This window comes from Nonomuraea sp. NPDC050786 (assembly GCF_040654115.1).
In the GTDB taxonomy this organism is placed as follows: domain Bacteria; phylum Actinomycetota; class Actinomycetes; order Streptosporangiales; family Streptosporangiaceae; genus Nonomuraea.
In genome coordinates this window covers 11,863-124,071 of sequence record NZ_JBFAHJ010000023.1, presented here as the reverse complement: position 1 = coordinate 124,071, position 112,209 = coordinate 11,863, and the positions used below count along the sequence as shown (strand labels likewise).

103 protein-coding genes, 1 tRNA gene and 2 pseudogenes (1 of these 106 only partly in view) are annotated in these 112,209 nt (G+C 70.3%); 54 read left to right on the top strand and 52 right to left on the bottom strand.

The features are described 5' to 3' along the window. The 9 genes from AB0H84_RS34465 to AB0H84_RS34425 form a co-directional block, all read left to right on the top strand. On the top strand, window positions 1-821 hold the 3' portion of the coding sequence (locus AB0H84_RS34465; RefSeq protein ID WP_357613742.1) for a helix-turn-helix transcriptional regulator. The gene continues 85 nt to the left of window position 1, outside the view; the window shows 821 of its 906 coding nt (coding positions 86-906); its start codon lies beyond the left edge, outside the window; its stop codon occupies window positions 819-821. Beyond that, complete coding sequence (locus tag AB0H84_RS34460) at window positions 818-1,624, top strand: SDR family NAD(P)-dependent oxidoreductase (protein ID WP_357613739.1); 807 nt, start codon at window positions 818-820, stop codon at window positions 1,622-1,624. Before AB0H84_RS34465 ends, AB0H84_RS34460 begins: the two co-directional genes overlap by 4 nt. A gap of 260 nt (window positions 1,625-1,884) precedes the next feature. Further along, a complete protein-coding gene (locus tag AB0H84_RS34455; RefSeq protein WP_357613736.1) occupies window positions 1,885-3,168 on the top strand; it encodes a hypothetical protein in 1,284 nt (427 codons plus the stop codon). 880 nt (window positions 3,169-4,048) lie between these two features. Beyond that, complete coding sequence (locus tag AB0H84_RS34450) at window positions 4,049-5,215, top strand: glycosyltransferase (RefSeq protein ID WP_357613733.1); 1,167 nt, start codon at window positions 4,049-4,051, stop codon at window positions 5,213-5,215. Further along, a complete protein-coding gene (locus tag AB0H84_RS34445; RefSeq protein WP_357613730.1) occupies window positions 5,212-6,531 on the top strand; it encodes an aromatic ring-hydroxylating dioxygenase subunit alpha in 1,320 nt (439 codons plus the stop codon). Before AB0H84_RS34450 ends, AB0H84_RS34445 begins: the two co-directional genes overlap by 4 nt. Then, window positions 6,528-7,040: an aromatic-ring-hydroxylating dioxygenase subunit beta gene (locus tag AB0H84_RS34440; protein ID WP_357613727.1), complete on the top strand. Its 513-nt coding sequence runs from the start codon at window positions 6,528-6,530 to the stop codon at window positions 7,038-7,040. Before AB0H84_RS34445 ends, AB0H84_RS34440 begins: the two co-directional genes overlap by 4 nt. Before the next feature lie 10 nt (window positions 7,041-7,050). Continuing rightward, the gene (locus tag AB0H84_RS34435) at window positions 7,051-8,259 is read left to right on the top strand and encodes an MFS transporter (RefSeq protein ID WP_357613960.1); all 1,209 of its coding nucleotides are present in this window, start codon (window positions 7,051-7,053) and stop codon (window positions 8,257-8,259) included. A 3-nt stretch (window positions 8,260-8,262) separates the two neighbouring features. Continuing rightward, the gene (locus tag AB0H84_RS34430; RefSeq protein WP_357613724.1) at window positions 8,263-8,655 is read left to right on the top strand and encodes a carboxymuconolactone decarboxylase family protein; all 393 of its coding nucleotides are present in this window, start codon (window positions 8,263-8,265) and stop codon (window positions 8,653-8,655) included. Beyond that, on the top strand, window positions 8,645-9,181 hold the full coding sequence (locus AB0H84_RS34425; RefSeq protein WP_357613722.1) for a hypothetical protein: 537 nt from the start codon (window positions 8,645-8,647) through the stop codon (window positions 9,179-9,181). The genes AB0H84_RS34430 and AB0H84_RS34425 overlap by 11 nt, the downstream gene beginning before the upstream one ends. Here AB0H84_RS34425 and AB0H84_RS34420 read toward each other — a convergent pair. After that, on the bottom strand, window positions 9,124-9,780 hold the full coding sequence (locus AB0H84_RS34420) for an NAD(P)H-dependent oxidoreductase (RefSeq protein ID WP_357613719.1): 657 nt from the start codon (window positions 9,778-9,780) through the stop codon (window positions 9,124-9,126). The two genes, AB0H84_RS34425 and AB0H84_RS34420, sit on opposite strands and share 58 nt — an antisense overlap. 208 nt (window positions 9,781-9,988) lie before the next feature. Between AB0H84_RS34420 and AB0H84_RS34415 the strand changes: the two genes are divergently transcribed. Next, window positions 9,989-10,813: a zinc-binding dehydrogenase gene (locus AB0H84_RS34415; protein ID WP_357613716.1), complete on the top strand. Its 825-nt coding sequence runs from the start codon at window positions 9,989-9,991 to the stop codon at window positions 10,811-10,813. A gap of 163 nt (window positions 10,814-10,976) precedes the next feature. Here the strand turns inward: AB0H84_RS34415 and AB0H84_RS34410 are convergent, their stop codons facing one another. Next, window positions 10,977-12,167, bottom strand: a complete 1,191-nt coding sequence (locus AB0H84_RS34410; RefSeq protein WP_357613713.1) for an MFS transporter — start codon at window positions 12,165-12,167, stop codon at window positions 10,977-10,979. Window positions 12,168-12,250: 83 nt separating this feature from the next. Here AB0H84_RS34410 and AB0H84_RS34405 point away from each other — a divergent pair, with 83 nt between their 5' ends. Continuing rightward, the gene (locus tag AB0H84_RS34405) at window positions 12,251-13,306 is read left to right on the top strand and encodes a LacI family DNA-binding transcriptional regulator (protein WP_357613710.1); all 1,056 of its coding nucleotides are present in this window, start codon (window positions 12,251-12,253) and stop codon (window positions 13,304-13,306) included. A gap of 304 nt (window positions 13,307-13,610) precedes the next feature. Here AB0H84_RS34405 and AB0H84_RS34400 read toward each other — a convergent pair whose 3' ends face one another. Beyond that, window positions 13,611-13,997, bottom strand: coding sequence for a VOC family protein (locus AB0H84_RS34400; protein WP_357613707.1), 387 nt, complete (start codon window positions 13,995-13,997; stop codon window positions 13,611-13,613). A 145-nt stretch (window positions 13,998-14,142) separates the two neighbouring features. On the opposite strand from AB0H84_RS34400, the gene AB0H84_RS34395 reads away from it, so the two are divergent. Beyond that, the gene (locus tag AB0H84_RS34395) at window positions 14,143-15,045 is read left to right on the top strand and encodes an aminoglycoside phosphotransferase family protein (protein ID WP_357613704.1); all 903 of its coding nucleotides are present in this window, start codon (window positions 14,143-14,145) and stop codon (window positions 15,043-15,045) included. Here AB0H84_RS34395 and AB0H84_RS34390 read toward each other — a convergent pair. The 4 genes from AB0H84_RS34390 to AB0H84_RS34375 all read right to left on the bottom strand — a co-directional run bounded on the left by AB0H84_RS34390 (window position 14,948) and on the right by AB0H84_RS34375 (window position 18,671). After that, a complete protein-coding gene (locus AB0H84_RS34390; RefSeq protein WP_357613701.1) occupies window positions 14,948-15,583 on the bottom strand; it encodes an LLM class flavin-dependent oxidoreductase in 636 nt (211 codons plus the stop codon). The two genes, AB0H84_RS34395 and AB0H84_RS34390, sit on opposite strands and share 98 nt — an antisense overlap. 152 nt (window positions 15,584-15,735) lie before the next feature. Continuing rightward, a complete protein-coding gene (locus AB0H84_RS34385; RefSeq protein WP_357613698.1) occupies window positions 15,736-16,326 on the bottom strand; it encodes an NAD(P)H-dependent oxidoreductase in 591 nt (196 codons plus the stop codon). A 33-nt stretch (window positions 16,327-16,359) separates the two neighbouring features. Next, complete coding sequence (locus tag AB0H84_RS34380) at window positions 16,360-17,724, bottom strand: DHA2 family efflux MFS transporter permease subunit (RefSeq protein WP_357613695.1); 1,365 nt, start codon at window positions 17,722-17,724, stop codon at window positions 16,360-16,362. Next, window positions 17,721-18,671, bottom strand: a complete 951-nt coding sequence (locus AB0H84_RS34375) for a zinc-binding dehydrogenase (protein WP_357613692.1) — start codon at window positions 18,669-18,671, stop codon at window positions 17,721-17,723. The genes AB0H84_RS34380 and AB0H84_RS34375 overlap by 4 nt, the downstream gene beginning before the upstream one ends. Window positions 18,672-18,760: 89 nt before the next feature. On the opposite strand from AB0H84_RS34375, the gene AB0H84_RS34370 reads away from it, so the two are divergent. Then, the gene (locus tag AB0H84_RS34370) at window positions 18,761-19,429 is read left to right on the top strand and encodes a TetR family transcriptional regulator (RefSeq protein ID WP_357613689.1); all 669 of its coding nucleotides are present in this window, start codon (window positions 18,761-18,763) and stop codon (window positions 19,427-19,429) included. Window positions 19,430-20,694: 1,265 nt separating this feature from the next. Then, window positions 20,695-23,388, top strand: a complete 2,694-nt coding sequence (locus AB0H84_RS34365) for an RICIN domain-containing protein (protein WP_357613686.1) — start codon at window positions 20,695-20,697, stop codon at window positions 23,386-23,388. 246 nt (window positions 23,389-23,634) lie between these two features. Here AB0H84_RS34365 and AB0H84_RS34360 read toward each other — a convergent pair. Continuing rightward, window positions 23,635-23,724, bottom strand: a pseudogene (locus tag AB0H84_RS34360) (IS5/IS1182 family transposase); the annotation flags it as partial. Between the two features lie 925 nt (window positions 23,725-24,649). Between AB0H84_RS34360 and AB0H84_RS34355 the strand changes: the two are divergent. Next, complete coding sequence (locus AB0H84_RS34355; RefSeq protein WP_357613958.1) at window positions 24,650-25,006, top strand: transposase; 357 nt, start codon at window positions 24,650-24,652, stop codon at window positions 25,004-25,006. Here AB0H84_RS34355 and AB0H84_RS34350 read toward each other — a convergent pair. Both AB0H84_RS34350 and AB0H84_RS34345 read right to left on the bottom strand, forming a co-directional pair. Beyond that, on the bottom strand, window positions 24,908-25,834 hold the full coding sequence (locus AB0H84_RS34350) for a response regulator transcription factor (protein ID WP_357613683.1): 927 nt from the start codon (window positions 25,832-25,834) through the stop codon (window positions 24,908-24,910). The two genes, AB0H84_RS34355 and AB0H84_RS34350, sit on opposite strands and share 99 nt — an antisense overlap. Before the next feature lie 9 nt (window positions 25,835-25,843). Continuing rightward, window positions 25,844-27,082, bottom strand: coding sequence for a sensor histidine kinase (locus AB0H84_RS34345; protein ID WP_357613680.1), 1,239 nt, complete (start codon window positions 27,080-27,082; stop codon window positions 25,844-25,846). Window positions 27,083-27,401: 319 nt separating this feature from the next. Between AB0H84_RS34345 and AB0H84_RS34340 the strand changes: the two genes are divergently transcribed. Both AB0H84_RS34340 and AB0H84_RS34335 read left to right on the top strand, forming a co-directional pair. Beyond that, a complete protein-coding gene (locus tag AB0H84_RS34340; RefSeq protein ID WP_357613677.1) occupies window positions 27,402-30,893 on the top strand; it encodes a LamG-like jellyroll fold domain-containing protein in 3,492 nt (1,163 codons plus the stop codon). A gap of 100 nt (window positions 30,894-30,993) precedes the next feature. Further along, window positions 30,994-37,110, top strand: coding sequence for an RHS repeat-associated core domain-containing protein (locus tag AB0H84_RS34335; protein WP_357613674.1), 6,117 nt, complete (start codon window positions 30,994-30,996; stop codon window positions 37,108-37,110). Window positions 37,111-37,915: 805 nt separating this feature from the next. On the opposite strand, the gene AB0H84_RS34330 is transcribed toward AB0H84_RS34335, so the two are convergent. Next, a tRNA-Arg gene (locus tag AB0H84_RS34330) sits at window positions 37,916-37,987 on the bottom strand. A gap of 115 nt (window positions 37,988-38,102) precedes the next feature. Here AB0H84_RS34330 and AB0H84_RS34325 point away from each other — a divergent pair. From AB0H84_RS34325 to AB0H84_RS34315, 3 genes are all read left to right on the top strand, one after another. After that, entirely contained in the window at window positions 38,103-38,489 is a 387-nt protein-coding gene (locus tag AB0H84_RS34325; protein WP_357613671.1) for a response regulator, read from the top strand. Window positions 38,490-38,771: 282 nt separating this feature from the next. Further along, a complete protein-coding gene (locus AB0H84_RS34320; protein ID WP_357613669.1) occupies window positions 38,772-39,437 on the top strand; it encodes an AIM24 family protein in 666 nt (221 codons plus the stop codon). Between the two features lie 150 nt (window positions 39,438-39,587). Then, on the top strand, window positions 39,588-40,070 hold the full coding sequence (locus AB0H84_RS34315) for a YbaK/prolyl-tRNA synthetase associated domain-containing protein (RefSeq protein ID WP_357613665.1): 483 nt from the start codon (window positions 39,588-39,590) through the stop codon (window positions 40,068-40,070). Here AB0H84_RS34315 and AB0H84_RS34310 read toward each other — a convergent pair. The 5 genes from AB0H84_RS34310 to AB0H84_RS34290 form a co-directional block, all read right to left on the bottom strand. Further along, a complete protein-coding gene (locus AB0H84_RS34310; protein WP_357613662.1) occupies window positions 40,067-41,125 on the bottom strand; it encodes a cellulose binding domain-containing protein in 1,059 nt (352 codons plus the stop codon). The genes AB0H84_RS34315 and AB0H84_RS34310 overlap by 4 nt on opposite strands. 108 nt (window positions 41,126-41,233) lie before the next feature. Next, entirely contained in the window at window positions 41,234-42,085 is an 852-nt protein-coding gene (locus AB0H84_RS34305; RefSeq protein WP_357613659.1) for a universal stress protein, read from the bottom strand. 12 nt (window positions 42,086-42,097) lie between these two features. Continuing rightward, a complete protein-coding gene (locus AB0H84_RS34300; RefSeq protein ID WP_357613656.1) occupies window positions 42,098-42,259 on the bottom strand; it encodes a hypothetical protein in 162 nt (53 codons plus the stop codon). Window positions 42,260-42,483: 224 nt separating this feature from the next. Beyond that, complete coding sequence (locus tag AB0H84_RS34295) at window positions 42,484-43,095, bottom strand: class I SAM-dependent methyltransferase (RefSeq protein WP_357613653.1); 612 nt, start codon at window positions 43,093-43,095, stop codon at window positions 42,484-42,486. Between the two features lie 21 nt (window positions 43,096-43,116). Further along, window positions 43,117-43,635, bottom strand: coding sequence for a winged helix-turn-helix transcriptional regulator (locus AB0H84_RS34290; RefSeq protein ID WP_357613650.1), 519 nt, complete (start codon window positions 43,633-43,635; stop codon window positions 43,117-43,119). Between the two features lie 55 nt (window positions 43,636-43,690). Between AB0H84_RS34290 and AB0H84_RS34285 the strand changes: the two genes are divergently transcribed. Beyond that, window positions 43,691-45,049 (top strand): MFS transporter, encoded by a 1,359-nt coding sequence (locus tag AB0H84_RS34285; RefSeq protein ID WP_357613647.1) that lies wholly within the window; start codon window positions 43,691-43,693, stop codon window positions 45,047-45,049. 78 nt (window positions 45,050-45,127) lie between these two features. Beyond that, the gene (locus AB0H84_RS34280) at window positions 45,128-45,565 is read left to right on the top strand and encodes a CBS domain-containing protein (RefSeq protein WP_357613644.1); all 438 of its coding nucleotides are present in this window, start codon (window positions 45,128-45,130) and stop codon (window positions 45,563-45,565) included. Window positions 45,566-45,700: 135 nt separating this feature from the next. Here the strand turns inward: AB0H84_RS34280 and AB0H84_RS34275 are convergent, their stop codons facing one another. From AB0H84_RS34275 to AB0H84_RS34265, 3 genes are read right to left on the bottom strand one after another with little or no spacing between them, the layout of a single operon-like run. Then, window positions 45,701-46,546: a geranyl diphosphate 2-C-methyltransferase gene (locus AB0H84_RS34275; RefSeq protein ID WP_357613641.1), complete on the bottom strand. Its 846-nt coding sequence runs from the start codon at window positions 46,544-46,546 to the stop codon at window positions 45,701-45,703. Window positions 46,547-46,563: 17 nt separating this feature from the next. Beyond that, a complete protein-coding gene (locus AB0H84_RS34270; RefSeq protein ID WP_357613638.1) occupies window positions 46,564-47,730 on the bottom strand; it encodes a family 2 encapsulin nanocompartment cargo protein terpene cyclase in 1,167 nt (388 codons plus the stop codon). 15 nt (window positions 47,731-47,745) lie between these two features. Then, window positions 47,746-49,131 carry a family 2B encapsulin nanocompartment shell protein gene (locus AB0H84_RS34265; protein ID WP_357613635.1) on the bottom strand — a complete coding sequence of 462 codons (1,386 nt, stop codon included), beginning with the start codon at window positions 49,129-49,131 and terminating at the stop codon, window positions 47,746-47,748. Between the two features lie 180 nt (window positions 49,132-49,311). Here AB0H84_RS34265 and AB0H84_RS34260 point away from each other — a divergent pair, with 180 nt between their 5' ends. From AB0H84_RS34260 to AB0H84_RS34245, 4 genes are all read left to right on the top strand, one after another. Further along, a complete protein-coding gene (locus AB0H84_RS34260) occupies window positions 49,312-50,640 on the top strand; it encodes an amidase (RefSeq protein WP_357613634.1) in 1,329 nt (442 codons plus the stop codon). 88 nt (window positions 50,641-50,728) lie between these two features. Further along, the gene (locus AB0H84_RS34255; protein WP_357613632.1) at window positions 50,729-51,178 is read left to right on the top strand and encodes a hypothetical protein; all 450 of its coding nucleotides are present in this window, start codon (window positions 50,729-50,731) and stop codon (window positions 51,176-51,178) included. A 10-nt stretch (window positions 51,179-51,188) separates the two neighbouring features. Beyond that, the gene (locus tag AB0H84_RS34250; RefSeq protein WP_357613629.1) at window positions 51,189-51,785 is read left to right on the top strand and encodes a cell wall protein; all 597 of its coding nucleotides are present in this window, start codon (window positions 51,189-51,191) and stop codon (window positions 51,783-51,785) included. Between the two features lie 9 nt (window positions 51,786-51,794). Further along, on the top strand, window positions 51,795-52,550 hold the full coding sequence (locus AB0H84_RS34245) for a MauE/DoxX family redox-associated membrane protein (protein ID WP_357613626.1): 756 nt from the start codon (window positions 51,795-51,797) through the stop codon (window positions 52,548-52,550). Between the two features lie 12 nt (window positions 52,551-52,562). Here AB0H84_RS34245 and AB0H84_RS34240 read toward each other — a convergent pair whose 3' ends face one another. From AB0H84_RS34240 to AB0H84_RS34205, 8 genes are read right to left on the bottom strand one after another with little or no spacing between them, the layout of a single operon-like run. After that, complete coding sequence (locus AB0H84_RS34240) at window positions 52,563-53,183, bottom strand: VOC family protein (RefSeq protein WP_357613624.1); 621 nt, start codon at window positions 53,181-53,183, stop codon at window positions 52,563-52,565. Further along, entirely contained in the window at window positions 53,180-53,755 is a 576-nt protein-coding gene (locus AB0H84_RS34235; protein ID WP_357613621.1) for an alkylhydroperoxidase domain protein, read from the bottom strand. Before AB0H84_RS34235 ends, AB0H84_RS34240 begins: the two co-directional genes overlap by 4 nt. Beyond that, complete coding sequence (locus tag AB0H84_RS34230; protein ID WP_357613618.1) at window positions 53,752-54,342, bottom strand: CMD domain protein; 591 nt, start codon at window positions 54,340-54,342, stop codon at window positions 53,752-53,754. The genes AB0H84_RS34235 and AB0H84_RS34230 overlap by 4 nt, the downstream gene beginning before the upstream one ends. Beyond that, window positions 54,339-55,331, bottom strand: coding sequence for a putative FMN-dependent luciferase-like monooxygenase (locus tag AB0H84_RS34225; RefSeq protein ID WP_357613615.1), 993 nt, complete (start codon window positions 55,329-55,331; stop codon window positions 54,339-54,341). The genes AB0H84_RS34230 and AB0H84_RS34225 overlap by 4 nt, the downstream gene beginning before the upstream one ends. Beyond that, complete coding sequence (locus AB0H84_RS34220) at window positions 55,328-56,866, bottom strand: ABC transporter ATP-binding protein (protein WP_357613612.1); 1,539 nt, start codon at window positions 56,864-56,866, stop codon at window positions 55,328-55,330. Before AB0H84_RS34220 ends, AB0H84_RS34225 begins: the two co-directional genes overlap by 4 nt. Beyond that, window positions 56,863-57,654, bottom strand: a complete 792-nt coding sequence (locus tag AB0H84_RS34215) for an ABC transporter permease (protein ID WP_357613609.1) — start codon at window positions 57,652-57,654, stop codon at window positions 56,863-56,865. The genes AB0H84_RS34220 and AB0H84_RS34215 overlap by 4 nt, the downstream gene beginning before the upstream one ends. Next, window positions 57,651-58,583: an ABC transporter permease gene (locus AB0H84_RS34210; protein WP_357613607.1), complete on the bottom strand. Its 933-nt coding sequence runs from the start codon at window positions 58,581-58,583 to the stop codon at window positions 57,651-57,653. The genes AB0H84_RS34215 and AB0H84_RS34210 overlap by 4 nt, the downstream gene beginning before the upstream one ends. Then, the gene (locus tag AB0H84_RS34205) at window positions 58,580-60,211 is read right to left on the bottom strand and encodes a TIGR04028 family ABC transporter substrate-binding protein (RefSeq protein WP_357613604.1); all 1,632 of its coding nucleotides are present in this window, start codon (window positions 60,209-60,211) and stop codon (window positions 58,580-58,582) included. The genes AB0H84_RS34210 and AB0H84_RS34205 overlap by 4 nt, the downstream gene beginning before the upstream one ends. A 153-nt stretch (window positions 60,212-60,364) precedes the next feature. Here AB0H84_RS34205 and AB0H84_RS34200 point away from each other — a divergent pair, with 153 nt between their 5' ends. Genes AB0H84_RS34200 through AB0H84_RS34180 form a run of 5 tightly spaced genes read left to right on the top strand, consistent with a single transcriptional unit; the run spans window position 60,365 to window position 64,351 of the window. Beyond that, complete coding sequence (locus AB0H84_RS34200; protein ID WP_357613602.1) at window positions 60,365-61,372, top strand: sulfate ABC transporter substrate-binding protein; 1,008 nt, start codon at window positions 60,365-60,367, stop codon at window positions 61,370-61,372. Between the two features lie 7 nt (window positions 61,373-61,379). Further along, complete coding sequence (gene cysT / locus AB0H84_RS34195) at window positions 61,380-62,198, top strand: sulfate ABC transporter permease subunit CysT (RefSeq protein ID WP_357613599.1); 819 nt, start codon at window positions 61,380-61,382, stop codon at window positions 62,196-62,198. Beyond that, on the top strand, window positions 62,191-62,973 hold the full coding sequence (locus AB0H84_RS34190; RefSeq protein ID WP_357613597.1) for a sulfate ABC transporter permease subunit: 783 nt from the start codon (window positions 62,191-62,193) through the stop codon (window positions 62,971-62,973). Before cysT ends, AB0H84_RS34190 begins: the two co-directional genes overlap by 8 nt. Window positions 62,974-62,978: 5 nt before the next feature. After that, on the top strand, window positions 62,979-63,950 hold the full coding sequence (locus AB0H84_RS34185) for a sulfate ABC transporter ATP-binding protein (RefSeq protein WP_357613594.1): 972 nt from the start codon (window positions 62,979-62,981) through the stop codon (window positions 63,948-63,950). After that, entirely contained in the window at window positions 63,950-64,351 is a 402-nt protein-coding gene (locus tag AB0H84_RS34180; RefSeq protein ID WP_357613592.1) for an Rrf2 family transcriptional regulator, read from the top strand. The genes AB0H84_RS34185 and AB0H84_RS34180 overlap by 1 nt, the downstream gene beginning before the upstream one ends. A 40-nt stretch (window positions 64,352-64,391) precedes the next feature. Here the strand turns inward: AB0H84_RS34180 and AB0H84_RS34175 are convergent, their stop codons facing one another. Further along, the gene (locus tag AB0H84_RS34175; protein ID WP_357613589.1) at window positions 64,392-64,952 is read right to left on the bottom strand and encodes an NAD(P)H-dependent oxidoreductase; all 561 of its coding nucleotides are present in this window, start codon (window positions 64,950-64,952) and stop codon (window positions 64,392-64,394) included. 121 nt (window positions 64,953-65,073) lie between these two features. Between AB0H84_RS34175 and AB0H84_RS34170 the strand changes: the two genes are divergently transcribed. The 4 genes from AB0H84_RS34170 (at window position 65,074) to AB0H84_RS34155 (ending at window position 68,267) form a co-directional block, all read left to right on the top strand. Next, window positions 65,074-66,000 carry an AraC family transcriptional regulator gene (locus AB0H84_RS34170; RefSeq protein ID WP_357613586.1) on the top strand — a complete coding sequence of 309 codons (927 nt, stop codon included), beginning with the start codon at window positions 65,074-65,076 and terminating at the stop codon, window positions 65,998-66,000. A 369-nt stretch (window positions 66,001-66,369) separates the two neighbouring features. Then, entirely contained in the window at window positions 66,370-67,152 is a 783-nt protein-coding gene (locus tag AB0H84_RS34165) for a hypothetical protein (RefSeq protein ID WP_357613584.1), read from the top strand. 62 nt (window positions 67,153-67,214) lie between these two features. Continuing rightward, a complete protein-coding gene (locus AB0H84_RS34160) occupies window positions 67,215-67,793 on the top strand; it encodes a TetR/AcrR family transcriptional regulator (protein WP_357613581.1) in 579 nt (192 codons plus the stop codon). Window positions 67,794-67,838: 45 nt separating this feature from the next. Next, entirely contained in the window at window positions 67,839-68,267 is a 429-nt protein-coding gene (locus AB0H84_RS34155; RefSeq protein WP_357613578.1) for an ester cyclase, read from the top strand. Window positions 68,268-68,299: 32 nt separating this feature from the next. Here AB0H84_RS34155 and AB0H84_RS34150 read toward each other — a convergent pair whose 3' ends face one another. Continuing rightward, complete coding sequence (locus AB0H84_RS34150; protein WP_357613576.1) at window positions 68,300-71,050, bottom strand: AAA family ATPase; 2,751 nt, start codon at window positions 71,048-71,050, stop codon at window positions 68,300-68,302. Window positions 71,051-71,152: 102 nt separating this feature from the next. Here AB0H84_RS34150 and AB0H84_RS34145 point away from each other — a divergent pair, with 102 nt between their 5' ends. Continuing rightward, window positions 71,153-71,767 (top strand): LysE family translocator, encoded by a 615-nt coding sequence (locus AB0H84_RS34145; RefSeq protein WP_357613573.1) that lies wholly within the window; start codon window positions 71,153-71,155, stop codon window positions 71,765-71,767. Window positions 71,768-71,771: 4 nt separating this feature from the next. After that, window positions 71,772-72,311, top strand: coding sequence for a TetR/AcrR family transcriptional regulator (locus AB0H84_RS34140; protein WP_357613570.1), 540 nt, complete (start codon window positions 71,772-71,774; stop codon window positions 72,309-72,311). Here AB0H84_RS34140 and AB0H84_RS34135 read toward each other — a convergent pair. Genes AB0H84_RS34135 through AB0H84_RS34110 form a run of 6 tightly spaced genes read right to left on the bottom strand, consistent with a single transcriptional unit; the run spans window position 72,308 to window position 81,224 of the window. Further along, window positions 72,308-73,504: a hypothetical protein gene (locus AB0H84_RS34135; protein ID WP_357613567.1), complete on the bottom strand. Its 1,197-nt coding sequence runs from the start codon at window positions 73,502-73,504 to the stop codon at window positions 72,308-72,310. The two genes, AB0H84_RS34140 and AB0H84_RS34135, sit on opposite strands and share 4 nt — an antisense overlap. A gap of 9 nt (window positions 73,505-73,513) precedes the next feature. Beyond that, window positions 73,514-73,894: a Rid family detoxifying hydrolase gene (locus AB0H84_RS34130; protein WP_357613564.1), complete on the bottom strand. Its 381-nt coding sequence runs from the start codon at window positions 73,892-73,894 to the stop codon at window positions 73,514-73,516. A 10-nt stretch (window positions 73,895-73,904) separates the two neighbouring features. Then, on the bottom strand, window positions 73,905-74,972 hold the full coding sequence (locus AB0H84_RS34125) for an alanine racemase (protein ID WP_357613561.1): 1,068 nt from the start codon (window positions 74,970-74,972) through the stop codon (window positions 73,905-73,907). A 47-nt stretch (window positions 74,973-75,019) separates the two neighbouring features. Beyond that, the gene (locus tag AB0H84_RS34120) at window positions 75,020-76,561 is read right to left on the bottom strand and encodes a D-aminoacylase (protein ID WP_357613558.1); all 1,542 of its coding nucleotides are present in this window, start codon (window positions 76,559-76,561) and stop codon (window positions 75,020-75,022) included. An 8-nt stretch (window positions 76,562-76,569) separates the two neighbouring features. Then, entirely contained in the window at window positions 76,570-80,544 is a 3,975-nt protein-coding gene (locus AB0H84_RS34115; RefSeq protein WP_357613556.1) for a DUF4153 domain-containing protein, read from the bottom strand. Continuing rightward, the gene (locus AB0H84_RS34110; RefSeq protein ID WP_357613553.1) at window positions 80,541-81,224 is read right to left on the bottom strand and encodes a response regulator transcription factor; all 684 of its coding nucleotides are present in this window, start codon (window positions 81,222-81,224) and stop codon (window positions 80,541-80,543) included. Before AB0H84_RS34110 ends, AB0H84_RS34115 begins: the two co-directional genes overlap by 4 nt. Before the next feature lie 73 nt (window positions 81,225-81,297). Here AB0H84_RS34110 and AB0H84_RS34105 point away from each other — a divergent pair, with 73 nt between their 5' ends. The 3 genes from AB0H84_RS34105 to AB0H84_RS34095 all read left to right on the top strand — a co-directional run bounded on the left by AB0H84_RS34105 (window position 81,298) and on the right by AB0H84_RS34095 (window position 83,549). Then, window positions 81,298-82,152 carry an arylamine N-acetyltransferase gene (locus AB0H84_RS34105; RefSeq protein WP_357613551.1) on the top strand — a complete coding sequence of 285 codons (855 nt, stop codon included), beginning with the start codon at window positions 81,298-81,300 and terminating at the stop codon, window positions 82,150-82,152. A gap of 27 nt (window positions 82,153-82,179) precedes the next feature. After that, window positions 82,180-83,250, top strand: a complete 1,071-nt coding sequence (locus AB0H84_RS34100; protein ID WP_357613548.1) for a protein kinase — start codon at window positions 82,180-82,182, stop codon at window positions 83,248-83,250. Window positions 83,251-83,354: 104 nt separating this feature from the next. Beyond that, window positions 83,355-83,549, top strand: a complete 195-nt coding sequence (locus AB0H84_RS34095) for a hypothetical protein (RefSeq protein WP_344996267.1) — start codon at window positions 83,355-83,357, stop codon at window positions 83,547-83,549. Between the two features lie 39 nt (window positions 83,550-83,588). On the opposite strand, the gene AB0H84_RS34090 is transcribed toward AB0H84_RS34095, so the two are convergent. After that, a complete protein-coding gene (locus tag AB0H84_RS34090; RefSeq protein ID WP_357613545.1) occupies window positions 83,589-83,906 on the bottom strand; it encodes a DUF3817 domain-containing protein in 318 nt (105 codons plus the stop codon). Between the two features lie 2 nt (window positions 83,907-83,908). Continuing rightward, window positions 83,909-84,691, bottom strand: coding sequence for an SURF1 family protein (locus AB0H84_RS34085; RefSeq protein WP_357613543.1), 783 nt, complete (start codon window positions 84,689-84,691; stop codon window positions 83,909-83,911). A gap of 104 nt (window positions 84,692-84,795) precedes the next feature. Between AB0H84_RS34085 and AB0H84_RS34080 the strand changes: the two genes are divergently transcribed. Continuing rightward, entirely contained in the window at window positions 84,796-84,969 is a 174-nt protein-coding gene (locus tag AB0H84_RS34080) for a hypothetical protein (protein ID WP_344996276.1), read from the top strand. Window positions 84,970-85,111: 142 nt separating this feature from the next. Beyond that, window positions 85,112-86,560 (top strand): NAD(P)/FAD-dependent oxidoreductase, encoded by a 1,449-nt coding sequence (locus AB0H84_RS34075; protein WP_357613540.1) that lies wholly within the window; start codon window positions 85,112-85,114, stop codon window positions 86,558-86,560. Here AB0H84_RS34075 and AB0H84_RS34070 read toward each other — a convergent pair. From AB0H84_RS34070 to AB0H84_RS34060, 3 genes are all read right to left on the bottom strand, one after another. Continuing rightward, window positions 86,554-87,309 carry a class I SAM-dependent methyltransferase gene (locus AB0H84_RS34070; protein WP_357613537.1) on the bottom strand — a complete coding sequence of 252 codons (756 nt, stop codon included), beginning with the start codon at window positions 87,307-87,309 and terminating at the stop codon, window positions 86,554-86,556. The genes AB0H84_RS34075 and AB0H84_RS34070 overlap by 7 nt on opposite strands. Before the next feature lie 105 nt (window positions 87,310-87,414). Next, on the bottom strand, window positions 87,415-87,870 hold the full coding sequence (locus AB0H84_RS34065) for a Clp protease N-terminal domain-containing protein (RefSeq protein WP_357613534.1): 456 nt from the start codon (window positions 87,868-87,870) through the stop codon (window positions 87,415-87,417). Between the two features lie 10 nt (window positions 87,871-87,880). Further along, window positions 87,881-88,036: a helix-turn-helix domain-containing protein gene (locus tag AB0H84_RS34060; protein ID WP_091081925.1), complete on the bottom strand. Its 156-nt coding sequence runs from the start codon at window positions 88,034-88,036 to the stop codon at window positions 87,881-87,883. 100 nt (window positions 88,037-88,136) lie between these two features. On the opposite strand from AB0H84_RS34060, the gene AB0H84_RS34055 reads away from it, so the two are divergent. After that, the gene (locus tag AB0H84_RS34055; protein ID WP_357613531.1) at window positions 88,137-89,696 is read left to right on the top strand and encodes an FAD-dependent oxidoreductase; all 1,560 of its coding nucleotides are present in this window, start codon (window positions 88,137-88,139) and stop codon (window positions 89,694-89,696) included. A gap of 1 nt (window position 89,697) precedes the next feature. On the opposite strand, the gene AB0H84_RS34050 is transcribed toward AB0H84_RS34055, so the two are convergent. Next, window positions 89,698-90,345, bottom strand: a complete 648-nt coding sequence (locus AB0H84_RS34050) for a response regulator transcription factor (protein ID WP_357613528.1) — start codon at window positions 90,343-90,345, stop codon at window positions 89,698-89,700. After that, entirely contained in the window at window positions 90,342-91,466 is a 1,125-nt protein-coding gene (locus AB0H84_RS34045; protein ID WP_357613525.1) for a sensor histidine kinase, read from the bottom strand. Before AB0H84_RS34045 ends, AB0H84_RS34050 begins: the two co-directional genes overlap by 4 nt. 94 nt (window positions 91,467-91,560) lie before the next feature. Between AB0H84_RS34045 and ggt the strand changes: the two genes are divergently transcribed. Continuing rightward, window positions 91,561-93,282, top strand: a complete 1,722-nt coding sequence (ggt, locus tag AB0H84_RS34040) for a gamma-glutamyltransferase (RefSeq protein WP_357613522.1) — start codon at window positions 91,561-91,563, stop codon at window positions 93,280-93,282. Here the strand turns inward: ggt and AB0H84_RS34035 are convergent. Beyond that, window positions 93,279-94,109: an NAD(P)H-binding protein gene (locus tag AB0H84_RS34035; protein ID WP_357613519.1), complete on the bottom strand. Its 831-nt coding sequence runs from the start codon at window positions 94,107-94,109 to the stop codon at window positions 93,279-93,281. The genes ggt and AB0H84_RS34035 overlap by 4 nt on opposite strands. 86 nt (window positions 94,110-94,195) lie before the next feature. Between AB0H84_RS34035 and AB0H84_RS34030 the strand changes: the two genes are divergently transcribed. The 4 genes from AB0H84_RS34030 (at window position 94,196) to AB0H84_RS34015 (ending at window position 97,972) form a co-directional block, all read left to right on the top strand. After that, window positions 94,196-95,164: an Lrp/AsnC family transcriptional regulator gene (locus AB0H84_RS34030; RefSeq protein ID WP_357613517.1), complete on the top strand. Its 969-nt coding sequence runs from the start codon at window positions 94,196-94,198 to the stop codon at window positions 95,162-95,164. Window positions 95,165-95,257: 93 nt separating this feature from the next. Next, on the top strand, window positions 95,258-95,509 hold the full coding sequence (locus AB0H84_RS34025) for a hypothetical protein (RefSeq protein ID WP_357613514.1): 252 nt from the start codon (window positions 95,258-95,260) through the stop codon (window positions 95,507-95,509). A gap of 118 nt (window positions 95,510-95,627) precedes the next feature. Further along, entirely contained in the window at window positions 95,628-96,530 is a 903-nt protein-coding gene (locus AB0H84_RS34020) for a sulfite exporter TauE/SafE family protein (protein ID WP_357613511.1), read from the top strand. Window positions 96,531-96,586: 56 nt separating this feature from the next. Next, window positions 96,587-97,972 (top strand): tetratricopeptide repeat protein, encoded by a 1,386-nt coding sequence (locus AB0H84_RS34015; RefSeq protein ID WP_357613508.1) that lies wholly within the window; start codon window positions 96,587-96,589, stop codon window positions 97,970-97,972. Window positions 97,973-98,030: 58 nt separating this feature from the next. Here the strand turns inward: AB0H84_RS34015 and ald are convergent, their stop codons facing one another. Beyond that, window positions 98,031-99,140: an alanine dehydrogenase gene (ald, locus tag AB0H84_RS34010; RefSeq protein WP_357613505.1), complete on the bottom strand. Its 1,110-nt coding sequence runs from the start codon at window positions 99,138-99,140 to the stop codon at window positions 98,031-98,033. A 61-nt stretch (window positions 99,141-99,201) separates the two neighbouring features. Continuing rightward, window positions 99,202-100,584 carry an aspartate aminotransferase family protein gene (locus AB0H84_RS34005; protein ID WP_357613502.1) on the bottom strand — a complete coding sequence of 461 codons (1,383 nt, stop codon included), beginning with the start codon at window positions 100,582-100,584 and terminating at the stop codon, window positions 99,202-99,204. A gap of 280 nt (window positions 100,585-100,864) precedes the next feature. On the opposite strand from AB0H84_RS34005, the gene AB0H84_RS34000 reads away from it, so the two are divergent. Further along, on the top strand, window positions 100,865-102,220 hold the full coding sequence (locus AB0H84_RS34000; RefSeq protein ID WP_357613499.1) for a dipeptidase: 1,356 nt from the start codon (window positions 100,865-100,867) through the stop codon (window positions 102,218-102,220). A gap of 157 nt (window positions 102,221-102,377) precedes the next feature. On the opposite strand, the gene AB0H84_RS33995 is transcribed toward AB0H84_RS34000, so the two are convergent. Next, entirely contained in the window at window positions 102,378-102,902 is a 525-nt protein-coding gene (locus AB0H84_RS33995) for a GNAT family N-acetyltransferase (RefSeq protein ID WP_357613496.1), read from the bottom strand. A gap of 55 nt (window positions 102,903-102,957) precedes the next feature. Then, the gene (locus tag AB0H84_RS33990; RefSeq protein ID WP_357613493.1) at window positions 102,958-103,842 is read right to left on the bottom strand and encodes a sigma-70 family RNA polymerase sigma factor; all 885 of its coding nucleotides are present in this window, start codon (window positions 103,840-103,842) and stop codon (window positions 102,958-102,960) included. 82 nt (window positions 103,843-103,924) lie between these two features. Here AB0H84_RS33990 and AB0H84_RS33985 point away from each other — a divergent pair, with 82 nt between their 5' ends. Further along, entirely contained in the window at window positions 103,925-104,374 is a 450-nt protein-coding gene (locus tag AB0H84_RS33985) for a carboxymuconolactone decarboxylase family protein (protein WP_357613490.1), read from the top strand. Window positions 104,375-104,541: 167 nt separating this feature from the next. Here the strand turns inward: AB0H84_RS33985 and AB0H84_RS33980 are convergent, their stop codons facing one another. Further along, a complete protein-coding gene (locus AB0H84_RS33980) occupies window positions 104,542-105,177 on the bottom strand; it encodes a hypothetical protein (protein WP_357613487.1) in 636 nt (211 codons plus the stop codon). 455 nt (window positions 105,178-105,632) lie between these two features. On the opposite strand from AB0H84_RS33980, the gene AB0H84_RS33975 reads away from it, so the two are divergent. Next, window positions 105,633-105,986: a hypothetical protein gene (locus tag AB0H84_RS33975; RefSeq protein ID WP_357613484.1), complete on the top strand. Its 354-nt coding sequence runs from the start codon at window positions 105,633-105,635 to the stop codon at window positions 105,984-105,986. Here AB0H84_RS33975 and AB0H84_RS33970 read toward each other — a convergent pair. Then, complete coding sequence (locus AB0H84_RS33970) at window positions 105,923-106,513, bottom strand: TetR/AcrR family transcriptional regulator (protein WP_357613481.1); 591 nt, start codon at window positions 106,511-106,513, stop codon at window positions 105,923-105,925. The two genes, AB0H84_RS33975 and AB0H84_RS33970, sit on opposite strands and share 64 nt — an antisense overlap. 89 nt (window positions 106,514-106,602) lie before the next feature. On the opposite strand from AB0H84_RS33970, the gene AB0H84_RS33965 reads away from it, so the two are divergent. Then, complete coding sequence (locus tag AB0H84_RS33965) at window positions 106,603-106,998, top strand: ester cyclase (RefSeq protein WP_357613477.1); 396 nt, start codon at window positions 106,603-106,605, stop codon at window positions 106,996-106,998. Here AB0H84_RS33965 and AB0H84_RS33960 read toward each other — a convergent pair. The 3 genes from AB0H84_RS33960 to AB0H84_RS33950 are packed head-to-tail and all read right to left on the bottom strand — an operon-like array spanning window position 106,992 to window position 108,315. After that, window positions 106,992-107,168, bottom strand: a complete 177-nt coding sequence (locus AB0H84_RS33960) for a hypothetical protein (protein ID WP_357613474.1) — start codon at window positions 107,166-107,168, stop codon at window positions 106,992-106,994. The genes AB0H84_RS33965 and AB0H84_RS33960 overlap by 7 nt on opposite strands. Window positions 107,169-107,178: 10 nt before the next feature. Then, window positions 107,179-107,763 (bottom strand): helix-turn-helix domain-containing protein, encoded by a 585-nt coding sequence (locus AB0H84_RS33955; RefSeq protein WP_357613471.1) that lies wholly within the window; start codon window positions 107,761-107,763, stop codon window positions 107,179-107,181. Between the two features lie 48 nt (window positions 107,764-107,811). Next, the gene (locus AB0H84_RS33950) at window positions 107,812-108,315 is read right to left on the bottom strand and encodes a pyridoxamine 5'-phosphate oxidase family protein (RefSeq protein WP_357613468.1); all 504 of its coding nucleotides are present in this window, start codon (window positions 108,313-108,315) and stop codon (window positions 107,812-107,814) included. Window positions 108,316-108,445: 130 nt separating this feature from the next. Here AB0H84_RS33950 and AB0H84_RS33945 point away from each other — a divergent pair, with 130 nt between their 5' ends. Both AB0H84_RS33945 and AB0H84_RS33940 read left to right on the top strand, forming a co-directional pair. Continuing rightward, on the top strand, window positions 108,446-109,072 hold the full coding sequence (locus AB0H84_RS33945; RefSeq protein ID WP_357613465.1) for a LysE family translocator: 627 nt from the start codon (window positions 108,446-108,448) through the stop codon (window positions 109,070-109,072). Window positions 109,073-109,159: 87 nt separating this feature from the next. Continuing rightward, a pseudogene (locus AB0H84_RS33940) lies at window positions 109,160-112,209 on the top strand (hypothetical protein); the annotation flags it as partial.

The following is a 112,209-nucleotide window of genomic DNA, read 5'->3' as shown; positions in this document are numbered from 1 at the left end:
GTGCCTACCGGCGCGTGCCCGGCCTGCGGCGGGAAGAGGTCGCCCAACTCGCCGGGGTGAGCACCGACTACTACACGCGCCTGGAGCAGGGCCGCCAGATCAGCCCATCGCCGAGCGTGCTGGAGGCGGTCGCGACGGCGCTGCGACTGGACGACGCCGAGCGTGCCCACCTGTCCGACCTGGTGCGGCCGCAGACGGGCCGGGCCCACCGTGCCGCGCCCGTGGTCCAGCGGGTCCGGCCGGGCCTGCGCCGCTTCCTGGACTCCTTCACCGACCAGGCCGGGTTCATCCTCGGCCGGCGGGGAGACGTCCTGGCCACCAATCACCTGTGCCGGGTGCTGATGGCCGACTTCGACGCCATGCCCTACCGGGAACGCAACCTGACCCGCTGGATCATCCTGGACCCGGCCGCCCGCGAGCTGTACCTGGACTGGGAGCAGATCGCCTCGGAGATGACGGCGATCCTGCGGCTGGACGCCGGCCGGCACCCGGACGACACCCGCACCGCCGAACTGGTCGGAGAGTTGTCGATGAAGAGCGAGCACTTCCGCCGCTGGTGGGCCGACCACAAGGTGCTGGATCGCACCTTCGGCCACAAACGCTTCCACCATCCGCTCGTCGGGCCGGTGAACATCGACTATCAGGCCTTCACCATGCCCGGTGAGGACGACCAGACGCTGTTTCTCTATCTGCCCGCCCAGGACGACCAGGCCTCGCAGGACGCCTGGCGGCTGCTGGCCAGCTGGAGCGCGGACGCGCCCGCGGCAGCCCCGCCTGGTCAACCGCATAGCACCACGCAAGCCCAGAGGAGCAGCTCATGAGCAGCACCACGCCCCGCTCGCCCGACCGGCCGCTGGCGCTGGTGACAGGAGCATCGGCCGGGATCGGCTTCGAGCTGGCCCGGCTGTTCGCCCGCCATGGCTACGACCTGGTGGCCACCGGGCGTAGCGGCAGCATTCACCAGGCCGCGGCCGATCTCGAGAAGGACGGCGCTCATGTCATCCCGGTCCAGGCCGATCTCGCCGACCACGACGGCGTCGAGGACGTCTGGCAGGCCGTGCAGGCCACCGGACGGCCGCTGGCGGCAGCCGTGCTCAACGCCGGACGCAGCATCGGCGGCGCCTTCCTCGACACCGATCTGGACGACGAGATGGCGCTGATCGCCCTGAACGTCACCTCGGTGGTCCACCTGGCCAAGCGCGTGGCCCGGCACATGGCCGCCGAGCGCGGCGGACGGATCCTGATCACGTCCTCGCTGTCGGCCACGTTGCCGACCCCGTACGAGACCGTCTACGGCCCGTCGCGGGCGTTCACCCGTATGTTCGCCCTGGCCCTGCGCGAGGAGCTCAAGGAGCACGGCGTGAGCGTCACCACCTTGCTGCCCGGCGCCACCGACAGCGACTTCCACGCCCGCGCCGGCATGAACAGCACCGCCTTCGGCGCCGGCGCGAAGAAGAACAGTCGCGTTCAGGTCGCCCGGCAAGGCTTCAAGGCGATGCTGGCCGGCCGGGCCCAGGTCGTCGGCGGTGACCGGGCCACCAAGCTCGCCTACGTCAAGCACCACGTCCTTCCCGAGACACGCAAAGCCGCCCGTCACGCCCGCATGGCCAAGCCACGTCCCTGAAGGTGTTGCCGGCGCTGAGGTCCGCGCCGTCACCGTTGCCATATTTCCCTACCGGATGAGGCCGAGCAGGGACCTTGACAAGAAAGCCCTCGTTCACCATTTGAGAGGGGGACCAGCTCGACTCCCCTTCCTCACTCTCAGCACAATTCGTGCCTTTCTGCTACCTCTATTCATTTTGGTGGGGAGGGGTTCTACGCCGTTGACCGAACGGTAGGTTGACGGCTGTGTCAACAAGATCGCGCCTTTGGTGGGCCGCCGCTGTGATCGTGGCCGTCGCCGGAATGTGGGCCGCCGCTCCTCGCACGGGAGGCAATCTCATGCTCCTGTCGCAGCCGGGGTTCTGCTCAGGCTTCGAGCTCGATTCGAGCGTCTGGGCGATCCTCCGCTGGAGGACACCGCTGCGGTACGCGGGCGTGTTCGTCCTGGTCCTGGCTCTGGTCGCCCACTGGGTGAGTCTCAGGCGAGATCGTGAGCCCATCGGCCGGGCTGTCGCGCGGGTGTCAGCAGTGGCCATCTTGCTGGTCCACGGCTCGGGTGCGTTGACGCTGGCGCTGGAGGTGGGTGTCGATCGCTACTGCCGCGTCAGCTTGCACGAGTTAAACGTTCTGCGTGGTGTATGGGTCTTTCTCAGCGCCGATGCCGCGCTCGCCCTGGCTGGGCTGTGTGCGCTGGCAGCCGTGCGGGTGCCTCGGCATCGACTGCGGCGGCTTGTGGGTAAGCCGTGGATCAGGCGGGGGGCGGCGGGTGTGGCAGCGGGAGGGCTGTTGTGCTTCTTGCCTGTTGCGGACCTGGCAACCGGGCCTGTCACCGGACGCGAGGCGTGTGGGTCGGAGGAGCCCCTGGCGCTCAGGAACGAGCTGGGGTTTCTCTGTAACGCGCGTCGGGTCTTTGCCAGCATGCCCGATCATCTTCTGCTCGCCTACGGCCGTCGGCAATGCGCGGCCTATCCACACATGAGAGTGGATATATCGTTCATCGTGCCTATTTGCCCTGCGGCCGCCCGGCAGTGGGATACCGAGTTGGCGGCCGAAGAGGCGGAGATCGAGCAGCGGGAAAAAACCAATCAGGCGGCTTGCGATCGATCGAGACATCGGCCGCTGATCAGAGCGGTGACCGTGGCGCATGAGCGTATGTGGTCCGAGACCGGCCTGGAGGTTTTCGAGGATCACACCGAAACTTCTGACGATGACCCCTTTTTACAGTATGGTCTCGTGGGCAGTACGCGGGGGCGCATGGCCATTGGGGTGAGCGCTGAATCTCAGATTTGTTTGTCCGTGGAGACATACCGGAGACGGCCGCCCGTCGAGGTGAAGGCCTGGGACAAGGTGATCGAGCTCGGCTATGAGAGTCCCGGTGGGGACATGGTGATTGTGGATCCCATGGCCGGGCCGGGCGGTCTCCCTAATCTCGCGTACTCGGGAAAGGGACACTACCGGGTACGCGTGCACTACCGCGAACCCGTATGGGCAGCTGATCTGCCGCAGCACATCCTGGTCATGGTGTTCCCGGGCGACAGCAGGCGCACAATCGCTCACAAAGCCTGAACGGTGACGCCGACGCGAACGTCACTCCCCTTGCGGCATGCGGCAACGAGCACTTCGAAGTCGTCAGGCCGCTCGGACAGGTTCGCCGACCGCGACTCAGCTCGCTGGATCAGCTGCCACAAGCCAGGGCCGGCCGACTGCAGAGGCGCTGGCCTAGGCATCGGAACGGCTGCTGACAACGATGTGGCGGACATCGGAGAAGGCAGGATCGCCCGGCAGCGGCTCGATGGAGGTACCGGCGACCATGCGCCGCCAGCGCCGCCCATGCCGAAGGCCGTAGCTCCGTATGGTGCGAGTTCGCCCCCGGGTGGCATCGAGGTCGCCTGCCCGCAGCACGACGACGTCCCTTCCCTCCGCTCGCCAAGAATGTCTGGAAGCAGAGCCCGCGAAAGCGCCACCGGCCGTTCGGCGATGGGGAATTTCGACACCCAACTCGTGCACCACTCACCGGACGGCACACGTACGAATCGTCCGTCAAGGCTTCGTATCGCTTCCCGCCCATGAAACGAACTCAAGGCCGAGGCGGAGCCCGGTCGAAGTCGCGTTCAGCATAGAAGTGGTAGCGGACAGTTTCGAGGCGTGACATTCATTGCACATCCCGGCAGGCTTTGCGAAACTGCCTGGGGGCAGGCGGTGAACCGGTTGTTTCGAGGTCGTCGGCGAGTAGCGTCGATCGATGTGTCCTCCGCGATGGTGCGGAATGCATAGAGCCTTGTAGCAGTACCCGGACGTCGCCGGTCCCTTTCGTCTGCCGTTCGTGCGTCGCCGTCTCGACTCGTTTCTGAAGGCAGGAGGGTGTCGCGGTCGTGGCTGCTGTGGTGCATCCAGAGCCAGACCTTCAGCCGGCTTGATCGTCTTCTTTCGATGGATCGGAGATTTGATGCGCGTCGCCCTCCTCACCACGACTCAACATGGTCACCTGAACCCGTACATCCCGGTGGTCAATGCGCTCCAGACCGCCGGCAGTGACGTTGCGCTGCTGCTGTTGTCCGCGGACGGCGGCGCGCTCGACGAGCAGCGTCGAGAGGCCCTGGGCAAGGCGGAGGTCCACGCGATCGGGCAGGTCGAGATGGCGCCGTGGAGCGGCGACCCGGCGAAGATCGGCCCGATGCTCCAGTCGTCGCCGGTGGCAGACCAGACCGCTGAGGCGCTCCGTGCGACGGCGCCGGACTTCGTGCTCGTCGATTCGCTGCCGGTCACGGCGTCGGCCATGGCCGGCGCACAGGCGTCCGGCGTGCCGTACGGGATGATCTGGGCCAACCTGGGCGGAGTATGCCCGAGCGAGCATCGACGAGGTCGCTGGGCGTACGACGAGCAGGTCGGCGACTATCTGACCAGGCACGGGGTGTTGTGGTCGACCCGGACTCATTCGGCGCGTTCGCGAATTCTCAATTTGATGCCGACGATTCCTGCTCTCGTCGGGAAGGACGCGGTCACCGACGACGGTGTGCAGCTGGTCGGGTTGCCGGGTGCGGCGGGGACGCGCGGCGACGAGGTCGCCTTCTCGGGCCTGGATCGGATCGACCCCGACCGCCCGGTGGTGTACGTCTCCTTCGGCACGATCTTCTACCGGCGGCCGGAGCTGCTGCGCACGGTGATCATGGGGGCGGCGGCGACCGGTGCACAGGTGATCGCCGCGGTAGGAGATCTCGCCGAGGAGCTCGCGCTGCCCGACGACGTGCTCACCGCCCCGTATCTGCCGCAACGTGAGGTGCTCGAGCGCGCCGACGTGTTCATCACCCATGGCGGCTACAACTCCGTGGCGGAGTCGATCCGGGCGGCGACACCGATGCTGGTGATCCCGCTGGCTGTGGATCAGCCCGTCCAGGCGTACTTCGTGGCCAGCGCGGGCTTCGGGACGGCGTTGGAGCCGGCCGGCGTCACCGAGCAGGCGGTCACTGACGCTGTCACCGATCTGCTCGATCCCGCCCGGGACTACCGGGCCCGGCTACGCGCTGCCCAGCCGGAGTGCGGCGATTCGGCCGTGCGCACGGCCGAGCTGGTCATCAGCACGGTCGAGACGCTCCAGCGAAAGGGGCAGCAGTGACGATCGAACTGCAGCGGCCGGTGGGCGACCCGATCGTGATCGATGATCTCGAGCGCCTGTCGTTCCGGGTGGATCGCCGCGCCTACACCGACGACGACCTGGCCGCACAGGAGATGACCAGGATCTTCGATCGCTGCTGGCTGTACGTCGGGCACGAATCGGAGGTGCCCGAGCCGGGCTCCTACGTGTCACGCGACGTCGGCGGGCGCCCGGTGGTCATGGCGCGCGGGTCCGACGGGGTGATCCGGGTGTTCGCGAACAGCTGCACCCACCGCGGAGCTCTGATCTGCTCGCAGCCGGCCGGGCAGGCCAGATCGTTCCGGTGCCCGTATCACGACTGGACCTTCTCCAACCAGGGCGACCTGGTCGGGGTCCCGATCCCGGACGGGTACGGGCCAGGCTTCCGCAAGGCGGACTTCGGCCTGGCGCGGCACCGCAGTGACAGTTACCGCGGTTTCGTGTTCGTCACCTTCGATCCGGAGCAGCCGCGCACCTTGACCGAGTACCTGGCGGGTGCGACGGAGTACCTCGATCTGATCGACGACCAGTCCGAGGTCGGGATGGAGGTGATCCAGGGGGCGCAACTCCACGGGGCTCGGGCCAACTGGAAGCTCATGATGGAGAACAGCGTCGACATCTACCACTTCCGGGCCCTGCACAAGCGTTACGTCGGCTACATGGAGTCGCTGGGGTCGGTGCCACCACGACGACGAGGCGGCTTCGGCCGCGCCCTCGGACTGGGGCATGGCGCCAACGAGCTCCCACCGGCGGCAGCCCGCCCGCTCGCCTACTGGACGCCGATGTTCGGCGCCGAGGTCCGGCCGCGGATCGAGGCGACGGCCGCACGGTTCGTCGACCGGTTCGGCGCCGAACGCGCCGAACGGATCACCCATACCAATCGGGCGGTGCTGATCTTCCCCAACCTGATGATCATCGACGCGATCGCGATCACGATCCGCAAGATCGACCCGATCGGCGCCGGCCAGATGGCCATCACCTCGGTCGCCCTGGCCCCCAAGGACGAGGATCCGGACATCCGTGAGCTCCGCAAGAGTCACTACCTGACGTTCCTCGGCCCCGCCGGCTTCGCCACTCCCGACGACATCGAGATCGTCGAGTCGTGCCAGCGGGGTTATCTCAACCGCACGGTCCGCTACTCGGACCTGTCACGCGGCATGAACAAGGAAGTCCCGGAGACGACCGACGAGCTGCCCGCCCGCGAGTTCTGGCGGCAGTGGGACCGGCTGATGCACGGCGACGACGGTCACCTCGAGGTCGCTCACCGGACCGAGATGCAAGAGGCGGAAGCACGATGACCACCGAGCTGACGGTCGACGAAGCGGCCCAGGTGCGATTATGGCACCGGGTGAGCCAGTTCCTTTTCCGTGAGGCGCGGCTGCTCGACGAGTGGCGCCTGCTCGAGTGGTACGACGAGATGCTGACCGACGACATCCGCTACTCCGTGCCCGCCACCGACGTCCGCGGCGAGACGGCCGATGCGCTCGGGCTCATCGACGACGACGCCGCCCGGCTACGCCAGCGGATCGAACAGCTCCTCAACGGTGAGGTGTGGTGCGAGAACCCTCGGTCGCGGACGAATCGGATGATCAGCAACGTGGAGATCCTGACCGACCGCGGCACGCGCCTCGACGTGGCGGCGAATGTCCTCGTGCACCGGTTCGGGCACGGGCGCTCTGACGCCTACGTCGGGAAATACCGGTTCGAGCTCGTCGTCGAGGGCGAGTCGTTCCGGATCCGGAGACGGGTCGTGGTGCTCGACCACGAGACGTTGTACGAGCACGGAAAGCTCAGCATCATCCTGTGATCGGACAGTGATGGCGGCGGCCGGCCCTGGCAGCGTCCCACCCGTTGCCGCTCCCCAGCCGAGTCTCCCTCGCGAGGTCTACGTCCTCAGTGTCGTCGGTGGCTGCGTCATGCTGGGCCTGGGACTGGTGCTCCCCGTGCTCCCGGTGTACGCGGCGACGTTCGGGGCCGGGCCCACCCAGATCGGGGCGCTCGTCGCCCTGTTCGCGTTGATGCGGCTGGCCACCAGCCCGTTCTGCGGCCGGCTCGGAGTTCGGTTCGGGGAGCGGCGCGTCCTGGTCGCCGGCCTGCTGCTGTGTGCGCTCTCCTCGGCCCTGGCGGCGTTCGCCGGGTCGTACGGGCAGCTGCTCGTGTTCCGCGGCCTCGGCGGCGTCGGCTCAGTGCTGTTCTCGGTGTCCGCACTGGCGACGCTCCTGGCGATCGCGCCGGCCGACCAGCGGGGCCGGGCCAGCGCCGTGTTCGAAGCGGGCTTCCTGCTCGGCGGGATCTGCGGGCCGGCACTGGGCGGGCTCCTCGCTCTCATCGCCCTGTCCGCGCCGTTCGTGGCGTACGCCGTGCTGCTGCTGGCCGCCGCGGCGGTGACACTGGCGGTGCTCCGCACCGGCCGAACCGCCGGCGCGGAGCCCGGCCGTGACGTGGTCCGGCTGCCGGTCCTGCTGCGGGATCGACGCTACCTGGTGGCCTGCCTCGCAGCGCTGGCGCAGGGATGGGTCCTGTTCGGGCTGCGCAGCGCACTGGTCCCCACGGTGGTGGTGGCGTGGCGGCATGACGTGACGTCGGTCGGGTGGGCGTTCACGATCTCCGCCGGCGTTCAGGCGCTGCTGATCATGCCGGCCGGCTGGGTCGTCGATCGGGCCGGCCGCCGGCTCGCCATGATCGCCGGTACCGGTGTGGCCGCGGCGGCGATCACCGCCTTGGTGTTCGTGGACACGTACGCCTGGCTCGTCGTCCTGCTCAGTGTGTACGCGGCGGGATCAGCGCTGCTCAACGCCGCACCGGCCGCGCTGATCGGTGACGCCGTCGCCGGCCGGGCCGGCAGTGGCGTCGCCGTCTTCTCGATGTGCACCGATGTCGGCGCCGTGGTCGGACCGGTCGTCGTCGGGCTCGTCGCCGAGCGGGTGAGTGTTCCGGCCGCCTTCGGCAGCGGCGCCGCGCTGCTGGTCGTCGCCTTCGTGGCGTCGTGGACGTTGACAACTGTTCGGCCAACACGAAGGAGTTGATCGATGAATCAGCCGTCTTCCCGACGTGAGCGGGGTGAGGCCATGTTCCAGCAGGTCTTCGGCCGCGAACCGCGCCCGGGTTCGTACCCGGAGTTCCTGCAGATCACCGTCGACCACCTGTTCGGTGAGATCTGGACCCGCCCGCACCTGAGCGTCGAGGAGCGCGAACTGGTCGCGCTGACCGCGGTCACGCTGGCGCGGACCGATTGGGAGTTACGCGGCCACATCGGTGCCGCCCTGCACCTCGGGATGTCGCGAGAGAAGATCGTCGAAGTCATCATCCAGCTCGCCTACTACGGCGGCTGGCCGGTCGCCAACAACGGGCTGCGCGTCGCCCAGGAGGTCTTCGCCGAGCTGGACGGCGCCACCGGGAAGGACGAGGGCCATGACCAGTGAACCGTCTCCCCTCGACCCGGCCGAGAAGGTCGACCTGTGGCGCCAGCGGTTCTTCGAGGCGCAGGCGGCCGCAGAGGAGTTCATCCTGGGAGAGCACGGCGAAGAAGGCCTCGCTGCGTGGATCCAGGCGAACTCCCGCATCACCGCGAAGCTCCTGCAAGCGCAGCGACCCGCCGGGGTGTCCGCCACCGATCACTTCATGACCCGGCTGCAGCGTCAGCTGTTGCTGTACGACTCGGCCGTGACCAGTGAGCCCCAGCCCTCGGGCACCGTCCTGCGCAACGCCGACTGCGGGATCCTCCGCTACCGCAAACGGGCCGCCCGCGCCGGCGTCGTCCTGACGTTCTCGTCACCGTGCCCCTACTGCCAGGAACTCAACACCGCCATCGCCGCCCGCTACGTGGAACCGGACGTCACGGTGTCGTGTGAACAGGCTGGCGACGGGTGCACCTGGCGCGCGGAAGCTCCTCACGCCCCAGGAGAGGAGGCGGCCGGGTCACCGCACCGCGGACGAGCCGGCGGTTGAACCAACGGCAGTGCCGTCCGGTCGTCGGCCGGCGACCGGCTGCCGTCGAGCGTCATGCCGAGTTGCCGGCCCACGGCCACGCACAGGTCGAGCGCCGCGGTGCGGGTAAGGTCCTGATGATCGTTCTGGGTGAAGCACGCCGACGCCACGTTCTTGTTCCGTAGGCGCAGGTACCACGGGAACAGGGAGCCCAGTGCCGGCTCGGTCAGCATCGTGCGCGAATGCACGATCGTCCCCACCAGCAGGTTGCCGAACGGGCGTTGCCTGGCGTTCATGTAGCTCTTCAGGCGTTCCTGGAAGATCTTCAGCACCGCGGGTACGTTCCCCGCGTAGACCGGCATGGCGAGCAGCATCGCCTGCGCACCCTCGGCCAGATCGACGACATGCTGGAAGTCGTCGTCGAGCGTGCACCGGCCCACCTCGGGATCAAGGCAGGTGTCCTCGCCCTCGCACATCGCGATGCGATGGTCGATCAACCGAATCCGCTGGATCTCCGCGTCGGCGACCTCCCGGACGACGCCGGTGATCGCCGCCTCGAGCAGCGCGTCGGTCAGCGACGGGAGCCGCTTCTGCGTGCAGGATAACGCAACGATCTTCATCCGAAGGGCCTCCCCTGACCGCTCTGCGCCACCCAGGACCGGCCACCTGACGAAGCCCCCGTGGCCGCACGCTGAGGCAGCCTCAACCTACCCACAATGGAGCCCCATCCAAACGGGTAGCGAAGCTCGTCCGGCGTTTTCGTGACCTTGACGACCCAAAAGGTTAGATAGCAGATCGGCCGCCGACCCGGTCGCCGGGCCCGGGCAGGTGCTCGTCGACGTGCTGCACGCCTCGCTCAACTACGCCGACCTCAACAACGCGACCTCCGGACGCATCCCGGCCGGCGCGCCCCTGGGCCTCGATGCGGCCGAGATCGTCCTGCAGGGAGCGGCGGACGGGTCCGGCCCCGTCGCGGGCACCCGTGTCGTGCTCTTCGCGGACGGCGCGTTCGCCGAGCGGGTGGCGGTCGATGTGTCGGCGGTGGCCGAAGTCCCGGAGGGTGTCGAGCCGGCCGAGGCGGCCGCACTGCCGACGGCGGGCCTGGCCGCGCTTCGCTCCCTGCGCGCCGCCGGCATCGCGCCCGGCAAGCGCGTGCTGGTGACCGGCGCCTCGGGCGGCGTGGGACGGTATGCGGTGCGGCTCGCCGCCCACGCGGGGGCGTACGTCATCGCCTCGGCCGGCTCCCCCGGGCGGGGTGACGGCCTGGCCGGTCTTGGCGCCGACGAAGTGGTCGTGGGGCTGGACGACGTCAAGGAGCCCGTCGACATCGTCGTGGAGACCGTCGGCGGGCCTCATCTGGTCAGAGCCTGGGAGTTGCTCGCCCCCGGCGGGAACCTGCAGTCCGTCGGATGGACCTCGGGCGAGCCGGCCCTTTTCCCGCCATATGCGACCGTCGGACCGCCCAAGACGCTCACCTCGTACGTCAACGAGTTCGCAGCCGCCGACGACCTGGCCGAGCTGGTGCGGCTCACGGCCGACCGCGCTCTGGCGCCCGAGATCGGCTGGCGCGGCTCCTGGGAACGCTTCGCCGAGGCAGCCGCCGCGCTGCGCGACCGCCGCGTGAGGGGGAAGGCGGTCTTCGACATCGGGTGACGCCGGTACCTGGTGCGGCCGCCACTCGTGCGTTGCGCGCGGACCGCGTGCTGCCAGGGACGGCCGGTTCAGCAGAGAGGCCGCGGCCCGGCCACAGCCACACTGTCGCCTCCCTGCCCGGAGCTTCCCGGGGCCTGACCCGGTCGGCCTCTCCGGCGCCTGACTACCCGTGATCTCTCGCTCCTTCTTCGGCGGTGCCCCGCCGCGCGGGGGCGGGGACGACGGCTCTGAGCGAGGGCCACGCCAGCAGCGCCAGGGCCGCGGCCAGTGCCGCCACGGCCAGCATGGCGCCCGGCAGCCCGGTCGCCTGCGACCAGTGCCCCACGTACACCGGCCCGGCGAGGTAGCCGAGATAGGCCAAGGTGGACACGACCGAGGTGGCGGCGCCGCGGGCGGCGGCAGGGACGTTGGCGGTGGCCAGGCCGAGCACGGTGGGGAAGAGCACGGCGGTACCGACGGCGGCCAGGGCCAGCCCGAGCAGAGCCAGAGGGAGAGACGTGGTGAGGGCAAGCAGGGACGTCCCCACCGCGGAGATCATCGCACCGGCGGTGAGAACGATCCAGGCACGACGGGTCTTCACCGCGCTGATCGCGAAGCGGGTGAGCGAGACGGCAAGTGCGAAGACCGCGGGCCCGGCGCCGACCAGCGCGGGTCCGGCGTGCACGGTATCTGCGAGGTAGACGGCGCTCCAGCTCTGGTGAGCGTTCTCCACGGCGAACCCGAGCGCGCCCAGCCCGCCCGCGACAAGCAGGAGCGGCAGATGAGCGCGCAGGCCCGGCCGGCTGTGCGCGGCCGAGGTGCGGGTGCGATCGTGGCGGCCGGGATCAGTCTGCGTGCGACCGCGGGTGCCGATGGCGGCGCTCACAGCGCCGGCGGAGAGCGCGACCAGCAAGTACGGCACGACCACGGCCAGGCCGGCGGCGTTCAGCAGGCCAGTCACGAGGCTGGCCACGACCACCGTCAAGGAGAAGAAGCCGTGCGCCCGGGTGATGACCGGACGGCCGTGGGCCCGTTCGGCGGAGCCGGCCGCCGCGTTGATCGTCACGTCCGCGGCGCCGGACGACGCGCCCAGAACCGCCAATCCCACGGACAGGGAAGGCAGGTCGCGGGCGGTGACGGCCACGGCGACACCCGCGATGCCGAGCGAGGTGAGGGTGATCGCCGTGACACGCTGCCCCCACCGGTCCACGGCCCGGCCCGCGAGGGGCATGGCGGGCAGGGCGCCGGCGGCGATGAACAGCAGAGCCGTGCCGAGCTGGCCATCAGTCAGCCCGGCCTGATCGCGGATGGCGGGAACGGACGCGCCCCACACACCCCAGAACGCGCCGAAGACAGTGAATCCCGCATACGGCACCCAGGCTCGAACACGACCATGATCGACACTTGTCTGTGTATCGTTACACATGCTGTGTAACGATACACAAGATAGAGTGAGGCATGGCCCAAGACCCTTCTCGGCCCCGGCCGACCATGGCGGAGGTGGCCCGCGCGGCGAAGGTCTCGGTGATGACTGTGTCGTACACCTACGCCCAGCCCGATCGCGTCTCCGAACGCACCCGGGCCAGGGTCCGCGAAGCCGCCGCCCGGTTGGGATACCCCGGCCCGCATCCGGGCGCACGCTCGCTGCGCCGGGGACGGGCCGGCAGCCTCGGGGTGGTGCTCGGCGAACACCTGACCTACGCCTTCGAGGACCCCCAGGCCACTCGGTTCCTGGCCGGCGTCGCCGAGGTCTGCGCCGGTCACGGCCTGGGGCTCACGATCGTGCCCATCACCGGGGCGCCCTCCGATACCGACCGGGTCGCCGAGGCGGCGGTGGACGGGTTCGTCGTCTGGACGACCAGCGACGACGACCCCGTGGTGCCGGCGGTGGCCGCCACCGGTCTCCCCGCCGTCGTGCACGGCGGACCGCACCACCGGGACATGCCGATCGTGGCCATCGACGACAGGAAGGCGGCCCGCGCCGTCGCCGCCGAGGTCTTCGCGAGCGCCCGGCGGCCGGTGGTGCTCAGCTTCCCGCTCGATCGCGCCCGTGCACGTGGGGTTCGCAACGGGCTGGATCCAGCCGAGGCCACCTTCCGCGTGACCCGTGAGCGCCTGCGCGGAGTCCGTGACGCCTGGGAGGCGGCCGGCGGCCGATGGCCGCAGGTGCGGGTGGCGGTGTGCGCGCGCAACAGCGCGGGCGAGGCGGCCTCCCTGGCCACCGAGTTCCTGGCGGGGCCGGACGCCCCCGACGCGGTCATGGCCATGAGCGACGAACTCGCTCTGGGCCTGATGCGAGCGGCGACCCGTGCCGGTCTCGCTGTCCCCGGAGACCTCGCCGTCACCGGCTGGGACGACACCGACGCAGCCGCCGCAGCCGGGTTGACGACCGTCGCGCAGAACCTGCGCGCCCAGGGAGCACGCTGCGCGCAACTGGTCCTCGGCGAGGAGGCGACAGATGAGACCGCCCCGATCGAGTGGCGCCTGGTCCTGCGCGACTCCACCCGGCGCTGACCACGGTCAAGCAGAAGCCCGCCCGACCGGCCACAGCGCCTTTCAGCCAGCAACGGGACCGGGGATCAGATCCGCATCAGGCCCGACTCCCGCGGCCGCAGCGAGCGCCGGCCGGCGTGGCGAGTTCGCCCTGCACGCCAGCGGTGATCTCGCCGAGGAGGTTCCAGCCCAGATACCCTGCGACCGCCCGCAGAGGATCGCCGCGCGTATGCGCCCGCCGCCGCGCCCTGCCAGAACCGCCGGGATCCAGCTGCGGCCGCTCGTCCACCCGCGCCACCGCCGCGATCACCGCCAGGTGCCGGCCCTACGCCTGCTCCTTGTACACCGCCTCGATGTTGTTGCCGTCCGGGTCATCCACGAACGCGCAGTAGGCGCCATATTCGGGCCACAGCCGGGGTTCGTGCCGCGACTTGCCGCCGGCCGCCAGCGCGGCCGCGTGGAAGGCGTCGACCGCGGCCCGATCGCGAGCGGTGAACGCGATGTGCGCGCCCCGTGTCACCGTGGCGTCGCCAGCGGGATACAGACCGAAGGAAGGGGTGTCCAACTCCTCCTCCCAGAACTCCGCTCCGCCGTCAGCCGCCTCTCCGACAACACCGAGAGGCTTCAGCGCGGCACTGTAGAAGCGCGTGCTCGCCTCGAGGTCCGCGGCGATGAAGGTCACGTGGTGGATGAAGGGCCATCGTTCTGTCATGACCGCCGAGTTTACGAGAGCGGGCGCCGAATCCTGGTGCCGGGCGTCATGTAGCTCGCGGAGCTCAGTACGGCCCGGAAGCGGGGAAGCCCGGCCCGGAGAGCGGGAGCCGCTCCGCCTGCCGCCTCAGTGACTGTGACTTCGCATGACCGACACCGAGATCGAGATCACGGCAGACCTGGTCCGCGACCTGCTGCAGGAGCAACATCCAGACCTTGCGGGGCTGGCCATCCGCGAGGTGGCGGGCGGCTGGGGCAACCACATGTGGCGCCTCGGGAACGAGTTGGCCGTACGCATGCAGCGCATGGACCCCACCCCCGAGCTCCAGCTCAAGGAACGGCGGTGGCTACCCGTGCTGGCTCCCCGTCTGCCGCTCCCGGTGCCGACCCCGGTGCGGTTCGGCGAACCGTCCGAGCGCTTCCCCAAGCACTGGACCGTGATGACATGGGTTCCCGGCGAGCCGCTGGACCACGGCTCGATCAGCCGCGGCGCCCACGCGGCCGACACGCTGGCGGCCTTCCTCAGGGCGCTCCATGTGGAGGCGCCCGCCGAGGCCCCGGCCGGTTCGGATTGCGGCGCTCACCCCAAGAGGGGCACGGGCGGCTTCGAGCGGTTCTTGCAGGCCATTGACCCCGACGCCGTCGGCGATGTCCGCGCCGTCCGGGCCGTCTGCGCCGATGCCGTCGCGGCCCCCGAGTGGGAGGGCCCGCCGATGTGGGTGCATGGTGACCTCCATCCCGCGAATGTCGTCGTCTCGGACGGGACGCTCTCGGGCGTGATCGAGTTCGGTGCCTTGTTCGCCGGCGATCCCGCGTGGGACCTCGGCGCCGCGTGGGTGCTGCTCCCGGCGGGCGCGGCCGCACAGTTCTTCGACGCGTACGGGCACGCGGACGAGGCAACGATCAGGCGTGCCCGCGGGCTGGCCGCCATGAAGAGCCTGTTCCTGATGCTCATGGGGCAGAACGGAGATCGGGGCCTTCCCGGCGGGAAGCCGAACTGGGGACCTGCGGGCCGGGCGGCACTTGATCGCGTTCTGCAGGGCCTTTGACAGCGATGGAAGTGTCTCGGATGAGGTCGGCGGGAGGGACACGTGCCGGCCTGCGGCCCGTCATCTCGATCCGCACGGTTTCGGCCGTCAGGTGAGGAGTTTCGCGAGCTGGGCCATCTCGGTTGGTGGGTCGATCACCGGCTGGATGAGCAGTTCGTCGATGCCGGCCTTTCTGCAGTGCGGTGGTGAAGCTCTCCAACGTGGCCGCCGTGGTCGGCCGCATGCCCAGTGTGCGCCGGGCGGTGTTCCCGGTGCCGATCCCGCAGATGATCCGGCCCGGCGCCAGGGCGTTGAGACTGGCGAACGCGCTCGCGGCGGCCGGGGCCGAGCGCAGCGCCGGGGAGGTCACGCCGATGCCGAGCCTGATGCGGCTGGTGGCCTTCGCACACAGTCCCAGGGCGACGAAGGGGTCGCCGTGGACCATCGGGGTGTCGTTGACCCAGAAACTGTGCAGGCCCAACTCCTCGGCCTGTACGGCGAGGTCCTCCACACCGGGGTGTGCGGTGACCACGACGCCTGCACGCATCAGAACCTCCAAGGCGCAAAGAGTCGAACGTACTCAGCCTGACACCAGACGGTGGATCGAGCACGTCTTGATGGGCGTGCCGTACGACCTGCGGCACGCGGGCGGGCGTCACCTGGCGACTGCCCTGCGATCCCTGCCGCTCAGGATCGGAGGGAGCGCGGTTCCTACGCGGCCCCCGGCGTGCCTTTCGCCTGCCAGGTGTGACGCAATGTCTTCAAGGCACCGCCCCAGGCGAGGAGCTCGTCCAGCATGGCAGTGACCGCATCGGCGTGGTGGGCCGCCGGGGTGAGGACTTGGAAGTTCTCGAAGTCCGTGGCCAGGGACAGTGCGATCTGGGTGCGTACGTCGGCGACCTGTAGTTCGCCCATGATCAGGCGCAGGTGTTCCACAGCTCGGACACCCCCCGCACTGCCATAGCTGACGAAGGCGGCGGCTTTGTTGCTCCATTCGGCGTACAGGAAGTCGATGGCGTTCTTCAGCACGCCTGAGGTCGAGTGGTTGTACTCGGGGGTGACGAACACGTACGCGTCGAAGGAAGCGATCTTGTCGGCCCAGGCCCTGGTGTGCGCGTTGGCGTAGTGGCCCATCGCCGGTGGCAGAGCCTCGTCCAGATGCGGCAGGTGGAAGTCCTTGAGGTCGACGATTTCGAACGAGGCGTCGTCCCGTCCTGTCGCCAGGTCGTGAATCCAGTGGGCCACGGCCTCGCCGTTGCGCCCCGGGCGGGTGCTGCCGATGATGATGCCTACTTTGATCATGAGTACGTCCTTGGTGGGTTCGGCAGGTGGCGATCATTTGTGGCCGGGCAGGCTTGCGGCCATGACCAGGCCGGTCGCGGTGAGGATGAACATCCAGGTGAGGGCTGGGGTGAAGCCGCCGGCCTGGAGGATGACGGCCATCAGCCCGGTGCCGGTGGCGGCGCCGATCCGTTGCACGATGGTGCTGGCGCTGGTGGCGTGCGGGATGGCGGCCGGGCGCAGGGTGCGGTAGACGGCGACGCTGACGGGCAGGCTGGCGACGCCGAATCCGACGCCGCGCAGGAGCAACGCCACGCTCAGCAGGAGAGTGTCGGTGTCAGGGGTGGCGAAGACGAACGGAAGGGTGCCCATGGTGGCCGCGGCCATCCCGGCGAGGGCCAGCGGACGCGGCGGCAGGCGGTCGGCGTACCGTCCGGCCAGCAGGGACGCCAGTGCGATGCCGAGGGTTTGGGGGGCGAGAGCGAGCCCGGCGTCGAGCGCGGACAGGTTGTGCAGTCGCTGGTAGTACAGCGGCAGCAGGAACATCGGCCCCCAGCTCGTGACGCCGAGGACGAACATCATGACCGTTCCCGACCGGAAGGCGCGATCGGCGAAGAGCCGCAGGTCGAGCAGGCTCGCCTCGGTCCGGCGGAGCGAGCGCGTGATGAACGCGGTCAGGAGCGCGGCCCCTGTCACCGCCGTCAGCGTCGCGGCCCCGATCCCGGCCTGCGTCTCCAGCCCGGTCAGCGCGTGCAGCAGGGCGACTACTCCGGCCGGCAGCAGGAGCAGCCCGACAAGGTCGAGACGACGTTCGTCACGTTCCTCATCCCGGGGGAACCACCGCCATGTCATGGCCAGCGAGACCAGGATGAGCGGCGCGTTGACGAAGAAGACCCAGCGCCAGCCCCAGCCGTCGATCAGCACGCCGCCGAGCACGGGCCCGGAGATCGGGGCGAGCTGCCCGACGAAGCCGACCTTGCCCATCACCTGGCCCAGGCGTTCGGGTCCCGCTGCCCGGGCCAGGACGAGCTGCGTCACAGGCAGGATCATGCCGCCGCCCAGCCCTTGCAGGGTCCGGAAGGCGATGAGCGAGCCTGCCGACCACGCGGCGCCGCACAGGAGCGACCCGAGCAGGAACAGCCCTAGAGCCGTCAGCCACACGGCGCGGGCGCCGAAGCGACCGACCGACCAGCCCACCAGCGGAATGACGGCGGTCATCGCCAGCACGTAGGAGGTGGTGACCCACTGAATCACCGTCACCGGCGCGGCCAGGTCCCTGGCCAGCTCGTCCAGCGCCACCGCGACGATCGTGGTGTCCAGCAGCGCTGCCATCGCGCCCACCAGGACCGTCGCGGTCAGCGGCAGGAGGGCGCGGGCGGTCGTGGCCGAGGCGGCCGGGCTTGCGTTCGGCGTGTTCACGGGATCAGCAGGGTCTTGCCGATCGTGGCGCGGGCTTCGATGGCCCGGTGCGCGTCGGCGGCCTCGGACAGGGGGTAGGTCTGACCGACGATCGGGCGCAGCCGACCGGCCGCGGCGTGCGCGAGCGCCTCCTCGACCAGCGCCCGGATTTCCGCCGGGGCCGGCACGCCCCCGTCGGGGACGACCGTCACATGAGCGGCCGGCTCGGTCCAGGAGCCGGAGGACATGCCGTACACGCTGGCCCGGCCGCCGGGTCGCACGGCGCGCATGCCCTGCGCGCCCACGACGCCGCCCACTCCGTCGAAGACTAGATCGACGCCCCCGCTGCTCATCTCGGCGACCTCTTGCTCCCACCCCGGCTTGGAGTAGTCCACGTAGGCGAGAGCGCCCAGCGAGGTGATCAGCGCTTCCTTGCCCGGACCGCGGGCGGCGCCGATCACCTTCGCCCCCGAGGCGGCGGCCAGCTGGACCAGCAGACTGCCGACACCACCGGCGGCTGCCTCCACCAGCACCCACTCGCCCGGACGCACCCCGGCCTGCCGGTGCAGGAGCATCGCTGTCCGCCCATCGGCCAGCAGCGCCACCGCGTCCCGCAGCGCCACCTCCGCCGGGACGGGGACGAGGTCCTCCGCCCGGGCCACGGCCAGTTCCGCATAGCCGCCGGTGCCGCCCGTCGTGGTCACCACGGTCTGCCCGACCAGCGCGGCGTCCACCCCCGGGCCGACAGCCGAGACGCGTCCGCCCACCCCGTTGCCGGGGATGCGCGGAAGCGGTGGCCGCTGGTGGGCCGCGGGACCGCGACCGGCCCGCACCTGGGTCTCGACGTACGTGATCCCGGCATAGCCCACCGCCACGAGCACCTGCCCCGGCCCCGGCACCGGGTCTTCGACCTCCTGGATGCGCAGCACCTCCGGCCCGCCGAAGCGGTCCATGACCACAGCTTGCATGACTGCCTCCTCAATAGGAGCAAATCGCTCCGCTTGAGAGGACCCTACAACCGGAGTGATTCGCTCCGCAAGTTCGGTATGCTGCAGGCATGACCGAACCAAAGCGTCGCGGTCCCCGGCAGGCGGAAGCCGAACGCAACGACCGGGCCCTCCTGCAGGCGGCGCGCCAGGTGCTGGCGGCCGACGGGGCACACGCCTCCGTCGCGGCCATCGCAGCGGCCGCCGGGGTCGGCATCGGTAGCCTCTACCGCCGCTACCGCACCAAGGAGGAGCTCTTCCAGCGGCTGGCCGAACTGTCCCTCGACAACTGGAACCAAGCCGCCGAACAAGCTCTCGCCGACGACGACCCATGGGAAGGACTGGCCTCCTTCATCGTCGCCTGCGCCGAGTTCGGCCAGGGATCGCTCGCCCCGATCGCCGGCACCATCGAGGTCACCAAGGAGATGCAGGCCAAATCCGACCGCTCGGACGAACTGCTCGCCGCGCTCATCGAGCGCGCCCACCAGGCCCGCGTGCTCAGGCCGGACGTCACCGCCATCGACATCTCGCTGCTGATCGAGCAGTTCGGCAGATCACCCGCCCTGGACCAACTGCGCAAGCAGGGGCGCGAGGACCTCATCGAAGCCGCCGCCGACGCTCACAAGCGCGTTCTCACCATCGCCGTGGACGGCCTGCGCGCCTGCCACCCGCGTCCGCTACCCGGCGCCCCGCCCACTGACCGGCTCTTCACCGAACGCTGGGCACACGAAGCCGGCTGATCTCGCCGCACGTCATCGACGAGCGCCTGATCGTTTCCCAGGTCGTTCCAGCCCGCAGCCACTTCCCCAACGAGACCGACGCCCTGAAGCGCGTGTTCATGGCCATCCTTGATGAGCCTCGATCCCACCGGTCAGGAGTTGACACTCCCGCTCACCACCGTGTGACAGCGAGACCGCGTCGGCGCGGGCCCGGAGCCCGGCATGCGAGCAACGGCGCGCGTGCCGATCGCAAGCGTCTTCGGTCCTCCGTGTTTATCGGCGTAGCCTCATCGCCTGACGGCCTGAGGCCGGGGCCGGGGATCGGGTGCCAGTAAGGCACCCGGCTGTGAGCTGACATTGCCCTGCGATTACTTTTAGTCACAAAAGATCGCCTATCCCGACGACGGCCTTCAACTCAGCTGTCTCACATTGCTCATGAAAGTTTCATCGGCAAAGTGAGCCACCACTGCTGAGATAGGCGGCTTCCTCCCTCAACCTGCCCGGAACGCGGCTGATCCAGCAGAGATCCGGTGCGCCGCGGGCACCGCATGGCGGATTGCGCCGGGCCGCCGGCAACCGGCGCGGAGCCGGAGACATCGGCCCTGACCTGGCAGATCGGACCGAGAGCTGCCAGGTGAGGTGGCCCCGTACGCATGACCGGCGGCGTCCCACCGCGACCCGCGGGAAGTCCACCATGTCGCGGAAGATCGCCCAGCGCCGCGGCGCTGGGGGTGGACGAAGAGGTGCGCCTTCCGGCGCTCCATCAACTATTGCGAGACACCCATGTTAATGCGACATTACTCCTAAACATCAGTCGGCATACGTCATACGTTACATTCCGTAACGGCACGTCTGTCACGGATTCTTAGGGCGTGTTATGAGGAGACCTCGCGCCCCGGCGGCGTGACTTTCGTCAGCGCAGGGCCGGAGCGGACGGCCAGAACTCCTTCAGCACCGGCAGACTCGTCCTTCGCGTACTGCAGAGCCCATGAGCCGCCTGTGACGAATGCTCGGTGCGCAAGACGGCCGGGCGCCGCTCATCCGGCGGTAAGGACATTCGGCCTTCCCGACGACGAACCCGCCGAGGCCCCCGCGCTACGGCATTGCCGCGCATGGCGTGAGGGCGGCCGGCCCCTCGGCCCGGAAAGGTGCGCGGCCCTCCGATCGATGTCCGCAACGGCAAGACAAGGCGCCACGCCCGCGCAAAGGCACACCCCGATGAGCTCTGCTGGGGCGGGGTGATTTCGCGGCGAAACCCTTCTCGGAACCAGCGAAAGGAACAGAGTGTGATACCAGCCCTGCCCACCACTGGGAAGGCGTTAGCGGCGCTTGCGGTGTTCGTTGCCGCGGTGTTGCTGCCGACGTTCACAGGTAATGCCTCGGCCTCGGCGGCGGCCCAGGCAACCTACTATGTCGCCCCCGACGGCAACGACGCCAACCCTGGAACGATCACGTCACCGTTCCAAACCCTGCAGCGCGCGAGGGACGTCGTTCGCACGGTGAACGCCGACATGACAGGCGACATCCACGTGTATCTCCGCGGGGGCAACTATCCGGTCGGCAGCACGATCGACTTCACGCCGGCCGACTCCGGCACGAACGGATTCCGGGTCGTGTACGCGGCGTACCAGAACGAGACGCCAATCCTCAACGGCGGTGTTCAGGTAACCGGATGGACGCAGCACAGCGGTAACATCTGGAAAGCCCCGCTGAATCGCAGCAACAAGCTCCGCGCGCTCTATGTCAACGACAAGCGAGCGTACATGGCTTCGAAGACGATAAACTCGCAGGGGTGCTACGGAAATTACACCGTCACGGCCGGACAGGCGTCTTGGGCGTGGGAATCGGGCTCGCAGTGCGCGGGAGCGAAGTACAGTCTGGGCGATTTCCCCGCTATCGCCGCCAACCAAGACGACATCGAAATAGAGACGGCGACGACCTGGACCACGGCCATCGTGGGAGTCCAGCAGGTCACCTCTGACGGCACGAACCGTATAGCTCAGTTCCAGCAGCCGGGAGCGGCTATCGCCCAAGGCGCCTTCAACGGGAACGCCCAGGTCGGCGGCACCCACAAGGTCATGAACGCCTACGAGTTCCTGGACACGCCGGGCGAGTTCTACTTCGACAAGACGAGCCGGACGTTGTACTACTACAAGGCAGCCTCCGAAGATATGGCGACCGCGACGGTTTTCGCGCCGAACAATGTGTCCACCCTTCTCAGGGTCGCCGGCGCCTCCACCAGTTCTCGCGTCCGAAACATCACATTCTCCGGCCTCACGGTCCAGCACTCCGACTGGAACCTGTTCAACGTGGCCGGCTCGGCGTTCAAACAAGCCCAGCAGGGCAATCTCGGCGCACTCGTATATGCCAAGCAGAACTTCCACGTCTATTACTACCGCAATGTCGACATGGCACCCGGCATCATTCAGATCGACAACGCCGACGGCCTCGTCCTGCAGAACAACCGGATACAGCACACCGGCGTCGACGGAATCACCATGGCCAACGACGTGGTGAATTCGCAGTTGATCGGAAACTACACCAACGACATCGCCGGATCCGCTATCGTCGTCGGCCATCCCCAGCATGTCTACATCGGGGACCACACCGCGACGAATCACGAGAAGTATCCCGCTCAGGTCGAAGGAGCGCCCAAGAACATCGAGATAAAGAACAACTACATCTACGACAGTGCTGTTCTGTTCAACGGGCACAGCCCCATCTCGGCGTACTTCGCCGACAGCTTGACCATCCAGCACAATCGCGTCGAGAAAGCCCCGTGGTCCGGCATAACGCTCGGCTGGGGGTGGTGGAACTTCGACGGATCGTCAGGCTCGATCCAGCCCAACCGGCCGACCACCACGGCGAAGAACAACAACATCAGCTACAACCACATCATCGACACGGTGCAGCGCCTGGGCGATACGGCTCCCATCTACACGCTGGGCAGCCAGCCGGGAACCACGATCAACAACAACTATCTGCAGGGCGTCCCGGCCGGTCACAAGTACGGACTCCACCCGGACGAAGGCTCAGCGTTCATAACCTTCCGCGACAACGTCCTGAGCGTGGACAAGAATGTCACGTGGCTCATCAACTCCGACGACTTCGGGCGTAAGCATGATCTGAGCATCACGCAGACATACGGCCCTATCAACAAAGTTTCCAACAAGAACCTGCCGAACAGCACGGTCCAGGACATCCTCGTATCCTCCGACTACGTCTGGCCGTCGCAGGCCTATGGCATAGCCGTGAACTCCGGACTCGAGGACGCGTACAGGAACATCATCCCCCAGAGCAATCTTTCTCTGCCGGATTACGTCCTGCCCGCCAGCACCTTCGTCGGCGCCGGCGTGACATCGATCCCCATCCGCAGCACCGGCGATGCGAGCAAGACGGTCTGGCTGGCCCCCTCGGGCACGACCTCCTTCGTCGTCGGCAACACGATGACCCGGGCAAGCGGAACCGCGACCTCCATTGCCGTTCCGCCGTCGACCGGTGAGTATCGGCTCTACGTCGTGGACGCCCAGGGGAATCGATCGGTTGAGTCGAAATCGCTCGTCAGGCAAGGAAACGGCGGGAGCAGCCAGCAGAACGTCACGATCGTGGGCGGCCAGTCGGGTCGATGCGCGGACGTCAGCGGCGGCACTGCGACCAACGGCGCCCAGGCGCAGCTGTGGGACTGCAACGGACAGACCAACCAGCGGTGGACGTACACGTCGGGCAAGCAGCTGCAGGTGTTCGGCAACAAGTGCCTGGACGCCTACAACCGGGGCACCTCGAACGGCACCCAAGTGGTGATCTGGGACTGCAACGGACAGACCAACCAGCAGTGGAACCTCAATTCCAACGGCACCATCACCGGTGTGCAGTCCGGATTGTGCCTGGACGCCAACGGCGGCGGCACCGCCAACGGAACGAAGATCATTCTGTGGTCGTGCAACGGCGGCAGCAACCAGCAGTGGAGCCTGCGCAGCTGACGTGAGGTCCTACCGGGCCGCGGACGGTCAACAACCGCCCGCGGCCCACCCTGCCGACGGTCGGGATTCCATCCGAAGGCGCTGCGGTGTCAATCCCCTGCAAAGGAAAGCGCGGAGGCGATCCTCTGCCAGAGGGCCGGCGCGGGGTCCGCTAGGTGCCCGTGTACAAACTGATCGTCAGGTCGGTTTGGGCGATGCCGATCGTGCGAGTCCTCGCCCCATGAGAATGATGATCGCCCACAAGACCATCCACGACAGTGTGCGTTTCACCACCCACCTGCGCGGAAGGAGCACGAAGCCGCTGACATCGTCACTGCGCTTGACGATCTCCAGGGTGAGCCGGAGGCGCTTTGGGCCCAGATCACGAGCTTGCCGGCGTAGGCGCTGTCGGCCCAGATCAGCGTGGGGGTTTCTAGATTTCTTCGATGAATGCCCGGATTCAGGTCTTGAACTGAGCTCCGACTTCGTTCTCGGCTGCATCGATCAGATCGTTTGGGTCGTCCGGCGGGACCAGCCCGAAGCGCCGGTTCAGCCATGCGACATATGTCTTGTGAGCTTGGGCTCCGCCGTCGCACTCACGATGGTGTCCCCTATACCCGCCGAAACTGGCGCCGCCCCAGTCCACGTCAAGTGGTCGATCGCTCGCGAGTTGGCGCAGTAGATCCCGGAGTTCGCGTGCGGTGAGGTGGATTCCTCCTTCGTCTCCGAACACGACGATGGGCAAGGTGGAGAGGTCCGCGCGGTCGTCCCTGCGCCATAAGGCATAGAACGAGCCCGAACTGTTGGCGTAGGCGAAGGGCAGGAAGGCGTCGATGAACTCTTGGGCGTCTGACCAGCCGTCGTGCTTTGGCTCTCCGAATTCGATCAGCTCGAACCGTCCGAGACGAACTTTCCTTCGAGTTGCTTCTCAAGGTCGTTGAGCTGGTTCAGTTCTGGTACAGGTGAATAAGCGCTGCTCATGGAGACGCTGTCCCATCGGCTGGGAGCGGGAGGCAAGATCGTTTGATGGAGGATACAGGCTCCAGCGAAGGCGCGGGTGGCTTGCGGGATGGCGCACGGTCATCGGGCGAAACAGTGACGTAGGGCGAATCTCCTGCGACAGGAAGTGACCTTCCGGTAGCAACGGTGGTTGGCCAAGCCCCATCATCGACCGGAAGGCCTGCCGCCGTTGCACGCCGTCGCTCCCGTCGCTGTTTCCCGTACCGAAGAAACTGCCTGCACGTGTGTGGCCTGCCAGTCCGGTCGGGGTGCCGATCACCCCATCCGGGCGCCCCGCTACACCACCGACATGAGTGACGAGGAATGGCAGGTCATCAAGCCGTTGATGCCCTGGCCGGCCTGGTTACAGGGCAACGGCGGACGACCCGAGAAGTACTGCCGTCGCCGGGTCATGGACGCCATTCGGTACGTGGCTGACAACGGCTGCAAATGGCGCAATCTGCCCGCCGACTTCCTGATGCCCTGGCGCACCGTCCACGCCACCTTCACACGCCGTTGCAAGCACCCCCCGCACTTCGGCTTAAGGTCTCTCAGCAAGAGAGGGAGGCTCGGGGGTGTCGAGGCTGGTGCCGGGCATGGTGGGCTGGTCAGGCTTGCTGGGTTGCGCGGGTTTGGGTGAGACGGTAGGAGTCGGTGCCGGTTTCGACCATTTTGCCGCCGAAGGTGAGGCGGTCGACGATGGCGGCGCAGAGGCGGGGGTCGGTGAAGGTCTTGGGGGTGGCGCCGTCGTCCGGCTTCGCGAGGAGACCTGGGATTCAGACGTCATGCGGGCGCGGCGATCTCCCGGCCCGGGGGTGACCAGGCCTGACTCGTACGCCAGCGCCACCGCTTGCGCCCGGCTGCCGAGGTTGAGTTTGACCATGGCGCGGTTGAGGTGGGTCTTGACGGTGGCCTCGCTGACGTTCAGGCGCGTGGCGATCTCGGCGTTCGGCAGGGCGTGACCCACGAGCTTGAGAACCTCGGCTTCGCGGGCGGTCAGGGCGTCGAGTTCGGGCGCGAGTCGGGTGACGTCAGGGTCCGGCCGGCGGGTATAGGCCTTGACGAGGCGCTGAGTGACGGTGGGCGCGAAGAGCATGTCGCCGGAGGCGATGGTGTGGATGGCGGCGATGAGCCGTTCGGGCGGGGTGTCCTTCAACAGGAATCCTGAGGCGCCGGCGCGCAGCGCGTTGTAGACGTATTCGTCGAGGTCGAAGGTGGTCAGGATGACCACGCGGGGCGGCTGGTCGCGGTGCGCGGACAGGATGCGCTCGGTGGCCGTGACCCCGTTCATGCTGGGCATCCTGACGTCCATGAGGATCACGTCGGGCCGGGCGGCGGCCGTCAGGGCGATGGCCTCCTGTCCGCTCGCGGCTTCGCCGACGACGTCGAGGCCGGGGGCGGCGCGGATCAGCGCCGCGAGGCCGGCGCGAATGAGGACCTGGTCGTCGACGACGAGTACTTTGATCATCTGCGCGGTTCACGGGCCGGGAGTGAGAGGCTGGATGTCCGTGCCCGGGGAGGGCAGCGGCAGAGTGACCACGACCTCGAATCCTCCTGACGGCTTCGAACCGGTCTTGACCGTTCCCTTGTAAAGTTTGACGCGTTCCCGCATGCCGATCAAGCCGTGGCCGTCCCCTTCCGGGGTATCCGGAGCCCCGCGCCCGTCGTCGCTGATGCGCAGTTCCAGTTCGGCTCCGTAGTCGAGCGAGACCCGCGCCGTAGCGGGACCGGCGTGTTTGAGCACGTTGGTGAGGCATTCCTGGACGATTCGGTAGGCGCACAGGTCGATCCCGGGTGGCATTGGGCGTACCGTGCCGGTGATCGACACCTCCACCGGGACGCCTGCGGAGCGCACCCGTTCCGTCAGCTGATCGAGCCGGCCCAGGCCTGGCACCGGATCGTAGCTGTCAGCACGCTCGTCAGCGCTGTCGTTGGCGTCGATGCGCAGGACGGCCAGCAGCCGCCGCATCTCGCCCATGACCTCGCTGCCCGTGTCGGCGATGGTGGTGAGAGCCTGGCGCGCGGTTGGGGGGTCGGAGCCGAAGACGTAGCGGGCCAGCCCCGCCTGAATCACGATGACCGACATATGGTGGGCGACCACGTCATGCAGTTCGCGGGCTATACGCAGGCGTTCCTCGGTGACGGCACGCCGCGCTCTGCCCTCCTGGTCGCGCCGTAAGCGCTCGGTCAGGTCGGCGAGCTGCTTGTTGCGCTTGATGACCGTCCGTGTCCGGTTGCCGAACGACCATACGACGGCCACCATGAGGCTGCCCTGCACGATGTTGGGCCAGGTGTAGTTGTCCGGAGCAAGGACCGCCGCATGCCACCAGGAGGCCGCCACGGCAAGTGCGCAGGGGACGGACACGGCCGGGAGCCGTCGGGCGGCCACCGTGTAGAGGACCAGCAGCTGCGGCAGCTCGTTGAGCCGGGCGTCGTAGCCGGCCACGTGGAAGACGAGCCCGGCGACCCAGGCGACCCCCAGCACGGTCAGCGGGGCGCGTCGCCGCCAGGCCAGAACGAGGGTGACGACCAGTGTCAGCCCCACACCGGCGGCGTCCCAAGGCCGCCGCGCGTAGCCCAACTGCGCCGCTTCCTCGGACAGCAGGAAGCCGAACACCACAGAGGTGACCGCGACCACCACGCTGAAGATCACATCGATGACGAAGGGGTTCATCGCGGCGAGCCGCCTGAGCGACGACAGTATCTTCACGCGCATCAGCGCATGCTAACCGCCGCGGGAAGCGCCACTCATCGCCTGAGCGGTCGGTCCGCCGCTGCTACCTCCGCGGTAGGAACGCCAGGCATATACAGCAGAGGTTTACCCCTCACGCACCGCCGTACCGCAGATGGCGCAGCGATCTCTATCCAAGAGTTTGACGCCAAGGACGACCGCTTTTTCCTATAAATGGTGCCGGTCCGAGTCGCCGGCGCTGTCAGAAAGCGGAGTGCCCGCAAGGGGCGGGTTCGTCCTGCGACGCGGTGGAACCGATGAGCAGCTTACGCAAGCACACTTCGTCGCACTTCCTGGAGGCTCGATGCGCCGCCGCACCCCCCGCAGCGTCCTCAGCCGTGTCCTCGCCATGGTCATGTCGCTGGTCATGTCGCTGCTGGTCTGCTGTCCGCAAGCCGTTGCGGCCTCGCCGGGTGGGTCCCCCGCGCCGGCGGCGACGGGCAGCCCGCCCGCGCGGTCCGAACGCGAGGCTCTGGAGCTGGCGCGCGGCAGCAGGCAGCGCGTTGAGGTGCTGTCGCTGCGCACGGAGACCCGCCAGGTGTTCGCCAATCCCGACGGCTCGTACACCTCCGAAACCTCGGCGCTGCCTGAGCGGGTACGGCGCGGCGGTGACTGGGCCGACGTCGACCCGACCCTGGTCTTCGCCGCGGACGGAAGCGTACGCACCGTGGCGACGCCGCTGGACCTGACCTTCTCGGGCGGCGGGACAGCCCCGCTGGCCGCCATCGGCGAGGGTGGCCGTTCGGTCGCGATGACCTGGCCGGGGCGCCTGCCGAAGCCGGTGCTCGAAGGGGACACCGCGACCTACGGCGAGGTGCTGCCCGGCCTCGACTTGAAGGTCACCGCTTCGGTGCTCGGCTTATCCGAGGTGCTCGTGGTCAAGACCAGGCAGGCCGCCGCCAACCCCGCGCTGAACCAGCTCGCCTTCAGCATGCGCACGAACGGGCTGACGGTGCACAAGACGGCGACCGGCGGCCTGAGCGCCGTCACCGAGACGGGAACCGAGCTGTTCCACGCGCCGGCGCCGAGGATGTGGGACTCCTCCGGTACGACGTCCGACCCCGCCACGCTCAAGGCCGGGCCGTCGAGCGAGGGCAGGCAGGCCGTCATGGGCGTGGACGTGGCCGGGGACCGTCTCTCGATCACGCCGGACAAGAGCCTGCTGACCTCTCCCGGCACCATGTACCCGGTCTACATCGACCCGCAGTGGTCAGGGTCGAAGCTGGCCTGGACGTACGTGGACAAGTCCTACCCCTCCCAGGATTACTGGAACTCCAGCCACATGCCGGAGGCCGGCTCCTACGGCGGCGGCGTGAAGCGCTCGTTCTTCCGCATGGATTCCGACAACGTCAACGGCAAGCACATCCTGAAGGCCACGTTCCGCATCACGCAGATCAAGTCCTGGGGCTGCACCTCCGACCCGCAGGCCGTGCAGCTCTGGCTCACCGGCGGCATCTCCACCTCCACGACCTGGAACCATCAGCCGTCCTGGTCCGACTACCAGGACAGCGTCGCCTCCGACGCCGGATACAGCTCCTCCTGCCCGGACAAGGGCATCGAGTTCAACGTGACCAAGGCGATCGTCCGGGCCGCCAAATCGGGCTGGTCGAACACGACGTTCGGGCTGAGGGACTACAACGACACCAGCGGCAGCGTGTGGGGATGGAAGGGCTTCAGCAACGCGCCGAAGCTGGTCATCGACTACAACACCCCGCCGGCGGCTCCGTCGGGGATCGGCACCTATCCGGCCACGCCCTGTGTCACCGGAGCGGCCCGGCCGGCGGTCAACGCCGGTGACGCGGCCAACCCGCTCCAGCTCAAGGCCCGGATCTACGACCCGGACAAGGCCAACGACGGCGTACGGGCCGAGTTCAGCCTGCACCACTACAACGCCACCACCGGCGTGTGGGACGACATCACCTCGACCATGCCCGGCGGCGGCAAGACCGCCTACAAGTACACCACCTCGGCCACCGACCACTCGATCAAGCTGTCCGGGCTCGTCACCGGCCACAGTTACGCCTACCGGGTCAAGGCCTACGACGGCACCGACTCCAGCGCATGGAGCAAATGGTGCGAGTTCGCCGTGGACACCGTCGATCCCGTCACCCTGCCCAAGGTGACCTCCCTGGACTATCCGCCGAACACGCCCGACGCCTGGCAGGGCAGCGTGGGGTGGGCGGGCGGCCTCACGCTGGCTCCCGGCGACGGCGAGAGCGACGTGTCGGCCTTCCGCTGGGCGCTCGACGACCCGGCTCTGGCCACCCCCGCCACCCAGATCTCGATCCCGGCCGGGCAGACCACCGTGAACGTGCGGGTCGCGCCCCGCCACGACTGGCTCAACGCCCTGTACGTCTACCCGGTGGACAGGGCGGGCAACGTCGGCAAGACCCCGACCGTCTACAGCTTCTACGTCAACGCCGGATTCGGCCCCGAGGGACACTGGCGGCTGGACGAGACCGCGGGAACCACGGCGGCCGACTCCGCGGCGACGACCCACCCTGCGACACTCGGTGGCGGCACCACCTGGACCGGCGCGCGTGTCGCCGGAGGCCTGCGCCTGGACGGCAGCACCGGCTACGGCAGCACGTCCGGCCCGGTGGTGCACACCGACCGGAGCATGAGCGTGTCGGCCTGGGTGCTGCTGAACGACAAGACCAAGAACTCCACCGTGGTCAGCCAGAACGCCGTGCGCGGCTCGGGCTTCCAGCTCTACTACTCCTCCGGCTACAAGCGGTGGATCTTCAACAAGTTCAACGCCGACGTCGACGACATGACCATCGTCCGGGCGATCAGCGACGACGAGCCGACGACCGGGATCTGGACGCATCTGACCGGGGTGTGGGACGCGCCGGAACGGCAGTTGCGGCTGTACGTCAACGGCATCCTGCAATCCACGAAGGGCGACTTCCCGTACAAGCCGTGGGACGCGACCGGGCCGCTGCAGCTTGGGCGGGTGCAATGGAAGGGCACCTACATCGAGAACTTCGCCGGTGACATCGACGACGTGCAGATCTGGAAGCGGGAGCTGTCCGACGACCCGCGTACCGTCAACGACCCCGCGCTCGGCAACGAGATCGCCGCCATGGCCAAGCAACCTCCCATCCAGCGCGGCTGGTGGAAGTTCGAGGAGACCACGGGTACCACGGCGGTCAACTCCACCGACAGCCGCTGGCCCGCCGCCCTGGGCGGCGGCGCCGCCTGGACCGGCGACGGCTTCGACGGCGGCGGCGCGCTCAGCTTGAACGGCACCACCGGCTACGCGACCACCCCGTCGGCGCCGCTCCGCACCGACCACAGCTACGCCGTGACCGCGTGGGTCCGCCTGTCAGGCGACGACACCTGCGTGCTGCCGAGCCACGCGATGACCGTCCTGGCCCAGGACGGAGCCACCTACAGCTCCTTCTACCTCGGCTACCGGCTCATCGCCGAGAACGGCGTCGCGGTGCCGCACTGGTCGTTCTCGACAACCCCTGACGCCGCCAGTGGCACCCTGACGCACGCCACCTCGGCCGAGCCCATCGACTGCTCAGCGCTCAACACCTGGACCCACCTGGCCGGCGTGTACGACGAGCAGGCCAAACAGATCCGCCTCTACGTCAACGGCCAGCTCAACGACCAGCGTCCCGTCACCGGCGGATGGGCGGCAGGCGCACTGCAGATCGGCCGCGCCACGTACAAGAGCGCCGCCGTGGACTACTTCAGCGGCGACATCGACGACGTCCGCGCCTACACCGGCACCCTGACCGACCGTCAGGTCATCAACATCGCGATGAACCTGCCCATCGACGGCTAGACGCCACGCTCCACACGCTCACCGACGCCCCCTCGGGAGGAAAGCCGTGCTCGGTTCAAGGCGAGGCTGGATCGAGATCGCCGCAGTTCTAGTCATCGTGGTGCCGGCAACGCTGACGGCGCCGACCGCCGCCCAGGCGACCGACGACCCCGGCTGGCAGCAGGCCCAGGAACAGCATCCGGTGCCCGGCCGCACCGTCAAGGCACGCGGGCCCTTGACGGACCCGGGGGCCGGATACGACCTCAAGGGCGCACCCGCCGTGTCCTGGCCGCAAGCGGGCACCGCGACCGTGACCGTCCCGGCGGCCGGCGACACGCCGTCCCAGAGCGCGGAGAGCACCGCCACAGCGGGGGCAACCGCGCCGAGCGGCGGCAGGGCCAGGTTACGGGCCGGAGGCTTGCCTGTCTGGCTGGGCCGGGCCGCGCCCGCGACCCTATCGAAGGGCGCGCGGGAGGCCACCATCGTCCAGGTGCGCACGCTCGACGCACGCAGCGCCGACAGATCGCAGATCAAGGGCCTCGGCATCCAGCTCACCACGCAGAACGCCCCGGCTCGCTTGTCCGTCGAGGTCGACTACTCGGCCTTCCGGTACGCCATCGGCGGCGACTGGGCCTCCCGCCTGCGCCTGGTCCAGTTGCCGGCGTGCGCGGCCACCATGCCCGACCTGCCCGAGTGCCAGACCCGCACGCCCCTGCCGACGAGCAACGACGTCACCACCGGCCGGCTGGCCGCCGACGTCGCCCTCGCCGCAGGGGCGACCACGCTGGCCGCCGAGGCCGCCCCGTCCGGTTCTGCGGGCACGTACGAGGCCACGTCGCTGTCGCCGTCGGCGACCTGGAACGAGGGCAACCAGAGCGGCTCGTTCTCCTGGTCCTATCCGCTGCGCCTGCCGCCGGCCCCGGGCGGGCCGACTCCCGACGTCGGGTTCGTCTACTCCTCGGGCAGCATCGACGGCCGCACCGTCGCCACCAACAATCAGGCGTCCTGGATCGGCGAGGGTTTCGACTACTGGCCCGGTTTCATCGAGCGCAGGTACAAGGCGTGCGCCGATGACGGCGTGACGCCCAAGCGCGGCGATCAGTGCTGGGGCAACCACAACGCCATCATGGCCGTGAATGGCCGGGCCACTGAGCTGGTTCTCGACGACGCCACCGGTACCTGGCAGCCGAAGGAGGACGACGGCTCCAGGATCGAGAAGCTGTCGGGTGCCGACAACGGCGACAACGACGGCGAGTACTGGCGCCTCACCACCCCCGACGGTACCCAGTACTACTTCGGCCAGAACCACCTGCCCGGCTGGGCGAGCGGCAAGGCCGAGACACAGTCGGTGTGGACGGTCCCGGTGTTCGGCGACGACGACGGCGAGCCCTGCCACAAGGACTCCTTCTCCGACTCTTGGTGCCGGCAGGCGTGGCGGTGGAACCTCGACTACGTCGTGGACCCGCACGGCACGGTCAGCACGTTCTGGTACGCCAAGGAGAGCAACTACTACCGCCGCGACGTCACCCTCCTGACCGACGGCGTGCCGAACGGCACACCCACGGTCTACGACCGCAGCGGCTACCTCAAGCGCATCGACTACGGCCAGCGCTCCGACGCGATCTTCTCCGCCTCGGCCCCGGCCCGGGTCGTCTTCGACAGCAAGGAGCGGTGCATCCCGACGTCGAGCTTCGACTGCGCCGAGGGCAAGTTCACCAAGGACAACGCGAAGTACTGGCCAGACGTCCCCTACGACCAGAACTGCGACTCCGGCGACAAGTGCCTCGACCGCTACTCCCCGACCTTCTGGACGCGCAAGCGGCTGGCCGCCGTCACCACTCAGGTGCTGTCGGGGAGCGCGTACAAGGACGTCGACACCTGGACCCTCGACCAGCAGATGCGCGCGCCCGGCGACGGCACGGCGGCGTCGTTGTGGCTGGCCGGGATCCAGCACACCGGGAAAGTCGGCGTGACGGCGTCGCTGCCGTCGGTAAGGTTCGCCGGCGTGCAGCGGCCCAACCGGGTCGATGCCCTGGAGGGACGGCCTCCGCTGACCAAGTGGCGCATCTCCGCGATCGACAACGAGACCGGCGGCGCCCTGTCCATTACCTACTCCGACGAGGACTGCAAGGCTGGGAACACCCCCGATCCGGACTCCAACACCCGCCGCTGCTACCCGCAGTACTGGTCGCCGGAGGGCGCTACCTCGCCCAAGCGCGACTGGTTCCACAAGTACGTGGTTACCCAGGTCCAGCAGATCGACCGTACCGGCGGCGCGCCCGACGTGCTGGAGACGTATGAGTATCTCGGCGGCAGCGCCTGGCACCACGATGACGACGACGGTCTGACCAAGGAGAAGTACAAGACCTGGTCGCAGTGGCGCGGCTACGGCACGTTGCGGGTGCTACGCGGCGCTCCCGGGGAACAGCGCTCCAAGGCCGAGTTCACCTACTTCCGCGGCATGGACGGCGACGAGCTGTCCGGCGGCGGCACCCGCGACGTCAAGATCACCGACTCCACGGGGACGGCTGTGGACGACGCCGAGCCGCTGCAGGGCCGGGTCCGGGAGGAGGTCCGCTACGACGGGCCCACCGGGGCTGCTCTGACGGGCACGACCAGCGGCTACTGGACCAAGCAGACCGCCAAACGGGTCCGCTCCTGGGGCACTACCACCGCACACATGGTGCGCGGGGGCAAGACCCGCATCCGCACCGCGCTGGCCTCCGGCGGCTGGCGGTACACCACTACCGACACCGGCTACAACACCGACGGCCTGTCCACCGAGGTCAACAACCTCGGCGACGAGGCCACCACCGACGACGACCAGTGCATCCGCACCACCTACGCACGCGACACCACCCGGTGGATGCTTTCCTACGCCGCTCGCGTGGAAACCGTTGCGAAAGCATGCTCCGCCACCCCCGACCGGCCCGCCGACGTGCTCTCCGACGTGCGCAAATACTACGACGGCAAGGCGTTCGGCGCGGCGCCGTCCAAGGGCGACGTCACCAAGACCGAAAAACTCGGCTCCTGGGACGGCGGCCCCCAGTACGTCACCGTCGGCACCACCACCTTTGACCTCTACGGCCGCCCTCTGGTGGTCACCGACCCCAACGGCACCACCACCAAGACCTCCTACACCCCGGCCACAGGACTGGTTACCGCCAAACAGGAGACCAACGCCCTCGGTCACGTCACTACCACCGAGATCGAGCCCGCCTGGGGCCTGGCCACCGCCACCACCGACGCTAACGGCAAACGCACCGACCTGGCCTACGACCCGCTCGGCCGGCTGACCGGCGTCTGGCTGCCCGGCCACGCCAAGACCACCTACGCCTCGACCCCGAACACGAAGTTCAGCTACCAGATCCGCACCGACGGGCCCACCACCGTCACAAGCTCGACACTGCGCGCCGACGGCACCACCTACACCTCCGGCTACGCCCTCTACGATGGCCTGTTACGCACCCGCCAGACCCAGCAGCCCGCCCCCGGCGGCGGCCGCCTGATCAACGACACCTTCTACGACACCCGCGGCCTGGTCTACAAGACCAACGACGACTACTACACCGAAGGCGACCCCGGCGGCACGCTGTGGGTACCAGCCAGTGACGACGACGTCCCCGGGCAGAACGTCACCGTCTACAACGGCATGGAATGGCCCACCGCGCAGATCTTCCGCAAGCGCGGCACCGAGCAGTGGCGCACCACCACGACCTACGGCGGCGACCGCATCAGCGTCGACCCGCCCCCCGGTTCCACCCCCACCACCAAGATCGTCAACGCACAGGGGAAGACCACTGAATTCCGCCAGTACCACGGCGACGCCCCGGCCGGGGACTACGACACCACCACCTACACATACACCCGCGCCGGACAGCCCGCCACCATCACCGACACCGCTGGCAACACCTGGACTTACCACTACGACCTGCGCGGCCGCATGACCCAGACCGATGATCCCGACAAGGGCACCGCCAAGCTCTCCTACGACGACAGGAACGACCTGCTCACGACGGTCACCGACGCCCGCGGCGCCAGCCTGTTCCTCACTTACGACGCCCTCGGACGCAAGACCGCCGAATACTCCGGCACCTCCACCGCCGGCACCAAAATCGCCGAGTGGACCTTCGACAAACTCGCCGACGGCACCGAGGCCAAGGGCCGCCAGACCGGCTCCACCCGGTACGTGAGGAATGCCGCCACCGGCGCGATGGACGCCTACACCAGCGCTGTGACCGGCTACGACAACGCCTACCGGCCCACCGGCACCCAGACCGTGATCCCGGCCGCCGAAGGTGCCCTGGCCGGCACGTACAAGACCACCACCGACTACAACCCCGACGGGACCGTCCACCGCACCGTGCTGCCCGCCGCCGGCGGCCTGCTCGGCGAGACACTCTTGTACGACTACGATGCGCTCGGCAACCCGACCACGATGCGGGGCCTGACCAACTACGTCACCTCGACGACCTACTCCAAGCTCGGCCAGGTCCTCGACATGACGATGACCACCGGCCTGAAGCGGGTCAAGGAGACCAACTTCTACGAGGAGGGCACCAACCGGCTCACCCGCTCCCTCTACGAACGCGAGACCGCTCCCATCTCCGTCGCCGACACCAACTACACCTACGACCAGTCCGGCAACATCCTCAAAATCGCCGACACGCCCTCCAACCAGACATCCGACGTCCAATGCTTCCGCCAGGACTACCTGCGACGTCTGACTGACGCCTGGACGACATCCACCGGCGACTGCGCCACGGCTCCCTCGCAGAGCGTCGTCGGCGGACCGGCACCGTACTGGCAGTCCTTCGCCTACGACAATGTCGGCAACCGCACCAAGGACATCGACCACCAGGCCACCGGCGACGTCACCAAGACGTACACTTACGCGGGCGCCGGCAAGCCACAACCGCACACGCTGGCCTCCGTCGCGTACAAGGGCGGAACGCGTGACGGCCAGATCGACACCTACACCTACGACCAGGCCGGCAACACCACCGAACACGGCTCAAACCGCCTGCTGGAATGGGACGTCGAAGGTCACCTCGCCAAGTCGACCGACCCCTCCGGCGTGAGCACCTACGTCTATGACGCCGACGGCGACCGGCTTATCCGCCGCGACCCCACCTCCACCACCCTCTACGTCGCCGACATGGAAGTCCGGCTCGACACCAAGACCGGCGCCAAGACCGCAACCCGCTACCTCAGCTTCGCCGACCAGATCATCGCCGCCCGCACCAGCAAAGGCCTGGTCTGGCTCGGTGACGACCATCAGGGCACCACCACCACCATCGTCGACGACACCACCACCCAGACCGCCGCTCGGCGCCGATTCACTCCGTTCGGACAGCAACGCGGCGTCGCGCCGACATCCTGGCCGGGCCAGAAGGGCTTCGTCGGCGGCACCATCGACGAGTCCACCGCCCTGACGCACCTTGGCGCCCGCGAATATGACCCCGAAACCGGCCGCTTCCTCTCCGTCGACCCCCTCTTCGACAGCGCAGACCCGCAGAGCTGGAACGGCTACGCCTACGCCGACAACAACCCCGTCGTCAACGCGGACGCCGACGGCACCATGTGCTACCACACTCCCGACGGGGTCGATTGCTTCAACGGCGACGGCGTGGACCGCCGCCCCAACAGCGACGGTCACGGGTACACGGTCTATCACCGGGGAAAGCCGGTGGCGTCCTCCGGTGACAGCGTCAGGCCACGGACGTTCTGCGACATGTTCCCGATCCTCTGCAAGCTTCCACCTCCGGTGAAATACCGGCCGAAGCCCAAACATGTCATCAAGTACCCCAGCTTCCTTGACGCCTTACTTGGAGGTCTCAACCTGTCGGGCGACCAAGGCGCGACCGGTGCTCCCGGCTACGCCACCATATGGGAGCAGATATTCAAGCAGTTCGGGGTCGAGATCACAGACAATGAGCACCGGCGGTCGAAACGGAAAGACAGGCCGGGGCCAGGGCACCGGCCGGAGATTGACAACGACCCCTCAGACCGACCGGCCCCGCCCCTCCTGCGCACACACCTGATCCAAGGCGGCGACGACCCGGCGAAGGTCCAGCGGCAGCGCGAGCGTAATCAGCTTGCGGTTCACTGCGGCAAGCAGGGGCTCTGGTGGGGGCTCGGGGGCGTGATCGCAGGGAGTCCTGGCGGGCCACCTGGAATGATCGCCGGGGCGAACGGCGGGATCATCGCGGGCGCTGGGTCCTGCCTGTGGGGATGACGCCGGGCCGCCGTCCGGAAGCCCGCCCGCCGGGTCTCCGGACGGCCCTCGGCAGAGCGACCTTCGTCCAGGGCCTGCATGAACTCGCCGGTATGCGAATGGGTGGCCGGTTCCGAGGGCCGCACCCCAGTACCTTCGAAAATCGCCTTGATCACGTCCCCGCGCTCGACCCGGCCACCCGCCGCCGTCTTCGTCCTGTCCGCGCTGACCCTGGCCGGGTGGCTGCTCACCGGAGGCGAGGTGCACGGCGGGGCGACGCGCAGGGCGTTGGCGAGGAGGTTGTCGATGATCCGCACGATGGCACCGGGCACGGCCCACACATGGCCCACGGGAGGGCCAATGACGGTGAGCGCGACCTGGTGTTCGGCGGCGAACGGAGCCCATGTCTCAGCCCGGTCGGCGATGGTGGCGTCCAGGTCGACCGGTTCCCGTGTTGTGGCGGCGTCCTCAAGGCGCGCCAGCGCGAGCAGCCCGTTGACCATACGGGCCAGCCGGTCGGTCTGAGGGGCCACGGTGATTCCGGACAGCCGTCTTATGGCGTAGAGCCTATGCGGCTGCTTGGAGCGAGAGGGACTCGTTAAGTACCTCCAGGGGCGGCCGGTAGCCGAGCGCCGACCTCAGACGCCATTGAGTTCGACGCGGGCTAGCAGATTCGCCGGGTGGTCGGGGTACTGATCGGAAGTTCCGGCGTGGCCCACAACCAGCGAGCGCCAATGAGAACGGGCGGGACTCCGTGGGACTGGAGACCCGCCCGTACCGCAATATTCGCCCTGGTCAGCGGCTGGAACCGCTGGTCAAGATCGAGTGCCCCCTGCAGGATTCGAACCTGCGCACCCGGCTCCGGAGGCCGGTGCTCTATCCCCTGAGCTAAGGGGGCTCGACGAGTGATAAGGCTATCAGCATCCCGACACCACTCGGCACCGGATAAAGCTCCTCGTACGCATCCCGCGAAAACCGCACGTGACAGCACTACTACGGGTAACTTTGCGCCCGTGGGCGAGGTTCTTGGGAAAGTACTGGTCGTCGATGACGACGAGGTCATCCGTCAGCTCATCGCGGTCAATCTGAACCTGGAGGGGTTCGAGGTCGCGACCGCCACCGACGGGCAGGACTGCCTTGATCGGGTGCTCGACGTCATGCCGGATGTCATCACGCTGGATGTGATGATGCCGTGCCTGGATGGATGGACGACTGCGGAGAAGTTGCGCACCGACGAGGCCACCAGCCATATCAAGGTCGTGCTGATCACGGCCCGGGCGCAGGACGATGACAGGAGACGGGGGCTGGGGATCGGGGTGGACGCTTATCTGACCAAGCCGTTCGATCCGGCTGAGCTCATTCAGGTGGTGCGGGATCTGGCGGCTGCTGGCCGGGGCTGAGGAGTGAGGGGCTGCGACCCTCGGCATCGGTCGGCGCACCTCCATGGATCAGCGGGCCGCGGAGCTCTACCTGCTGGTCGGTGACGCGCGGGGTGAGGGCGAAGCGCTGTTCTGGGTGGGGGTCTTTCATCGGGTGCTGATGGCGCCGCGGGCGTGATGCGCTGCGTCGAAGAGGCAGGCGTGACCGCGCCGGCGATGTAGCGGATTCTTTTGCGCGCTGCAGCCGGATTTTTTACGCGTACCCTGGCCCTACCCTCGTCCGAACCGCAGGAAGGTCGAACCGTGCGTAGCTCCATTTTCGGCAATCTCGAGTCCCAGCCGGTGCCCCCTGGATTCGCCCTCCAGAACGGCAAGATGCTGAGGGTTCAGCTGCCGCACGAAGTCCTGGCCAAGCAGGGCTCCATGGTCGCCTTCCAAGGGCAGATGGACTTCGACTACGAGGGCGGAGGGCTCGGCAAGCTGCTCAAGAAGGCCGTGACGGGCGAGGGCGCGTCACTCATGCGCGTACGCGGCGAAGGGCTGCTCTACCTCGCCGACAATGCCGACGACATTCACCTGTTCTACCTGGAGAACGAGGGGATCACCGTCAACGGGCGCAACCTGCTGGCGTTCCAGCCGCAGCTCACCTGGGACATCCAGCGCGTGCAGGGCGCCGGGATGGCGGCGGGCGGGCTGTTCAACACCACGGTGACCGGGACCGGGTGGGTGGCGGTGACCACGCACGGCACGCCGGTGCTGCTGGACGCCGGCCGCATGCCCACGTACGCCGACGGCCAGTCCGCGGTGTGCTGGAGCACCGGGCTGCGGGTCGGCGTCAACCGGACGATGAAGGTGGGCGCGTTGATCGGGCGCGGCAGCGGGGAGGCCATGCAGCTGTCGTTCAGCGGGCAGGGGTTCGTGCTGGTGCAGGCGAGTGAAGGCGCGCCCGTCATCACCCAGAAGGCCTAGACGGAGCCGGCCGTCAGCCGGCCCACCGGCGGCGGGCTCCTCACGGTGCTCGCCAAGGCGGGCCTGGTCCGCGGCAAGAGGATCGAACAGTGGGTGTACTACCGGCGCGGCAAGGATGAGATCGCGCAGCGAAGGAGTTGTTGAGCAGTCATGGGTGAGCTGTACGAGCGCCTGATCGCCGACATGGACGCCGCCGGCGCCCGCTACCGGCTGATCGACCATGCCCCCGAAGGGCGTACCGAGCTCGTCAGCGCGATGCGCGGGCACGACGTCGCCCAGGCGGCCAAGTGCCTCATCGTGATGGTCAAGATCGGCAAGAAGCAGACCCGGCACGTGCTGGCCGTCGTGCCCGGTGACGCCCGGCTGGACCTCCAGGCGGTCAAGGCGCTGCTGGACGGCACGTACGTGGCCTTCGCCGGCAAGGAGAAGGCCGAGGAGCTGGCCGGGAGCGTGAGCGGGACGGTGCTCCCGTTCAGCTACGACCCCCGGCTCGAGCTGGTCGCGGACCCGTCGCTGCTCGACCGGCCCGAGCTCTACTTCAACGCCGCCAGGCTCGACCGGTCCGTCGCGCTGGCCACCGAGGACTACGTGCGGCTGGCCGAGCCCAGGCTGGCGCCGATCATCCTGAACTAGGAGCAGGTGGGCGTGGGAGCGGTGTTCGCGCCGCTCCAGGAGGCGAGGAAGCCGAACGTCGTCGAGGCCCCGGGCGCGAGCGACCCGTTCCAGTTCACGTTACGCACGGTCACCGAAGAGCCGTCGGCGCTCAGGGTGCCGTTCCAGAGCTGGCTGATCCGCTGCCCGTTCGCGAACGCCCACTGCACCGTCCACCCGCTGATCGCCGCGGCGCCGCTGTTCTTGACGGTGACCTCGCCCTGGAAGCCGTCCTGCCACTGGTTCGTGATCTTGTACGTGGCCGTGCACCCGCCCGCGGGAACAGTGGGGGTGACGGTCGGCGTGACGGTGGGGGTGGCGGTCGGCGTGGAGGTCCCCGACAGGGCGTTCACCAGCGGCGGGTACCACTTGTCGGACATCTTCTGGTCCCCCGTGGCGTTCGGATGCACCCCGTCGTACGTGTCCGTGCTCGTGCTGAACCCCGTCCACTGGTCGACCACCGTGATCGGCGACTGCTGGGTGGTGGTCGCGGCGGCCCAGGCCGGGATGGCGTTGTTGAAGGTGACGGCGCGCTGGCCGCAGTCGGCGCAGTTGGACGGGTTCATCGGGATGATCTTGGCGACCAGGATCTTCATGTTGGGGTTGCCGGCCCGCATCTGGTTGACGAGCGTGGTGAACGCGCTGAGGATCGTCGCCGGCGCGAGGTTGCTCCACACGTCGTTCGTGCCGAGGTGCATCAGGACGATGTCGGGTTTGGTCGCGGAGAGCCAGCCGGGCAGCTGGTTCTGGTTGGCGATGTTGGTGGCCAGGTAGCCGCCGTGGCCCTCGTTGTCGCCGTCGTACGGGACGCCGCAGCCCTGCAGCGGGAGGGTGCCGACGAAGTCGATGTCGGTGTAGCCGGTGCTCTGGAGCCGGTTCCAGAGCAGGGCCCGCCAGCATCCGGGGGATCCGGTGATCGAGTCGCCGAGAGGCATGATCCTGGTTGCCGCGGCGCCGCTGGCCTGCGTGGTGGTCGCGAATAACACCGCCGCGGCGAGTGCCAGCATCGCCGCCAGCAAGGTGCTGGTCCTGCGCATCGTCTGCTCTCCCGTCGTAGCCTGCGCAGATCGTAAGAAGCGCGCTGGTAGGCGGGAAGGCGACTCGGTACGCACAGGCCCATGACCTGCGAGGACGCCGTGTAACTTTCAAGCCTGTCCAGGCCTGCCGCGGCGGACCACGACGAGCGGGCAGGGCGCGTGGTGGAGCATGGCCTGGCTGATCGAGCCCATGAGCATCCCGGCGAGTTGGCTGTGCCCGTGCGAGCCGACCACCAGCAGGTCCGCCCCCTTCGCCGCCTCCCGCAGCACCTCGACGGGATGGCCGTGCACGATCTCCGCCACCACGTCCACTCCGGGATGCCGGTCCCGGTGCCCGGCCAGGAACTCGTTCAGCTCCCGCAGCGCGTCCCGCTCGCTGTCGGGGTCGGCGGGCGCGAAACCGCTCGGATGCGGCCAGGCCCACGCGTGTACGGCGCGAAGCAGCGCACCGCGCAATTCGGACTCGGCGAACGCGAAGCCGAGCGCCTGCCGGCCTCCCGGAGAGCCGTCGACCCCCACGACCACCTCGCCCTGCGGCGTCGAAGGGCGATCGCGTACCAGGACCACGTCCGTGAGCGCGTGCGCGGCCACCCCGTACGCGACGGAGCCGACCAGCAGCCCGCGCACGCCGCCGATCCCCCGGCTGCCGACGACCAGCAGCTCGGCCTCTTCCGAGGCTCTGATCAGGGCGGTCCGGGGGTCGCCCGGCAGCAGGGCGGTCTCCACGCTGAGCCCGGGCCGCTCGCGCAGCGCCCGGTCCCGGGCCGAGAGGAGCACCGTCTTCGCACCTTCGCGCATCCACCGCCCCACCTCGGCGTAGCGGCCGTGGGTCTCCTCGCACACCCACTTCGGAACGGCGTGCGCCACGGTCAGCGGCGCGTGGCGCAGCGCCGCTTCCGTGGCGGCCCAGCCGGCGGCGTCCAGCCCGGTGCGCGAGCCGTCGACGCCCACGATGATCACGGAACTCGCTCCTTACGCGAACGCGTAGCACTCCACCTCGGCGCGCCGGAACGTCAGTCCCTTGGCTGTGGAGTCGCGCAGGCACTCGCGCTCTGCCTCGCTGAGTTTGAGCGTGCCGCAGACGGTCACGCCGGAGTACGTACGGCAGTCGAGCTTGTGGTCGACTCTGCCCACGCGGTACATCTCCCTGACCGCTGCCCTGCATCTAGCCTTCCCCGTGTCGGCGTAGCGGCATTGGGAGAGGAGGGTTTCGTACTGCTGCTGACTCACTTCTTGCTGGCCTGTACCGTCCGCGAAGGCGGCGGTCACGCCGGACGTGGCCATGACCACAAGTCCTGCGACAGCGGCGATCATTTTCATGGTTCCCCTGATGGGACCCATACCGCCCAGGGCGCTCGTCAAACCTCGCGCCGGATCGCGAGGACGCCGAGCCAGGTGCGCTGCTCGGCGCGGACGTGGTGCTCGATGACGTCGAATCCGGTCTCGGCGAGCAGTCCGAGCAGCGCCTCCGGCTCTCGGTGCACGAACCACCGGTACAGCTCGCCGCCGTACTGCACGCGCTCCCATCCCTCACCGTCCCCCGCCGACGTGCTCAAGCCCAGCACGCCACCGGGCCGTAGCGTCACCGACCAGGCACGCAACGTGGCCTCGGTCCCGGCGGCCGGCACGTGCAGGAGTGCCGCGATCGACCACAGACCGGCCAGCGAGCCGGGGGCGAGCGGCGGCCGGCGCAGGTCACCCAGCGCTGTGGCGACCCCGCGGGCGGTGGCGAGCCTGGCCATCTCGTACGAACGATCGACCCCCACGACCTGCAACCCCTGCTCAAGGAGCCACGCCGCGTCCCGGCCCGGACCGCAGCCGAGATCGGCCACCCGGCCGCCCGGGGGCAGGGCGTCGGCGAAGCGCTGCCTGAAGGCGAGGTAAGCGCTGTCCACGTGCTCGGTGCGTGCGGCGAACTCAGCAGCGATGTGGTCGTAACTGGCCGTGGTCGTGGAGATCGGGTCATCCATCACCGGATCATGCCATGCCGGTCAGGGAACGGGCTCCAGCATCCGGTGGGGGGACTCGAGGGCGCGGCTGACCGGGTCATTCCTGTTGCGCTCCAGGCCGGGGCCGGGGTGCACCTCCACCTCGTCCAGCGGGACGTGGCGGCCGCAGGCCGGGCAGTGCGACCGGGGGTCGAGCCGGCTGCCGCATGTCGCGTGGTGGAACAGCCGGCGCGGTCCGCGCTCGGACAGGTGCCGCTCGCCCCACTGCGCCAGAGTCAGCACGGAGATCCAGAGCTCGCGGCCCGCGGGCGTCAGGACGTACTCGTCGCGTGGCGGGGTGTCCTGGTAGCGGCGCCTGGCGAGGACGCCGGCCTCGACGAGGGCGGTGAGCCGCTGGGAGAGCACCGCGCGGGGAATGTCGAGGTGGGCGAGGAAGTCGCCGAAGCGGCGCACGCCGTACATGGCATCGCGGACCACCAGGAGCGTCCACCGTTCGCCGATCACTTCCAGGGCCCTGGCCAACGAGCAGTCCTGGCCGTCGTAGTTCTTGCCGAGCGCCATGAGGCCCATCTTAGTTCATTCACTGAACCGTGCTACCGTGCGCGACATGAGTTCAATGACCGAACCGACTGTGCAGCGGCACGCGACGCTCGCGGTGGCGTCGTCGGCGCCGCTCCTCGTGCTGACGAACTACACCGTGCCGATGGTGACGCTGCCGCAGACGGCCGCGTCGCTGGGCGCGGGGGCGACCGGGCCGGTGTGGATCCTGGGGGCGATCGCGCTGGGGTTGTCGTCGCTCTTGCTGGTCTCCGGCGGGCTGGCCGACGACCACGGGCGCAGGCGGGTGCTGGTGGCGGGCACGGCGGTGCTGGCCGGTGCCAGCGTGGTGGCCGCGGTGAGCACGTCAGTGCCGGTGTTCGTGCTGGCCAGGCTGGTGCAGGGCGGGGCGAGCGCGGCGATGCTGGCCGCGAGCCTGGGCATCGTGGGCCATGCCTACCCCGGAGGGACGGAACGGGTGCGGGCCAGCGGGCGGTACGGGGCGATGATGGGGCTCGGCACGGCGCTCGGGCCGCTGGTCTCCGGGGCGCTGGCGACGATGATGAGCTGGCGGGCGGTGTACTGGCTGCTGGCGGCCTGCGCGCTGGCGCTGGCCGTGGTGTCCGCCCGGGTGCTGGAGGAGTCGCGATCGGCGCTGCCGCGCCGGTTCGACGTGCCGGGCGTGGTGCTGCTCACCCTCGGCGTGGCCGCGCTGGTCGCGGGGGTGACGGAAGGGCGGGTCGGGTGGTCGCGGCCGGTCGTGCTGGGGGCTTTCGCGGTCGCGGTGGTGCTGGTGGGCGCGTTCGTCGCGGTGGAGCGGCGGCGGGCGGATCCGCTGATCGACCTGGAGCTGTTCCGGCGGCCGGCGTTCCTGGTGGCGACGGGCGGGGCGCTGGTCGTGGGGGCGGCGGTGGTCGGGCTGCTCAGTTACCTGCCCAGCGTGCTGCAGGCCGCGCACGGGCTGACGCCGCTGGACTCGGCGCTGCTGTTCTGCGTCTGGTCGGGGCTGTCGTTCGTGGCGTCGTTGCTGACCAGGCACGTACCGCTGGCCACGGCCGCGCGCCTGGCGCTCGGTCTGGGGCTGAGCGCGGCCGGGTTCGCCGGGCTGCTGGGCGTGGGCGGCTCGCTGCACCTGCCGCTGGTCGTCGCCGGGCTGGCGGTGAGCGGGGCCGGATCCGGGCTGATCAACTCCTCGATCACGCAGCTGGCGATCGACAGCGTGCCCGCCCACCGGGTGAGCATGGGCTCCGGGGCCAACAACACCGCCCGTTACGTCGGTTCCTCGCTGGGAGCCGCCGCCATGGCGGCCCTCATCGGCGCCTTCGGCTGGGGTCCGGGGACGGGGATCATGGTGGCGGCCTGCATCGTGCTCATGGGCGTCACGGCGGTCGCGGCCCTGGTCATGCCCGGTCGTCCTGGCGATCGAACAAGGCACTGACCCCGCTCGTGCAATCTCCTGCAGAAGGGGTAGGGCCTTCATTGAAGATTCCATGCGACCGTCTCCGAGGAGGTAGCAATGGACGACAGATCGGGAGTCGGCAAGACCGTACAGGACGTGATGCACCACGGAGCGGAATGCATCGGCGAGCACGACAGCCTGCGCAGAGCCGCGCAGATGATGCGTGACCTGTCAGTCGGCGCGTTGCCGATCTGCGGGGAGGACGACCGGCTCAAGGGGATCATCACCGACCGCGACATCGTGGTCATGTGCTGCGCCGAGGGCAAGGACCTCGACCGGACCACGGCGAGCGAGCTCGCCAAGGGGCTGGTGTGGGTGGAAGCCCACAGCAGCGTCGAAGAGGCGCTGCAGAAGATGGAGCAGCACCAGATCAAGCGGCTGCCTGTGATCGACAACCACCGGATCGTCGGCATGGTCAGCGAGGCCGACCTGGCGAAGGAGTTGCCGGACAACAAGCTCGCGGAGTTCGTCCACCGGATCTACGCGCCCTCGTGAGGCGACGCGTCCGGACCGATCACGCGAATGGGGCCCCGACCGGGGCCCCATTCGCCGTGTAACGGCAGCTGGCCGGCTACCCCGGCAAGAGCATGCGTGACCTGACCCCGCCGGGGTCAGGTCACGCGGGGGAGGTCAGATCCGGTCGGCGGCGATCAGGAGGTACTGGAAGCTGCCGTCCCGGTACGCCTCGAGAAAGGCCTCCTCGATCCCCGTCGCCAGGTGGGTCTTGGCGCGCAGCTCCCAGTACGGGATGGTCGCGGCGGTGAGGTCGATGACGTTGATGGGGACGAGGCGGTTGGCGGCCATTTCCTTGAAATAGGTGCTGCGCGGATGGATGTCGCAGATGTAGTGGGCGTTGATCTGGCTGACAGCGCGGGACGGCAGGCCGTAGGCGTCGTTGTAGCACCCGGTGATGCACACGTACCGGCCGCCGCGGCTCAGGAGGCGGGCGTGCTCGGCGAAGAGCAACGAGAGCTCGACGTACATCGTGCTCTCGTTGTTCCAGATCGCTTGGAACGTTCCCGTCTCGAATCCGGTGTCGAGCATGTTGCGGAAATGGAAGCGCACCTTGTCGTCGACGCCGCGCCGCGCGGCCTGCTCGTTGGCGAAGGTCACCTGGGACTCGGAAATGGAGACGCCGTCGACGTGGCAGCCGTACCTGAGGTTGACCAGGAGGCTGGAGCCGCCGCGGCCCGAGCCGGCGTCCAGCACCCGGTGCTCCGGCCGCAGGGCGCCGAGGTGGCTGATGAGGGTGTCGGCCTGCGCGTGCTCGAGCCGGTGGAGCTCCTCGATGACACGTTTCTCGCGGGTCTCCGCCGGGCCTTCCAGGACCGACCAGTTCACCTCTCCGATGCCGTAATGGTGGTGGTAAATGCCGTCGACCTCGCCCAGGCGCAGGTTGACCGGATTCTGCTCGGAGTTCCAATAGTCGGCGACCGAGTGCTGGTAGTAGGTGCTGAGGACGGGGGTGGCCGTCATCGGCGGGGCTCCTCTCTCTATGACTGATAGCGGCTGCTGGTGCTGTGCCATTCGAGACAGCCGGCCATCCACGCCTGCGCCCCGCGCAGGAAGCGCTTCAGCTCGACGGACGGGACGGTGGCGAGTCGCTGCTGGCTGGCCTCGAAGCCTCGGACGAAGTCGTTGTGCATGGCGACGGCGCGCTCGGTCGCCTCCCGGGTGGAGCAGCCCTCTTCCGCGGCGATGAGCAGGATCACGTTGGAGTCGGGGAGCTCGTCGGCCGCCTCCCTGTCGACGGAGTGCAGGTCGTTGACGAGCACGCTGGCGGTGCCGGCCTGCATGAGCGCGGTGTGGAACCTGCTGTCGAAGAAGAGGTTGGCGGGCAGCTCGTACTCCCCCACGATGTCGATGAGCGTCATGGACGTGTAGAAGCTGTCGTGCTGCCGGGCCGCGAGATAGCGCCACACGGGCGGCGGGGTCTCCAGGTAGCGCCAGGCCGCGTAGGCGGCCCAGCTCACGTACATCTGGGACGTGATGTTGCAGACCCGCCCCACCTGCGAGGGCGTGGCGTGGCGGCGTACGTGGCCGGCCGCCGATCGCAGCGAGACCAGCACGGGGTCGGCCCGGATCGCCTCCTCGAGCTCGCGGGTGTAGTCGCCCGCCGGTGGGGGCGGGTCCATGGCCGACGTCACGAGGGCGAGCCGCGGCGGGAGCTCGGTCGGCGTCGCGCCGAGCTCGGTCTCGTCCGCGTAGTAGTCGTCGGCGGCCCACCAGGCGGCGTTCATCTGGGCCGCGACCAGCAGCAGGTCGGGGTCGTCGGCGTCGGGATGGGTGAGCGTGGCCAGCCGCCCGTACCCCGTCGCGCGGAACTCCTCCATCCGCCCCTCGTGGAGGCCGACCCCCTCCGCCCAGGCCGCCAGCCGCCGGTCCACCTCGTCGGCGAGCTCCTGGTCGTCCCTGACGGTCTCCGGGCAGTAGAGCGGCGGGTACGACCCGTCGCCCCACTGCCGTTCCCGGTACGGCAGCGGGGCGAGACTGTGCCGGTAGAGGGCGCCGCGAAGCGCCTGCGCCGGGTCCACCGGGGCGGGCCTGGGAGGCTCGTGCCCGTCGCCTTCGGGGGGCCGTGGCACGGGATGGCGGTCCACCGGCGGGAGGCGCAGTGCGGAGGTGCCCAGGCCGGTGGGGCCTGCTGCGATGTCGGGCATGTCGCCGCCCCCTTCCTAGACGCGCGGGGCCGCGATGTCGACGTTCTCGAGGATGCCGATCGCGTCGGGCACCAGGATCGCCGCCGAATAGTAGGCGCTGACCAGGTACGACATCACGGCGTGCTGGTCGATGCCCATGAACCGGACGTTCAGCCCCGGCTCGTGCTCCTCCGGGAGGCCGGTCTGGTAGAGGCCGACAACTCCCTGGTCCTCTTCCCCCGTGCGCATGGCCAGGATGGAGGTGGTGTGGTGTTCGGAGATCGGGATCTTGCCGCAGGGGAAGATCGGGACCCCGCGCCAGGCCGGGACCTCGTGGCCGTCCACGTCGGTGCTGCCGGGCACCAGCCCGCGCTTGTTGCACTCCCTGAAGAACGCGGCGATCGCCTTGGGGTGGGCCAGCAGCAACCGGGTCTTGCGGCGCATGCTGATCAGGTCGTCCAGGTCGTCCGGGGTCGGAGGGCCGGACCAGGTGCTGATCCGCTGGCCGTACTCGGCGTTGTGCAGCAGGCCGAACTCGCGGTTGTTGAGCAGCTCCCACTCCTCGCGCTCGCGGATCTCGTGGACGGTCAGGCGCAGCTGCTGCTCGAGCTGGCTCATGGGGTCGTTGTAGAGGTCGGCCACCCGGGTGTGGACGCGCAGGACGGTCTGCGTGACGCTCAGCTCGTACTCGCGGGGATGGAGGTCGTAGTCCACGAACGTGCCGTCGATGACGGGCTCGCCGACGTGCCCGGACGCGATCGCGACGGCCGCCTCGCCGCGGCGGTTGACCGGCCTGCGCGTCTCCTCCAGATACCTCTCGACGTGCTCCCTCAGAGCGGGTGACCCGTCGTACAACCGCTGGAACTCCTGCCACGGCGACACCAGGATCGTGCCGGCGGTGGCGGCCTTGACGGTGCACGACCAGCGCGGGCTCTCCTGCGCGAGTGCCTCGTCGCCGAGGTGCTCACCGTCGGTGACGACGCCGAGGAGCAGCGTGTCGCCGTACGCGCCGGTGGCCAGCCGGTCGAGCCGGCCGTGGGCGATGACGTACGTCTCGGTGACGGGGGCGCCGGCCTCGGCGATCACATCGCCTGCCTGGAACTCCCGCGGCGCGAACGTGGCGGCGATCGCCCGCAGCATCTCGAGGTCGCCGAAGCCGCGCAGCGGGGGCAGCTCAGAGAGCGTCTCGGGGATGATCCGCACGTCGTCCGCGCCGTTCTGCACCACGCTCACCCGGCCGCGCCCGACCCGGTGCGTCAGCCTGCGGTTGACCCGGTACGTCCCGCCGCGCACGTCGACCCACGGCAGCCTGCGCAGCAGCCAGCGGGAGGTGATGGCCTGCATCTGCGGGCGGGTCTTGGTGGTGGTGGCCAGGTTGCGCGCTGCCCGAGTGTCCAGGCTCAACCGGGGCTCCGTAGACATGTTCCCTCGCAATCGCTCGCCTGTGGCTGCTGGTGCACCACTGAACGTAATCAGCCGGGCTCATTACGTAGAGTTGCCAGAGAGTCACCTACCGCTTACCTCGGTGCGATAGTGATCTAGCGGCGGGCGCGGGGCAGGCGTCGACTCATACTGCCTGCCAACGGGGGTATGGGACCGGCGATGTCCTCCGGCCAACGCGGCTACTTCGCCGGTCGTACGATCTCCGAGCTCGCGCAGGACCTGCGCGAGGGGCGTACCACGTCGGCGGCGCTCACCAGGCACGCACTCGAGGCCGTCGCGGCGCTCGACCCGGCGCTCAACGCGTTCGTCACCGTGGACGCGGAGGGCGCGACGGCCGCGGCGAACCACGCCGACTGCGAGCTGGCGCGCGGCATGGACCGGGGCCCGCTGCACGGCCTGCCCGCCGGGGTGAAGGACGTCATCATGGTGGCGGGCCTGCCCGCGACCATGGGCTCGCGGCACTTCGCCGGGTACGTCCCCGACACCGACGCCGCCTGCGTGGCCCTCCTGCGACAGGCCGGGGCCGTCATCGTCGGCAAGACCAACACGCACGAGTTCGGGTACGGCCCGACCGGCGACCGCTCGGCCGCCGGGCCGTGCCTCAACCCGTGGGACACCTCCCGCATGGCGGGCGGATCAAGCAGCGGCAGCGCGGCCGCCGTGGCGGCGGGCATGGTCCCGCTCGCCCTCGGCACCGACACCGGCGGCTCCACCCGCATCCCCGCGGCGCTGTGCGGGATCGCCGGCTTCAAGCCCGCGTACGGGGCCATCCCGGCGGACGGCGTCTTCCCCTTGGCGCGCTCCCTGGACCACGTCGGCCTGCTCGCGGGCGACGCGCAGGGCTGCCTCATCGCCTACCGCGCCCTCGCCCCAGACGCCGTCGCCGGCACGGGCGTGCCACGGGCCGGCTGGCTGGATCCGGCGGACCTCTTCCCCTGCGACCCGGAGGTGATCCGTACGGCGCGCCAGGCGCTGGAGGCCGGGACCGGCCCGCTGGACGAGCTCCGGCTGTCGCGGAAAGAGGCCGGCGACCTGCACGAGACGTTCACCGCCATGCAGAGCGGCGAGGTGGCGGCCGTGCACGCGGAGCGCATGGCGGAGGCGCCCGCCCTGTTCGACGGCGAGGTGCTCGAACGCCTGCGTACCGCCGCCACGGTGCCGGGCTGGCGGTACGTGCGCGCCCTGGAGGCCAGGCCCCGGCTGGCCGAAACGGTCGGCGCGCTGTTCGAGCGCCATGACGTCCTCGCGATGCCGACCGTGCCCATCACCGCCCCGCCCATCGGCCGCAGGGAGATCGAAGTGGGCGGCACGCTCGTCGCCGTGCGGGACGCGCTGCTCTCCCTGACCAGCCCGTGGAGCCTGCTGGGCCTGCCCGCTCTGAGCGTCCCCGCGGGAACGGTGGACGGCCTGCCGATCGGCGTCCAGCTCATCTGCCGCTCAGGGAACGAGCACCTGCTCTTCCAAACGGCCGCCAAAAATGGGCATTGACGAAAAATCCTTACATGGTACTCATAGATCAAGTCGGAAAGCTTCAGGACCCTCCATATGGTCCAGAGCTCACCCAAGGAGGACGCGCATGGCGCGCACCCAGCCCCCCGACACGCCCATCGACTTATACGCCGCGGTGCAAGGAGAGGTCTCCTGGTTCTGCTGCGGCACCGCCTGGGGACCATGCAGCAGCACAGGCAAGGGCGCCTGCGGCACCTGCAACTCCGGAAGCATGCAGCACGCCTGGCCCAACACCTCCGACGCCTGCTGGGCCATCACCCATCCCGACAGCTGCGGCTTCAACCTCTCCCGCCGGACCTGCGGTTTCCAGCACCGCACCACCAACCTGTGCAGCGGCGTCAGCGTCGTCACCGCCATCGCCGACTGCGGCCCGCAGACCGACCTGTTCTGCGGCGAGCGCAGCTGCTGCGGCTCGACCTGCGCCACCGACCGGATCATCGACCTCACTCCCGCGGCGTACAGCAAGATCGCCAGCCTCTCCACCGGCCTGCGGCCCTGCTCGATCGACGCGGCGTGAGGGGGCCACGATGACCAGCAGAAGAGACATGCTCAGGTCCGCCCTGCTCGGCGGCGGTGCCACGGTCGTCGCCGCGACCGCGCTGGGCTCGCTCGGCCCTGAGGCGGCCTTCGCCCGCTCGGCGTCCGACGTCGAGCCGGGCGCCCCCGACCCCAACTTCGCGGAGGGCCGGATCCGTTCGATCAAGGACAACACGCTCCTCGTCCTGGGCTCGAACATGGTCTTCCACAGCATCAAGGTCGTGGACGGCACGAGCCTGTGGAAGCTAGGCCCCGTGCCGTTCGACGAGGCCAAGCCGGGAGACGGCCTCTACGCGCGTGGCGTGCGGATGCCGGACGGCGTGCTGGCCGCCGAGTCGGTGTGGCTCAACATCGTCAACATCAAGGGCCACATCAAGAACATCACCGACAAGACCCTGCACCTCGATCACAACGGGCAAGAGGTGCTCTGCCACGTCGTGGCCGGCAAGTCGGTCGCCGTCCACTCCGAATCGCCGCCCACCGCGGACCTGTCGATGCTGAGGGTGGCCCAGCACGTGCAGATCCTCGGCGCCTGGCGGCCCGACACGAACGAGGTCGACATCGCAACCGTCTTCTCCCCCCACTAGGAGCCAGCCGTGCACGGGATCGCCGCGACGCAGCCGTACGTGATCGCCCTGTTCCTCGTCTGGGCGGGCCTGATGAAGCTGTTCAGCCGAAGGATGCGGGCGCGGGCCGGGCAGACCGCACTGGCCCGCCTGGTCGGCGCGGCGCGCGCGGTCCCGGCGCTCCGGCTCGTCGGAGTGGTCGAGCTCGCGGTGGCCGCGGCCCTGCTGGCGCCGCCCCTCTCCCCATGGGAGGGTACGGCCGCCGCGCTGCTCTGCGCCGGATTCCTGGCGTATCTCACCTATTCGTACGTGGCCGCGCCCACGGCGTCGTGCGGCTGCCTGGGCGCGCACTCCCGCCCGGTCGACGTGCGCGCCTTCACCCGGGCCGGTCTCCTGCTGGCCGCGAGCCTCGTGGCGATCCCCGCCGATCCGGGCCCGCCGCTCGTGGCGCTCGGCCTGGCTGAGGCCGTGGCCCTCATGGCTCTCTCCGCCGAGCTGGACCGCTACTGGCTCACCCCGCTGCGCCGGCTCCTCGTACGGCTGCGCCGCCCGCTGGCCGTGGTGCCGTCGGAGCACGTCCCGCTGGGCACCTCGCTGCACCTGCTCTACCGCAGCCCTGCGTACTGCTCGGCGTCCGCGCAGCTCACCTCGGACGTCCAGGACACCTGGGACGAGGACGGCCTGCGGTTCGTCGTCTACGGCGCCCGCGAGCGGACGGCGGTCTTCGCCGTCCCGCTCACCGGCGACGACCCCTCGGCCGTCCTGGTCACCCTCGTCGCGTCATGAGCTGACATCCGGTCAGCGCAGGGTCACCGCGCCCAGAGGAGTGTCGAGCACCGCCTCCAGCGCCGGTTCCGGGCCCTTCGAGATCTCCAGCACGGCGTCCAGCTCGGCCAGATCGCGGTGGAGCGCCTCCGGGTCCGGGTGGACGGCGGTGAAGGAGGCCAGGCCGAGCTGCGGGAGGCCGGAGGCGGCGGGGTGGGCGGTCGTGCCCCAGTCGATGAGGAACGGCACCAGGTTGATCGAGGCCACGTCGTTCCACCTGGTCAGCCGCCACTCCAGCAGCGTCCCGGCGGGTGTCCGGCGCGACAGCGGCTGCACGTCGCCGGGGTCGTAGCCGCGCTCGCGTGCCTGTCGTACCGTCGCGTCGATGTCGCCGGGCCGCACCGCCCATCGGGCCAGCCGGGGCTCGGCGAGCGTTTCCAGGCCGAACGCGCGGGGTCGCGGACCGGCTGACTCCGGGTCCGGGCCGATGATCTCCAGGTACGCGGTCGGGCCCAGGCCGGCCAGGTAGTTGGCGGTGCCGCCGGGGTGGCGCCCGCCCGCCACCGGGGTCACCCCCGTGCGCTCCGCGAACGCGGCGACGCCCGCGAGGAGGTCCGGGACGGCGTAGACGAGGTGGTCGAGTTCTGCCGTCATGCCGCGGGCTCCTGCACCGGCTCGCCCAGGGAGAGCATGAGGCGGTTGGCCCAGTTGAAGAACGCGGCCGCGTGGATGACGTCGCTGATCGCCAGGTCGTCGAGGCCGGCCGCGCGGAGCGCCTCGACGTGGTCGGCGGTGAACTCGGCCGGGGTGGCGGCCAGGGCCACCGAGGCGTCGATGATCGCCTGCCACTCCCCGTCCTGGGGCGCGTTGACGCCCTCGTCGAGCAGCCGGTCCACGTCGTCGGCGCGCTTGGAGTAGTGGGCGGCGAAGCGGGCGTGGACCGAGGCGCAGAACACGCAGCCGTTGCGGCGTGAGGTCGCCGCCGCCGCCAGCTCGCGCTCCGCGCGCGGCAGACCGCCCTCGGCGTTGTAGAAGATGTCGTTGTCGGTCTTCGTCCTGGCCTCCAGGACCGCCGGGTCGCGGGCGAGGAGCAGGAAGTACGGCGACTTCGCCCGGGCCTTGTCGACCAGCGCCTCGTAGTGCTCGTCGGTCAGCTCGTCGGTGGCCAGCGGCGTCAGCCACGGCTCCCAGCCGAGCTGGTCTCGCGTGAACGCCAGGTGCGTCATGAGGTCGGTCCCTTCTGCAGGTGACGCAGCCCGGCCACCACGCGGATCTGGAAGGTCAGGAAGGCGACGAGCTGCGACAGCGTCACGATGCCCGTGGTGCTCCAGCCCGCCCGCGCCAGCGCGGCGAGCGACTCGGGCGCGGCCTCACGGGGCCGGAAGACGAGCAGGTGGGCGTGTTCGAACGCGGCGGCGAGCCGCGCGCCCAGCTCGCCCGGTCGCCGCGCCCGGTAACGCAGCCCCTCGTCGCTCTCCGCCGACAGCGGGCCCTCGCCCGGATAGACCCCGTACGGCCCGGTCGTGGCCCCGGCCTCGACCTCCGACTCGACGACCTCCAGCAGCCCCGGCGATAGCTCGGCCAGCCGGTCGGCGTAGAAGCCCGCGATCGCGGCATCGTGGTGCAGTCCGGCCACGAAGGCGGCCACCGCGTCCCGCTCGACGAGCGTGACCTCCTCCTCCGTGTCGGGGCTGAACAGCGCGTCGTAACTGCGCTGGGCGTGCTCGCGGGCGGCGGGCCGCCGGCCGCGCAGCCGGTCGAGGGGCGAGCCGGGCTGTATGCCCGCCAGCTGGTCGATGACATCAGTGATCATGTGGGGATCGATTCTGTGGAAGGGACCCAGCCGAGCGCGGGCGCCACCTCGGACGCCAGCAGCTCGATCGAGCGGAGGATGAGCGGGTGCGGCGGATCCACCGAGTGCACCTGGAGGACCAGGTCGGTGACCCGTTCGAGGGTCGGGTCGGCCTTGAGGCTCTCGATGACGTCCTGCGGCGTCCCCACGTGCACGTCGAACGCGGCGATGCGCCGGTCGAGGTCGCTGTCCGGCAGCTCGAACGGCAGCCGGCCACGCCCGAGCCCGAGCTCGGCGTACCGCAGCGCCTCGGCCCTGCTGTCGGCCACGAACGCGGTCCGCGAGGCCATGATCCGCGGCGTCGCGCCGGGCGGCAGGTGCTCGAGGTAGCCGTCCACGATGGGCCGCTGGATCTGGGCCAGCGTGGCCTGCGGGTCGTCGGCCGGCCTGGGCTGCGTGCGCGACAGCATGAGCCCGTGGCCGGCCTTCCCCGCGCGTACGCCGCCGCCGGCGGAGAACGTCGCCTGCCACACCGCGTCCAGCAGCCTGGGCGCGGCCGGGTAGAGCCGGTTGCCGCCGCCGAGATCGCCTCCGGACCAGGCATTGAGCAGCACCGCCAGGTGCTCGGCGTAGACGGCCGAGCGGTCAGCGCTCTCGTGCCCGAACGGCGCGAACGACGAGGGCGTCCCGCCGCTGCCCACGCCGACCTCCAGCCGCCCGCCGGTGAGCAGGTCGAGCACGGCCGTGTCCTCGGCCACCCGTACCGGCTGCTCCAGCGGGAGCGTGATGATCCCGGTGCCGAGCCGGATCCGGCTGGTCCTGGCCGCCACATGGGCGAGGAAGACCAGGGGCGCCGGCAGGCCGCCCTCCGCGCCGTCGAAGTGGTGCTGCGCGACCCAGGCCGTGTCGAACCCGTACGCCTCGGCATGCGCGATCTGCTCGGCGGCCAGCCGGTAGCGCTCGCCGGCCGGCACGTCGTCCAGCAGCCGGGTGAAGAAGCCGAGCCTCATAGCGCGGGCTCCGGGATGGCGGCCAGGAGTTCGCGGGTGTATTCGTGCCGGGGGTCGGTGAAGACCTGCCGGGTCGTGCCTGATTCCACGATGCTTCCCTTGTTCATGACGGAGACGGTGTGCGAGATCTGCCGCACCACCGCCAGGTCGTGCGAGATGAAGAGGTACGTCAGCCCGAGGTCGCGCTGGAGCTGTTCGAGCAGGTCGAGGATCTGCGCCTGTACGGTGACGTCGAGGGCGGAGACGGCCTCGTCCAGCACGACCACCTCCGGTCCGGCCGCGAGCGCGCGGGCGATGGCCACCCGCTGCCGCTGGCCGCCGGAGAGCTCCCGCGGCCTGCGGGTGAGGACGTCCTGCGGCAGCGCCACGCGTTCCAGCAGGTCGAGCACGCGGGCCCGCCGTTCGGCCCGGTCCCCCAGCCGGAAGTTGCGCAACGGCTCCTCCACGATGTCGCCGATGGACTGCCGGGGGTCGAGCGACCCGTACGGGTTCTGGTGGACGAGCTGGACGTGCCGGCGGAACGCCCGGCCCTCCCCCGCGCCGGCGATGCTCACCGTTCCCGACGTGGGCTCGGCGAACCGCACGACCATGCGGGCCGTGGTCGTCTTGCCCGAGCCGGACTCGCCCACCAGCGCGTGCGTCGTGCCCCGCGTCACCTCGAAGGAGACCCCGTCCACCGCGCGAAACCCCTTGAACTCCTTGACCAGGTCGCGCACCACGATCGCGGGCCCGGCCCCGTCGGGGGGATCGCGGAACGCGGAGGCCGACAGCGCGGGGGCGTCGTTCAGCAGGCGCTCGGTGTAGCCGGCGGCCGGGGACGCCAGCACCTGCTTCGTCGGCCCCTGCTCCTCGATCCGCCCGCCCCTCATCACGACCAGCCGGTCGGAACGTCCCGCGGCCACGGCCAGGTCGTGGGTCACCAGCAGCAGCGCGGTGCCGGACTCCGCGCGCAGGTCGTCGATGAGGTCCAGGATGCGCCGCTGCACGGTCACGTCCAGCGCGCTGGTGGGCTCGTCGGCGATGATGAGGCGGGGTTCGAGCGCGATCGCGATGGCGATGAGCACGCGCTGGCGCATGCCTCCGGACAGCTCGTGCGGATACTGGCGGGCCCGCCGCTCCGGGTCCGGCAGCCCGACGCGGGCGAGCAGGTCGACGACGCGCCTCCTGATCGCCCGGCGGTCGCCGCGCCCGTGGATGCGGAGCACCTCGGCGATCTGCGCGCCGACGGTCTTGACCGGGTCCAGCGAGCTGGACGGGTCCTGGGGGATCAGGCCGATCTGCGCGCCGCGTACCGACTCCATGCGCTTGGACGACCAGGTCGCCAGGTCGGCGCCGCCGAGCAGGATCCGGCCCGCGTCCACCGCGCCGTTGGCGGGCAGCAGCCCGATGACGGCGTGCGCCGTGGTCGACTTGCCCGACCCGGACTCGCCGACGACGGCGACGACCTCGCCGGGCTCGACCGCGAACGAGATGCCCTCGACCGCGCGTCTCCCGTCGTAGGAGACGGCCAGGTCACAGACCTCCAGCAGGCTCATTCGTGCCTCCTCAGCGAGCGGCTGACGCGGCCGGCGGCGAGCACGACCGCGACCACGACGGCGCCCGGCAGCGTGGTCAGCCACCACGACGTGGCCAGGTAGTTGCGCCCTTCCGAGATGAGCAGGCCCCACTCGGGGGTGGGCGGCTCGGCTCCGTACCCGAGGAAGCTGAGCGTCGAGATGGCCAGGATCGCCATGCCGAACTGCAGCGCCGCCAGCGCGATGACCGGGCCCAGCGAGTTGGGCAGCACGTGCCGCCAGAGCACGGCCAGGAAGCGGCCGCCGCTGCCGAACGCGGCCTCCACGTAGTCGGTGCGCCGCACGCGGACGACCTCGGAGCGCGACAGCCGGGCGAAGGCCGCGACCGAGCCGACGCCCACCGCGATGGCCACGTTCACCGTGCCGGGACCGAGCAGGATGATCACGGTCAGGGCCAGGAGCAGGCCGGGCACCGACAGCAGCACGTCCACGATCCGCATGACGGCGTCGTCCAGCACGCCGCCGGCGGAGCCGGCGAGCAGCCCGAGCAGCGTGCCGGCCACGAGCCCCACGGCGACGGCCACGAAAGCGCCCGTCAGCGAGTGCACGGAGCCGTGCACCACCCGCGCGAACAGGTCGCGTCCCACCGCGTCGGTGCCGAACAGGTGATCCGCGCTCGGCGCCTGCAGCTTCTCGGCCGGCACGCCCGCGATCGGGTCGTAGCCGGTGAACAGGCCCGGAGCCACCGCCCAGAGCACGACCAGCGCTATCGGGAACCACGCGAGCACCAGCCCGCCCCACCGGGTCACGCGGTGGCCTTCAGTCGCGGGTCGAGCACCGGGAACAGCACGTCCACCGCCAGGTTGACCAGCACGAACACGGCCGTCGCGAGCACCACCACGGCCAGCATCACCGGCGTGTCCTGCGCGTTGACGGCCTGCTCGGTCAGCCGCCCGATGCCGTTGCGCCCGAAGACCGTCTCCGTCACGACCGACCCGGCGATCAGCTCGCCGAACGTCAGCCCCGCCACGGTCAGCGTCGGCAGCACGGCGTTGCGGGCCACGTGCCGCCACAGGATCCACCACCGCGAGGCGCCCTTGGCCGCCACCACGGGCACGAACGGCTGCGTGGCGACCTGGTCCATGCTCCGCGCCAGCACCTGGGCGATCGGCGCCGAGATGGGCACCGCCAGCGTGAGCACCGGCAGGACGAGCTGCTGCACCGGGCCTCCGCCGATGACCGGGACCAGCTTGAGCCGGAACGAGAACACCTGGATGAGCAGGATGCCGAGCCAGAACGCCGGGACCGAGACGAAGATCGACGGCACCGACAGCAGCGCGTTCCTGAGCCAGGAGGTCCTGCTGTAGCCGGCCGCGAACGCGATCAGCACGGCGATCAGCACCGCCAGCGCGAACGCGGCCGAGGCCAGCTTCGCCGTCTCCGGCAGCGCCTCCCCCAGCCGCTCGACGACCGGCGTGCCGGTGTCGATCGAGTAGCCGAAGGAGCCGCGCAGGAAGCCGAGCAGGGTGTTCAGGTAGTCGAGGAGCGGCGGCTCGCCCGCGCCGTAGTACGCCCGGATCTCGGCGATCTGCTGCGGTGACAGGCCGAGCTCGGGGTTCTGGAACTTGATCAGGATCGAGTCGCCGGGCAGCAGTTGCAGCAGCACGTAGCCGGCCGTGAAGGCGATCCAGAGGACCAGCGCCGCCTGGCCGGCCCGGGCGAGCAGGTACCTGGTCACTGCTCCGACTTCCACACCGGGTAGAACCACGGCCGGGCGACCGCCTCGAAGGCCACTCCCTGGACGTACGGCGCACCGCCGTACACCTGCGGCTCCTCGAAGAGCGGGATCGCGTAGCCCTGGTCGACGACGTACCGCTGGATCTCGGCGACCTTGGCGTTGCGCCTGGCGACGTCGGGCTCGGCCGACTCCTCCTCCAGCAGCTTGTCCAGCTTGGTGTCGTCGGAGAGGATGACGTCGCGGTTCTTGCTGTGGAAGTGGCTCTTGATCACGTCCTGGTCGGCGCGGCCGACCATGCCGTGCTGGATGGCGGTCTTCTCGGCGTTCTTGATGTCCACGGCCTGGGTGCCCGCGTCGGCCGGGCGGATCTCCAGCTTCACGCCGAGCTTGGCCCACTGCTGGCCGACCAGCTCGAGCGTCTGCTTCGACAGCGGCTGCGGGCCGGAGACGAACACGCCGAGCTGCAGCGGCCTGCCGTCCTTGACGCGGACGCCGTCGGCGCCCTTGGTCCAGCCGGCCTCGTCCAGGAGCCGGTCGGCCTTGTCGGGGTCGTACGCGAGGTCCTTGGACAGGTCCGTGTAGCCCTGCGCGAGATGGCTGAGCACCGAGGTGGCCTGCGGGTAGCTGCCGGTGAAGAGGGTGTCGACGACCTCCTTGGCGTTCGTGCCCGCCTGGAGCGCCTTGCGGACCTTGACGTCCTTCAGGATGCTGTTGCGCGGGCGCAGGTAGAGGCCGTTGTTGACGCCTCTCGTCGGCTCGGCGTAGAGCTGGAAGCCCGCGTCCTTGACGGTCTTCTCGTCGTACGCCTGGACGTACCGGACGAAGTCGGCCTGGCCGGAGGTGAGCGCGCCGACGCGCACGTTGTCCTCGGGCGTGACGATGATCTTGATTTCGTCCAGGTACGCCCGGCCCTGGTGCTTGGAGGAGGGCGGTGCCCAGTTGTAGTCCTTGCGCGCGACCAGGTCCACCTCCTTGTCGACGACCTGGTTCTTGAGGGTGAAGGGGCCGGAGCCGATGACGTTCTTGAGCTGGCACTGCTGCTCGTACGGCAGCGAGATCGTCTTCTTGGAGACCAGGCCCGCCCCGATGACGGAGGTGCCCTGGAGGAAGCCGGGGGACGGCTTGTCGAAGTGGAAGCGCACGGTCAGCGGGTCGACGACCTCGCTGCGCTCGTAGTTGTTGACGAACTCGGCGACCGGGAGCTTGAGCTTCTCGTCGCCCAGGCCGTACACGTCGAAGTTGGCCGCCACGGCGGCGGCGTCGAGCGGGGTGCCGTCGCTGAACGTCACGCCGTCGCGCAGGTGGAACGTGTACTCGGTGGCGTCCTTGTCGATCTCCCACTTGGTGGCGATCCACGGCTCGATCTCGAGCGTCTTCGGGTTCTGCCAGGTGAGCTTGTCGGTGATCTGGTTGAGGATGCCGCCGTTCGGATAGAAGCCGGCCGCCGGCAGGTAGAGGCAGGTCGGAGGCTGGTGCTCGAGGTAGGTGAGCGTGCCGCCGTAGACCGGCTGGCCGCCGCCCTTGGCCGCCTGGGCAGCTCCGCCACCGCCACAGGCGCCGAGAAGCCCCACGACGGCGAGCATCGCGATGCTCGCCACGGCTGTGGTGCGCGGTCTGGAGGATGACATGGATCTGCCCTTCATGTACGAGGCTGGGTGACTCTAAAGCCACTATAACCTACCTACAAAGAAGGGAATACTCCGGGTCATGGCCTTGCCAAGGGAACCCCATCGGCCTAATATCCAAATGTCGACTTGTTAAGTAGGAAAATAGGAGAATCGGTGAACGTGCGCAGGCTCATGGCGACGGCTACGGTCATGGCGTCGATCGCCACTCTCGCCGCGTGCGGGGGCGGCGGGTCCGACGGCGGGTCGGGCGGTCAGGTACAGCTGTCGCTGGTGGCGTACTCGACGCCACAGGCGGCCTACGAGAAGATCATCCAGGCCTTCCAGGCCACGCCGGAGGGCAAGAACGTCACCTTCACCAAGTCCTTCGGGGCGTCGGGCGACCAGAGCCGGGCCGTGGAGGCCGGCCTGAAGGCCGACATCGTCGCGTTCTCCCTCGAGCCGGACATGACCCGCCTGGTCAAGAAGGGCCTGGTCGCCGAGGACTGGAGCACCGGCGAGCACAAGGGCATGATCACCGATTCGGTCGTGGTCATCGCCACCCGCAAGGGCAATCCGAAGAACCTCAAGACGTGGGACGACCTGATCAAGCCGGGCGTCGAGGTCATCACCCCCAACCCGTTCACCTCGGGCGGCGCCCGCTGGAACGTCATGGCCGGTTACGGCGCCAAGTCGAACAAGGGCGCCGACAAGCAGGCCGGCGTCGGCTACCTCAACTCCCTGTTCGCCAAGGTCCCGGTGCAGGACGACAGCGCCCGCAAGTCGCTGCAGACCTTCTCCAGCGGCAAGGGCGACGCCATCCTCGCCTACGAGAACGAGGCGATCTTCGCCCAGCAGAACAACCAGCCGCTGGACTACACGGTCCCGGACTCCACGATCCTGATCGAGAACCCGGTCGCGGTGACCAAGAACTCGGCGCACCCGAACGAGGCCAAGGCGTTCCTGAAGTTCCTCTACACCACGGAAGCTCAGAAGATCTTCGCTGACAACGGCTACCGGCCGGTGGTCAAGGGCGTGCAGGGCGTCTCCTTCCCGGCTCCGCCCGCCCTGTTCACCATCGCCGACCTCGGCGGCTGGTCGAAGGTGACCACCGAGTTCTTCGACCCCAAGGGCAGCGTCATGGCCGACGTCGAGCGCAAGCTCGGGGTCTCGATCGAGAAGTAGGGACCACGTGTCCACACAGACTGTCGTCTCCAGGGGAGCGCTCAGCCAGAAGCGGGGCACCGCTCTCGGGCTGGGCGCGGCCGTCCTGTACCTGAGCCTGATCGTGCTGATCCCCCTGGCCGCCGTGGTGCTGCGCTCGCAGGAGCGGGGGCTCGCCTACTTCTGGGAGGCGGTCACCACGCCGGACGCCTGGGCGGCGCTCTCGCTGACGATCGGCGCCTCGGCGGTGGTGGCGGTGATCAACCTGTTCATGGGCACGGTCATCGCCTGGGTGCTGGTGCGGGATCGCTTCCCCGGCAAGGCCGTGGTCGACACGCTCATCGACCTGCCGTTCGCACTGCCCACGATCGTGGCCGGGCTGGTGCTGCTGGCGCTGTACGGCCCGAAGAGCCCGCTCGGCGTCGACGTGGCCTACAGCCGCGCCGGCGTGGTGCTGGCCCTGCTCTTCGTCACGCTCCCGTTCGTGGTGCGCACGGTCCAGCCGGTTCTGCTGGAGCTCGACAGAGACATGGAGCAGGCCGCGGCCTCGCTCGGCGCGAGCACGGCGCAGATCTTCCGCCGCGTCATCCTGCCCAACCTGGTGCCGGCCATGCTGTCGGGCACCGCGCTGGCGTTCTCCCGATCCATGGCCGAGATCGGCTCCGTCGTGCTGATCTCGGGGAACCTCCCGTTCAAGACCCAGGTGGCCTCGGTGCAAATCTTCGGACAGATCGAAACCGACAACCCGGTCGGCGCGGCGGCGGTCTCCACGGTCCTGCTCGTCGTCGCCCTGGTGACGCTGGTCCTGCTGGACCTGCTGCAGCGGTGGGGCAGTCGCCGTGGCTAAATACGGACTGCGCGCGCTCGCCCTCCTCTACCTGCTCTTCCTGCTCGTGCTGCCGGTCGTGCTCATCGGCTGGCGCACCTTCGAGAACGGCCTCGGCCCGGTGCTGGAGGCGCTCACCACGCCCCAGGCCCAGTCGGCCTTCCGCGTCACCCTGATCGTCGCGTTCTGGGCCGTGCTGGCCAACACCGTCTTCGGGGTCGGCACGGCGATTCTCCTGGTACGGCATGACTTCCCCGGCAAGCGGCTGCTGAGCGCGCTCATCGACCTGCCCATGGCCGTCTCCCCTGTCGTGGTGGGCCTGGCGCTGATCCTCGTCTACGGCCGCTTCGCCCCCGTGGGCGGATGGCTGGAGAACCTCGGCGTCCAGGTCATCTTCTCCATCCCCGGAATGGTCATGGCCGCCGTCTTCATCTCCCTGCCGCTGGTCATCCGGGAGGTGATCCCCGTACTGGAGGAGCTCGGGGACGAGCAGGAGCAGGCGGCCCGCACGCTCGGCGCCGGCCCCTGGCAGACCTTCCGCCGCATCACCATCCCCGGGATCCGCTGGGCCCTCGCCTACGGCGTCGTGCTCTGCCTGGCCCGGGCGCTGGGCGAGTACGGCGCGGTCGCCGTCGTCTCCGGCCGCCTGGTCGAGAAGACCCAGACACTGACCCTGTTCGTGGAGGAACGCTTCCAGAACTTCGACGAAGCCTCCGCCTTCGCCTCCGCGACCGCGCTCGCGCTGGTGGCGGTCGTCACGCTCCTGCTCACCAAGATCCTGCGCCCGAAGGGCTGAACCTCATGGCCATCCAAGTAAGCGGCGTCAACAAGGCGTTCGGGGGAACGCCGGTGCTGAGCGACGTCTCCATCGACGTGGCCGCCGGATCCCTGACCGCGCTGCTCGGCCCCAGCGGCGGCGGCAAGTCGACGCTGCTGCGCGTCATCGCCGGACTGGAGTCCCCCGACACGGGCACCGTGCTGATCTCCGGTGTGGACGCCACCAGGCTGTCACCCCAGCGCCGCAACGTCGGCTTCGTCTTCCAGCACTACGCGGCGTTCAAGCACATGAGCGTGTTCAAGAACGTCGCCTTCGGCCTGGAGATCCGCAAACGTCCCAAGGACGAGATCCGCAAGCGCGTGATGGAGCTGCTGGAGCTGGTCCACCTGGAGAACTTCGCCGACCGCTTCCCGGCCCAGCTCTCCGGCGGACAGCGCCAGCGCATGGCCCTGGCCCGCGCGCTGGCGGTCGAGCCGCAGGTCCTGCTGCTCGACGAGCCCTTCGGCGCCCTGGACGCCCAGGTACGCAAGGAACTGCGGACGTGGCTGCGCCGCCTGCACGACGAGGTGCACGTCACCACCGTCTTCGTCACCCACGACCAGGAGGAGGCGATCGAGGTCGCCGACACCATCGTCGTGCTGGCCGACGGTCAGGTGAAGCAGATCGGCAGCCCCACGGAGGTCTACGACAACCCGGCCGATCCGTTCGTGATGCGCTTCCTCGGCCCGGTCACCGAGCTGGACGGCCACCTCGTCCGCCCGCACGACATCGAGATCGGCACCGCCCCGGAGAACGGCAGCGTCCCCGCCACGGTCACCCGGGTCGTCCGCCTCGGCTTCGAGGTGCGCGTGGAGCTGCTCATCGACGGCCAGGAGGCCTGGGCCCAGGTCACCCGGAGCACCGTCGAACGCCTGGATCTGCGTCCGGACCAGGTCATCCACGTGTGGCCCAGCCCGGCCGCCCGCTCCCTGGCCCTGAGCACGACCACGGCCTGATGCGGATCTCTGCCCGCACTCACTACGCCCTGCGCGCCGCCGTGGCCCTCGCGGCGGCGCCACCCGGCCCGGTGCCCGCCGACAAGATCGCCTCCAGCCAGGACATCCCGCGCCGGTTCTGCGACAACATCCTGCTGCAGCTGCGCCGGGCCGGGCTCGTGCGCAGCCAGCGGGGACCTGACGGGGGCTACTGGCTGGCCCGGCCGGCCGAGGAGATCACCCTCGCCGACGTCATCCGCGTGACGGAGGGTATCGAGGAGGAGATCGAGCGCTTCCCCGGCGTGGCCGGCCCGCTCACCGACATCTGGACGGCGATGCGCGAGCACGAGCATGCCCTGCTGACCGAGGTCACGCTCGCCGACGTCGTCACCACGGCGGCCAAGGATCCCGCCGCCGGTTAGCCCCGTTCCCACGATGTGCCGCCCTTCCGGTCCCCACGCTTCATGCCGCCCGCAGCGGGCGCAGGGCGCCGCCCCAGGCGAGGACCTGGTCGAGCACGGCGTTCAGCTTCTCCTCGTGGACGGCGGCGGGCCTGAACGCGGACATGTTCTCGAAGTCCGTGAAGAGCGAGAGCGTCACCTGCTGCGCCACGGTGGCCACGCCGACCAGGGAGAGAATCGAGCGCAGGTGCTCGACGGCCCGGGTCCCGCCGTCCACCCCGTACCCGACGAAACCGGCGGCCTTGTTGCCCCACTCGGCGTACAGGAAGTCCACGGCGTCCTTCAGCGCGCCCGGGATGGAGTGGTTGTACTCGGGCGTCACGAAGACGAACGCGTCGAACGAGCCGATCTTCTCGGCCCACCGCCTGGTGTGCTCGTGCGCGTAGTCGCCCATGGCGGGGAAGTTCGGCTCGTCCAGGTGGCGGAGGTCATAGTCCTTCAGGTCCACCAGCTCGTACTCGGCGTCGCCGCGCTTGGCCGCCAGCTCGTGCGCCCACTGCGCCACCGCCTCGCCGTTGCGGCCCGGACGGGTGCTGCCGAGGATGATGCCAACCCTGATCATTTCAACGGTCCTCACAGTCGGTCGGGAAGGATGCAAACAACCGTATGCGCAGCCTGTGAGATAACCAATGCTTGATTGTCTACTTTTCTTAAGCCAGAGTCTCAGGAGTTAGACTTCTGGCATGGATGTGCTGAGTGATGTCGTCGCCCACATACGCACCGGCCGGCCCACGTCCGCGCGCATCACCTGGCGGGCCCCGTGGGGGCAGGCGTTTCCGGCGGTGCCCGGATCGGCGGGGTTCCAGATGGTGCTGCGCGGGTCCTGCTGGCTCATCCCGCCCGGCGGCGAGCCCGTGCCGCTGAGCGTGGGCGACGTGGTCTTCCTTCCGCACGGCGACGGGTACGGCCTGGCCGACAGCCCCGACACGCCGCTCGCCCCGCCGGCCTGCAACCCGTACCTCGACTTCGACCTGTTCACCTCGGCCACGTACGGCGGCGAGGGGGCCGAGACGGTCACCCTGTGCTGCGGCTACCAGCTCGACGCCGGGAGGACGCATCCGATCCTGGGCTCGCTGCCCGGCGTGATCCACCTGCCGACGACGCTCGGCCACCGCCCGGAGCTCAAGGCCGCCGTCGACCTGCTGGCCGGCGAGCTCGACAACCCCCGGCTGGGCGCCGACACCGTCGTGACGTCGCTGCTCGACGTGCTCCAGCTCTACATCCTGCGGGCCTGGTTCGACCAGGAGTCGATGGCGTGCGACGAGTCGGGGTGGGCCGCCGCGCTCGCCGACCCTGCCGTCAGCCGCGCGCTCGACGCCATCCACCGCGCCCCCGGCCGCCCCTGGACGGTCGAGTCGCTCGGCGCCCACGCCGGGCTCTCGCGCGCCGGCTTCGCCCGCCGCTTCACCGGCCTCGTCGGGCAGCCGCCGCTGGCCTACCTCACGTGGTGGCGCCTGGCCACGGCCGGCCGCCTGCTGCGCGAGTCCGACGCCTCGGTGGCGGAGGTGGCGCAGCGGGTCGGGTACGGATCGGAGTTCGCCTTCGGGAACGCGTTCAAGCGGCAGTACGGGGTGTCGCCCGGCCAGTACCGGCGCCAGGTCGCCGCCTGACCCGATGCGTCAGATGTGAAGGGAGGGGCGACTGGGCGGGACGAGCGCTGGTTACACCACAATGGGGGGATGGCATACCCTCCACAGCCTCCGCCACCCCAGCCTCAGCCGCAAGGACCGTGGGGCGGGCAAGGAGCGCCGCAGGGGTACGGCCCACAGCCGAACTACGGACCACCTCCCAACTACGGCCCGCCACCCCATTACGGCCAGCCTCCGAACTACGGCCCGACGCCGAACTACGGCCCGCCGCCCGGCCAAGGCGGCCCGCCGCAGCCGGGTAACGGCCCAGGACAGACCGGCCCCGGACAGGGCCAATCCGGCTATGGCGGCCCACCACCGCCCGGATACGGCCCTCCGTACGGGCCTCAGGTGGAGCCGCAGCGGACGCTGGTGCTCCCGTCCCCGCCCCCGAAGAGCAACAGCGCCCTGATCATCGGCCTGGCCGTCGGCCTGGCGGTGCTGCTCGTGGGCGGCGGCGCCGGCGCGTTCCTCTACCTGCGCGGCGCCGGCTCGAAGCAGACGGTCGCCCTGCCGAGCGCCGAGCCGTTCCCCACGACCGCGACGCAGTCCCCGTCCGACCTGCCCTCGGAGAGCGCCTCGCCGTCGGACCCGCCGGCCTCGGAGCCCCCGACCCCCACCCCCAGCGAGACCGAGTCCTCCTCCAGCCGCGTCGATCCGGGCTCGCCGCTCACCGACAAGGAGTTCGACGACTGGGACTTCAAGCTCGGTGACGTGGAGCTCCGGGCCAAGAGGGTCGGCGGCTGGACGTACAGCACCTGCGATCCGGTGGACGGCCAGGGCGTGCTGGCCCGGAACCACTGCCAGCGGGCGATCCAGCTCGCGTACTCCGCCTACGGCGGGCACATCAAGGCGGTCCAGGTCATTTTGGCGTTCCCCAGCGAGCAGGCCGCGAAGCAGGCCGCCACGCGGCTGGCCACGCTCGACTCGAACGCCGTGAAGTGGCGCAAGGACAAGGCGCACAGCACCTACGTCTACGGCAAGATGCGTGCGGGCGCGTCCAAGAAGTACGTGGTCGTCACCGTCCTCACCGCGGACAAGGCCGCCAAGTCGCTGGCCACGTACTACCACCAGTACCTGCAGAGCGACCACGCGAGCTACTTCCTCTTCCGCGACCTGACCGTCACGAGCTAGCCCTGCCGACCGGTAGCAGCCATAGCGGCGCTAGGCGCACTAGTCGTGCTAGCGTGACAGGCATGTCGATCGCCGCCCGCCGAGCACGCGAACGTGCCGAACGCCATCAGTTGATCATCACCACCGCCCGCGAGCTGGCCGAGTCCGAGGGCTGGGACGCCGTGACGACCCGGCGCCTGTCGGAACGGGTCGAATACAGCCAGCCGGTGCTCTACAGCCACTTCAAGGGAAAAGACGCCATCGTACGGGCGGTGGCGCTCGAGGGGTTCGCGGAGCTGACGGGCAGGCTGCGCGCGGCGCGCGAGGCCGGTGGCGATCCCCAGGCGGTGCTGCGCCAGGTCGCGATGGCCTACCTCGAGTTCGCACGCACCCACAGTGCCCTGTACGAGGCCATGTTCGTCATGCCGATCGCCATCCCCTTCGCCGTGGAGGAGACGCCGGAGGTGCTGCGTGAGGCGTTCGGCGAGTTCCTTCTCGCGCTGGAGCCGGTCGCCGGGAAACACCACCCCGGCACCTTCGCCGAGGTCGTGTGGGCCGCCCTGCACGGCCTCGCGACGCTGGCCCACGACCGCCGGATCCCCGCCGAGCGCCAGCAGGACCGGATCGACCTGCTCATCGACCAGCTCGTCGTGCGCGGTTGAGTCATCGGTCTGGGCGGACACGCGCGGCCGGTGGACACTGGCGGCATGGCATTCGACGTCGACGGTCTCCTCCACCTGTGGACCAGCCCGCTGCCCCCGCCCGGCGAGGCGGAGGCGGCGTTCAGGACGTTCTACACCGACCCGGTACGGGTCAACGGCACCCTGTTCACGGCCTCCGACCTGGTCGCCAGGGCCGCGGCCATGCAGGCCACCTTCGAGGATCCGGAGCGTGAGGTGCTCGATCTGGTCGAGACAGGCGACAAGGTGGCGCTGGCGTTCCGGATGCGCGGCAAGCAGGTCGGCCCGCTGGCGACCTCGGCGGGACAGCTTCCGCCCACGGGCCGCCTGCTGGACCTGCGGATCATCGACATCCTGACCATCACCGACGGCCGGATCAGCAACGTCTGGATGACCGCCGACGAACTGGGCGCCCTGAACGCGCTCGGCGCCGTCACTCTCATCCAGCCCACCTGACCCTTGGCACCGGCCGGGAGGCCGGCGGCAGGTCAGGCCAGCAACCCCCGCTGCCGCCCGGCCGCGGCCGCCTGCGTGCGGGTGGAGACCTCCAGCTTCCCCAGGATGTTGGAGACGTGGACGCTGACCGTCTTGTGGGCGATGAAGAGCCGCTCCGCGATCTCCCGGTTGGTCAGCCCCTCGGCGACCAGCCGCAGCACCTCGATCTCCCGAGCCGTCAACCCGCCCTCGCCCTGCCCGCTCCCCTGTCCGCCACCGCCGAACCGGGCCCGCCGCCCGAACTCCGTCAGCGCGCTCTCCAGCGGCGCCGCCCGCAGCTTCGCCGCCGTCTCCCGGGCCAGCTCCCACTCCGCCTGCGCCCCCTCACGGTCGCCGGCCGCCAGCAGCGCCTCGGCCAGCCGCCACCGGGCGCGCGCCACCTCGTAGACGAACCCGAAGTCGAACGCCTCCACCACCTGGCGCCACAGCTCCACGTCGAGCCGCCCGTGCACGCGCTGCCACTCCGCCTCCACGCGCAGCGCCCAGGCCAGCCCCTCGGGCCCGATGTGGCTGGGCTCGCCGGTGGGCCCGGAGTCGACGGCGAGGCGGGCGCGGGCGCGCAGCTCGTCGGCGCCCTCGGTCGTGCCCAGCTCGGCCAGCGCCCACAGCCCGACGGCGGCCATCCGGAGCGCGCTCGCCTCGCCGTCGACCATCGGCGCCATGACCGCCCGCACGTGGTCGAGCGCCGTCGCGGGGTCGCCGTGCCAGAGCGCGTGCTCGGCGGCCAGGCCGCGGGACATGTAGGCGGCGAGCTCGCTGTACCAGAACGGCCTCAGCCGGCTCAGCCGCTCCTCGACGACGGGCAGACCCCGCGCCACCTCGATGAAGAGCGCGAACGACGACAGGATGGCCTCCGGCAGCGTGCCCACCCGCGTGCCGAACCCGGACGCGACCGCCTCGGCCTGGTCCCACTCGCCGGCCACGTAGTGGATCAGGAACCGCAGGAAGCGCAGGTCGGTGCCGTAGGTGCTCCACTTGAGCCCGGCCTCGAACGCCACGCGGATGCCGTCGTCGGCCACCTCGGCGGCCTGGTGGAGCAGGCCCTGCTCGTAGTGGATGCGGGCGTGGTGGAAGCGGGCGCGCAGGTCCATCGCCAGATCGCCGCTGCTCTCGGCGGCGGCGGTCTCGACGAGCTTGTGTGCCTTGTCCAGGTCGCCGCGGAGCTCCACACAGGTGCCCAGCGTGAGCAGGGCGCCCACCTCGGCGTCCCTGACCCCGGCGGCGCGGGCGATCTCCAGCGCCCGCTCGGCCAGTGCCTCGACGTCACGATGGCGCTCGCTCCAGAGCAGCGTGCGGGCGTGGGTCGCCAGGGCGCGGGCGAGCGCCGCCTGGTCCTCGGCGCTCTCGACCGCGCGCTCCGCCGCCGCGATGGCGCCCTGCTGGTCGGACTCGTACAGGTAGTAGGCGAGCCGCTCGCTGACCTCGGACGTCTGCGGCAGAGCCTTGAGCTGGACGGCCGCGCGATGGTTGTCGCCGCTGTCGGCCGCCATGACGGCGCTGCGGAACGCCAGCCGCTCGCGGCTCTCCCCCACCAGGTCGGCGGCTCCCTCGACCCGCTCCCAGAGGTCGAGCGCGCGGTCATAGTGGCTGTGCGCCTCGGCCGGCGCACCGAGCCGCTCGGCCAGGCGGCCCGCCTCGACCGACGCCGACAGCGCTCCGGCTATGTCGTGACCGGCGAGATAGTGGTAGGCCAGCTCGGCGGGTGAGGTCAGCAGGCGGGCGAAGGCGGCGTGCAGCCGCGTGCGCTCGCCGGGCAGCAGGTCGGTGTAGACGGCCTCCTGGAGCAGCGCGTGGCGGAAGCTGTATCCGTAGCCGTCGACCCTGAGCAGCCCACGCGAGACGATCTCCCTGACCGCCTCCTCGAACTCCGCCAGCGGCAGCCCCGACACCTCCCGCAGCAGCTCGTCCTCCACCCGCCGCCCCGCCACGGCGGCGGCCCGCAGCACCCGCTGCCCCGACTCGGACAGCACCTCGACCCTGGTCATGAGCAGGCTGGCCAGCCCGTCGGGCAGGCTGTCGCCCTCGGCCATGGCCGCGAACAGCTCTTCGGCGTAGAAGGGGTTGCCGTCGGCCCGGGACACGATGAGGTCGAGCTCCTGATCGTCCACCTCGCCCAACGTGGCCACATAGTCGGACAGGTCGCCGGAGGCCAGCGGCCCCAGCTCGACGCCCGTCACCGTGGGCAGCCGCTTCAGCTCGGCCAGCACGGAGCGGAGCGGGTGGCGGCGGTGCAGGTCGTCGGTGCGGTACGTGCCGACCACGCAGACCTGCTCGCTCTGCACCATGCGGCTGAGGAAGACGAGCAGATCGCGGGTGGACCGGTCGGCCCAGTGCAGGTCCTCGATCACGAACAGCACGGGCTGCACGTCGGCCAGCAGCCCGAGCAGCGAGCCGAACAGCCGCTGCTGCGTGAGCCCGGTCGAGGGGGCGCTCTCCATGCCCGGCAGCAGCTGGCCCAGCATGGGGTGGGCGGCGGCGGCCTCGCGCACGCCCGGCTCCGCGCCGCGCAGCGCGTCGGCCAGCGGCAGGTACGGCAGCGAGTCGCCCAGCTCGGCGCACTGGCCGACCAGCACGTGGAAGCCGCGCTCGCGGGCCTCCGAGACGAGCTCGGCCGCCAGCCGGGTCTTGCCGATGCCGGCGTCCCCGCCGACGAGCGCCACCCCGGCCATGCCGTCGGCGGCGGACTGCAGCACCCGTACGAGTCTGGCCAGCTCAGCAGAGCGCCCGACGAGAAGCCCGTTCATGCCGGCAACCATCCCACGCTCTACTGACATTCCATTGGTTCAGGAAACTCGCCCAAGATTGGCCCTCATCGACATACCAAAGGTATTTTACGCTGCTGTCTTGTGATCCACCCAACCACGTTCGCGCTCTTCGTGACGGCCTCGCTCGTCCTGGTCGTCATCCCGGGCCCGAACCATCTCTACATCACCGCCAGAGGTCTCGCCCAGGGCAGGGCGGCGGGCCTGGCCAGCGCGTTCGGCGTGGAGGCCGGCACGCTCGTGCACATCGCGGCCGCCGCCGCGGGCCTCTCGTACGTGATCGCGCGGTCGGCCACGCTGTTCGCGATCGTGAAGTGGGCCGGCGTCGCGTACCTGCTCTACCTGGGCGTACGCGCGTTCACCGGCAGGCAGGCGGACGGCGGCGCGCCGCCCCCGCAGCCGCTGAGGAAGGTCTTCCTCGAAGGCGTGCTGGTCAACGTGCTGAACCCCAAGGTGGCGCTGTTCTTCCTGGCGTTCCTGCCGCAGTTCGTCGACCCGGCCGCGGGCTCGCCCGCACTCCAGATCGTGCTGTTCGGCCTGACGCTGCTGCTCCTGGGGCTGATCTCGGACATCGTGTACGCGTGCACCGCCGGCGCGCTCGGCACCCGGCTCACGGCCCGGACCCGGACCCTGAGGTACGTCAGCGGCATCGTCTACCTGGGGCTCGGGGTGGTCACGGCGTTCGCCGGGAGAAAATGACCACATGGCGCCCAGGAAGCAGCAGGAGATCTTCGACGCGACGTTGCGGCTCGTGGCGGAGAAGGGCTACGACGGGCTGACCGTCGAGGGGATCGCCGAGCTCTCGGGCGTCAACAAGACCACGATCTACCGCTGGTGGCCGTCGAAGGCCGCACTGCTGGGGGCGGCGCTGGTGGAGGCCGACGTGCTGGGGTTCGAGGCGCCCGACACGGGGAGCCTCCGCGGCGACCTGGTCGCGCTGGTCGAGGGCGTCAAGCGGCTGCTCACCGAGCCACCGGCCAGCGACATCGCCGTCGCCGCGCTCGCCGCCGCCGTCCGCCACCCCGAGCTGGACGCCCGGCGCTTCTTCGCCGACCGGTTCGCGAGGGAGGGGGAGATCTTCGAGCGTGCGGTACGGCGGGGCGAGCTCAAGGAGTCGGTCGACCCCATGCTGATCGTCGACCTGCTGGCCGGGGCCGTATGGATGCGGGCGGTCCTCAGGGGCCTGCACGTCGCGGACGGCTTCCCGCAGGAGGCTGTCTCGGCGCTGCTCGACGGCGTCTAACCCGATTCCGCGAGCGCGGCGGGGATGCGGTCCAGCACCGGGTGCGGCACCAGCCCGTACGCGTAGAAGTCGACGGCGAGCGCCCCCGCCGCCTTCGCCGCGCGCGCCTTGGCCACCAGCCGGTCCGTCGAGTCGCTGTCCGGGTGGCCGGGCCGCAGCACGGCCCGCACCTCCCGGTCCTTGCCCACCGACCGCAGGTAGGCCCCCACGTCGTCGGCCACCCGGGCCGCGTCCCGCGCGTACGCGAGCACCCCGAACGCGGGCACGAGATCTCCCAGCGCCACCAGATCGACGCCGAGCTGCCAGGCGTCATGGGCCGCGAGCCCCGGCGTGGGCAGCCCGTCCCGGTAGCCCTTGACCGCGCCGGTCGCGTCGATGAACACCAGCTTGGACCCCTCCTCGGCCACCGCCGAGGCGACCTCGGACACCAGCGTGGTGACGGTCTCGGACCGGGCCCTGGCGTAGGCCACGACGTCGGGCCCCGCGTACGCGGTCAGCGCCGCCCTGGTCACCTCGCCCTGCGCGGGCGGGTCGCCGTCGAGGACGCCGCCCACGATCCTGGCGCACTCGTCCCGCGCCACCTCGGCGTTCACGCCCAGGTCGGTGGCGCGGCGCATGCAGTAGTCGCAGAAGCAGAGCCCGAACAGGTACGCGTCCATCGGCCCGAGCGGCACGAACGAGCGCTGCGGCTTGAGCGGCCTGAAGTGCAGCGACTCGGCCACCACGCTGTCGGCCCCGAGTCTCGCCACCGCCCTGGCCAGCGCGACCGCGTACTCGCGCACGTCGGGATGGGCGGGGCACAGGTCGGTGAGCGAGCCGCGGTCGCCGAAGCAGTCGCGTACGGTCACATCCGGATGCTCCGTGCCGAGCGTCGCGTTGCGCAGGAACACCGTCCATCCGTGGAGCTTCATGGAGCGTTTCGCACACGCCTCGCGAAGCCCGTCGAAAGCGTTCAGGTAGCCGGGCACGGGAGAAAGGCGGAGCCCGGCGAACAGATCGGGCGGCGGGACGAAGTGGGCCCCGTCGTGGCGGACGGTCAGCCGGGACAGGCCGTGCGGGGTGACGTCGCGGGAGGCGTGGTGGACGGCTCCGACGGTGATGCCGTCGACGCCGTACGCGCTGATCCTGTCGAGCACCCGCTCGACGCCCTCGCCGCGCAGGTCCTCGACGAAGACGTACACCGAACTGTCCACAAGCAGACCTTAAGCGCTCTTGTGCGCGACGAAGTCGATCTCCACCAGAATGCCCAGCAGCTGCGATCCTACGGTGGTGCGAGTGGGGTACGGCTCGGTGAAATAGGACCGGTAAACCTCGTTGTAGGCGGCGAAGTCGCGCTCCAGGTGCTGCAGGTGGACCGTGGACTTGACCACGTCGTCGAAGCCGAGGCCGTGTGCGGCCAGGATGGCGCCGAGGTTCCGCATGACCTGGTGCGTCTGGGTGACGACGTCGTCGCCGACGATCTCACCGGTCCGCGGGTCGAGGGGGCCCATGCCGGAGGTGAAGACGAAGTCGCCGACCACCAGACCCTGCGAATAGGCGCCGATCGGGGCAGCGCCTTCGCTGGTCCTGAGCTCCTCTTTCACCTATGACTCCCTAGAAATTGGTGCTTATGGTCCCTACGACACGGTAGTCCCGGTCGACCAGGGGCAGCACGCGCCACTTGTCGAACGCGGTGCAGGGATGGGAGATGCCGAACCCCAGCAGGTCACCGGGCTCGAGCCCGTCGGCGCGTACGACGGTGTGCTGGTCCTGCATCTTCACGATCGTGACGCCGTCGCGGCGCGGGATGGGCAGCCCCTCGTCATAGGGGGCGTCCCGCTTGCCCATGCCCACGATGGCCAGCCCCGGCTCCGGCGTGGACAGCACGTGCGCCCACACCTCCAGCGCCGGCCGGAGCTCGCCGTCGATGCGGTTGAACGGGGTGCGCTCGCGGTAGTAGCCGTCGTCGTGGGTGACGTACGCGCCGCTGCGGAGCAGGATCCTCGCCTGCGTGGCGACGAGTTCCCGGCCGATCACGTCGAACCACTGGCTGCCGCCCACGGTCAGGATCGGGTTCCGGACGCGGACGTACTCGACGGCCTCCTGCAACGAGTCCAGATATTTCCGCACATCGTCGGCGGTCTTCAGCGCGCCCTCGTAACCCGCCACCCCGGCCAGCTCCACGCCCGGAACCTCGTGCACGTACGACGCCAGCTCCAGCAGCTGCTCCAGCGACCGGCACCCGGCTCGTCCGCCTTCGTGCCCCAGCTCCACCAGCACCCGGAACGGCCTGGATGCGGCATGCCGAGCGAGAATGTCCACTCCGGCCCGGGAGTCGACGAAGCTCAGGAACTCGAACCCGGGATCACGCTCCAGCTCGCCGGCCGCCCAGGCCAGCCCCGCCGGATCCACGATCTGGTTGGCCAGCATGATGCGGCCCGCCCCGAACCCCCGGACCGCCCGCGCCTGCCGCGGCGTCGCGACCGTCAGCCCCCAGGCGCCCGCCTCGAGCTGAAGCGCGGCGATCTCAGCGGACATGTGCGTCTTGGCGTGCGGCGCCAGCTCCATCCCGTGGTCGCGGACGAAGGCCGCCATCGTGGCGACGTTGTGCTCCAGCGCATCCCGGCGCACCACCATGAGGGGGAAGTCGAGCTCACCACCGAAGACCTGCTGCCCGAGCACGACACCCCTTTCGTCCGCGTCCGACCCTATCCCAGGCGATCGCCCGGTCACGGGCGGAGCGCACGCCCCGGAGTCGCACCGGTGAGCTCTCCCCCAGCCAGCACGCGTACCCCCGACACGAGCACGTCGTCGACGCCGGCCGCGAGCGTGCGCGGAGCCTCGTACGTCGCGCGGTCCGCCACGGCCGCCGGGTCGAACACCACCACGTCGGCCGCGAACCCCCTCCGCACCAGCCCCCGGTCCGCCAGCCCGAACCGCCGGGCCGGATGCGAGGCCAGATGCACCACGGCCTGCTCCCAGGTCCAGTCCGCCAGCTCCCGCACGTGCCGGCCGAGGAACCTGGCGAACGCCCCGAAACCGCGCGGATGCGGATGGCCGCCCACATAGATGCCGTCGGAGCCGCCGGTGTGCGAGGGGTGCCGCAGCATCCTGCGTACCGACTGCTCTCCCTCCGGCCCCTCGTCGGGCCGGGCGGACACGACGCCGGCCTCCAGCCGCGTCTCCGTCAGGAGGCGGCGGCAGAACTCGGCGGGCGCCACCCCGGCCCTCTCCGCCGCCGCGACCATGGTCAGGCCCTCGGCCCACTCGAGTCCGGGCGCGTGCGAGACGGTCAGCCGCGGCCAGGTGTCCTCCAGCGACGGCCACCAGCCGTCCAGCTCGTCGGAGGCGATCATCTCCAGCGCCCGCTCCGTCTCGGCGCCCGGCACGGAGTCCGGGAGCACGACCATGGCCAGGATCGTGTTGCCGCGCAGGTAGGGGTAGGTGTCGAAGGTGAGGTCCACGCCCTTGCCGAGCGCCTCCTCGACCAGCGGCAGCAGGACGTCCGCGGGGCCGTGCAGGTGGGAGACGTGGACGGCGGCTCCTGACCGCTCGGCGATCTCCATGACCTCGGCCATGCCCACGCCTGCCCGCGCGCCGTAGGCCCGCATGTGGGTGACGTACGGAAGCGCGCCGAGCGGGGCGCACAGGGCGGCCAGCTCCTCGCCGGTGGCGTAGCGGCCAGGGAGGTATTCGAGCCCGCTGGACAGGCCGGCGGCGCCTTCGGACAGGCCCCGCTCGACGTGCCGGAGCATGGCCGCCAGGTCTTCGCGGGCGGGCCGATCGGGTGAGGGTCCCATGACGTCGTAGCGGATGGTGCCGTGCGGCAGGAGGTAAGCGGTGTTCAGCGCCACGGCGCGGTCGTAGCCGTCGAGCAGCTCCCCCACGGTCAGCGGCCCGTCGAACGGGACGCTCCCCGGCAGCGGGCCGTTGACGGCGGCGAAGTAGCGCGAGGCGTAGGCGACGGTCGCGGCGGCGCCGGGGGCGAAGGACAGACCGTCCTGCCCGAGCACGAACGTGGTCACGCCCTGCCGGAGCGCCGCCCGCTGCACCCCCGCGTCGAACACGGCCGCGTCCCCGTGGGCGTGGCAGTCCACGAAGCCGGGCGCGACGAACCGCCCCGTCGCGTCGATCACGGCACCCGCCTGCGCGCCGTCGAGCCTCCCGACCGCCGCGATCCTGCCGCCCTCGACCGCCACATCCGCCCGGTACGGCGGGGCGCCCGTGCCGTCGAGCACCCGGCCGCCGCTGATGACTACGTCGAAGCTCACTCCAAGATTCAATCAGAGCCGCGCGAGTACGCCGGGGAGCACTGCGCGGACTTGTCGATGGGCCGGGCGGCCAGCACCTCGCGGGCGCGGGCCCGGTCCAGGTTCCAGCCGTTCCAGGGGTCGGGACGGTTCAACCCGTTGGCCGCGACCACGTCGGCGAGCACGCAGCTGCGCTGCGGCTCGGGCAGCCGGTCCAGGGCCGGCACCGCCTCCGCGCCGAGGTCGCCCAGGTAGTCGGAGTCCATCTTGGTGACGCCGCGCACCTCGACCTGCGTGCGGGCGACCTGGAGGTCGGGGTTCACGAGGGCGAACGCGCCCAGGCTCAGCCCGGTGACCAGCACGACCGTACGCGGGAGCCAGCCGGACCCGCGGCCCAGGAGCCGGGCCGCACCGGCCAGCAGCACCAGCGCGAACAGCGCGCCCAGCCACCACACCGTGGCCTGCACGGACAGCCGCAACCTGGACAGGCCGTAGGCGTCGGTGTAGAGGTTCATGCGGTGCAGGGCCGAGGCCAGCACCACCATGGTCAGCCCGCACAGCACGCCGAGCAGCAGCGCCAGCAGCAGGCGCTCGCGCCGCTCGACCTTGAGCAGCCCGCCGGCGACCGCCACGATGCCCAGCACGAACACGCTGACCACCACGAGCTGGAAGAATCCCTGCCTGGCGTATTCGGCGTAGGTCAGCCCGGCCGTCTTCAGCACCCAGGCGTTGCCGCCGAAGAGCGCGGTGATCTGGACCGCCACGAAAAGGGCGAACAGCAGATTCACCGCCGTGAGCGGAACCATCCAGAGACTCCTGCTCACCCTGAACTTCGTGTCCGGCCCCACCGGGTCGATCACCGGTCTGAGCGCGACCAGCACCACGGCGGCCAGCAGCACGGCGAACAGTACGAACAGGAAGATCCGCAGCGGCGCCGAGTCCGCCCAGTCCGGCGCGGTGGTCAGCCGCTCCACGAAGGAGGCGAACACCGCGTCCGCCGACGCGAACAGCAGCCCGAACACCAGGAGCAGCACTGCGGTGATGCCCAGCGTGGCCAGCGCCGGCATGACGCGCCGCTTGGGCGACATCCGCTTGAACGGCTCCGCCAGGAACCACGCCACCGGGCCAAGAGCGGCGAGCAGCACGGACACCCCGCCCCTGATCACGCCCAGCCATCCGGCTCCCGCTCCCGACACGGCCAGCGCGCCCAGCCCGGCCCCTGCCACGAGCAGGATCGCGACCAGCCAGTCGGCGTCGCGCACCGCAGCCATGGAGATCAGGAAGTACGCCGTCACCCCGAAGGCCACCGTCCACGGCGTCATCCGCCGCATCACGGCAGGCAGCGCCGCCGCCCCCAGCACCATGGAGACCAGCACGATCCCCAGCCCGACCTGCGCGTCCGGCAGCGCCACCGCCGCGAACACCCCCGCCCCGGCCGCCGCGGGCAGCAGCCAGCGGGGCGGCTCGGGCAGTTGGGGCCTGGGGAAGAGCGGCGGCGGCACGTACGGTGGCGGCCCCACCTGCTGCCGGTACGGGCCGTGCGCCGCGTGCGCCGCCTGACCGTGCACCGCGTGCGCCGCCTGACCGTGCGCCGAGCCACCGGCCTGACCATACGCCGCACTGCCGGCCTGACCGTGCGCCGAGCCACCGGCCTGACCATACGCCGCACTGCCGGCCTGACCGTGCGCCGAGCCACCGGCCTGACCATACGCCGCACTGCCGGCCTGACCGTGCGCCGAGCCACCGGCCTGCGCCTGCCCCGAAGGGCCGCCCTGAGCATGTGCCACGGGACCTCCCTGAGCATGTGCCACGGGACCTCCCACCTGCTGCGCCGAGAGACCGGCGCCGTGTGCCTGCGCCTGCCCTGAAGGACCGCTCTGGGCCGCTGGACCGCCCGCCCCTTGAGTCGGCGGCGGGTAACCCGTGGCCTGGGCCATCGATTGATATGCCGCGACCTGCGCCGCCTGGTAGGCGGCAGCGGCGGCGCGGCGTCCCGAACCGGCGCCCAGCGCCGCGCCGACCGCGCCCATGAACGCGATGCACAGGATGAACGTGACCAGCGCCAGCCCGTCGCCGACCGTCACGCTGACGAGCACGGCGGCGAACAGACCGACCAGGAACCCGATCAGCAGGCCGATGATGCCGCCACCGATCATCCTGGCAAACCCGCCACCCGTAGGCGGCGGCCCCACGACGCCACCCCCACCCGCACCTCCGCCGGGCGCGAGTGCTGGAGCCACGGCACCACCCCTCAACGCGGCACCCGCCGCGTCGCCGGCGAGCGCGGGTTCCACCATGACACCGCCGCCCGACACCACACCCGCGCCACTGCCGCCGCCCGACACGACACCTGCGCCGCCACCGCCCGACACGACACCAACCTCGTCGGTGCCGCCCGACACGACACGTGCGCCGCCACCGCTCGACGCGACGCCTGCACCGTTACCACTCGACGCGACACTCGCGCCGCCACCGCCCGACACGACACCCGCGCCGCCACCGCTGGACGCGACGCCCACCGCGTCGGTGCCGGGCGCGCTCGCCGTCGCCAAAGCCGCGAGCGCCGCAAGCCCGGCAGTCGCGTCAGCGCCTGCCGCTCGACCCGATGCCACGCCCTCGCTCTCGGACACGGAAGCGCCGCCGGACGTGAGGCCGACCGCCGGGACGCCGACGGGCGCGCTGCCACCGGCCGCGGCGCCGAGCCCAGCAGCGACCTCGTCGCCCGCCGCCAAGCCGGCCTCGCCGGCCCCCGTGCCTGCCGCCAAGCCGGCCCCGCCTGCCCCTGTGCCTGCTGCCAAGCCGGCCCCCGTGCCTGCCGCCAAGCCGGCCTCGCCGGCCCCCGTGTCCGCCGCCGCATCGGCCGGGAGATGACCCACGGCCGGGACCGCCCCGATCGGCGTGCCCTCCTTTGGCGGTGCCGCGTCCGCCGCCGCAACCAGGGACGCAGCCGGAGCCGCGGACGGCAGCCGGTCGTCCCCCGTCCCCCGCTCACCCTCTAACGGCACGTCCGCCATCGTCGTCCTCCCTGGTAAGTCGACGACCATGCGGCACCCCGCACCCTCGTCGATCCGAATGGAACCCCCGTGCAGCTCGACGATCTCCTTCACGATGGCCAGCCCCAACCCGGCACCACCGGAGTCCGCCGCCCGGCCCGTGTCCAGCCGGGAGAAGCGCTCGAACACGCGCGCCCGGGCCGAGAGCGGGATCCCCGGCCCCCGGTCGGCGACCGTCAGCCGGACCCCGTCCCCTTCAGGGAGGGCGCTCACGGTGACCACCCCGTCCGGCGGGCTGTGCCGTACCGCGTTGTCGAGGAGGTTGGCCAGGACCTGGGCGAGCAGGTCGGGGTCGGCGCGCACCACCAGGTCGGCGGGTGCCGACGGCCGGATCGCGACGTCCTCGCGGGCCAGCGACGCCTCGCGGACCGCCTGCTCGAGAAGTGGCGCCAGCTCGATCGGCTCCGGCTCGATCAGCCGCACGCCGGAGTCGAGCCGCGACAGGTCCAGCAGCTGGGCCACGAGGCGGCCGAGGCGCTCGGTCTGGGAGAGGGCGGTCCGCATGGTGACGGGGTCGGGGGCGGAGACGCCGTCCACGACGTTCTCCAGGACCGCGCGCAGGCCCGTGATGGGGGTGCGGAGCTCGTGGCTGACGTTCGCGATGAGCTCGCGCCGCTGCCGGTCCACCTCGCCGAGGTCGGCCGCCATCGCGTTGAACGCCCTGGCCAGCTCACCGACCTCGTCGCGGGACGTGGCGGTCACGCGGAGCCCGTACCGGCCCTTGGCGATCGTCTGGGCGGCGCTGGCCATCTGGCGCAGCGGCTTGGTCATCCCCATGGCCAGGAGCTGCACCATGATCAGCGCCAGGACCACGGCGACCGCGATGCGTACCTCGCGGGAGAGGCCGGAGTTGAGGCCCACCTCGTTCACCACGAACGCGGTCCCCACGGCCAGCACGATCACGATGCCGAGCTTGACCTTGATCCGGCCGAGGAAGTCGAGCGGCCTCATCGGCGGACCAGCGCGTAACCGACGCCGTGCACCGTACGCACCACGTCGGAGCCCAGCTTGCGGCGCAGCGCCCGTACGTGGCTGTCCACGGTCCTGGTCGCCGCGGCCTCCGAGAAGCCCCACACGTCCGACAACAGCCGGTCCCGCTCGAAGACCTGCCCGGGCCGCTCGGCCAGCCGGCGCAGCAGGTCGAACTCGGTCCTGGTGAGCTGCGCCTCCGCACCCCCCACGAACACCCGGCGGGCCGCGGTGTCGATCTCCACCTCGCCCACCCTGATCACCGTGTCCTCGGCCGCGAGCTGGGCCGCCCGCTCGACCCTGCGCAGCAGCGCGTGGATCCTGGCCACCAGTTCGCGCATGCTGAACGGCTTGGCCAGGTAGTCATCGGCCCCTACCCCGAGCCCGACCAGCACGTCGGTCTCCTCGCCGAGCGCCGTCAGCATGAGCACGGGCACCGGCCTGGCCGCCTGCATCCGCCGGCACACCTCCAGCCCGTCGAGCCCCGGCAGCAGCCGGTCGAGGATCACCAGGTCGGGCTCCGCCCTGCCGTACTGGATCAGGGCGTCCTGCCCGTCGCCGGCCACCCTGACGTCGAAGCCCTCGGCGGCCAGCCGGTTCCGTACGGCCAGCGCGATCGTCACATCGTCCTCGACCACGAGGATGCGTCGCTGCTCTGCCACGTTACGAAAGCCTAGAAGCGCCCTGTGCAGACGACACTCCTAAATCTGTGCACAAACAGTGCAGACTTGCCTCGTGAACACCGCCGGATACCTCAGCCGCCTCGGCCTGCCTCACCTGATCAACGCCCCCACCAGCGCGGACAACCTGCGAGCCCTCCACATCGCGCACATCGAGAAGGTCTCGTACGAGGCGTTGGAGATCTGGCTCGGCCGCACCACCACCGTCGATCCCGTCGAGTCGGCGGAGCGCATCATCCGCGGGCGCGGCGGATACTGCTACCACCTCAACGGCGCGTTCTCGGAGCTGCTCAGGGCGCTGGGGTACGACGTGACCAGGCACGTCGGCGGCATCCAGGGCCGCGGCGGCGAGCCCGGCATCACCGCCAACCACCTGGTGCTCACCGTGCGCGGCCTGCCGTCGGAGGACAATCCCGGCGGCGAGTGGCTGGCCGACGTCGGGCTCGGCGACGGGCTCCACGCGCCGCTCCCGCTGATCGCGGGCACGTACCGGCAGGGTCCGTTCGAGTTCGTCCTCCGCCCGTCGGAGGTCGCGGCGGGCGGCTGGCGGTTCGAGCATGATCCGGCTGGTTCGTTCCAGGGCATGGACTTCGATCCGGCTCCCACGGACATGTCGGCGTTCGTGGAGATGCACCGGCAGCTGACCACGTCGCCGACGTCCGGCTTCGTACGCACGGCCGCGATCCTGCGACGTGACGCGTACGGCGCGGACATCCTGCGCGGGCTGGTGCTGAGCCGGCTCGGCGGCAGCGTCCACCCGGTCACCCTGGACAGCGCGCCGGACTACTACGCGGCGCTGGCGGACATCTTCCTGCTGCCGCTCGACGACGTGAGCCCCGAGGACAAGGAGAAGCTCTGGCGCAAGGTGAACGACGCGCATGAGGCCTGGCTGGCCGGTGACCCATCGTGACGAACGTGCGCTATGGTGCACCTCGACATGGGTGAGACCAGGAAGTTAGCCGGTCGCTACCGGCTGCTGAACCCCCTGGGCACGGGCTCCGTCCGCCTGGCCTTCGACGAGTCGGAGCACCGTGACGTGGCGGTCCGCGAGCTGCGGGTCCCCGCCGAGCTGCGCGACGTCGCGCTGCAGGAGGCGCGCAGGGCGTCCGGCCTGCGGCACGCCTCGATCGTGCGGGTGCTGGACGTGGTGGTCGAGGAGCGCACGCCCTGGCTGGTCATGGAGTTCGTGTCAGGGGCGTCGCTGGAGCACACCGTACGCTCGCGCCGCCCGCTGCCGGTGGCGCAGGCGGCCCGGGTGGGGGTCTGCCTCCTCGCGGCGCTGACGGTCGCGCACGAGGCCGGGATCGTCCACGGGCGCGTCGAGCCGGGCAACGTCCTGCTCGCCCCGACCGGTCGCGCGGTGCTGACCGGCTTCGGCTTCCCCAGCCTCAGCATGCTGCCCTCCGCCGACCTGTGGTCCCTGGCCGCCACGCTGCACTTCGCGGTGGAGGGCCGCCCGCCGGGACAGGTGCCCGCGGAGGGCGCGGACCCGCTCAGGTCGCTGGTCAGGGCCATGCTCCACCCGTCGGGGCCGCCGCCGCTCGACGTGATACGCGAGACCCTGCAGCTCGTGGCCGTGGACCGCCCGCTGGACGCGATCGTCGAGACGGGCGGCCCGCTGCCGGTCCCCGAGGTGGCCGCGATCGGGCTCTCCCTGATCGACCAGCTCCAGGCCGCGGAGACGTTCCACGGCGGGGTGCAGCCGGGCAACGTCCTCGTCGACGCCCAGGGCCGGGCGCGGCTGATCCCGCTGCTGAAGTCCGGGACCCTGCCGGCCTACACGGCCCCGGAGGCCGCCCCCACCATGGCCGCCGACCTCTGGTCACTGGGCGCCACGCTCTTCGCCGCCGTCGAGGGCGTGCCGCCCGCGCCGGGCGCGCCGCTGGCCAGGGCCGGTGCGCTCGCTCCCGTCCTGATCCGCCTGCTGTCCGGCGATCCGTTGGAACGTCCCACTCCGGACGAGCTCCGCCGCGACCTGGAGTCCGTACGGCAGCCGCGTAAAGATTGAGATACATCGCGAGCGGAACCAAGACGGTGGGTTCACTCGTTGGTCAGGCGACGCAGAATGTGGGAGAGGCGGGGCGTGCGCTCCGTGTTCGGAGGAAGTTGAGTATGTCGCCAGTCCAGAAGTACGCCATTGGCGCAGGCGCCGCGGTCCTGCTCTCGCTGATCTTCTTCGGGGCCGGATGGGTCACCCTGCTGGTCATCCTCGGCGTGGTCGCCGCCCCGGTGGTCGGCTACCTGATGCTCGACCCGTCGCAGCGCGAGCGGCTCAAGAGGGCCCGCAGGCGCGGCATCGGCCGCTGAGCCCCCGGCGGCGGGGGCCTCGCCGGGCCCCCGCCGCGCTCAGGCCTCCGCGGTCGCCGCCGCCTGCGCTCCCAGCACGCGCTGGGTCACCTTGCGCTCGACATAGAACGACAGGAACGGCACCGTGCCCCCGACCATGACGCCGAGCATGTACGGCCACGTCCAGCGCGCCTTCATGCCCAGGTTCATGACCGTGACCAGGTAGATCATGTAGAGCCCGCCGTGGATGGGGGCGACGACCTTCGACATCGCCGGGTTGTCGAAGCCGTACCGGATCACCATGGCCACGCAGAGCACGAGCAGCATGACGCCCACCACGTACGCGAGCACCCGGAAGGGCTTCAGAGCCGATTCCACGATTAACCTTCCAGAGCCATCTCAGGGGACTTTGCACGGTCCCGATCGTTTCGTACGGCGTCGCGTACGAAGTGGAACCACATGAACACGGCGAACCCGGCGAAGATCCACCAGTTGGCGGCATACGCCAGGTTACGCCAGGTCAGCGTGCCACCCACCACCGGCGGCTGCACCTTGACCTGCGTCAACGAGCCCGACGGCGGCTGCGCCACGACATAGCCGGTCCGCACCCTTTGACCGCTCCACAGGTTGACCAGCTCACCCGTGGACACCGTCTGCACCTGGCCGGCAGGCAGCCCTTCCGCGCGCCGCTGCACGCTGTCGGTGCCCTGCTGCGGCCGCAGCCGTCCGGGCACCGCGACCTTGCCCTGCGGCACCGCGGCGACCGCCGGATCGTCGGCCTTGGCCGTCCAGCCCCGTACGACCGGCATGAGCGTGCCGTCGTCGAGCCTGAGCGGCGTGAGCACCCAGTAGCCGCGGTCACGCGAGACGTTGCCGCCGGGAGCGTCGACGTCGGCCGGCCGGTCGGCGACCAGGAGCTGGCGATCCGGCTCGTAGACGCCCTCCGCCGTGACCCTGCGGCCCACGACCTCACCGCTCAGCTGCGGACCCACCGGGGCGAGCGTGCCGACCGCGACGGGGCCCGGATCCGTGGCGGCGTGCGGCTTGCCGGAGTCCTGGAAAACGCCGAGCTGCCAGCGCCCGAGCAGGATGAACGCGACCAGGACCACTGCCGTGAGCAGGTGCAACACCATGACACGGGGCGAGAGCAGGGTCCTGAGCATGCCTTAAAGCTATCCGCCGGGTGGGGTGGTCCCCTAATCAGCCTGCCGTATTGATCCCGCCAAACGCCGCAAACGGAACAGGCTCTCACGCTAGGCTGCTGGCCATGTCTGACCAGCATATCGACCCGGCGGGCAACACCCAGCAGTTCAAGGCTTTCGCGCAGCGCCGCGAGCAGGAAGCCGCCGTCCCGCCCAAGAAGTCGCCCCTCGTGCCCATCATCGCGGTCGTGGCCGTGATCGTGATCCTCGGCGTCGCCGCCTTCCTCCTGCTGAAGTAGCCCATAGACCGGATCGACCCGCCGCGGGGGCCGTGGCGGGTTCTTGTCGTTCCGTCACCGTGGGACCCACTATGGACCTCATGGGGAAGCGCTCATTATATTGGATTGAGCGTCCAATAAGCGTGCGCCCCCGGGAGGTCCAATGCCAGGGTTGGCGATCATCGGGTCCGGGTTCGCCGGGATCGGCATGGCCATCAAGCTCAAGGAAGCGGGCTTCCACGACTTCGTCATCCTGGAGAAGGCCGCGGAGCTCGGCGGCACCTGGCGCGACAACACCTATCCCGGCTGCGCGTGCGACGTGCCCTCGCACATGTACTCCTACTCGTACGAGCTGAATCCCGACTGGTCGCGGATGTTCGCCCCGCAGGAGGAGATCTGGGAGTACATGCGCTCGTGCGCGGACAAGTACGGCGTGACCCCGCACATCCGGTACGGCAAGCGCGTCGTCGCCCTCGAATACGACGACGCCCGGCGGGACTGGACGGTCACCACGGACGACGGGGAGATGTTCCGCACGAACGCCGTGGTCTCCGCCATCGGCGCCCTACACATCCCGAAATTCCCCGAAATTTCGGGACGCGAGTCTTTCGCCGGACCCGCCGTCCACTCCGCCGAATGGGACCACTCGATCGACCTGGCCGGCAAGCGCGTCGCCGTCATCGGCACCGGCGCCTCGGCCGTCCAGTTCGTCCCCCAGATCGCCCCCGTCGCGGGCCGCCTGACGGTCTTCCAGCGCACGCCCCCGTGGCTCCACCCCAAGCCGGACTTCGCCTTCTCGCCGGGCGTACGCCGGCTCCTGCGCGCGCCCGGCCTGGCCAGGGCGATGCGCGGCGCCATCTACTGGGCCCTGGAGTCGAGGGCGCTCGGCTTCGCCGTCGATCCGCGCCTCATGAAGGCCCACGAGAAACTGGCCCGCAGGCACCTCGAAGCCCAGGTCCCCGACCCCGCCCTGCGCCGCCGGCTCACCCCCGACTACCTGATCGGCTGCAAGCGCATCCTCATCTCCAGCGACTACTACCCGGCCTTGACCAGGGAGAATGTCGAGCTGGTGACGGATGAGATCACCGAGATCAGGCCGCACTCGATCGTGGACGCCGCCGGCGCCGAGCACGAGGTCGACGTGATCGTCTACGGCACCGGGTTCAAGGTCGTGGAGGCGATCCAGGACCAGCACATCGTCGGCCGGGGCGGGCTGAAGCTGCAGGACGCCTGGCAGGACGGCATCGAGACCTACTACGGCATCACCACGGCGGGCTTCCCCAACCTGTTCTTCCTGCTCGGCCCCAACACGGGCCTCGGGCACAACTCGGTCGTGTTCATGATCGAGTCGCAGGTCCGCTACGTCATCGACTGCCTGCGCCTGCTCTCCAGGACCCGGGCCAGGGCCGTCGAGGTCAGGCCGGAGGTGCAGCGGGCGTTCGGCCGCCGCCTGCGCGAACGGCTCGACCCTCTCGTCTGGAACGCCGGGGGCTGCACCTCCTGGTATCTGGACGAGCACGGAGTGAACCGGACGATCTGGCCGGGCTTCACCTTCGAGTACTGGGCGCGTACCCGGAGGGTGAAGCCGGAGGCGTACGAGCTGATCTACTGAGCGGGCCGCCTCGCCTCGATGAGGAAGCGCGAGGAGTGGGCCACGAACGGCCCCTCCGCCTCGATCTGCTCGTGCAGCTCCCGCAGCCTGTCCGCGTGGCGCTCGACCGAGAACCCCGGCACGATCCAGATCACCTTCCGCAGGAAGTAGATCACCGCCCCGATGTCGTGGAACTCCATCCGCAGCCGCTCGAACCGCAGGTCCACGACCTCCAGCCCGGCCGACTCCGCCTCCGCCCTGGCCCTCTCGGGGTCTCGTGACGAGCCGTCGTGCGGCCCGATGAAGTAGTCGGTGAGCTCCGCGACGCTCCACGGACCCACCTGCTGCGAGAAGTAGGCCCCGCCGGGCCGCAGCACGCGGGCGATCTCCTCCCACCACGTCCGCACCGGATGACGGCTGGTGACCAGGTCGAAGACGCCGCTCCTGAACGGCAGGCGCGGCTCGTCGTCGTCCTCCACCACCCAGGCGCCGCGCGGCCGCAGCCGGGACGCGGCCAGCGCGAGGTTGGGCGGCCACGACTCGGTCGCCACGGTCACCGGCGGCAGCCTGGGCACGCCGGCCAGGATCTCACCGCCGCCGGTCTGGAGGTCGAGCGCGGCCTCGACCCCGGCCATCCGCTCGCCGAGCAGCCTGGCGTAGCCCCAGGAGGGCCGCTCCTCGCTGGCCCGGCCGTCGAGCCAGGAGAAGTCCCAGCCGTCCACGGAGACCGTGGCGGCCTCCTGAACGAGGTCGTCATAGGTGCGGCGCATGCTTCGACCTTGTCAGCGGTTCAGCCGGGCATTCAATCGAATTTCCGCCCCGGCCGCCGCGCCTACGCACCGCAGCGGGGCCTGTCGGGCCGGCAGGTGCAAGCGTCAGGTCACCCGGCTGCGCGCCGCGGTGCGGTCGATGCCGAGTTGGTCGATCAGCTGCGCCACCGGGTCGGGCCGGACCTGCGCGAGCAAGGTCAGCACCAGCTGCCGCGGCCCCTCGACCGCCCTGGTCTTCATCGTCGTGCCCTTGATCGCCTGGTTGATGACCGCCCGGGCGCTCGACGTGAGCCCCGTGCTGGGGACCGGCGGGTGCTTGCGCGGCGTCCGCGGCATGTCGCCGACCTCCAGGCCGAGCATGCGCAGCGCCGCCCGGTCGAGCTCCTCGAGCCCGGCCCGCGCGCCCGCCACGTCCACGCCGAGCGCCCGGGCGAGGTCGGCGTCGTGCAGGGCGCCGAGCAGCAGGTGCTCGGTGCCCACCCGGCGGTCGCCCCGCTGCCTGGCCTCCTCGAACGCGCTCTTGACGATCACCCCGAACTTGCTCTTCTCGAAGCCGAACATCGCGAAAACCTCACTTCCCGTATTTGGCGTGCACCGACTGCCGTGACATGCCGAGCGCGTCGCCGATCTGCTCCCAGGTCCAGCCCTGCTCCCTGGCCAGCGCCACCGACACCGCCTCGACCTGCTCGGCCAGCCGGTGCAGCGCGCCCACCGCCCGCAGCCCCATGGCCGGATCGTTCGACCTGATCCGCTCGGAGAGCTCTGTAACGTCCACGCTTGTCAGGCTAGATTGACAGCCGTGGAGTTGTCAATCTAGCCTGACAGACATGGAAGATGTGCTGATCGTGGGGGCCGGGCCCGTGGGACTCATGCTCGCGTGCGAGCTGAGCCTTGCCGGCGCCCGCCCGATCGTGCTGGAGAAGAGACCGGAGCCGAGCGAGCTGCCCAGGGCCAACGGCCTGGGCGGGCAGATCATCGAGCTCCTCGACCACCGGGGCCTGCTGGAGCGCTTCAGCGCGGGCAGCCCGTTCGCGGGCCGGGCGCCCGGATTCCCGTTCGGCTCGGTGCCGCTGCGCTTCGCGGGCATCGATGACGTGCCGTTACAGCTGCTGATGATCCAGCAGCCGCGCCTGGAGAGGCTGCTCGCGGAGCGTGCGGTGGAGCTCGGAGCCGAGATCAGGAGAGGCTGCCAGGTGCTCTCGCTCGCCCAGAACGGCGAGGGCGTGACGCTCGACCTCGTGGACAGGCCCCATGGGAGCGGGCGTCGCGTCCGGGCCCGCTACGTGGTCGGCTGCGACGGCGGGCGCAGCCTGGTACGGAAGCTGGCCGGGATCGGCTTCCCCGGCACGACCGACCCTGAGGTGATGCGGCTCGGGCACTTCGCCGCCGACGCGAGCGTGTTCGAGTCACCGCAGCTGCACGGCCTCGAGCCGGGCTGGAACCGCACCCCGCACGGCCGCCTGCTGCTCACCTCGCTCCAGCACGGCGTACTGATCGCCGGTGTGCGCGAGAAGGGCGAGCCGCCCGACGGACCCGTGACGCCCGAGGACTTCGGCGCGGCCGTGCGGCGGGTGCTCGGGCGGGACCTGCCGCTGGGCGAGCCGGTCTGGCTGTCGAGCACGGTCTCCCAGGCCAGGCTGGCCGAACGGTACCGGACGGGGAGGGTGTTCCTGGCCGGGGACGCCGCGCATCTGTTCCCGGCGGGAGGGTCGGCGCTCAACGTGGGCATGACGGACGCGGCCAACCTGGGCTGGAAGCTGGCCGCCGCCCTCAACGGGCGGGCGCCCGATGGGCTGCTGGACACGTACGAATCCGAGCGCCGGCCGGTGGCCGAGCGGGCCCTCATGCAGACCCGCGCGCAGGCGGCGCTCGACCGGCTGGAGGGCGAGGACGGCGCGGCGCTGCGGGAACTGCTCACCGAGGTGTTCGCCTTCGAGCAGCCGCTGCGCCACCTCGCCGGTCTGCTGCACGACTCGGGCGTCCGGTACGCTCCCGCCCCCAACACCGGCTCAGAGGCCGACCCGCGCACCGGCTCAGAGGCCGACCCGCGCACCGGCTCGGAGCCCGGCCTGCACACCGGCTCCGGCTCGGGCCGGGGATCCGGGGCAGAAGCCGTGCACCCGCTGGTGGGCCGGTTCGCTCCCGACCTGGCGCTGGCCGACGGGCGGCGGCTGGCCGAGCTGATGCGCGCGGCCAGGCCCGTGCTGCTCGACCTCGGCTGCGGAGTGGTGCTCGACGACGACTGGATCGAGGTGGTCAGGGCCCGCGCCGACGACCCGCCCGCCGACGCGCTGCTGATCCGCCCCGACGGCTACGTCGCCTGGGCGGGCGCGGACGGGCTCGCGGAAGCGGCCGGGCAATGGTTCGGGGTCCCCGCGAGCGGGTGATTCAGAGCCAGCCGGGTTTCACCAGACCCGACTCGTACGCGATGACCACGAGCTGGGCGCGGTCGCGGGCGTGCAGCTTCATCATGGTCCGGCTCACGTGCGTCTTCGCGGTCGCCGGCGACATGAACAGCTTGGCCGCGATCTCGTCGTTCGTCATGCCGGTCCCGACCAGGGCGAGCACCTCGCGTTCGCGCTCGGTGAGCTGGTCGAGCCCGGCGGAGGCGACCGGCTCCTTGGCGCGTGAGGCGTACTCGGCGATCAGGCGGCGCGTCACGCTCGGCGACAGCAGCGCCTCCCCGGCCGCGACCACCCGGACGGCCTGGATCAGCTCGGCCGGCTCGGTGTCCTTGACCAGGAAGCCGCTGGCGCCGCCGCGCAGCGCCTCGAAGACGTACTCGTCCAGCTCGAACGTCGTCAGGATGATGATGTGCGGCCCCGGCGGCATCTGGCGGGTGGCGGTCAGGCCGTCGGTGCCCGGCATGCGAATGTCCATGAGCACCACGTCCGGCTGGTGCTCGCCCGCCAGCCGGACCGCCTCGGCGCCGTCGGACGCCTCGGCCACCACGGTCATGTCCGGCTGGGCATCCAGCAGCGCCTTGAAGCCGGCGCGGACCAGCGCCTGGTCGTCTGCCAGCAGCACCTTGATCATGAAGTCTCCTCGGGTAGTGGCAGCCTGGCCTCGACCTGGAAGCCGGCGCCCCCGCTGGTGGACAGGGGGCCCGCGACCAGCGTGCCGCCCAGCGCGGAGGCCCGCTCGCGCATGCCGGGGATGCCGTTGCCACTGCCCTCCTCGGACAGCACGGGCGTGGTGGTCGCGCCGGTGTCGGCGACGTGGATGGCCAGCTCGCGCTCGCCGTACTCCAGCCGCACGTTCACCGACGAGCCGGGGGCGTGCCGGGCGGCGTTGGTGAGGGCCTCCTGCACGATCCGGTACGCGGCCCGCTCCACCGCGGGCGGCAGCGGGCGCGAGCCGACCCGCTTGAGCGTCACATCCATGCCGGAGCGCTCGACCAGGTCGTCGAGGCGGTCGAGCCCGGCCGTGGGGGAACGGGGCGCGCCTTCGCGCAGGACGTTCAGGACCGAGCGCAACTCACCCAGAACCTCCTTGGACGCCGTCTTGATGGCGGACAGAGCGGTCCTGGCCTGTTCGGGGTTGTCGTCGATGAGGTGGAGGGCGGTGGACGCCTGGACGTGGATGAGCGAGATGTTGTGCGCGAGCACGTCGTGCAGTTCCTGCGCCATGGTCAGGCGCTCCTCGCTGGCCTGCCGCCTGGCCTCCTCCTCGGCGATGCGCTCGCGCTCGGCCCGGCGCTCCCTGACGATCCTGACCAGCTCGGCCACGACCATGAAGAGCATGATGAACGTCAGGATCCACACGCTGTGGAAGAGGTCGCGGTTGCCGATCAGCCAGGCGTAGGTGATGAACGACAGCACCGTCATCCCCGCCATGACCCAGGCCATCAGCCGCTTGCCCCGCGTGACCAGCAGGAAGAGCAGGACCCCCGGGCTGATGAAGCTGGGGCCGTAGGGGAAGCCGGCGGCCAGGAAGAGGTCGCAGGCGCCGAGCGCGGCGGCGGCGGTGAGCAGCGGGAAGCGGCGGTGCAGCAGGATCGCCAGCGGCCCGACCAGCAGCAGCGCGAAGGCGTACGGGTGGCCGACGATCGGCACCCGCTCCTCCCGCTGCCCCCAGGACGCGCCCATGCCGACGACGAACTGGGCGGCAGCCACGATGAGGGCCAGATAGGGGTCGAAGCCGTACTTCCTACGCACAGCCCTACGCTAGATCAGCCTTCTGACCAGCGCATCATCCCTGTGTGGGAGGGGGGCCTACCGCCACGGGCGTACGTAGGCCATGGTAAATACCATGCGCCGAGCGATCGTCCCTGCAGCAGCAGTCCTCGTCTCTCTGGTGTCGGCCCCGCCCGTGCTGGCCGAGCCAGAGCAGAAAGTCCCGGTCGCGGAGGGGTACGGCGGTGCCGTCGCGACCGTCGACCTCGATGCCAGCAAGGCCGCCATCTCCGTGCTCAGGAGGGGCGGCAACGCGGTGGACGCCGCCGTCGCCGCGGGCGCGGTGCTGGGCGTCACGGAGCCGTACTCCGCGGGCCTGGCCGGAGGCGGCTTCATGGTGTACTACGACGCCAGGCAGCGCAAGGTCTTCACGATCGACGGCCGCGAGACCGCCCCGCAGGCCATGACCTCGACCACGTTCGAGGGCATCCCGTTCGACGAGGGCGTCACCAGCGGCCTGTCGGCGGGCATTCCCGGCACGGTCGCGAGCTGGGACCTGGCCCTACGGAAATTCGGCACGACCTCGCTCAGACAAGCACTCCAGCCCGCGATCGACGTGGCCTCCAAGGGCTTCGTCGTGGACCAGACCTTCCACGACCAGACCGCCGCGAACCAGGCCCGGTTCAAGGACTTCACCTCCACGGCCAAGCTCTACCTCCCGAACGGCGCTCCGCCGCCCGTCGGCTCGGTGTTCAGGAATCCCGAGCTGGCGGCCACGTACCGGGAGCTCGGCAGGCGCGGTCCCGGCTGGCTGTACGGCGGGCAGCTGGGCAAGGAGATCGTGGCCACCGTCAAGCAGCCGCCGGTCACCCCCGGCAGCACCCGCAACGTCCGGCCGGGCCTGATGGAGCTGTCCGACCTGCGCGCCTACCGCGCGCTCCAGCGCGAACCCACCAAGATCTCCTACAACGGCAAGGACGTGTACGGCATGGCGCCGCCGTCCTCCGGCGGCTCGACGGTCGGCGAGGCACTCAACATCCTCCAGGCCCTGCCGCAGGTCGGCCTGCACGAGTACTTGGAGGCGTCCAGGCTGGCCTTCGCCGACCGCGGCAAGTACGTCGGCGACATCCCCGGCGTGCCGCTCAAGGAGCTGCTGTCCGACGGCTTCGCCAAGGAGCGGGCCTGCCTGATCGGTGACAGGGCGATGGCCGGTCCGGCGGCGCCCGGCAGCCCGGACGGCTCGTACGAGCCCTGCGCCCAGCCCACCGGCAGCTCAACCCCGATCGCCGACGAGGGCCCCGAGACCACGCACCTCGTCGTCGCCGACCGGTGGGGCAACGTGATCGCCTACAACCTGACCATCGAGTCCACCGGCGGCAACGGCATCGTGGTGCCGGGTCGCGGCGTGCTGCTCAACAACGAGCTCACCGACTTCACGTTCGGCCCGGCGCCCGGCGACCCCAACCTGCCCGGCCCCGGCAAGCGGCCGCGCTCGTCGATGGCGCCCACGCTGGTGTTCGAGCACGGCAGGCCGGTGCTCGCGGTCGGGTCGCCGGGCGGCTCGACCATCATCACGACCGTGCTGCAGATCCTGGTCAACCGGTACGAGTTCGGGATGAACCTGCCGGACGCGCTCGCCGCGCCCCGCGCCACGCAGCGCAACACCGCGCAGACGCAGGCCGAGCAGGCATTCCTGGACAAGTACCGCGCCGAGCTGGAGGCCAAGGGGCACAGCTTCGCGCTCAACCCGGAGATCGGGGCGGCCACCGCGCTGGAGTTCGTCGGCAGGGGCCGGGTCCAGGCCGTCGCCGAGCCGGTCCGCCGCGGCGGCGGCAGCGCGATGGTGGTGAAGCCCTAGAAGTCTCCCGCGTGGTCCTTCGCCCATTCGGCGAAGGACCGCGCGGGCCGTCCGGTGACCTCCTCGACCGTGCTCGTCAGGGCCGGCGGCGGGCCGTCGAGCATCTGCGCGTAGCCGTCGAGCAGGGCGTCCACGAACGAGTCCGGGAAGTCGTCGTCGGCCAGCAGCCGCTGGCGCTCCTCCTCCCGGCTGAGCTCCTGCCAGCGCAGCGGGCGCCCGAGCGCGTCGCCGATGATCCGTACCTGCTCGACCTGGCTCAGCGCCTCCGGCCCCGTCAGCACGTAGCGGGCGCCGTCGTGGCCCTCCGAGGTGAGCGCCCGTACGGCCACGGCGGCGATGTCGCGTTCGTGCAGCATGGCCATCTTCAGCGCGCCGAACGCGCCCCGCACCACGTCTCCCGAGCGGATCTGGCCGCGCCACCAGAGCGCGTTCGCGGCGAACGTGCTGGGCCAGAGCATGGTCCAGGCCAGGCCCGACTGCTCGACGCGCTGCTCGAGCTCGTTGTGCGACAGGCCGACGGCCGAGTCGGGCTGGTCGCGTACCGCTCCCGAGGAGAGCAGGACGATGCGGCGGGCGTGCCGCCTGATCGCGCCGACCACGCCGGCGGCGAGGTCGGCGGTGTGGAAGGGCCAGATGAGGAAGACGGACTCCACGCCGTCCAGACACCGGTCGATGGTTCCGTGGTCGCCCTTGACCACCTCGGCGGCCGCGGGCAGGGCCGCCCAGGACGGGTCACGGGTCATGGCGCGTACGGGGTGGCCCGCCTCGACGAGCTGGTGGACGACCTGGCGTCCGACGTTCCCGGTGGCTCCTGTTACGAGAATCATGTGTCCAAGGCTGGCTCGGGCCCCCAAGCCGCCCCAATTGCCGGGGGCATATCGGCCGCTTTCCTCCATCGAACTACCCTGTTGAGATGGAATCCGCCGAACTGGACGCCGTCGACCGCGGGCTGGTGCACGCCCTCCAAATCGACGGCCGTGCCCCCTTCGCCAGGATCGCCGACGTGCTGGGCGTCTCGGAGCAGACCGTGGCCCGCCGCTACCGCAGGCTCACCGCGGCGGGCGCGCTCAGGGTGGTGGGCGGCCTCGACGGCCTGCTCCTCGGCTACACGCCCTGGACCATCCGCGTGCGCTGCACGCCCGACGCCGGCACGGCCATCGCCGAGGCCCTGGCCAGGCGGCCCGACACGTACTGGGTGCACCTGCTGTCGGGCGGCACCGAGATCTCCTGCTTCACCCAGTCACCCGACGCGGTCCTGCTGGAGAAGCTGCCGAGGACGAGCCGCGTCCTGGGCATGACCGCCCACTCGCTCCTGCGGGGCTTCGCCGTGCCGGGCGGCTGGCGGGGGCTGGCCTGGCTGACGGAGGAGCAGGCCGACCGGCTGCGCCCCGAGCCGCGTACTGGATCTGATGGCATCGTCCTGCAGGAGGAGGACCACCGCCTCGTGGGCGTGCTGGCCGAGGACGGCCGGGCCGGGTACGCGGAGCTGGCCAGGGCCACCGGCTGGTCGGAGTCCACGGTCAAGCGCCGCCTCAACCAGCTCAGGGCGTCGGGCGCGCTCAACATCCAGCTCGACTACTCCCCCAGGCTGCTCGGCTACCGCGCCGAGGCCAGGCTGTGGATGTCCGTACGCCCCTCGGAGCTCCTCCATGTGGCCACCACCCTCGCGGGCCATCCGGAGATCTCCTTCGCCGGCGTCACCACCGGCCCGACGAACCTCCTGGCCGCCGCCGTCTGCCGCGACAACGCCGATCTCTACCGCTACCTCACCGAACGGGTCAGCGCCCTGGACGCCGTCCAGACGCTCGAGACCGCCCCCGTCCTCCGGACGATGAAACGCACCGGCGTCCTACCCCCACGGGCGTACGTCCGGCCTTCATGAACACTCCCTGGGGCGAATCAGGAACAGCGCCTGACGTCCGATTCGGCGAGCCGCTCCGCCGACGACCCTGGAGGCAGACACCGAGGAGGAGACATGCACAGCTTCTGGCCGATCATCCCGTTCTTCTGGGGCCTGTTCTGGGTCGCCGTCGTCGCGCTCGCCATCACCGCCCGGCGCAAGGGCTGGTGGGCGCCGCACCACAGGCCCGCCCCGGCCTCGCCCACCTCCCCCACGTCGCCCACCGCCTCTGCGGAGCGGATCATCGCCGAGCGGTACGCCCGCGGCGAGATGAGCGACGACGAGTACTTCGAGCGGATGTCCGTGCTCCGGGGCGGCGCAGCGTAACCATCACCAAAGGCGCAAACACTGTCACTGGCCGCATCCACGGCGTCGCGTTAGGTTGCGTATACCGGACTCGTGGAAGTGGGACAGGTATGCGGTCTGTCGCGGAAGTCTGCGGCCAGTGCAGTCATGGCTGAGCGTCCTCACCCTGTTCGCCGGTGGTGCCGCCGCCGGGCTCGTGGCGGGGACGGCCACGTGCGCCGCGGCGCAGGGCGGGCTGCTCATGGGGCTGGTCGACGGCTGCCACGGGCGCGATCCCGCGCTGGTCGGCTGGTTCCTGGCGGGGCGGCTGGCCTCGTACAGCGTGGCCGGGGCGCTGCTCGGGCTGCTCGGCTCGGCCGTCAGCCTGCCTCCGCGGGCGCGCGGGGCGCTGCTCGTGGCGGCCGGCGTCACGGTGATCGTCTTCGCGGTCCGGCTGATGAGGCGGGGGCGCTGCGCGGCTCCGGCCGCGGCTGACGCCCCTTCCCGGTACCGGGCGCCGCTGCTGGGCGCGGCCACCGTCCTGGTGCCTTGCGGGGTGACGCTCGGCATGGAGATGATCGCGATCTCCAGCGGCTCCCCGGTCGCGGGGGCGGCGGCCATGGCGGGGTTCGTCGTCGGCACCGCTCCGGCGTTCGCGCTGCTCGGCTACGTGCTGCGGCGCCTCTCACGCACCCGGCTGGCCCGGCTCGCCGGGGTCGTGGCCGTCGCCGCCGGACTCTGGACCATCGGCGCCGGCCTCAACCTGGGCGGCTGGGCCGGCGGCACGATCGGCGGCACCCCACCCACCACCGGGTCCGGCGTGCAGACCGTGACCATCTGGGCGACCCGTGAGGGGTACCGCCCGGCCGTCGTGACGGCACGCGCGGGCGTGCCCGTCGATGTGGTGTTCAAGCTGGCGGACCGGGGATGCACCGGCACCGTCACGATCGGCGGGCGCGACGTCGCGCTGCCGGCCACCGTGCGCCTGCCGCCGCAACCGCGAGGGTCACTGCGGTACGTGTGCGGGATGGGCATGTATACAGGCCGCATCAACTTCCTGTAGCGCCGTGTCGGCGATTACTGTTCGCAATCACGCGATCACGTGCCACTCTGTTCGCCATGGCCTGGCAAGGAGAGGTGGCGGCGCCGTCCGTACCGGCGCCGCGGGTGGGAGACGAGCCCGAGCTGCTGGCCGCCGCGCGTGCGGGTGACGCGCAGGCCGCGCACCGGCTCGGCAAGCTTTACGCGCAGCACGGCGACCGCGCGGCGGCCAAGCACTGGTGGGAACGGGCGGCCGCCGCCGGCAACGTGGACAGCGCCTACAACCTGGGCGTCTGGCACGAGAAACACGGCAGCCTGGAGGAAGCGGTCACCTGGTACGAGTTCGCGGCCGGCACCGGCGACTCCGAGGCCGCCGCCAATCTGGCGACGCTCCTGCTGGAGCAGCGCGGCGACACCGGGGCCGCCAGGCTCTGGTACGAGCGGGCGGCCCTCGGCGGGTCCAGGGCGGCGGCCCGCAGGCTGGCGCTGATGTGCGAGGACGCGGGCGAGCTGGGGGCGGCACGGGAGTGGCACCGCAGGGCGGCCTCCGACGGCGACCTCACATCGGCACACGACCTGGGCTTCCTGGCCTACGCATCGGGCGACGACAAGGAGACCGTGCGCTGGTGGGAGTACGCGGCCAGGGGCGGCCACGCGGACTCGGCGTACTGCATGGGCCTCTACCTGGACGCCGGCCGCGATCCCGAGGGCGCGGAGGCGTACTACCGGCTGGCCGCCAGGAACGAGCACCCGGGAGCCGCCTCCCAGCTCGGCGGCGTCGCGCTGTCCAGGGGCGACCTGCGCACGGCCCGCGCCTGGTTCGAGCAGGCGGCAGCGGCGGGGCGGGTCCACGATCAGCGGATGGCCGGGTTCGTCTGCGTGGAGCTGGGCGACTGCGCTGCGGCCAGCCACTGGTTCGGCCGCGCGGCGGCCGGCGGGGACGCCGAGTCGGCCTTCAACTACGGCCTGCTGCTGATCGCCGAGTTCGGCGACATGGCCGGCGGGCAGCACTGGTTCAGGCAGGCGGCGCGGGCCGGGCACCGCGGGGCCGCCGTCGAGCTGGGCGGGCTGCTGTCGGTGACGGGCGAGGTGGGCGAGGCGCAGACTTGGCTGTCCGATCCGCCGCCGGCCACCTGGGGCCGGCACGCCGAGCCGGAGCTGACCGCGAGGGCGGAGCTCGCCGCGGCCGCGACCGGGCGCAGGGGCGGCGTCTCGCTCTCCGTTTCGGACCTGGCCGAGGTGCTGGGCACCTGGGACCTGGTGACCAGGCCGCTGCACGACCATTCCGACGTGATCGGGTGGCTGGTCGAGCGGAGCGGGGTGCACCGGAGCGCGATCGAGCACCTGGCGTCGGTACGCGGAACGCTGCTGCGCCCCGGGAGCGCGCCGTGGCCCAGCCCCGCCGAGATCGAGTACGTCCTGGCCACGGCCCGCGACCTGCGCCGGCGCCTGGGCGTGCGCTAGAGGCCGGGCACCTGGGCGTGCGCTGGAGATGGTGGAGGGCGCGTCCCTCCACCATTCACTAGACCAGTTCGGTCACCGGCGTGAAGGGCAGGCCGAGCGCCTCGGCCACCGGCTGGTTGGTCAGCCTGCCGTCGTAGGTGTTGAGCCCGCCCGCGAGGCCGGCGTCGGCCTTGAGCGCGTCGCGCCAGCCCAGGTTGGCCAGCTTGACCGCGTACGGCAGGGTCGCGTTCGTCAGGGCGTACGTGGAGGTGTTGGCCACGGAGCCCGGCATGTTGGCCACGCAGTAGAACACCGACTCGTGCACCGTGTACGTCGGCTCGGCGTGCGTGGTCGGACGCGAGTCCTCGAAGCAGCCGCCCTGGTCGATGGCGATGTCGACGAGCACGGAGCCCGGCTTCATGCGCGAGACCAGGTCGTTGGAGACCAGCGTCGGGGCCTTGGCGCCCGGGATCAGCACCGCGCCGATGACCAGGTCGGCCTGCAGGACCTCCTGCTCGATCGCGTACGACGTGGAGACCAGCGTCTTGAGCCGGCCCTGGTAGATGGCGTCGATGTAGCGCAGCCGGTCGATGTTGGTGTCGAGCACGGTCACGTCGGCGCCCATGCCGACGGCGATCTGCGCGGCGTTGAGCCCGGAGACGCCGCCGCCGATGACGACCACCTTCGCCGGGGCCACGCCGGGCACGCCGCCCGGCAGGACGCCGCGGCCGCCGTTGAAGCGCATCATGTTGTACGCGCCCACCTGCGGCGCGAGCCGGCCCGCGACCTCGGACATCGGGGCGAGCAGCGGCAGGGCGTTGCCGACCTGGACGGTCTCGTACGCGATGCCGGTCGTCTTGGCGGCCAGCAGCGCGTCGGTGCAGGAGCGGGAGGCGGCCAGGTGCAGGTAGGTGAAGAGCACCAGCCCTTCACGCAGCCGGTGGTACTCCTCGGCGATCGGCTCCTTCACCTTGAGCACCATGTCCGCCTCGCCCCACACGGCGTCGGCGCTGTCGAGGAGCTTCGCGCCCGCCGAGAGGTACTCCTCGTCCGTGATGGACGAGCCGAGCCCCGCACCCCGCTGGACGAGGACGTCGTGGCCGTTGCGCACCAGCTCGTGAACTCCGGCAGGGGTGGCGGCGACGCGATATTCGTGGTTCTTGACCTCGGCAGGAACGCCGATCTTCATGGTTTGATCCTTTCGCGAACCGGCACACCGTCGTACCGGGATTACGGTGTTACAGGTGCGGTTATAGGCGCGCCCATGCTCGGGTGAGCACGTCGCGGAGGATCGACCCGATCTCGGCGAACTCCTCCGGACCCGCGATCAGCGGGGGCGAGAGCTGGATGACGGGATCTCCGCGGTCGTCGGCGCGGCAGTAGAGGCCCGCGTCGAACAGCGCCTTGGACAGGAAGCCACGCAGGAGCCGCTCCGACTCCTCGGCGCTGAACGTCTCCTTGGTGGCCTTGTCCTTGACCAGCTCGATGCCCCAGAAGTAGCCGGAGCCGCGCACGTCACCGACGATGGGCAGGTCGCGCAGGCCGTCGAGGGTCTGCTTGAACAGCGGCTCGTTCCTGGTGACGTGACCGAGCAGGTCCTCACGTTCGAAGATATCAAGGTTGGCCAGTGCGACGGCCGAAGAGACGGGGTGGCCGCCGAACGTGTATCCGTGGGCGAACATCGTGTCGCCGTTCTTGAACGGCTCGAACAGCCGCTCATGCGCGATCATCGCGCCGATGGGCGAATAACCGCTGGTCAGGCCCTTGGCACAGGTGATGATGTCAGGCACGTAGTCGAACTTCTGGCCGCCGAACATCGTGCCCAGCCGGCCGAAGGCGCAGATGACCTCGTCGGAGACGAGCAGCACGTCGTACTCGTCGCAGATCTCGCGCAGGCGCTGGAAGTAGCCGGGAGGGGGCGGGAAGCAGCCGCCGGCGTTCTGGACGGGCTCGGCGAAGACGGCGGCCACCGTGTCGGGGCCCTCCATCTCGATGGCGCGGGCCACGCGCTCGGCCGCCCAGATGCCGTACTCCTCGGGGGTCATGCCCTTGACGCCGGTGATCTCGTCGGCGCGGTAGTGGTTGGTGTTGGGGACCCTGATCGAGCCGGGCACCAACGGCTCGAACATCTGCTTGAACGCTGGGATGCCGGTGATCGACAGCGCGCCCTGCGGGGTGCCGTGGTAGGCGATCTGGCGGCTGATGACCTTGTGCTTGAGCGGCTTGCCGATGAGCTTGTAGTACTGCTTGGCGAGCTTCCAGGCGGTTTCGACCGCCTCGCCGCCGCCGGTGGTGAAGAAGACGCGGTTCAGGTCGCCGGGGGTGTAGGAGGCGAGGCGCTGGGCCAGCTCAGCGGCCTTGGGGTGGGCGTACGACCATAGAGGGAAGAACGCCAGCTCCTGGGCCTGCTTGGCGGCGGCCTCGGCGAGCTCCTGGCGTCCATGGCCGACCTGGACCACGAAGAGCCCGGCCAGACCGTCGAGGTAGCGCTTGCCGTGAATGTCGTAGACGTACGATCCCTCACCGCGCACGATGGTCGGGATCTCGGACTGCTGGTAGGCGCTGTGCCTGGTGAAGTGCAACCACAGGTTGTCCTGCGCGGCCTTCAGGACGTCGTTTTCCGGCTGCGTCATGGTTATCTTCCCTTGTGTCTGAACTCCCCACAGTGTGCATGTTCACCTGCGGATTTGCCAAGCGAATCGGTCGCAGCACTATGCAAGAAAATCGAGATCCGCAGAACCGGTTTGTAACAGCGACGAAATCCGCATGTACATTGGCGCGCGGGCCAGGCCCGTTGCCGCACGCTGGACGTTCTGTGATCCAATGAGAGCAACGCGTCTAGACCAGCCCGCACCGGCCGAGACCTGTTGATGTTGACGACCATGACGACGAATGACCCCCGGGGGACCTTCCGTGACTCCTGAGCAGATCAAGAGCGCTGTCGCCGCCGCGATGCCCCAGTCCGTCGAGGACCTCAAGCGGCTGGCAGCCATACCTTCCGTGGCCTTCCCGGGGCACCCGGAGGAGCCGGTGTTCGCCGCCGCCGCGCTGACGGAGGAGCTGCTGCGCTCGGCGGGGCTGCCGCGCGTCCAGCAGGTGCCCGTCGAGGGCAGCTTCCCGGCCGTCTACGGGGAGGCCCCCGCGCCGCCCGGCGCCCCCACCGTCCTGCTGTACGCGCACTACGACGTGCAGCCCGCGGGCGACCTGGCCGCGTGGCGGACCCCGCCGTTCGAGCCGACCCTGATCGACGGCCGCCTGTACGGGCGGGGCTGCGCGGACGACAAGTCGGGCGTCATCTCCCACGTCACCGCCCTGCGCGCCTTCCAGGGCCGCTTCCCCGTGGGCATCAAGGTCATCATCGAGGGCCAGGAGGAGTACGCGGGCGAGCGCCTGGAGGCGTTCGTCGAGCGCAACCCCGAGCTGCTGCGCGCCGACGCCATCGTGGTCGCCGACTGCGGCAACCCGCGCGTCGGCGACCCGGCGGTCACGACCTCGCTCCGCGGCATGGCGGCGTTCACCATCGAGGTCCGCACGCTGAAGGAAGCGGTGCACAGCGGCTCGTTCGGCGGCGCCGCCCCCGACGCGCTGGCCGCCCTGATGCGCATGCTGACCTCGCTGCACGACGACAACGGCGACATCCGCGTGCCCGGCCTCCCGCGCGGGACGTTCCTGGGCCAGGGGCCGTCGGAGGACGAGTTCAGGAAGACGGCCGGCGTCCTGGAGGGGGTCTCCCTGGTGGGCTCGGGCTCGCTGGCGGACCGGCTCTGGTCGTCGTACGCGATCACCGTGACGGGCCTGGACGTGCCGACGGTCTCGGGCGCGGTGAACGCGGTTCAGCCGACCGCGCGGGCGCGCGTGACCGTCCGCGTCCCGCCGGCGGGCGACCCGAAGACCACGGTCAACGCGGTGGTGGAGTTCCTGCGCCAGGTGGCGCCGTGGGGCGTCCAGGTGTCGTTCGAGGACTTCACCGTGGGCTCCGGCTTCCAGGCGGACTCGGGCGGCAAGGCCCGGGCGGCGCTGAACCGAGCCATGGAGTGGTCCTTCGGCCGCCGGCCTCGTGACGTGGGCGCGGGGGGCTCCATTCCACTGGTCAACACGCTGCTGAAGCAGTTCCCCGCGGCGGAGATCCTGCTGTTCGGGGCGGAGGACGAGGACGCCGCCATTCACGCGCCGAACGAGCGGGTGGACCTGGAGGAGCTCCAGCGCGTGGCGACGACCGAGGCGCTGTTCCTCCACGAGCTCAGCCTGCCCTCGGCGCTGGGAGTGTAGAGGCAGTAGCGTCCAGCAGGCCCACCCACCCGTTGCCCGATGGGGTGGTGGGCCTGCTGGACCCCAGGCCTCCACATCACCGATCCGGACCTGGACCGATCACGGCCATGGCCGCCTGATCAGTCAACGCCGGCGCTGTCCCCGGCCGTCGATCCATTCACTCCTGCGGGGTGGGCCGCCCGGCCCGATGGCGCGTCAGCACGCGAGTGGTGCTGCCGTCATCTTCACCTATGTCCCGGACGTGCTCGAAGCCGATCCTGTTCAGCACCGCCAGCGAGGCGCTGTTTGACGCCGCTACGGTGGCGTGCACCTCCGTGAGCCCCAGGGTGTCGAAGCCATAGGCGACGATCGCCTCGGCCAGTTCTCTCCCCAGCCCTGATCCCCACACATCAGGGGTCAGCGCGTAGATGATCTCGTGGCCTTGGACCACGTCGGTCGGCTTGATCTCAGCGTGTCCGACCAGGAGACCGTTCCGGCGAACGGCCCAGACGTCGAACAGATCCCGGGCATAGACCTTCGTGAAGACCCGTCCGAACAGGGCACGGTCCTCCGCCTCGGTAGCAGGGCCGTCGCCCATCCACTGCGAAACCCTCCGGTCCTGGAACAGGGCGACGAAGTCCTCCTCGTCCTCGGGGACGTACGGCTCCAGCAGCAGGCGCTCAGTGCGCAGGGTCGGGGTCATAGACGGCGAAGGTAACCGCGCGCCGCACTCCCGACAAATCATTTTCCGCGGTGGCTCACCCCGGCTCCGGCAGGTTCATCGACGCGAGCCTGGCCGGGGCGATCACGGTCGCGATGGCCACGATCCGGCCGTCGACGACGGTGAACGCCATGACCGAGAGCGGAGTCCCGTCCTCGCGCCAAGAGACGAACCCGGGAAGGCCGTTGACGAGCACCGCTCGTCCTCTCGCGGCCGCGCCGGCGGCGACTCGAGTGGAGGCGCCTTCGGCGACCTTGGTGGCGCCGAGGATGACGACCACACCAGTGGGGGTGTCGACGGTCAGCCTCACCTCGGGGTGGAGCACGCGCAGCAACTCCTCGAAGTCACCGCGGCGAGCCGCCGCCAGAAAGGCCTGGACCACCTCTCGCTGTTCCCGTCCGGTGGCCGTGGGCCGCTCGGTCGCCTGTACCTTCCTGCGGGCGCGGCTGGCGAGCATCTTGGCGGCATCGGCCGACTTGCCGAGGATCTGGCCGATCTCGTCGAACGGCACCGCGAACAGGTCGTGCAGCACGAACGCCAGCCGCTCCCCCGGCCGGAGCGACTCCAGGACGACGAGGAGCGCGAGCCCGACCGAGTCGGCGAGCGCGACCTGCTCCTCCGGCGCGGGACCGTCGTCGACCGTCACCACGAGCTCGGACAGCCGGTCGTCGTAGGGCGCCTCAGGACGGTTCCGGCGCGACCTCAGGACGTCCAGGCTGATCCGGCCGACCACCGTGGTCAGCCAGGCTGCCAGGTTGTCGATCGTCGCCGCGTTCTGGCGAGAGAGCCGCAGCCAGGCCTCCTGGACCACGTCCTCGGCGTCGGCGTGCGATCCGAGCATGCGGTAGGCGACCGCGCGCAGCCGGTCGCGCTGGGCCTCGAACGCCTCGGCCACCGGGTCGGTCGGGCTGGTGTGGGACATGTTGTTACCTTCCTCGGATCTGCTCCGTCATGGGTGATGACGGGCCCGAACGGGCGCAGGTAACCGATGAAGGAGCAGACCGATGAAAGCACGTATGAACAGCGCGGCGAGCCCCGACGTGATGACCGCGATCCAGCTCCTCTACAAGGGGATTCACTCCGCCGGCGTCGACCCTCTCGTGCTCGAGCTGGTCCATCTGCGGGTCAGCCAGATCAACGGCTGCAGCCCGTGCGTGTTCGCCGGGGTCGCGTCGGCCAAGAAGAGCGGGGAGACCGACGAGCGGCTGCACAGCGTGGCCGCCTGGCGCGAGACATCCTTCTTCACCGAGAAGGAGCGAGCGGCGCTCGCGCTGGCCGAGGCCGCGACGCGCATCCAGGACGGCGCGCCGGGCGTGACCGACGAGATCTGGGAGGCCGCCGCCGCTCACTTCGACGAGAAGCAGCTGTCCGCGATCATCTCGAACATCGCGCTGACCAACTTCTTCAACCGGATCAACCACACGATCCGCGCACAGGCCGGCATGACCTGGTGAGCCGGGCGGGGCGTCATCTCCGCCCGGAGGCCGCGCACCCGCACCACACGCGAGATGTCAGGGCCCGGAGACCGCGGCATCCGGGCCCTGCCGCGTCACCCCCTCGATGGCGACGCCGGCGTCCGCCGGGCGCACCCGCTTTATCTTGAGCAGCGGGCTCGTGCTCGTCATTCAGGGGCGAGCCGCAACACCGCGGATTCGCCGTTGACCGCCACTGCCGTGATGCTCAGGCCGTTCTCGGTGGCGGTGCTGTCGGCGGCCAGGACGAGCCGGAACCTGCCGTCCGAGCTGGAGGAGTTGCAGCTGACGCCGGTGCAGAATCCGCGCTGCGAGTAGCCGAGATAGCGCCCGACGACGGTGACGGTGTCGAAGCCGACCGACTGCACCCGTACCGAGGCAACCCGAAGGCGGCGTGGCACCGGAAGCCTCGCCGCCGCGCCGACCCGGACCTCACAGCGGCCGTCAACGCAGGCGGAGAGGTCGGCGCCGTCCGCGGCCGCCGGCAGGCCGGACGAACCCGGGGTCCCGCTCCGCGTCGAGGTGTCCGGGGTGGCGTCCCCCTGGGCGTCGTCGTCGGCGGTCGCGGGCGGAGCGGACGCGCTCGGAGAGCCGCTCTGCGTCAAGGCGTCCGGCGAGGCGTCGCCACCCGACGAGCAGCCGGCCAGGACCAACGTGCCGCCTGCCACCAACGCCGCGACCAGCCGGTGCAGCACGCAGATCCGGTGCGGGACGCCGCGCCTTCGCTCGCCGGGGGTTGTTCCTGCCTTGTCCATGTGCCTGCGCTCCTCCGTCTGCCTTCTCATACACAGAGTAACGAGACATGAGCTCTTCGCGTTCAGGGGGGCTGCTCAGCGGTGCCTTGACGGGCCGATGCACATGGTCGGCTTGAGGCGTCGGTACCCGTCCCGGTGAGGCCGAGGCGCAAGATTTTTGGAACCGCCCGAGCCGCCCCGCGGCAATTACTCGTGTCATGACAGGAGCCACCCGAGAGGCAACAGATGCGACAAGAGAGCCGGGCGGAGGCGCGGCCGCGGCCCGAAGCCCCCGGGGCGGGCGGTGCTGGAGAGCGCCGCGCTGGTCGCTGACCGGAGCAAGAACGTCGAGATCCGGCCGGACCAGTGGTTCTACATCAAGGAGACCCAGCGCATGCCCGAGCGGATGCCGACGTTCGAGCACTGGAGCAGGATGGACGGCACACAGGAGGCGGTACGGACCAAGGGCAGGCTCCGGATCGGCGAGCCCGAGAAGGGGCCCACGAATGTCGATCTGCCAGCCCAACTGCCCGCCGGAGATCGCGGACAGCGTCAAGGCGTTCGGGGCGATCGGGTGGTACATGAAGTTCGGGCCCATGATCCCGCCGGACACGGCCGCGGCGATGTACCGGGCGCTGGCCAGGATCCCTGACGTCACGGTCGAGGAGAACGTCACGGACGGCGACGGGCGCGCCGGGATCGGTGTCGTGCTCGACACCGGGGAATCGGGCAAGGCGTTCTACATCCTTGATCCCCGCGACTACCACTACCTCGGGACGAAGATCGTGAATGGTGGTCAGACCGTGTCCATGTCCGTGCTCGGGTCCGGGATCGTGGACAGACCGGGCGAGGTGCCGTAGTCGATCAGGCTCAGCAGACGGTCGGCCTGGGCGCGGTCCGAGGCGGCCAGGGCGATGCCCTTGACCAGGGTCAGCAGGTCGCGAACGTCGAGGTCGGCGCGGGCGGAGCCCGCCTGCTTGGCCGCGTCCAGCAGGGTCGAGGCGGTGGCGAGCATGGAGGCGTGCCACTCCGCCACCAGGGCGGAACTGCTCTGGTCGTCGGTGACCGACAGGGCCAGGTCGCGTTTCGTGGTGACGTGGTCCACGAAGAGCCGGAGCCAGTCATGGAGCGCCTCACCGGGCGGTCCGGCGTCAAGGAGGGTCTGGCCGCTCGTGCACAGGTGGGCGACCTCGTCGGCGTAGACGGCGACCAGCAGGTCCGTACGGGTGGGGAAGTGCCGGTACATGGTGGCGTTGCCGACCCCGGCACGGCGGGCCACGTCGTCGAGCGGCGCGTCGGTGCCGCGTTCGGCGAAGACCTGCGCGGCCGCGGCCAGCAGCTGGTCGTAGTTGCGCTGCGCGTCCGCCCGGCGAGGACGTGGTCCCATCTGTCTCCTTGTTAAATGGGGAACTCCCCATCTATTGTAGTTGGCGTCAAGAAACGGGGAAGTCCCCACTTAATCGGCGGGAGAACGGCATGACGACGGCCGGGGACGTACATCGGCGCATCATCGAGCTCTACCAGGCTGGGCGGTGGGAGGAGGGACTGGCGTTCATCGACCCCGAGGTGATCGATCACCGGGGCGGCACGGACGGCGACCACCACGGGCTGGCCGCCTGGAAGGACAAGTGGGAGCGGGCCTTCTCCGGGGGGACGGGTTTTCACGACATGTCCGTCACAGTGGAGCAGAACGTCTCGACCGACGACCTGTCAGCCAACGTCTACCTCAGCAGCGGCACCCACACGGCCTCGGGCCGCCGGTACGAGGTGCGGGGCATCGACATGATCCGCGTACGGGACGGCAGGATCGTCGAGCACTGGGCCATCAGGGACGCGGTGGCCATGCGCCACCAGCTCGGCCTGGATCAGTAGTGCCGGTACACCAGCCGAAGGCCCGTCTCCACCAGGGCCCAGCCCAGCCGCTTCTCCAAGGTGCGGACGACCGAGCCGGACGGCGGCTGGGCCAGGCGGTACCGGTCCGCGTCGGCGCGCAGCTCGCGGGCTCGCGCCCGCTCGACGTACAGGTATGAGTCCGGATACATCGCATTCTCCTCACATGCGGAACGGGAAGCCGTACGTGTGCACGGCGACGTTCTCGCGCCCCTCGGCGTCGCCGGACTCGCGAGCCGCCTGCCCGTGCACCCGCCACTTCGTGATGACCTCGTTGAGCTCGTCACCCAGTCGGCGCAGCTCTTCGGCCGTCAGTGAGAGCAGGTACTCAGAGCTGAAAGTCGCGCTGCGCCAGTCGCCGGGCCAGGCGGCCTGGGTGTCGAGGTAGCTCTCATACATCTCGCTCAGTTGGCGGGCGTGCATGCGGGACAACGCGGCGTGGACCGCGGCGCTCTCGGGGGCGTCGCGAAAGTCCTCGTCCCTGGTGCTGATGGCGGCATCCGCGCGCCGCCACCAGCGCTCCCGGGCGTCGCCGCCCGGCTCCGCCTCCTCGATGAGGCCGTGCGTGGCAAGTTTGCGCAAGTGGTAGCTGACCAGCGAGACGGCCTCGTCGACCTGTTCGGCGAGCTGCGAGGCGGTCGCCGTGCCTGCCACGTAGACGGCACGGTAGAGCTTCATGCGCAGCGGGTGGCCCAACGCCTTGAGCGTGTCGAGGTCCTTGATGCGGCGGGTCTTCTCGGTGGCCATGAACCCACCATAGAAGCGAAAGAAAAATTGCGCAATAAAATTTGCGAATCAGCGGAAGCGCCAGCGCGTCTGGCTGTAGTCGCCCTTGCGGAAGCCCAGCACCTTCGACGGCGCCACCTCGAACACCAGGGCGTGCCCGTGCGCGAAGCTCGCGAACTCATCCCCTTCGACGTCGAAGTGCCACTCGGGGCCGTACTTGGCCTCCCAGGCCTCGCTCAGCCGCTTGAGCCTGTCCCGGTCCCTGACGCGTTCGGCACTCCCCTCGACCACCAGGTCCAGCCCGCCGCTCATCGAGCTGCCGCCCGTCGTGAGCGCGCACTTGCGGTTGGACTCGAGGTTCTTGGCCTTCTGCTCCTCGGCTCCCGTGGTGAAGTAGATCGCGTCGTCCTGCCAGACGGCTATCAGCGGCGTGACGTGCGGGCGGCCGTCGGCGCGTACGGTGCTCAGCCAGTACGTCTCCGCACGTTCGAGCTGGTCGCGGGCCTCGGCCCAGGGCGTGGGAGTCGCGTTCTCAACGCTGTAGCGTGCGTCCAGTTCGGCGGTGGGTTCCATGGTGGCTCCTTCAGGTACGGCTCTCGCACGTACGGACTTCCCGGCGCGCGGAAACTCATCGCCGCACTGGAGCATGCAGCTGCCGGCGGCCCTGTGGAAAAGCCTTTGACGCCGTTCCTACGATGGCCCCATGCCTGACATCTCGACACTTGCCCTCTTCTGCGTGGCCACCCTCGGGCTGCTCCTGGTGCCCGGACCGGCGGTCCTCTACATCGTCACCCGGAGCGTCTCTCAAGGTCGCGGCGCGGGCCTGGTCTCCGTGCTCGGGGTGCACGCGGGCTCGCTGGTCCACATCGCGGCCGCGGCTCTGGGCATCAGCGCGCTGCTTGCGGCCTCGGCCACGGCGTTCACCATCGTGAAGTACGTGGGCGTGGCGTACCTGCTCTGGCTCGGCGTACGCAAGCTGATGCGGCGGGGCGAGGACGAGGGACCTGTGGAGCTGCCGGTGCAGTCGAAGAGGCGGCTGTTCTGGGAAGGGTTCGTGGTGAACGTGCTCAATCCCAAGACCGCGATCTTCTTCCTCGCCTTCCTCCCCCAGTTCACCGACCCGCACGCGGGGCCGGTCGGGCCGCAGATCCTGCTGCTCGGGCTGCTGTGGCTGGTGCTCGGGATGGCCTCCGACGGCACGTACGCGATGCTCTCGTCGGCGGTGGCCGGGCGGGTACGCAGGTCGGCCCGCGCGCGACGGGGCCTCGACGTGGGGAGCGGGCTCGTCTACCTCGGGCTGGCGGCCTGGCTCACAGCCGAGAAGGCATGACAAGCCGGGAAATTTCCCGGCCATAGTGCGATAGTGAGATCAGATCGAGGGGACGGCACGTCGGGACGTAGCTAAGAGGCGGACCCTATGGACACGCCACAGCACCGCCTCGGGCTCGAACGGGTCGTCGAGGTCTACTCGGGTCACGGCGACCTTGTCGGCGCGACCGGTTCCGGATATGCGATCGGCGCCGATCTGGTGCTGACCTCCGGGCTGGTGGCGGCTCCCGGCACCCGATGTCAGGTACGTACGCCGGGGCCGGGGCGGTGGGCCGAGGCCGAGCCGGTGTGGCGTGGTCGCGGACGGGCGGGCGCGGTGCTGTTGCGGGTGGCCGACTCGCCATGGGCGGGCGTTCCCGGCATCGAACACGTCCGCTGGGCCAGGCCGGCGGACCCCGTGAGCATCTCCGTGACCCCGCCGCGTGACGGGCGCGGGGAGGAGGGACGCGGCGCCCGCTTCAGGGTGCGCTGCGTGGCCCGCGGGTTTCCGCGTCTGGAGCGGCGGGCCGGGTTCCGGGATGTGGAGACGGTGTCCGGCCTGGTCGACGCCCCCACGGGTGCGGTGTCGAGGGTTCTGACGGTCAGTGTGCTGAGCCCGGGATCCGACGCGCTCTGGCCGGGGCTGTCGGGCGCCGCGCTGCTCGCCGAGCCCGCCGGGCAGATCATCGGCGTGATCACGGCCGGGCACGCCCGGAACCGCCTGGACGCCGTGCCCGTGACCGCGCTGCTGGCCGACGAACGCTTCCGTGAGCTGGCAGGCGTGGCGCCCGGCCGGCTGGAGACCGTCGCGGAGGACGACCCTTCGGCGATGCTCGCCGACCTCCTGACGCCCGCCCGCGACGCGCCGCCCCAGGACTGCCCGGACTGGGCCCTGCTGCTGGCACGTCACGCGATGGTGCCGTTCCTGGGTAGGGACGAGGAGCTGGCGCACCTGCGGGCCTGGGCCGCCGAGCCGGCCGCCCTGTCGATCGCGATCCTGACCGGCCGGAGCGGCACGGGCAAGACAAGGCTGGCGAGCGAGCTCTGCGTGGAGCTGGCCGCCGCAGGATGGGACACGGGCTTCCTTCCCCTGGACTCCGTCGTCGGCCCGCTGGCGAGCCGGACCCTGAACGCGTCACGCCCGACCCTCCTCGTGGTGGACGGCGCGGAGCCGTCCCCGCCCCTGGTGGGCGAGCTGGTACGGCACCTGGCCAAGCACGGGCGCAACCCCCGCGTACGGCTCCTGCTGCTGGCCCGCGAGCCCGGCGAGGCGGAGTGGTGGCGGCGGCTCGACACGGCGGCCGGTGGCTGGCTGAGGCGGCTCAACACCACGGCCGTCCAGCTCAACGCCCGCCCGCTCACCTTGCAGGAACGTACGGAGCACGCGCTCGCGGCCATGAAGGCGTTCGCCCCCAGCCGGGCCGCCCTGCCCGACCCGCCCCGGCTCGACGACCCGGAGTACGGCCTGCCGCTCCACGTCCACCTGGCGGCCCTGCTGCGGCTCTGCGATGGGGACGAACGGGCCAACCCCGCACATAACGGCACGGAGACAATGCGGCTGCGAGGTGGCGGGCTGTTCGGCCGGTTCCTGGAGCGAGAGAGTGACCAGTGGACGCGGGTGTGGCCGGCGGGGGAAGAGCGCCTGGACGACGCCACGGCGCGGCAGGCCGTGGCGTTGCTCACGCTCACCGCTCCCACACCCGCGGAGCTGCCTGGCCTGCTGACGGCCGTCCCCGGGCTGCGTGACCAAGGGACGACCATGAACGTGGCCCGCTGGCTGGGCACGGTCTTCCAGAGCGGCCCGCTCGGCCCGGAACTGGTGGCCGAGCAGCTCCTGGCCGAGACGGACGGGCTGGACGCGCTGGTTCTTGCCATCCATGACCACGACGCCCGCACGGTCGGGCACATCGTGCACTTGCTGGACGTTCTGCGGCGGTCCGCCCGCGGGGAGGAGGCCAGGTCGGCGCTGCGGCTGCTGATCGGTTCCAGGCTCGGCGAGCTCGTCACGGAAGCCGCGGCGAACCCTGCCACCCGGCTCGGCGACATGCTCAACGCCGCCCTGACCCTGTTCCCGGCCGACCGCGCGCTCGCCGCGACCGCATCCGCCCTGCTGACCCGGACCAGCTCGACCGCTGAGCCGCCGGCATCCGGCACGGCGGCATCGAGCACGGCGGCATCCGGCACAGCAGCATCCGGCACAGCAGCATCCGGCACAGCAGCATCGAACTCGGCAGCAGGCGCATCCTCGGTGCGGTGGGGTGCCTGGCCGGTGCGGCGCGCTGCGGGGCTCGGGTTACGGGCGCTGGACGTCACCCTGGGTGAACTGGCCGTGCGACATCGCCGGGCGACCGGTGAGCGGTTGGCGCTGGCAGGGGCGCTGTCCTGGCTGTCGGGTCGGCTGACGGCTGTGGGGAGGGCGGGCGAGGCGGTCGTGGCGGCGGCGGAGGCCGTTGAGATCTACGCGGCCGCGCCCCCGTACGAGGAGGCGGCCGGGCGGGCGGACGCGCTGTTCAGCCTGGGGGCGTGCCTGTTGCTGGCGGGCGAGCCCGGTTCGGCGCTCAAGCCGGCGCAGGAGGCGGCAGCCAGATTCCGCATCCTGGCCGAGGACGACCCGTCGTACGCGGGCGAGGCCGCGCGGGCGCAGCACAACGTCGCCTGCGCGCTGCTGGAGGTCGGGCGCCTGGGCGAGGCCGTGGAGGCGTTCGAGGCGGCGGGCGGCGACACCGGCTTCGCGGCGACCCTCGCGACGCTCGCCGCCCCGCAGCTCGGCGCTGGCGGGCGGTTGCCGACGACCGGCTCGTCAGCGGCCGACCCGTCAGCGGCCCATGCCGAACTGGCCAGCCGGCCGGCAGCACGCCCCGGGACGGCCAGCAGGCCGACAACACGCTCCGGGGCCGCCGGCAGCCCGCTGAGGGCCCGCCCCGTGGCGACCGGCCAACCACCGGGAATGCCCCTCGGGATGACCGGCCAGCCGCCGGGAACACCCCTCGGGACAACCGGCCAGCCGCCGGGAACACCCCTCGGGATGACCGGCCAGCCGCCGGGAACACCCCTCGGGACAACCGGCCAGCCGCCGGGAACACCCCTCGGGACAACCGGCCAGCCGCCGGGAACACCCCTCGGGACAACCGGCCAGCCGCCGGGAACACCCCTCGGTAC

What these genes read in the sequence shown, in the direction of transcription:
- AB0H84_RS34460 (WP_357613739.1), top strand. Translation starts at nt 818, where the DNA reads ATGAGCAGCACCACGCCCCGCTCGCCCGACCGGCCGCTGGCGCTGGTG.
- AB0H84_RS34450 (WP_357613733.1), top strand. Translation starts at nt 4,049, where the DNA reads ATGCGCGTCGCCCTCCTCACCACGACTCAACATGGTCACCTGAACCCG.
- AB0H84_RS34440 (WP_357613727.1), top strand. Translation starts at nt 6,528, where the DNA reads ATGACCACCGAGCTGACGGTCGACGAAGCGGCCCAGGTGCGATTATGG.
- AB0H84_RS34435 (WP_357613960.1), top strand. Translation starts at nt 7,051, where the DNA reads ATGGCGGCGGCCGGCCCTGGCAGCGTCCCACCCGTTGCCGCTCCCCAG.
- AB0H84_RS34430 (WP_357613724.1), top strand. Translation starts at nt 8,263, where the DNA reads ATGAATCAGCCGTCTTCCCGACGTGAGCGGGGTGAGGCCATGTTCCAG.
- AB0H84_RS34425 (WP_357613722.1), top strand. Translation starts at nt 8,645, where the DNA reads ATGACCAGTGAACCGTCTCCCCTCGACCCGGCCGAGAAGGTCGACCTG.
- AB0H84_RS34420 (WP_357613719.1), bottom strand. Translation starts at nt 9,780, where the DNA reads ATGAAGATCGTTGCGTTATCCTGCACGCAGAAGCGGCTCCCGTCGCTG.
- AB0H84_RS34405 (WP_357613710.1), top strand. Translation starts at nt 12,251, where the DNA reads ATGGCCCAAGACCCTTCTCGGCCCCGGCCGACCATGGCGGAGGTGGCC.
- AB0H84_RS34400 (WP_357613707.1), bottom strand. Translation starts at nt 13,997, where the DNA reads ATGACAGAACGATGGCCCTTCATCCACCACGTGACCTTCATCGCCGCG.
- AB0H84_RS34395 (WP_357613704.1), top strand. Translation starts at nt 14,143, where the DNA reads ATGACCGACACCGAGATCGAGATCACGGCAGACCTGGTCCGCGACCTG.
- AB0H84_RS34385 (WP_357613698.1), bottom strand. Translation starts at nt 16,326, where the DNA reads ATGATCAAAGTAGGCATCATCATCGGCAGCACCCGCCCGGGGCGCAAC.
- AB0H84_RS34375 (WP_357613692.1), bottom strand. Translation starts at nt 18,671, where the DNA reads ATGCAAGCTGTGGTCATGGACCGCTTCGGCGGGCCGGAGGTGCTGCGC.
- AB0H84_RS34370 (WP_357613689.1), top strand. Translation starts at nt 18,761, where the DNA reads ATGACCGAACCAAAGCGTCGCGGTCCCCGGCAGGCGGAAGCCGAACGC.
- AB0H84_RS34350 (WP_357613683.1), bottom strand. Translation starts at nt 25,834, where the DNA reads ATGATCAAAGTACTCGTCGTCGACGACCAGGTCCTCATTCGCGCCGGC.
- AB0H84_RS34345 (WP_357613680.1), bottom strand. Translation starts at nt 27,082, where the DNA reads ATGCGCGTGAAGATACTGTCGTCGCTCAGGCGGCTCGCCGCGATGAAC.
- AB0H84_RS34340 (WP_357613677.1), top strand. Translation starts at nt 27,402, where the DNA reads ATGCGCCGCCGCACCCCCCGCAGCGTCCTCAGCCGTGTCCTCGCCATG.
- AB0H84_RS34315 (WP_357613665.1), top strand. Translation starts at nt 39,588, where the DNA reads ATGGGTGAGCTGTACGAGCGCCTGATCGCCGACATGGACGCCGCCGGC.
- AB0H84_RS34310 (WP_357613662.1), bottom strand. Translation starts at nt 41,125, where the DNA reads ATGCGCAGGACCAGCACCTTGCTGGCGGCGATGCTGGCACTCGCCGCG.
- AB0H84_RS34295 (WP_357613653.1), bottom strand. Translation starts at nt 43,095, where the DNA reads ATGGATGACCCGATCTCCACGACCACGGCCAGTTACGACCACATCGCT.
- AB0H84_RS34290 (WP_357613650.1), bottom strand. Translation starts at nt 43,635, where the DNA reads ATGGCGCTCGGCAAGAACTACGACGGCCAGGACTGCTCGTTGGCCAGG.
- AB0H84_RS34285 (WP_357613647.1), top strand. Translation starts at nt 43,691, where the DNA reads ATGACCGAACCGACTGTGCAGCGGCACGCGACGCTCGCGGTGGCGTCG.
- AB0H84_RS34280 (WP_357613644.1), top strand. Translation starts at nt 45,128, where the DNA reads ATGGACGACAGATCGGGAGTCGGCAAGACCGTACAGGACGTGATGCAC.
- AB0H84_RS34275 (WP_357613641.1), bottom strand. Translation starts at nt 46,546, where the DNA reads ATGACGGCCACCCCCGTCCTCAGCACCTACTACCAGCACTCGGTCGCC.
- AB0H84_RS34270 (WP_357613638.1), bottom strand. Translation starts at nt 47,730, where the DNA reads ATGCCCGACATCGCAGCAGGCCCCACCGGCCTGGGCACCTCCGCACTG.
- AB0H84_RS34265 (WP_357613635.1), bottom strand. Translation starts at nt 49,131, where the DNA reads ATGTCTACGGAGCCCCGGTTGAGCCTGGACACTCGGGCAGCGCGCAAC.
- AB0H84_RS34260 (WP_357613634.1), top strand. Translation starts at nt 49,312, where the DNA reads ATGTCCTCCGGCCAACGCGGCTACTTCGCCGGTCGTACGATCTCCGAG.
- AB0H84_RS34255 (WP_357613632.1), top strand. Translation starts at nt 50,729, where the DNA reads ATGGCGCGCACCCAGCCCCCCGACACGCCCATCGACTTATACGCCGCG.
- AB0H84_RS34250 (WP_357613629.1), top strand. Translation starts at nt 51,189, where the DNA reads ATGACCAGCAGAAGAGACATGCTCAGGTCCGCCCTGCTCGGCGGCGGT.
- AB0H84_RS34240 (WP_357613624.1), bottom strand. Translation starts at nt 53,183, where the DNA reads ATGACGGCAGAACTCGACCACCTCGTCTACGCCGTCCCGGACCTCCTC.
- AB0H84_RS34235 (WP_357613621.1), bottom strand. Translation starts at nt 53,755, where the DNA reads ATGACGCACCTGGCGTTCACGCGAGACCAGCTCGGCTGGGAGCCGTGG.
- AB0H84_RS34230 (WP_357613618.1), bottom strand. Translation starts at nt 54,342, where the DNA reads ATGATCACTGATGTCATCGACCAGCTGGCGGGCATACAGCCCGGCTCG.
- AB0H84_RS34225 (WP_357613615.1), bottom strand. Translation starts at nt 55,331, where the DNA reads ATGAGGCTCGGCTTCTTCACCCGGCTGCTGGACGACGTGCCGGCCGGC.
- AB0H84_RS34220 (WP_357613612.1), bottom strand. Translation starts at nt 56,866, where the DNA reads ATGAGCCTGCTGGAGGTCTGTGACCTGGCCGTCTCCTACGACGGGAGA.
- AB0H84_RS34205 (WP_357613604.1), bottom strand. Translation starts at nt 60,211, where the DNA reads ATGTCATCCTCCAGACCGCGCACCACAGCCGTGGCGAGCATCGCGATG.
- AB0H84_RS34185 (WP_357613594.1), top strand. Translation starts at nt 62,979, where the DNA reads ATGGCCATCCAAGTAAGCGGCGTCAACAAGGCGTTCGGGGGAACGCCG.
- AB0H84_RS34180 (WP_357613592.1), top strand. Translation starts at nt 63,950, where the DNA reads ATGCGGATCTCTGCCCGCACTCACTACGCCCTGCGCGCCGCCGTGGCC.
- AB0H84_RS34175 (WP_357613589.1), bottom strand. Translation starts at nt 64,952, where the DNA reads ATGATCAGGGTTGGCATCATCCTCGGCAGCACCCGTCCGGGCCGCAAC.
- AB0H84_RS34170 (WP_357613586.1), top strand. Translation starts at nt 65,074, where the DNA reads ATGGATGTGCTGAGTGATGTCGTCGCCCACATACGCACCGGCCGGCCC.
- AB0H84_RS34160 (WP_357613581.1), top strand. Translation starts at nt 67,215, where the DNA reads ATGTCGATCGCCGCCCGCCGAGCACGCGAACGTGCCGAACGCCATCAG.
- AB0H84_RS34155 (WP_357613578.1), top strand. Translation starts at nt 67,839, where the DNA reads ATGGCATTCGACGTCGACGGTCTCCTCCACCTGTGGACCAGCCCGCTG.
- AB0H84_RS34150 (WP_357613576.1), bottom strand. Translation starts at nt 71,050, where the DNA reads ATGAACGGGCTTCTCGTCGGGCGCTCTGCTGAGCTGGCCAGACTCGTA.
- AB0H84_RS34140 (WP_357613570.1), top strand. Translation starts at nt 71,772, where the DNA reads ATGGCGCCCAGGAAGCAGCAGGAGATCTTCGACGCGACGTTGCGGCTC.
- AB0H84_RS34115 (WP_357613556.1), bottom strand. Translation starts at nt 80,544, where the DNA reads ATGAGGCCGCTCGACTTCCTCGGCCGGATCAAGGTCAAGCTCGGCATC.
- AB0H84_RS34100 (WP_357613548.1), top strand. Translation starts at nt 82,180, where the DNA reads ATGGGTGAGACCAGGAAGTTAGCCGGTCGCTACCGGCTGCTGAACCCC.
- AB0H84_RS34095 (WP_344996267.1), top strand. Translation starts at nt 83,355, where the DNA reads ATGTCGCCAGTCCAGAAGTACGCCATTGGCGCAGGCGCCGCGGTCCTG.
- AB0H84_RS34085 (WP_357613543.1), bottom strand. Translation starts at nt 84,691, where the DNA reads ATGCTCAGGACCCTGCTCTCGCCCCGTGTCATGGTGTTGCACCTGCTC.
- AB0H84_RS34080 (WP_344996276.1), top strand. Translation starts at nt 84,796, where the DNA reads ATGTCTGACCAGCATATCGACCCGGCGGGCAACACCCAGCAGTTCAAG.
- AB0H84_RS34075 (WP_357613540.1), top strand. Translation starts at nt 85,112, where the DNA reads ATGCCAGGGTTGGCGATCATCGGGTCCGGGTTCGCCGGGATCGGCATG.
- AB0H84_RS34070 (WP_357613537.1), bottom strand. Translation starts at nt 87,309, where the DNA reads ATGCGCCGCACCTATGACGACCTCGTTCAGGAGGCCGCCACGGTCTCC.
- AB0H84_RS34065 (WP_357613534.1), bottom strand. Translation starts at nt 87,870, where the DNA reads ATGTTCGGCTTCGAGAAGAGCAAGTTCGGGGTGATCGTCAAGAGCGCG.
- AB0H84_RS34060 (WP_091081925.1), bottom strand. Translation starts at nt 88,036, where the DNA reads ATGGGGCTGCGGGCGGTGGGCGCGCTGCACCGGCTGGCCGAGCAGGTC.
- AB0H84_RS34055 (WP_357613531.1), top strand. Translation starts at nt 88,137, where the DNA reads ATGGAAGATGTGCTGATCGTGGGGGCCGGGCCCGTGGGACTCATGCTC.
- AB0H84_RS34050 (WP_357613528.1), bottom strand. Translation starts at nt 90,345, where the DNA reads ATGATCAAGGTGCTGCTGGCAGACGACCAGGCGCTGGTCCGCGCCGGC.
- ggt (WP_357613522.1), top strand. Translation starts at nt 91,561, where the DNA reads ATGCGCCGAGCGATCGTCCCTGCAGCAGCAGTCCTCGTCTCTCTGGTG.
- AB0H84_RS34035 (WP_357613519.1), bottom strand. Translation starts at nt 94,109, where the DNA reads ATGATTCTCGTAACAGGAGCCACCGGGAACGTCGGACGCCAGGTCGTC.
- AB0H84_RS34030 (WP_357613517.1), top strand. Translation starts at nt 94,196, where the DNA reads ATGGAATCCGCCGAACTGGACGCCGTCGACCGCGGGCTGGTGCACGCC.
- AB0H84_RS34025 (WP_357613514.1), top strand. Translation starts at nt 95,258, where the DNA reads ATGCACAGCTTCTGGCCGATCATCCCGTTCTTCTGGGGCCTGTTCTGG.
- AB0H84_RS34015 (WP_357613508.1), top strand. Translation starts at nt 96,587, where the DNA reads ATGGCCTGGCAAGGAGAGGTGGCGGCGCCGTCCGTACCGGCGCCGCGG.
- ald (WP_357613505.1), bottom strand. Translation starts at nt 99,140, where the DNA reads ATGAAGATCGGCGTTCCTGCCGAGGTCAAGAACCACGAATATCGCGTC.
- AB0H84_RS34005 (WP_357613502.1), bottom strand. Translation starts at nt 100,584, where the DNA reads ATGACGCAGCCGGAAAACGACGTCCTGAAGGCCGCGCAGGACAACCTG.
- AB0H84_RS33995 (WP_357613496.1), bottom strand. Translation starts at nt 102,902, where the DNA reads ATGACCCCGACCCTGCGCACTGAGCGCCTGCTGCTGGAGCCGTACGTC.
- AB0H84_RS33990 (WP_357613493.1), bottom strand. Translation starts at nt 103,842, where the DNA reads ATGTCCCACACCAGCCCGACCGACCCGGTGGCCGAGGCGTTCGAGGCC.
- AB0H84_RS33985 (WP_357613490.1), top strand. Translation starts at nt 103,925, where the DNA reads ATGAAAGCACGTATGAACAGCGCGGCGAGCCCCGACGTGATGACCGCG.
- AB0H84_RS33980 (WP_357613487.1), bottom strand. Translation starts at nt 105,177, where the DNA reads ATGAGAAGGCAGACGGAGGAGCGCAGGCACATGGACAAGGCAGGAACA.
- AB0H84_RS33975 (WP_357613484.1), top strand. Translation starts at nt 105,633, where the DNA reads ATGTCGATCTGCCAGCCCAACTGCCCGCCGGAGATCGCGGACAGCGTC.
- AB0H84_RS33970 (WP_357613481.1), bottom strand. Translation starts at nt 106,513, where the DNA reads ATGGGACCACGTCCTCGCCGGGCGGACGCGCAGCGCAACTACGACCAG.
- AB0H84_RS33965 (WP_357613477.1), top strand. Translation starts at nt 106,603, where the DNA reads ATGACGACGGCCGGGGACGTACATCGGCGCATCATCGAGCTCTACCAG.
- AB0H84_RS33960 (WP_357613474.1), bottom strand. Translation starts at nt 107,168, where the DNA reads ATGTATCCGGACTCATACCTGTACGTCGAGCGGGCGCGAGCCCGCGAG.
- AB0H84_RS33955 (WP_357613471.1), bottom strand. Translation starts at nt 107,763, where the DNA reads ATGGCCACCGAGAAGACCCGCCGCATCAAGGACCTCGACACGCTCAAG.
- AB0H84_RS33950 (WP_357613468.1), bottom strand. Translation starts at nt 108,315, where the DNA reads ATGGAACCCACCGCCGAACTGGACGCACGCTACAGCGTTGAGAACGCG.
- AB0H84_RS33945 (WP_357613465.1), top strand. Translation starts at nt 108,446, where the DNA reads ATGCCTGACATCTCGACACTTGCCCTCTTCTGCGTGGCCACCCTCGGG.